This is a genomic window from Aeribacillus sp. FSL K6-1305 (genome assembly GCF_038050115.1).
Lineage (GTDB): Bacteria > Bacillota > Bacilli > Bacillales > Aeribacillaceae > Aeribacillus > Aeribacillus composti.
The window spans coordinates 1,225,515-1,340,857 of sequence record NZ_JBBOQV010000002.1; the positions used below are offsets into that span (position 1 = coordinate 1,225,515).

Sequence of the window (115,343 nt, forward strand, 5' to 3'; positions counted from 1 at the left end):
GTTTTTCGTTCATAATTGTTTTTGCTCACATAAAATTGAGCCACTTCGCTCATGAAAACGTGAACCACTCCATTTCCATCGAAAAACACCATCTTGATATGGAGTGAGAGGCATGATAGGCTTGTTGCCTATCGAAACACTTTGATGTGTCGCCTTTCGAGTGAAATCATGCCTCTGGAGGCTCCATGTCAAGACACTCCAGATTTACCATTTGCCAATTTCGAAGTGACTCACAAGTATGTAATCGGAGTGGCTCAAAATTCAATTATCAAATACAATAATAAAAAAGATTAATAAGAATTTATATGGAAACAAGGGGAATGATAGTCAAATAGTCTAGATGGTCCCAGTTCACCTTCGTTAAATTGTTGTTAAAACATGGCGGATTCTTTTTTGTGTTTGACCTTTTTGATTAAAGAAATTGAATAAAGGAAAAGTCCTTTGTTTATTTCAATATAAAAGTGTGGAGAGGAATAAAGTGCTTATGCAGTGATATACACTGGGCTTTACATGGAGGAAGGCAATAAAAGTTTAACTGTTTTAACTGGTGATTGTTGGAAGAATTAAGCTGCAGCGGCTCCATGTCAAGCCTTTTATAACTGAATCGTTGAGTTATATTATTGCAAATTTTTAATGTTGACTCCACACTCTGCTTTTTTTCTTGCAGAAATAGTCCTTCTCAGCTCTGGCAACAACTTTCACCATTCCCCATTTTAGATCTTTCGTATGCTTTTCATTTAGGCTATCTTACTCAAGTGTTGAAACTTAAGGCCGTTAGTTTCTTGACGTGTTTGATGAATCAAATTGAACAACTCAGAAAATTCTTGCTTATTCATTGTACTTATTAGTTCATTTGTTGTGTTTTTTGTGTTATCCTTATCCATGGGAATTATCCTTATAATTAGAAATTCTAATTATAAGGATTTTTTATACTGATTAAAGACCATGTATTTTCCATATATTTAAAAATATTACAAAATTTTTTGAATATAACAACTTGAGGAATAAGATTAATTTAAGTCAAAGGTTAGTTAATATAAGTTATTTTTAACAATGCTGATGGTTAAATAAAGAGGTGAAGAAATGTTAACGTGGGAAGAAAGGAGACAACTTGTCAAGATAGCGACTTTATATTACACAGAAGGATGGACACAAGAGCAAATTGCCAAAAAAATTGGCGTGTCTAGACCGATTGTTTCGAAAATGATACAAAAGGCAAAAGAAGCAGGAATTATTGAAATATATATAAAAGATGAGAGTATCCATACAGTTGAATTGGAACAGAAGCTGGAAAAATATTTTAATTTAAAGGATGCAGTTGTTGTTCCTTCTGTAGGTTTAACTCCTGATTTGGTAAAGAGTGCAGTAGGACGAGCAGGTGCTTATTATCTTTCTAAAAATTTAAAAAACGTAAAACGTCTCGGAATTTCCTGGGGAACTACACTTGCCGAACTTGTAAAGGAATTTCCATATGTACGTAATGAAGATATACATATAGTTCCGCTCGAAGGTGGTATGGGAAGAAAATACGTTGAAATTCATGCAAATCAACTGGCATATGAACTGGCAAAAAAGTTAAATTGTACATGCTCTTATTTATACGCTCCTGCGATTGTAGAGACAGAAGAATTAAAAGAAAGATTATTAGCAATGCAGGATATAGAAGCAGTGCTTGAAGAAGGACGAAATGTCGATATAGCAGTCATCGGAATTGGTAACCCGCATAGGTCATCTACATTGCGGAAGTTAGGTTATTTGAGTGATGAAGATTTAAATTATTTACGCAAGCTCGGTGTAGTCGGAGATATCGGATTTCGTTTTTTTGATGATTTTGGAAATGTTATTATCGACTCTTTTACGAACAAAGTAATTGGCGTTACTTTAACAGAACTGAAAAAAATTAATCAAGTAATTGCTGTTGTTGAAGGGATACACAAACTTGAAAGTATAAAAGCTGCATTAAACGGTGGATTTATAAATGTTTTAATTATCGATGAACAGACTGCTGCAGCAATTGTTGAAAACTGGTAATACCCTGTTAATTCAATCCCATGGGCCGATTTATAGAAAAATTAAATAAAAATACTATGCTCCAACTCTCAAATCATTAAGTTTTGAAGTTGGAGTTTTTTTGATTTTGCTGAAATATTTTGCCGATTTAAAACGTCGACGCTTACTTAAAAAAATCACGTGTCTTTGTTTAGCATGGGGCATTTTGTAACGGATCATTACAAGGCAGTTATTCCACTAAAAAAGTGGGGTAAAAAATTTAAAAGCAAAGTTGAAAATGGTAATGGCGAAGGAACAGATAAAGAGCGGACAATAGGTTGAAGGAAAGCAAGGGAGGAGGGAAAAAGTTGAAAATTCAACGCATTGAAAGGCAAAGTCGGCGAAAAATTCTGAACTCGTTTTTAGAATAATCGTTGTTTATTGAGAACTCATAATGTAGGTTCGAAAGCCTTTCTATGTCCCGATTAAAAAAGAAAATGTCCGTAAGAGAAAATTGACACCATTAGTATTCAACGTGCGATGACTGTTCCCCTGATAAAGCCAACATAGCATTTATTTGTCCTAGCAATTTAAAAATGAGAAAAGTGGTCCAGCTCAATGATTTTTTCGTTTGTTTTTCGCCTCTTGTCAAGCTTAATCAGAATGAAACATATATCGATTGACAGGTCTTCCGATGCTGCCGTACTGAACATGGATTGAGACTTTTTTGATTTTCGCCAGGTAGTCTAAATATCTTCGTGCAGTAACGCGTGCAATACCGATTCCTTCCGCAACTTCTTCAGCGGAAATCGGTTCTTTTTGATTTTGAAGGAAACGGATAATCTTATCAAGTGTTACTTGGTTCAACCCTTTAGGCAGTTCTGGATTCTCTGGCTTTTTCTTGAATTTATTGTTTAACAACATAGTGTCTACATCTTTTTGCGTTAATTTTTCTTTTTCCTTCAGCTGGCTATGATAAAGCAAATAGTTTTTTAATGATTGTTGGAGCCGTTCAAATTTAAACGGTTTCATAATGTAGTCAAAAGCGCCGTTTTGCAGGACACGGCGAACAGTTTCCATATCTCTCGCAGCGGTAATCGCAATGACATCTACGGAATGACCCTCTGACCGGATTTGCTTAAGCGTTTCTAATCCATCCTGATTAGGCATGTAAATATCTATAATAACTAGTTCAGGTTTCAATTCTCGAACAAGCTCTATGCCTTCTTTTCCGTTTCCTGCGATTCCAATCACAGTAAAGCCGTCGACTTTTTGGATAAATTGTTTATTCACCTCTTGAACCATGGGATCATCTTCAATCAACAATACACTAATTTTTTTGTTCAAATTTTTTGCCCCCTTTGTTTTTTACATATCAAATGTGATGATAAATGTAGTTCCCATACCTTTTTGCGACTCAACCTGAATGTGACCGTTTGCTCGGTCAACAATTTGTTTGACCAGATATAAGCCTATTCCATGATTTTGCTTGTTTTTTGTGGAAAAACCCTTTTCAAAAATGTTCGGTAATACAGAATCGTCTATGCCAGGACCGTTATCTTCAACTAATATCGTGCAAATTTCTTTATTTTGATCGATGCTGACGAATATTTCTTTGTCTGGATCAGTCGACTCTTGAAAGGCATCAAAAGCATTTTCAATTAAATTCCCAATGATGATCACCAGGTCGTTATGATCGATATTTTTTGGAAATCGCTCCAAATGGCTGTTTCTGTCAATGACTACTTTAATTCCGAGCTCTTTGCCCCGGCTGATTTTGCTGAGTAAAAGGCCCGATATGCTTTCATCTTTAATATGTTCAGTTAAAAAGTTTGTCAGCTCTTCTTGCTCTTCCGTTATTTTGAATACATATTCTAACGCTTTTTCTTTATGTCCAAGCTGAATGAGACCTGCTATCGTGTGCAATTTGTTCATATGTTCATGATTTTGAACACGAAGCGCGTGGACAAAAGCTTTCACTCCGGTTAATTCTTCCGCAAGCTTTTTGATTTCAGTTCGATCCTGGAAAATGGCGACAGCTCCGACCGTTTCGTTATTCACTCTGATCGGGATGCGATTGCTTAAAATGCTTAGATTCCTTACCTGCAATTCTTTGTTATAAATAGGACGGTCAATTACTAATATTTCCGGGAGTCGGGTGTCGGAAATAACGTCGCGAATCGGCTTTCCGATCACATCTCCTTCAATGCCCATCATTTGTTTGGCACGGTCATTAAAAATAGTTATACGTTCATTTTTATCAATGGCAATGACTCCTTCGTGCATAGCATTAAATGTTTCAGTCCGTTCAACTAGCATTTTAGCTATTTCAAAAGGCTCCAAGTGAAACATCTGCTTTTTTATATGTCTTGCCAGGAGCCAGGCCCCCAAACCGCCTAATAGTAAGACAAGAAAAGAAATCGAAAAAATTTGCGATTTTAAATTTGCAAGCAGCTCATATAAGCTTGGAAGCTTATAGGCTGCGATGACGACTCCAACTTGTTTATGTTCTTTATTCATGACAGGTACAAAGGCGCGGATAACAGTGCCGATTTCTCCATTTGCTTTTGACGTATATGTGTGTTCGGCAAAGGCAGGACCTTCATCTTCTCCTTCCGATTTTGTTCCGATTAACGATTTGACCGGATGGGAAAGGCGGGTACGATCCATATCGAGCACAACAATATATTCTGTTCCGTTAATGATTTGAAGACGTTCAATCATCGAAGGAATCAGCTGGCGATCTTTCAAGCTTCCATTGAGCCCGTTTCTGACTTCAGGCAGCGCCGCAACCGTCCTCGCAGCTAATATAGATTGCTGTTTAAGCTCTTCTTCTTTTTGGTTTAAATATTCGTTTACAATAAATAATCCTCCGAAAAAAAGCGATAAAAAGACAATAATAAAAATTAAACCTGTTATTTTCCATATGATTGGTAATCGCTTCATAAGGCAACCTCTTTTAGCTAAACGTTCATACTTGCTTTATTTTATCACAGATTTGCTTTCCTTTACTTTAGAGAAAGAGCATGCTTGGTATAATTTATGTTAAAATGATCAAAAACAAATGGTGTGATGAATCATGAAGAAAAAAATCGTGAGGTATTTGGCTATAGTATGTGCCGGGTTAGCCTTTGCGTTATTTTCCTATAATATCATTATACAATCTCAAAATGATCCACCGGTTTACGATGATGAGCAAGAGGGGCTAAAAGAGCAAATTAAAATCTATTTCAGCCATGTAGTGGCGGAGGATACGCCAAAAGGCTTGGCTGCACAAAGGTTTGCAGATTTGGTCGAGGAAAAGACGAAGGGCCGAGTAAAAGTGATTGTGTTTCCAAACGGTTCATTATATTCAGATAAAGATGAAATAGAAGCTTTAAGAAAAGGCAAAGTGCAAATGATCGCTCCTTCCTATTCAAACGTGGCAGAATTGGTTCCGGAATGGGAAGTGTTAGATTTACCGTTTATTTTTCAAAACGATGATAATGTTGAAAGGGTTTTAACAGGAAAAATTGGCGAAGAGCTGCTCAGTATGTTAGAACCGAAAGGATTTAAAGGACTGGCTTTTTGGGGAAATGGATTCAAACAAATGGTAAATAGTCAAATGTTTATGAAGAATCCGGATGATTTCAAAGACCAAAGATTTCGGATCATGCCTAATAAAGTCATAAAAAAACAATTTAACATGTTAGGAGCGGAACCGATTGCCCTCTCATTTGATCAAGTTTATGAATCATTAGAAGAGGAAGCGTTTGACGGACAAGAAAACACAATTTCGAATATTTATTCAAAAAGATTTTATCAATTTCATCCGTATGTAACAATTAGCAATCACGGTTATTTAGGATATGTCGTAATGGTCAATGAAACATTTTGGAATCAGCTACCTAAAGACGTTCAAAAACAAATTATGGAAGCAATAGAAGAAACGACAGCTTGGAATATGAAGCAATCAAAACAGCAAAATATAAGACAGCTTGAAGAAATGAGGCAAAATCCAAATATACATATTCATACGTTAACGGAAAAAGAGCGAAAGAAATGGCAGGAACGATTTGTGCCGCTTTACCAAGAATATGAAGCGAAATATGGAAAGCTATTAAAAGAAATAAGAAATGCAGCAAGCTGAACTAGCCATTGTTTCAGCAAAAAATGGACTGTCCGCGAGGCGGCAGTCTTTTTTTATGGAATTTGAGAGAAAAAATTTGTTCAGTGAGGTGTTATATTCGCCGCTCTCAACCATTTTTACGCATGATACACCACAAGAAATAGTCCAACGAGCATTCGGTGGAAAGATGTAAGATAAAGTACATGGACATCACAGCGGCTGAACTTTCTTTACAGGAATGGCTGAAATAAAACCTTTCAGCTTATCGGCAGTAACTATTTGAAACGAATGAATGATTCTAAGAAACTCGATCTCATGGTTTATCGCCCGTTGTATTTTGATTTTTTTGGGGTTACAAATGGACAATCGGTTATGAAAATGGTCATCGTTGGAGTTACGACTGAAGCATGAGAGTCGTTGGGCAGTAGTTAACCAGCTCTGTTAAGGAAGGAGAACAAGCCGTTTACGTTTCTTTGGAGTGACAAGCTCGTGAGACTTTAAGCGGGAGTAGTTGAAAAGCAAAAATGAATCTATTAAGAGTTTCTGCTTCTGTTTCCCAGAATGACTAGGGAGGTGCTAATCCTTTCTCATTTTTGGCCATTCAAATTAATTTTGAGACCAAAAAGAACAAAAAGATTAATAAAACCATAATATTAAAACTTTTTGAACATTCTATTAACATAAATGTACGGACGTTTGAAAACGTTATCAAAGGGGAAAGGAGAGAGATAGATGCGAATAAACTTTAAAAACCTGACTGTACAAGTTATTATCGGTATCATTTTAGGGATTACAGTTGGATTTTTATTCCCTGAGTTCGGGGCGAAATTAAAGATTTTGGCAGATATTTTTATTAAACTAGTGAAAATGGTGATTGCACCAATTGTATTTTTCACCGTTGTCATCGGCATCGGATCGATGGGTGATCTGAAAAAAGTAGGCAGGATCGGCGGGAAAGCTCTGATCTATTTTGAAATTGTTACGACGATTGCTCTTGCTATCGGGATCTTTGTTGTAAACATTATGAAGCCAGGTGAGGGCTTTAACACCGATAGTGTGCAAGGAAGCGATATTTCTCAATATACGAAACAAGCAGAGGAAACAAGTCACGGTGCTTTAGACTTTATCATGAGCATTGTGCCAGAAAATGCAGTGGGAGCGCTCGCAAACGGAGAACTCTTGCCGATTTTATTCTTCGCAGTCCTTTTCGGATTAGCAGCGGCAAGACTAGGGGAAAAAGCAAAACCTGTTATGAATTTGTTTGAACAATTGACAAATATCTTTTTTGGCATCGTAAATATGGTTATGAAAATTTCACCGATTGCAGCTTTTGGTGCAATGGCCTATACAATCGGAAATTTCGGTCTGGGATCGCTTGTGTCTTTAGGAAAATTAATGGCCTCTGTCTACATGACGATGTTCTTATTTATCGTGATCGTGTTGGGACTGATCACAAAATTTTACGGGTTCAGCATTTTAAAATTTATCGCATATATAAAGGAAGAAATATTGCTTGTGTTAGGAACTTCCTCCTCTGAATCCGCATTGCCAAAATTGATGGAAAAGCTTGAGAAGTACGGATGTTCTAAGTCTGTTGTTGGTCTTGTTGTTCCGACTGGGTATTCTTTTAATCTTGATGGAACGTCGATTTATTTGTCAATGGCGGCTATCTTTATTGCACAGGCATATGGGATCGATTTAACCATTTGGCAAGAACTGACTCTACTTGGAATTTTAATGCTGACTTCAAAGGGCGCTGCAGGTGTGACTGGTTCCGGATTTATTACATTAGCCGCTACTTTGGCTGCATTTCCAATGGTTCCGGTTGAAGGAATTGCACTTCTCATCGGTGTTGACCGATTTATGTCAGAAGCCCGTGCGATTACGAATTTAATTGGAAACGGTGTCGCAACAGTTGTTGTGTCAAAAATGGAAGGAGAGTTTCATCCGGAAAAAGCTTCTCAAGAAGAGCAGGTTTCCAGTCAGGCGACTGGCACTGTATATGCTAACGAACAGTGATTCGAAAATTTGATAACCAATCAAAAAGAAAAGGATGTTGATAGAATTCGGCATCCTTTTCTGTTTTGATATTGAAGGTTTCTCTTCAGCGAGCTCTGTATAAAAAATGAAAAAAGGTGAAAAAATTTCAAGAACTGCTTAATATAAATAATGGGGAAATTATTGCAGAAAGGGAGTGGAACAAGGTGGTGCAGTCTCCAATTTTTTTAAAGCCTGTTTTTAAAGATCGAATTTGGGGTGGAACAAACCTTCGCACTCATTTTCATTACAAAATTCCAACGGAGACAACAGGAGAATGCTGGGCGATTTCTGCCCATCCGCATGGTCAAAGCATTGTAGCAGAAGGAAAGTTTAAAGGAAAAACATTGGGTGAATTATGGGACAACCATCGAGAATTGTTCGGCGGAATAAAAGGGGATCGATTTCCTCTCTTAACGAAAATTCTTGATGCAAACAACGATTTGTCCGTGCAAGTGCATCCAGATGATGAATATGCAAAAAAGCACGAAAATGGTGAATTAGGAAAAACGGAGTGCTGGTATATCATTGACTGCTCAGAAAATGCGGAAATCATTTACGGTCATCATGCCAAAACGAAAGAAGAGCTCGTATCCATGATTCAAAGCGGAAAATGGGATCAATTGCTGAGAAGAGTAAAAATAAAACCGGGCGACTTCTTTTATGTTCCGAGCGGCACCATCCACGCCATCTGCAAAGGAACGCTCATCCTTGAAACGCAGCAAAGTTCTGATACGACTTACAGAGTGTATGATTACGACCGTGTAGATGCAAACGGAAATAAAAGAGAATTGCATTTGAAACAAGCGATAGAGGTGGCGACTGTTCCTCATAAAGATTACACGATTGAACGTTCTGTGGAAGTAAAGGAAGGAGCAACGATTACCACATTTATCAAAAACGAATTTTTTTCAGTTTACAAATGGGAGATTGACGGCGAAGGGAAGTTTGTTCAAAATCATCCGTTCCTTCTTGCAAGCGTGATTGAGGGAGACGGGGAGCTTACTCATGATGGCCGTTCATACACACTAAAAAAAGGGGCTCATTTTATTTTGCCGAACCAAACGGGCGATTTCGCAATAAAAGGAAAATGTGTTCTCATTGTATCTCATGTATAAAACATTTATCCCGACTCTTCTTTCTCCTTTTAAAGGAGGGAGAAGAATCGGGGTTTTTATTGAAAAAAGGTCATTCGGTTGAAGAAATACTTTCCCCAACTCAATTGTACCCCCATAGAAATTCGCCGATATACTTGTCCACTTTCGGATGCTCATGAAGACCGCTGTGTGTGGCAAGTTTATCTTTAACAATGATTTCATGATAATTTTCTAACGGAACAATATTTCTAGCGCTGAGAGCGCTCTGGATGGAGACAACTCCATCACTGTCTTTATACTCGGGATTGATCCCTGCGATATTGAGAACTTTCGTTTTTTTAGAAAATTGATCCCGGTTGTTCAATATTTCTAGTAAAGCATGAGAATCTGGCTTTAAATCAATGATTGCTTTACCTGTATTCAGCTTATGGTAAGATTCCTGTTCTATTCCTTGAAACGGGCTGCCTATGACCACCATTTTGCGGACAATCGGGTAATCCTTCAAGTTGTTCGTGTCCTCGATATATTTTGTCGAAACGAGTCCTCCCATCGAATGAGCCACAATGTATAGCTCGTCTACCGAATAGTTTTCTTTTAATAAGCGCATTGCCTTTTTCAGAGAATTTGCCGTTTCCTCAATACTTGTGCGGTTTTCCTCAAAAACAATTTGTATAAAAGGATTTTTTAAGTTTTGTGGGATTGTTCCGGAAATATGGACAATGCCCATGCGGTCAACTCGAATGACCATTGATTTTGTTCCCCAGCGGTAATCATATTCAAAACGATGCAGCATATGTTGGAACGAGCGCATTGTTCCTTTATAGCCATGGACAAAGATGGTCGGAATTTGAGGTTCAATGCTTGCAAAAGAGTCGTTTGAATCGACATGCTTCGAGCGCCACGTAATAAAAAAAACGCTTAAAAGAAAAAACGTAAATAAAAAAATAGATGCCATTCGCCCCATCGTCGATTTTTTTCTCACGATAAGTTCACCTCGTAATGATAATATTATACTAATTTTTTGGTTTTATCATGGAATTTTTTTCTTTTTTTACAAAAAAGTTTAGAAATTTACCAAATTTTCTTGAAATTCGTGTATAATATACATCGAAAGAACTAGTAAAAAAGTCTAATGTCATGCAAGGATTGTCAAATAGTGAAGAAAAAGGGGTGAAAGAGTGGAGCAGGTCAAAAATTATATTTTAACTTGTGACACGCTAGCATTGCTTCCTTATTTTAATAAGTATGGAGAATGTTGGACAATTGTTATTGAGAAGTATGAAAAGTATCTTGTGAAAGAGAGGCCGAAAGACCTTTTGGCAGAGAGCTGCAGCTATTACGGTGTGTCTCTTAAAGGCATCATAGACGCAGCTAAGAAAATCCTGCCGCGCCAGCGCATGCTTCCTGTATGCATTCCTGCCCTTGATCTTTGTTTTTTCCCTACTAAATCAATGGAGCATTTAGACTGCCAATGGATTGCGCATTCGGCTATTCGACATGTCGTTTCAAAAGGAAAGCATTCAACAATCGTTTTAATCAATCATGAGAAAGTCGTTGTGGAGAAGCATATGAGTATCATTTACAACAAAATGAAAAGTGCGTCTCATATCAATGATACATATAAGAGAAGGATCAATGAGGGGAAGGAATACCATTCCTTTATTTTATATGAGAAGCCATCTTGTTATGATTGTAAACGAAAATCATAATGCTGCTGAATGATTCTCGGCTTGCGGGGATTTTTATTATAAGTGCGGCAGTTCTTATAAAAATGCGATCGAATGGTGAACTGCCGCACTATTTCTTACTTTTCAGCGGTTTCTTTATTTAATTCCAAATGTTTTTTCAGCTCGTTGGAAAGGGAAAGACGTTCATCTTCAGGCACAATATAGTAGTAAATGCCGTTAATTTTTTTTCCGCTCCCTTTTATTTGATGCTGAATGACATTTTTTCGGGCATCTTTGTAATTTTCTTGAATCGCCCACATTTCATCAAATGTAAGATTTGTTTTTACATTGTTTTCAATGACTTTAAACATTTCTCCAAATTTTGTAATGGATGTAATGCTTGCTCCTTTTTCAATAACCGCCTCAATAATTTGCCGCTGTCTTTCCTGGCGTCCGAAATCGCCTCTTGGATCATCATACCGCATTCTTGAATACGCAAGAGCTTTTTTGCCATCCAAGTGAATGGTTCCTTTTTCAAAATGGTAGCCCTCATAAGTGAAATCTAAATCATTTTCAACCGTCACACCGCCGACTGCATCGACAATATCGCGAAAGCTTTCCATATTCACTTTGACAAAATAATCAACCGGCACATCTAAGAAATTTTCAACCGTTTTAATAGCCATTTCTGTTCCGCCGAAAGCATAGGCGTGGTTAATTTTGTCTTGAATGCCTTTTCCGACAATTTCCGTTCTTGTATCGCGGGGAATGCTGACCATTTCCATTGACTGTTCTTTTGGATTGACTGTCATCAAAATGAGCGAATCAGACCGTCCTCGGTCTCCTTTTCTTTCATCAACACCCATCAGCAATATGGAAATAGGATCGCGATTTTTAAAGTTGACTTGCTGATCGCGTTTGTCTGATTTATCCCGCCCGATGTTTTCTTGAATGTTGGCAATGGTCGATTGTGCTTTGTTCCAAATGTAAAAGGCATAGGATCCCGTGGCAATAATGAAAACTCCAATGACTGATAACAAAATCCAGAGCCATTTTTTTCTCTTTTTTCTCTGTCTATCTGATCTCATAATTTCATCCCTCATTACTAATATTATCTAATCTGATTATAAGTTTCCAATTCTATTAAGACAATATATTTGTGAGGAAAATATTTTCGTATACACTTGTCAACACCGCTTGAAAAAATGAATTGACAGCATGGAACGGCAGGTCATTTTCCGCTATAATAAAGTGAGAAATTTGTCGTTTGGAGGATTATCTGTGAAAAAAAGGATTATTGTTAGTAATGTTGTCGTTTTATGTATAGCATCAATTATTGTCGGCCATTTTTACTGGAAACAAAAAATTTCAAAACCGACAGCTGCTCATGTGGAATCGTCTGCAGAAAATATAAAGGAAGACAATAGTAAACAAAATGATACACGAGAGGACTACGTCAAAAATTTACCGGAGGATGTTCAGGAAAAAATCAAAACAGCTTTAAAAGAAGAGAAACAATTGAACTTTGTAATTTGGGGATCTGAATCCGTTCCTTCCGATCAAAATGGGTGGCCGGAAAAACTGAAAAAGGAGCTTCTTTCTGCATATGGAGATGAGCTCTTTAACATCTCGATTGTTTCCGATGCCGAGGAGACAACGCATAGTGTATTGAATAAAAAATTATATAAAAAAATTGCAGACAAAAAGCCTGACATCCTCCTTTTCGAGCCGTTTATTTTGAATGATAACGGCGTTGTCGGCATTGACAATACTCTAAGCAACATTACGGACATCTTGCGGAAAATTCAAGAAGCAAATCCTGACGTATCGATTATGCTGCAGCCTGCACACCCGCTCTTTGGTGCAAAATTTTATCCTAAGGAAGTAGATGCGCTCAAACAATATGCCGAAGAAAACCATTTTACATATTTAAACCATTGGGAAAATTGGCCGGATAAGGAAGACGAGCAATTGAAGCAATACGTTACAGAAGACCGATCCAAACCGAGCGAAAAAGGAAATCAGGTATGGGGAGAGTATTTAATCAACTATTTTGTTGCCGCGGATGAATGATAAATTTTTTTGGAAGGAAGTATATAATATAACATATTCCGGGAAATAGTGATTTTGTCGATTTTTTTGTTGAGAATGGTAGCTTAGACAAAGATCAACGTCAAGGCAAAATGTTGTCATTTTTTGGCTATTGTTTCCATAGTGTTGCTAGCTGTCGGTTCATAATATATGAAACAATAGTGAGGATTGTGCTAAATAAAAAAAGCTTCATCCCTGTCTACTGTCGATTTAGGCACATTTTTTTTGCGGCAACTAAGACATAGTCAAAAGAAATACTGCCAATTGCGATTGTTGAAAAGCATTCCATAGAAGCTGGCTGCCTTTGAATTCTTATCGCCATATGCAGAGAAAAACGAGAGGTTGGAGAACGTTTTTAAATTTGTATAGAAAAATATAGGATTTGCTCCAAATTGTGCGACAGATCCTAAGCTTCGCCAATGAGTCGAAAGGGTCAACTTTATGAATCAAATTTATGAATCAAAACATTTATCGGCAGCGAGATGTTCGCTATTCTGCTAGAGCATCACCGACTAACTTGGTTACCCTGAGGCAATTGTATCCTTTATTCTTTATTCTAAGCCGAGATGAACTAAAGGAGGACTTTTTGGAATATTCGATCAGAAAACGGAAATATTAGGTAAAAAATAAGGGGAATCTCAAGAAATTTACAAATCAGTTTTATTAAAAATGTTAAGATATATTATGTTCGAAAAAAATTTGTGAAGGTGATGTTCTTGAAAAAAATTAAAGTAATGACGATTTTTGGAACTAGACCTGAAGCAATAAAAATGTCTCCGTTAGTGCTGGAACTCAAAAAACATACAGACAAAATCGAGTCATTTGTAACCGTAACGGCACAACATCGCCAAATGCTTGATCAAGTATTGGATGTTTTCGGTATCGTTCCGGATTATGATTTGAATATTATGAGGAATCGGCAAACGTTAGTTGATATTACGACAAGAGGATTAGAAGGCTTAGATGGCATAATGAAAAAAGTAAAGCCTGACATTGTTCTTGTTCATGGAGATACCACGACAACATTTATTGCTAGTTTAGCTGCGTTTTATAACCAGATTGCCGTTGGTCATGTGGAGGCGGGGCTTCGCACTAATAATAAATTTTCTCCATTTCCAGAGGAAATGAACCGCCAATTAACAGGAATTTTGGCGGATTTGCATTTTGCTCCCACTAAGAAAGCATTTGAAAATTTAATAAAAGAGAATAAGCCGGAAGATTCGATTTTTATAACAGGCAATACGGCAATAGATGCTTTAAAAACAACAGTAACAGATGATTATCACCACGAAATTTTTGATGAAATTGGAAATGACCGAATGATACTGCTTACTGCACACCGACGCGAAAACTTAGGGCATCCGATGAGAAGTATGTTCCGGGCCATTAAAAGATTAGTAAAAGAATTTGCTGATATCCAGGTTGTTTACCCTGTTCACCTTAATCCGGCTGTTCGCGAGGTAGCAGTTGAAATTCTCGGAAATGACAGCAGGATTCATTTAATTGAACCACTGGGAGTTTTGGACTTTCACAATTTTGCCGCCCGTTCCCATATTATCCTGACAGATTCCGGCGGCGTGCAGGAAGAGGCTCCGTCTTTAGGCGTACCTGTTTTAGTTCTCCGCGATACAACTGAACGACCTGAAGGAATTGAAGCAGGAACCTTGAAACTTGCCGGTACTGATGAAGAACAAATCTATCAATTAGCTAAACAACTGCTTACAGACGAAAAGGTATACCAGAAAATGTCGCAAGCATCCAATCCTTACGGAGACGGCAAGGCATCAGAACGGATTGTGGAAGGGATTCTCTATTATTTTGGAGTAAGTACAGCAAAGCCAGTAATGTTTAACTATAATAAATAGAGCTGTTTATTTTTGGCAGCTCTTGTTGACTTTTAATGGCTTTTGTCATATAAAAAGGTTGTATTTTTTAAAATCCTTTTACAAAAAAAATTTAGCCTATCTTCTTTAAGCAATATTCGATATAATAACTGATAGTGTGAATTCTGTCTGATTACAAAGGAGTTTTTAAGATTATGGAGAAAAAAATATGCGTTATTGGATTGGGTTATATTGGATTACCAACAGCTGTTATGTTTGCCAACCATGGATTAAGGGTTCATGGGGTGGATATAAATGAACATGCTGTCAAATCAATAAAAAATAAACAACTTCATATAGAAGAAAATGGATTACAGGAACGTCTAAACAAAGCAATCGATGATGGCAATTTTACAGTATCTACAAAACCTGAACAAGCTGACATTTTTATTATTGCTGTCCCTTCTCCGATCAACCAAGATAAGACTGCGAATCTTTCTTACGTCAGCCAAGCAACAGATTCAATCGTTCCGTACTTACAAAAAGGAAATTTAGTTATTTTAGAATCCACTGTTCCACCAAGGACTGTTGAAGACGTTATGTTGCCGATATTGCAAAAAAGCGGCTTGAAAATTGGTGAAGAATTATTTGTATCTCACTCTCCGGAACGTGTCATACCAGGTAAAGTATTCGAGGAATTAGTTCAAAATGATCGTATTGTAGGAGGAATTAATGAAAAATCTAGTCAATTGACAAAGGAATTATATCAAGTTTTTGTAAAAGGAACGATTCATACGACAGATGCAACAACTGCCGAAATGGTAAAAGTGATTGAAAATACGTATCGAGATGTAAATATTGCTTTTGCAAACGAATTGGCTAAAATTAGTGAAAATATTGGAGTCAATGTATGGGAGGCAATTAAGTTAGCAAATTTCCATCCTCGAGTCAATATTCATTTTCCTGGTCCCGGTGTTGGGGGACATTGTATAGCAGTTGATCCATGGTTTCTTGTTGAACTTCAGCCTGATGTTGCGAAAATGATTCATCTTGCTAGAACGATCAACGATGGTATGCCAGCATATACGGCAAATAAAGTTAAGAGATTATTCGAAGAAAAAGGAATTTCTCATGGTCGTGTTGCAGTGCTAGGTCTTGCGTTTAAAGGAAATATAGATGATATGAGAGAAAGTCCTTCTATTGAAGTGATCAATCACTTAGAAAAACTAAGTATTGATTACACAGCATATGACCCGCATATTAAAGAAAACAAGATTGAACGTCAAACACAAAGTCTATCTGAAGCTTTGGATCATTCCGATCTCATTTTGATTTTGACTGATCATAATGAATTCAAAGAATTAGATCCAAATAATATTGAGAGAATCCGATCTAAAATCATTTTCGATACAAAAAACTGCATAAATCGTTTAACATGGGAAAAGGCCGGTTTTACAGTGGTAACATTAGGGGATTCTAAAAACTTTCCTCGTATTTAAAGGTGATATTATGAAGGAAAAGATACTCGGGATTGATGTTTCTTCGTTAAATTATGAAGAATTAACATCATCATTAATACGAGATATCGAGGAAAAAAGAAAAGCTTTTATTGTTGCGATTAATCCAGAGAAAATTATGAAAGCACAAGTTGACGACCAATTAAAAGAATTGTTGAATAAGGCGACATACCAAATCCCCGATGGAATAGGTGTGATTATAGCGTCTAAAATAAGGGGAGGAAACATTCGCTCTCGTGTTACTGGGATTGATTTAATGTTAAAGATTTGTGAGGCAGCGGCAAAGCATAATAAAAAAATCTTTCTATATGGAGCAAAACCAGGAATTGCTGAAAAAGCAAAAGAAGAGCTTATCAAACAATTTCCAGGGTTGAACATTGTTGGTGTACTGCATGGCTATGAAAAAGATACCGACATTATTCGTAGAACAATTAACGAAGCTAAACCAGATATAATATTTGTCGCTTTAGGAAGCCCACGGCAGGAATATTGGATCATTGAAAATATGAACTCCCTTCACCCTTTTGTTTTTCAAGGAGTTGGAGGTTCTTTTGATGTCATTTCCGGAAATCTTAAAAGAGCTCCAGAAATTTTTCAAAAATTAGGGTTGGAATGGTTTTACAGATTAATAAAAGAACCTTGGAGATGGAAAAGGCAATTAATATTACCGAAGTTTTTGATTAAAGCACTAAAAAAATAACTGTTGTTTTATTTCAGTTTTTAGCAGATGCCTTTTCTCCAACAAAATATATTATTGTTGGGAAAAGGCATTTCTCATGAACTTATTCCATTTCAGTTAATTAAGATAGAAATAACTTTTGAACGGATCAAGCAACAGGAGGATGTGTAGTGAATAAGCGTTTATATTCATTTTCGTCAAAGTTTGAGTGGTTTTTGATATTTTTTATAATTTTACAGCCAGTTATCGATTTAATGACATCTTTTTCAATATTTATTTTTCATATCGATTTAACTTTCGGGGTATTCATTCGTTTTGGTGTGATGTTTCTCATTTTGTTATATATCTTGTGGGTTCCCCTGGATAAATCTAAGAAAAAAATATTATTTTATTTATTTCTGTTCGGGTTTGTTTTAATAATTGGTTTAATAAATAATATGTTGGTTAAAGACCCTTTTCATTTGTTCTCAGAGTTAAGAAATATTGCAAAAATTGCATATGTTCCCATTATTTTATTTGGTTACTTAATTGTTATAAAAAAGTTAAAAGAGCAAGAGAATATTCAAAAAACAATTCAAAGGAATATTTTTATTTCCATGAATATTGTATCTTTGGTAATGATAATAGCAACTATTACAAGTACCGGTATAAAAAGTTATGAGAGCGAAAAACTTGGACACCAAGGATGGTTTTTTGCGGGTAACGAAATTGGTGCTATTATGGCGATATGCTTTGCAGTAGTGGTGTATTATGCTGTATCAAACACAAAATCATGGAAAACTATTTATTACTGGATCCCTGTATGTATGTTGATATTTTCCCAGTTAGCAGTGGGGACAAAAGTTGGGTATGGTTCCGTCTTCATCATTTTAGTGATTGCACTTTTTATTTATTTGGTTGAATGGTTTAGATTTAGACATGATTCAGTTTTGGCAAAAAAATATAGTGTAAATTTAGTGGTGAATTCGGGAGTATTAGTGTTATTTCTGCTATTGACCCCATACACACCTGTTGCACATAATATGAATATCCACTTATCATGGGTTGGGTTGGATCAACAACAAGCTAATTTAGATAATGATAATAAAACAGAAGAATCTAAAAACGAAATAGAAAAAGAAAGGGAAAAAGCAGTAGAAAATGTTTTATTAAGCGGGAGAGAGCACTTTTTAGCACAACATAAAAAATATTTTGCTGAAGCTCCATTATCTCAAAAGCTTTTCGGAATGGGATATGGTGGGAATTATCAAAAAGAAGGAAAAACAGTGGAAATGGACTTTTTTGATATATTTTTTTCTATAGGAATTATTGGATTTGCTTTGTACATTGCTCCATTTTTATATCTTGCTTATAAAATCGTTACATACTTTTTTAAAAATGTTAAAGAAAACTTTAATCATGAAGTGGTTTTATTTGGTTCTGCCGTTATTTTAGGTCTTGGCATCGCCTATACTGCGGGTCATGTTTTAACAGCACCGGCGGTGAGTATTTATTTAGGTGTGCTTATTGTATACTTATATTGTACTTTAGTTTTTAAAACTACATAATTACAGTTAACGGCCTCTTAAAAATTTTTACCTATCCCAAGTGGATAGGTTTTTTAAAAGAAGTATGAAATATTTTAGAATACATTGGAGAGGGTATTAAAAATAAGATATAATATCTTGGAATAATAGGTATTTGTCTTATCCTATTTATTTTGAAAGGAGTTTATTAAAATGAGCAAAGTCCTCATAATTATTCCTGCATATAATGAGGAAGACACAATATATAATACAGTAAAAAAACTGGTTGAAACTTGTAAGTATGATTATGTGGTAATAAATGATGGATCAACTGATGGAACAAGGAGAATTTTAGAGGAAAATAATTTAAATTATATTGATTTGCCGATTAATCTTGGAATTGGTGGAGCGATGCAAACGGGTTATAAATATGCTCTTAAACACGGTTATGAATATGCAATCCAATTAGATGCAGATGGACAACATGATCCTGACGATCTTGAAAAATTAGTAGCGGAGATAGAACGATCGCAATATGATATGGTAATTGGTTCAAGATTTATTGAGAAAACTAACTATAAAGGATCTTTAATGAGAAGAATAGGGATATTGTATTTTTATTACTTATTACTTTTTATATCAAGAATAAAAATTACAGATCCAACATCAGGGTATAGAATTGTAAATAGGAAGATTATAAAAGAATTTTCAAAATATTATCCTGTTGACTATCCTGAAGTAGAGGTACTTGTAAAGTTGGCACAAAAAAAATATCGAATAAAAGAAATAAAAGTAGAAATGAAAAACCGCCAAGGAGGAAGATCATCGATCACACCCTTAAAATCATTATATTACATGACAAAAGTTACGTTTATTTCATTAATTCGTTCAGTTTTTTAGGGAGGGTAGTCATGGATATTGTCCAAGTTATAGCATTAATATTTGCTTTGCTTTTTTTTATGCAAGTTATATTCTTTACTAGCAGAAATAAACTTCAAGATAAACAAGCATTTTTGTGGATCGTTTTTGGTATTATTTCATTATTGATTGCGTTATTCCTTCCAAGTATTAATAAGTTTGCCCATTATATTGGAATATCTTATATGCCAGCATTGATTTTTATGGTTGCTTTTTTAGTAATTTTAAATTTACTTATTTATCAGACGACTGTCATTTCAAGTCAACAAGAAAAGTTAAAAAATGTTATTCAAGAACTAGCTTTTCTTAAAAAGCAAATAAAAGATTATATTAAAGATAAGGAAGATAAGAAATGACTTTGGTAAACTTCATATTGATATTAGGAAATACATTGATTTTAGTTACTGGTCAATTTTTATGGAAATACGGCATGGAAAATCAAACACTTAGCTTTTCTCTACTTTCCATTTTAAAGGTAATATTTTCCCCTTTTGTATTTTCTGGACTTGCAATGTATGGTATTGCAACAATATTATGGCTATATATATTATCGAAAGTTCCGCTCAGCGTTGCATATCCCTTTCAAAGTATCGCATATATACTTGCTGTTTTTGGTGCCCACTTTGTTTTTAATGAAACAATCACCTTCCAAAAAGTTTTAGGTTGTTTGTTAATTATGGCGGGAGTTTCGATAATAGGTTTGTCTCCCAACAGTAATACTTAAAATTAGGAGGAAATTCTCTTGAGTATAAATAATCAATTACTTCAATTAGTTAGGAAACATTATTCAATAATTATTATATTGCTTTTGGCCTTAGTTTTAAGATTGTTTGCTCTTTATGAATATGGATTGAATCTAACATTAAATAGCGATGATGTAGGGTATACAAAAAGTGCAAGAGTTCTTATACAGACAGGGATGCTAACATACCATCAAATTGGAGAACCCACTGTTCATATTATGCCTGGTCAATCTTTTTTATTAGCATTAGTATTTTTAATTTTTGGATTTGAAGAGGTAGGTTTATATGCAGCGAGGGTTGTAATATCTTTGTTCGGCATAACCAGTATTTTATTTGTATATCTAATTGGTAAATATGTTTTTAATAAATGTACAGGACTTATAGCCGCTTTTTTACTTGCGATATTCGTTCCTCAAATTTTGACAGATAACCTTTTGTTAACCGAATCACCTTTTATGGCAGGAATGTATGTTTTATTATATTGTTCTCTTAAACTGGCTAATGAACGCAAATGGTCTTACTTCTTTGGAGTTATCTTTTCTTATTTATTTTGTCTCATGTTTAGACCAACAATTGCACTGTATCCCTTAGTTTTATTAATATACCTATTATTAAAAAAATACCCTTTAAAAATGATGTTAAAACAATTTCTTATTGCTTTAGTTTTGCTTCTCATTGTATTAGGACCTTGGTGGATTAGAAATTATATTCATTACCATGAATTTATACCACTTAGTGGTGGAACAGGAAATCCTCTCTTACTGGGAACTTATCAAGGGTCGGGATATAGATATGGCGAACCCTATGATGACGTAATTAAAAAAATTAACAAAGAACACCCAAACATTTCTGCATATGAAAACATGAACTTACAAAAAGAAGCAGCCATTGATAGAATTAAATTATGGTGGAAAAGTGATCCAAAATCATTTCTTAGAAGTTATACAATTGATAAAACAATTAAACAATGGAATACATCATTTTATTGGAAAGAAATTTTTGGGGTTAAAATTGAGTTAATGCAGAAAATTCATAAACTAACGATGGTACTTGCAACAATATCTATGACTTTATCCATATTTTTATACAAAAGATCTCTATCAGAAAATGTTCTTCTATTTGGAATACTCGCTTATTTTACTGTTCTTAATAATATATTTTTTGCATTTGATCGGTATAACCAACCGTTAATGTCAATCTGGTTTTTATTTATTGGATCTATTATCTCCTATTTTTCACAAAAAACTAAAAGTATATTCAGGCTTAGAAGTTAAAATAAAATATAGATATTCTATTAGCAGTTTACTAGCTAGGTATATTATTTTTGTAGTAAATAATTTAGTTGAAGGAGGAACAAATATATGTATAAAAGGTTAGGAGCACTTTTCTGCAGTTTAATAATCCTTCTTAGCGTTTTGCCAATAAATATCGGAAAAGCTGTAACGACAGAATTTTATAGAGTAAGTATAACATCTGAAAAAGCCCCAGTATATTCATTAGATGATGAAAAAATTGTAGGATACTTATATGGAGGTTTTGAATTTTACTCAAATAAAATTGTGGACGATAAAATTATATTCAATATGAATAATAAACAGTTTTATATTAAATTAGAATCTGTAAATTATCAATTGGAAGAAAATGAAAATGTGTCAACGGTACCAGAAAATTTGGATTTACCTCAATACAAAGTACTAACTGATCAAACACCTGTTTTCTTAACAGAATCCTCTGGCAAACAAGTTGGTATTTTATCTAATGGTTTTATCATTCAACCCATTCAAGAAAATGATACACAAGTTATTTTTTCTATAGGAAATCAATTGGTACAGATTTCTAAAAATAATCTAGAGATTTTAGCAAATAATGTGGAGAGTCCACAAATAAACGAAAAAGAAAATTTAAACTCTGGTGAAAGTAGTGATATTCAAAAGGAAATAACCTCAGATGTTCAGATTAATTCTGAAAACAATCAACAAACCGCAATACAAAATTCTAACGAAAATTTACAAGTTGAAAATAACCCAATAATGGAAAAAAAATTATTAATGAATAGCAACTCACATAAATTTTTTAAAGTAAAATATGATAACACACCTGTTTATCAAAATAATAAAATAATTACATATTTAAAGAAAGATCAAGAATATCAAAGAGTGGCTGATTCGGGTAATTGGTACAAAGTAAAAATAGGATCAGGTTATGGATATGTTTGGAAAGAAGCTACTTTGCCAAGTACGGGGTCAACAATACAAAATCTTAATAAGTTGAAAATATCAAACAATTATATTATCACTTTAGATAATACAATTGTTTATGACACTTCTAGTGGAAAAAGGGTTCCTTTTGCTGAAATTTCTGCGAACACAAAATATCCGATAATAGGAGGGTATAATAAATATGCAAATTGGTATGAGGTAGACATACTCGGTAGAATTGGGTATATTATGAAGACCTCTGCTCGAGTAGATTTCTCTAATGATATGGAATATTTTAGAGTTAAATATGGGGGCACACCTATTTTTGTGAATCACGAAAATGGTTCTCAGGAAGTTGTACATTTGTATCAAGGTCAAGTTTTCAAAAGAGTCTCAGACTATGGAAATTGGCATATGGTAAAAGTGGCAGATGGATATGGATATGTTTGGGAGGCAGCAACTGAACCTGCGGACGACAGTTCCATTAAAAATAAAAATAATGGGTTAAAAATAAGTGAGAATAAATTTAAAGCTCTTGATGATTTAGTTGTTTACGATACATCTTCAGGAAAAAGAGTACCGTTTGCTACAATTAAGAAGGGTGCTATATATCCGATATTGGGTGACTATAAAAAATATGCCAATTGGTATCAAGTAGATATAGATGGAAGAATTGGCTTTGTTAATAAATCAAATACTGAACTTCAATTTAGTAATTCAACAAAATATTTTGAGGTCATTGCAGATAATTTGCCTGTATATGCACCGGGAACATCTAATGTGTTTGTTTATCTAAAAAAAGGTGAAAAATTTGAACGAGTTCAGGACTCTGGTAATTGGCATTTAGTCAAAGTAGGGGATAAATATGGTTATGTGTGGAAGCAATCCACAAAACCAACGACATCAACAAATATTACAAATTTGAATAATGGGCAAGTTTCAAACAGTAGAGCTTTTAAGGCGTTACAAGATGTTAAAGTTATAGATACCTCTACGAGCTCTCGGAAGACTTTTGCTGTCTTAAACAAAGGCGTAGTATATCCGGTTATACAAGAGTATGAAAATTGGTATAAAGTCGATGTTATGGGTAGAATAGGGTATGTAAATAAGAGTGGTACGCAAAGAACCTTTGCTAACTCAGACCGTTATTTTCAGGTAATAAGAGATAATGTTTATGCAGTAAGTTCAAATGGCACGGAAATTATTAAGCTCTCAAAAAATGAAATTTACCCACGAGTAAAAGATGATGGTAATTGGCACAAGGTAAAGATTAATAATGAGTATGCCTATGTTTGGAAAGATAGCACACAATCAATAATGAATCCAAATGTAAAAGATTTAAATAGTGTTTATAAAATTCCAAATAGAAAGTTTACTACAAATAATACTACACAAATCTTTGATAGCAACCGAAATGTAATTGGTGAACTAAAGGGCAATCAGGCGTACAATTTTATTGATATTGTTGGAAGATGGTTTAAGGTAGATGTTTTAGGTCGAATAGGTTATGTCTATATGCCAGCAACATCAAGCATTCTGTCGTACTATGACATGAGTTTAGATGAGATGTTGAATATACAAATGAGAGTTAGCCCGCAAACTCAAATTGTAAATCATGGATATGTACATGAAAATTATATTCATTTAATGAATAATGGAAATACAGGAATCGTAATCGCAAATGCATTGAATGTTCGAACAACACCATCCATCAATGGACAAAGCAATAGTTGCGGGCAACTGCAAAAAGGTGACACAATTGAAATCATTGGTAAAGTTGGGGAATGGTACAAAATTAAATATTCAAAATCCTGTGGAGGATGGAAAGATGCAGACAGAGAAGATGTATTGTATTTCTTAAATCCTGATAACTTTTTAAACTATAATGGATCCGAAATATTTCAGTTTTTAAAATTATCTCAATACACTGGGCTTACAGCTGATGAAATCAATAACAAAATTTTAAAAGGTAAAGGAATTTTAGAAGGTAAAGGACAGGCATTTGTTACTGCTGCACAAAAATACAATATAAATGAAATTTATTTAGTTGCTCATGCTTTACATGAGACTGGAAATGGAACATCCAGATTGGCAAATGGAGTACAAATTAATGGAAAAACAGTTTATAACATGTATGGAATAGGAGCAAAGGATTCCTGTCCAATAACGTGTGGTGCTGAATATGCTTTTCAAAAAGGTTGGACAGATCCTGAGAAAGCTATTATTGGTGGTGCTGCTTTTATTGGGGAAGGTTATATTCATAATGGCCAAGATACGTTATATAAAATGAGATGGAATCCAGACAATCCTGGAACTCATCAATATGCAACAGATATCCGTTGGGCTATATTGCAAGCAAATAGTTATATAGGAAAATATTATAGTTTACTTGACAAGTATATCTTGTATTTAGATATTCCAGTATTCAAATGAGTTTTAGATTAACCACCCTCCTTTTAAATAGAATAATACTTTACTTTTTATTGAAGTTTATTAGGATTTAGCGTTTGTGTTTGTAAATGTAATTGCTATAATTCTTTTAAAAAATGTCAGGTTAATATTATAAAATATTTGGATATGGTTGATATATTTATAAGCTTACAACAATTAAAATAATATTTTCATGGAAATCTCTTGACTTAAAATTGCGTAAAGAGTAATTTTAATCAAGAGATTTTTTCTTTTTATCAAAAAACAATCGATTTTATGGTCGAGACTAATGGAATTATAAGGACTACTAGAAGTAAACTTGAATTATTTTTGCGCAAGTTAAAAATGTCATACACATTGGATTTTATTTTGACGAATTTCGACTAACTTAAAATCTTTTGGAATAAACTTAGGGATAATTCTTATATAAATAGCTAAAGGAAGTGAAATAATGTCTAAATTTAAACTTGCTAGCATATTATTTTTTATTTCTACACTTTTTCTTAAATTTTCAAGTATGTTTCGCGATATCGTCATTGCCCATCAATTTGGGGCAGGCGATATTGTTGGAGCTTATAATGCAGCTATGACCATTCCTAATACATTTATTTTATTTATGCTATCTGGCATGAAGGATGCGTTTGTCCCTTCGTATTTGAAATATGATAAGCAAAATCAGGGGTTTTCACATTTAACGAATATCGTAAAAGGGACATTTTATATAGGATTATTGATTTCACTTGCAGGTGCGGCATTTTCGCCGTGGCTTATCCATTTATTGTTTCCCACATTTAGAGATGATATTGAACAATTGGCTATTTGGACATCCATTATGTATTTTTTTTCTATTTTTTTAGTTGGAATTAATGCAGTTTTTGAAGGATATTTTGATGCAAAGGGGAAATACTCGTTTTCAACTTTTTCGCAGACTGTCGTTGTTTTAAGCACCATTGGAAGTACGCTTTTTTTAAGCAAACTGATAGGCGGCTATTCGATTGCTTTAGGGTATTTAGTCGGTACAATTATTTCGTTTTTAATTAAGTTTTTTTACTTTGGTCCGCGAAAATTTATAAATTGGCGTCAAAAATTGAATATAAAAGAAGTGAACACTTTTTATCTTATCTTCATCCCAGTAGGAATAACAATAATGGTTGGACAAATAAATTTAAATATTAGCAACTTTTATGCAGGAATGTTTGGGGCGGATGCTATTTCATATTTAAATTATGCTTTTCGTTTAGTAAGTATTCCTCAAGCAATTTTTGGAGTAACTGTAGCTACGATTATTTATCCAATTATTGCAAAGGCTCGTACAAATAATGATATGAACTTATTTAAAACTGGAATGGAAAAAGGTTTGTCCATCATGTTCCTTTTTTTGGCTCCTACTGTTTCGGGAATGATGTTAATGATGGAAGAGATCATACAGATTGTTTATCAACGAGGGGCATTTGATGGTGCAGCAACGGTAGCAACATCAGAGGTTGCTTACTATTATGTGGGTTCGGTTCTTTTTTACAGCATTCAGGTTATTATTGCAAAGGGGTTTTATACCCTTGATAAAGGGAATTTAATAATGAGGATTGGAATTTTGTCTATTTTGCTAAATATAGTGTTTAATTTTGTTTTTTCAAGTTGGATAGGCTATAAAGGATTAGCATTATCAACTTCAGTCGTTGGCTTTATTTATACCTTTATTGCATTTTTTATTTTAAATAAACACATTGGTTGGCTTTCCGTTAGAAAAATTGGTAAGGAATACGTTAAAATCATTTTTTCCTGCATTGTCATGATAGTTGTTTTATGGATAATTAAACATCTTTTTGAACAATTTCATGTATTTTTATATGTAACGACTTTAACAATTATTGGAGCGGGCATTTATTTTATTATGCTATGGGCATTAAAAACAACATCCTTATATGATATCGTTGCAATGAGGTCAAGTAATAAAAAACAATAATCTATAAAATGAAAATCAAAAGAATACTTTTCTTTTTATCAATAAAACGATATAATGATAAGGGTTTAAAAATTTCATACAGTTAGGAAATAGCTAATGTACTTTATTATTTCCCTTGTGAGGTGTAACTTGATGTCTCCTTACATGACAACATTCTTAATAACATTTATAGTTAGTACGATTTCGGTACCGTTTGTAATTAAATTTGCACGTAATATTGGAGCTGTAGATATACCTGATAATAGAAAAGTCCATAAGAAAGCTGTCCCAAGAATTGGCGGGATTTCAATTTATATTGCTTTTTTAACAGGTTTTATCTATATTTCGACTTTAATAGATTTGAACATTAGTATTATCGTTGCCGCAACAATAATCATGATAACTGGGTTTATTGATGATAAATTACAAATAAAACCTTGGCAAAAATTGGTTGGCCAAACATTGGCAGCAGTAATTGTTTTAGCAGACGGCCTTTCTATAAAATATCTAACTGTTCCTTTTTTAGATCAGAGTATACCAGTTAATATATGGGTAGCTCTAATTGTATCATTTATTTGGATGATTGGTGTTACAAATGCGGTTAACCTGATTGATGGTTTAGATGGTTTGGCTTCAGGTGTTTCAATTATTGCAGCTAGTGCCATTTTCGTTATGGCATTAATTATGAATGAAACAAATGTTGCTTTCTTATCAATTGCTCTAATCGGGTCAACCTTAGGATTCTTAATATTTAATTTTCATCCAGCCAAAATTTTTATGGGAGACACAGGGTCATTATTACTCGGTTTTTTATTATCGGTTCTTTCTATTATTGGGTTTAAGCAAGTGACGTTTGTTACTTTCATTATTCCGATGGTAATACTTGCTGTTCCTTTAACAGATACAACGATAGCCATTATTCGTCGGAAACTTCAAAATAAAAAAATTATGGATGCCGATAAAAATCACTTGCATCATCGACTGTTAGATGCAGGCTTTACTCATCGAAAAGCTGTTCTTTTTATATACTCTATATCGCTTTTTTTCGGTGTTTCAGCTATTCTTTTATATAAGGCAAATTTATTTGCTTCCATTATTATTTTTATTTTAATATTACTTATTATTGAATTATTAATTGAAGGTTTTGAATTAATAAGTAAAAATTATAAACCGTTACTAAGTTTATATAAAAAGTTAAATAGTAAGAAAATAGGTATTGAAAATGACAAAAACGCTTGATGAGAATTAAGCGTTTTTGTTTTATAACTCTATTTAAGTTTGTGAGGTTTGTTTTATGAGAATACATTTAATTGCCAATATGTATCCTAGTAAAATTGCTCCCAATTACGGTGTGTTTGTAAAAAATACTGAGGAAATTTTGGTGGAAGCAGGTTTTAATGTTGACAAAACAGTTTTATTAAAAGAAAAAAATAGACTATTAAAGCTAGTTAAGTATTTTTTTTATTTTTCAAAAATTATTTTGAAAGGCTTAACAAAAAAGTATGATATTACATATGTGCATTATGCTTCACATAATGCACTTCCAATTTTATTTCTAAAGCTATTAAAAAAAGACCTTGTTATTTTCACAAATGTTCATGGCAGTGACGTAGTACCTGAAGTGCCGTCTCAAAAAAAATATCAACCTTATGTGGAAAAGCTGTTAAATATAACTGATATAGTGATAACACCAAGTAAGTACTATCAAGATTTAGTGAGAAGCAAATATAACTTGCGGAACCGGATTGAAGTGTTTCCCTCCGGAGGGGTGAACAGTAAAACTTTTTATAGGCGAGAGGATAAACAAACAGCACTAAAAGAACTTATGCTGGATATAGACACTCATTATATTGGATATGTTAGTAGATTAGATGTGGGAAAAGGATGGGATATTTTATTAACATCGTTAAAGAAATTGAGAGATGAAAATTTTTTGTTAAACAATAAAATTAAGGTCATTATGGTGGGGGATGGGAAGGACAAAGAAAGGTTTGTAAAGATGGTATCTGATTATGAATTAAATGATGTCATTATCCATTACCCTTTACTGCCTCAAGAGAAACTAAATGCAATATATAATGCGATAGATGTTTTCTGTTTTCCGACTACAAGAAAAGGAGAAAGCTTGGGGCTTGTCGGTTTGGAAGCAATGGCTTGCGGAGCTCCTGTCATTGGTAGTGCCATTGGAGGATTGTTGGATTATATTATAGACGGTGAAAACGGCCTGCTGTTTCAAGCTGGTTCGTCTGAAGATCTATATAAAAAGATTAAATTTTTTTATTCAATGCCAGAAAATGAAAGAAGAGCGATGAGTTGTAAAGCCATATTTAAAGCGAATGAATATAAGGTAGAAAATATTAAACATAAATTAATTAATATTTTTCTTTCTTTTAGAGGAGGCACCTTATATGAAGAAGGTTAAGAAAGCTGTAATCCCAGCAGCAGGTTTTGGTACGCGTTTTTTACCAGCTACAAAAGCCCAGCCAAAAGAAATGCTGCCAATTGTAGATAAACCGACTATTCAATATATAATTGAGGAAGCGATTGAGTCTGGAATTGAAGACATCATTATTGTTACAGGAAGAAATAAAAGGGCAATTGAAGACCACTTTGACTATTCAATTGAACTTGAAATGGAGCTGAAAGAAAAAGGAAAATTTGAACTATTAGAACAAGTGCAGAAGATTTCCAATATGGTTAACATTCATTATATTAGACAAAAGAAACCGTTAGGATTAGGTCATGCAGTAAATTGCGCAAGAAGTTTTATTGTAAATGAACCTTTTGCAGTCCTTCTAGGGGATGACATTGTTAAGAATGGAGTCCCTGGTTTGAAGCAGCTTTTAGATGTATATAATGAATTCCAATGTTCAGTCATTGGTACAAAAAAAGTGCCTGAGGAAGATTTGCACAAATACGGAGTAATTAAACCTAAAGATGTATATATAAGCGAAACCTTAGTGGAAGTGGAAGATATGGTAGAAAAACCAAGGGAAAATGCACCTTCTAATATTGCTGTAATGGGGAGATATGTATTTGAACCTGAGATTTTTGATTATCTTGAAAATTTAGATATTGGCTACGGAGGGGAAATTCAACTTACAGACGCGATAAAGAAATTGGCTCAGGAGAAAAAAGTTTTGGCATATGCATTTGAGGGAAAAAGATATGATGTTGGCGATAAATTTGGTTTTATAAAAGCCACAATAGATTTTGCACTTGAAAGAGAAGATTTAAGTGAACAGCTAAAACAATATTTAAGAATGCTTTACAACGAAGGAAAGTTGAACTAACGCGAAAGGAGCTGTCCCAAAGTCAGGAGAACTGACTTATGAGGCAGCTCTTTTTTTATAGTAATTATTTAATGAAATGGTCGACATGTTCTTTGAATGGCAAGTATTACTTTTGGAAAAAATAAAAACAAACTAATATTAGAGGTATTCACAATGGTATTGCTAATGAAGTTAATCTTAATATTTTTAATTTCAGTAATTTTGACTCCCTTTGTCATAAAATTTGCTTTTGCTATTGGGGCTGTGGACATTCCTAAATCAAGAAAAGTACATTCAAAAATTATGCCTCGATTGGGTGGATTGTCGATCGCTATTTCGGTTTATATCGGGATTTTTCTATTTACACCTGAAAGTGTTTATCTAAAGGGATTTTTAATTGGCTCTTTTTTTATAATGATTACAGGTGTTTTTGATGATCTTTTTGAATTAAATTGGAAGTGGAAGCTTTCAGGTCAAGTGGTGGCTGCATTATGTGTGGTCTTGAGCGGACTGCATTTAAAATTTATTCACATACCTTTTATTGGACAAGTAAATATAGGTTGGTGGGGGATTCCAATTTCTTTTTTGTGGATTTTAATTGTTACGAACTCAATAAATCTGATAGACGGATTGGACGGTTTAGCTGCGGGAGTTTCAATAATTGTATTATCAACAATTGTTTATTTAAGCATGCCCGGATTATCTTTTGTTGTTCAAATTGCTTTAATAACCATTTTTGCTACTTTAGGTTTTCTTGTTTTTAATTTTTATCCAGCGAAAATATTCATGGGAGATACTGGAGCTCTTTTTCTTGGTTTTGTGATTTCTTTATTGTCATTATTGGAATTTAAAAACGTCACTGTTTTTTCATTGCTAATTCCCGCCTTAATCCTTGGGGTGCCGTTATCTGACACTTTTTTCGCCATTGTGAGAAGAATAATGAACAAAAAATCAATTTCTATGGCAGATAAATCCCATTTGCATCATAGTATTTTAAAGTTTGGTTTCTCGCATCTTCAGACTGTTCTAATAATTTACTTGATCAGTTTCCTGTTTAGTCTGGCAGCAATAGTTTTTTCTAGAAGTGCCATGTGGCTGTCAATTTTTATTATTTTTCTTATGTTGTTTTTTATTGAAATTCTCGGAGAAATACTTGAACTACATGGAAGAAATTTTAAACCGCTAACAAATTTAATGAAAAAGATCACATATGCATTTAAACAGAAATAAACAGACTATATAGCTCATTAAAATGAGGATTATTGTGTAAAGCCTATTAGAGCCATGTAGTTTTCAAATTTTAAATGTTTTTCATTCGGTCATAAAGAAAACCCATGGCTCGTTTTTAGAAACTAACGCAATTTACTGCTGTTAATGGAAAAATCTCTTTTATATTCCAAATGATTTCTCAACTCCGTTGAAACTTCTTCCAAAGAATCCTCTTCCAGTTGGTAATAGTAAGTCCCATTGATTGGATTGTCATACCCGTCAATCGTTAAGGATTCAATGCTGCTGATGGAACCGGCGTATTTTTGCAACGCCAAGATATTGCCAATGCTGAAATTGGTTGTTAAGTTTTTCCCTAAAGAATCGATGATGTCGTCATATTTCGTTATGGCTGATAAAGAGGAGCTCTTTTCAATGATTGCTTTTATTACCTCTTGCTGCCGCTTGCCTCTTCCGATATCGCCTAATGGATCTTTTTTGCGCATTCGGACATATGCTAAAGCTTCTTCGCCATTTAACGTTTGTACACCTTTCTTAATATGAATGGCGTTCTTTCGCCCTTTGCTATCTTGCTCAGTAAATTCTCTGTCGCTGTTCACTTCAACTCCGCCAAGAGCATCTACAATATCAATAAAAGCGTTAAAATTTAATTCAACATAATAATCGACGGGAATATCAAGCAAATTTTCCACAGTCTCAACAGTTAAGTCTTTTCCGCCGAAGGCATGTGCATGTGTGATTTTGTCTCGGTTGTGACCGGGAATTTTCACTCTTGAATCTCTAGGGATGCTGACCATTTTGATTGATTTTTCATCTTTATTAAATGATGCCAGGATCAAGGCGTCAGAGCGGCTTTTCTTTTCCCCGGGACGCGCATCGACTCCGATGAACAATACCGAAAAATTATCTTTTTTCGGATCAACTGGTTGTTCTCTTAATTCAGATTTTCTTCCTCTCTCTAGATCTTCCTGTGCTAGAAAAGAAACATTAGCTAATTTGATCGATAGATAAACGGCGTAACCGCCAGCAATTAAAAACAGGATTAAAAATAAACAGCCAAAGGCTCTTAATTTTTTTTTCTTTTTCTTTTTTCTCGTTCTTCTATTCATGTCTAACTCCTTATTTTTTAAATTTAGTTTTGAACCTTCTCCTCCAAATATACTAAGTCGCCTTCTTTGATCACACATTTCCCATTGGTGAGATCGGTCATCCAGTCTTTGAAGCTTTGAACCTGGCCTTCCTCTACATATGTTTCAACTTCCACATGATCGGTATAGTAGATGTCTTTCAGCTTATAGACAGACGAGCGCAATTCGTTTTCGATTTTGCCGAGAAGGCTGTAATCAAACGTAGTGCGAATAATTTTCATTAGCTTGCGTTCGATGATGCCAACGTGGTCAATGGCTTCTGAAACAGCTTTTCCGTATGCACGGATCAGCCCGCCGGCGCCGAGTTTAATCCCGCCGAAGTAACGGGTGACAACAACGACAGTGTCTTTTAGTTGTTTCTTTTTCAACACTTCAAGCATCGGCACTCCTGCTGTTCCGCTTGGCTCTCCGTCGTCGTTCGCTTTTTGAATTTGGTCATGCTCTCCAATTAAATATGCGGAGCAGTTATGTGTGGCATCCCAATGTTTTTTTTTGATTGTATCAATAAACTCTTGAGCTTCTTTCTCAGTTTTGGCACGATTAATATAGCAGATAAATCGTGATTTTTGAATCACGATTTCATGCTCTCCAAAACCAGCTACGGTATAATAGGAGGAAAGCAATTGTGTATCACCTCCGCAGAAGAAACAAAACGGCATAACTTTTTTTGACAAAAATCGACTTTTTTTATAAAAAAACACTCACATTAGAATATTATAAAACGACAAAATTTTTACTTCAATTATGAACTGATAAAGTTTTTGTAACAACTTTTTTAAAATGGAGGAAAAGGCTGTGAACTCCAAAAAATTAGATTCTGCTATAATAGACGATATTTTAAATAAAATGATCGAAACCGTCCAATCGAGCAAAGATCAAATTTTCGAAATCGGTGAAAAATCCCGCACAGAGTATGAGAAAATAGTAGAAGAATTGGAAGAAGTGAAAGAGCAAGTAAGTGAGGTGATAAAGCAAACCGATAAGCTGACGATTCAATCGAAAATCGCACGGCAGCGCCTCGTGGAAGTCAGCCGCAACTTCTACAAGTTTTCAGAACAAGATATTTTGAATGCCTATGAAAAAGCGCAAAATATTCAAATTGAACTGGCCATGCTCCAAGAAAAAGAAAAACAATTAAGAAAACGGCGGGATGAATTGGACCGCCGGCTTTTATCATTAAAAGAAATGATTGAACGAGCAGAGGTCATAGTAGGTCAAATTACTGTTGTGCTGCAATATTTAAACCAAGATTTGCGGCAGGTTGGCGATTTGCTGGAAGATGCAAAGAAAAAACAAGCCTTTGGCTTAAGAATTATAGAAGCGCAGGAAGAAGAGCGAAAACGGGTGTCACGTGAAATACATGACGGACCAGCCCAAATGCTTGCAAATGTTCTGATGCGCTCTGATCTGATTGAACGGGTTTTTCGGGAAAAAGGGACTGCAGAAGGGTTTCAAGAAGTTCAAAATTTAAAAAAAATGGTGAGAAATGCGTTATCTGAGGTTCGCCGCATTATCTATGACTTAAGACCTATGGCATTGGATGATTTAGGACTCGTTCCAACACTTAGAAAGTACCTTTCGACTATTCAAGAATATGAAAAAGATATAAAAATCAATTTTCAAAACATCAGTGATGTGGAAGAAAAACGGCTCCCGCCGAAATTTGAAGTGGCCCTGTTCCGGCTTGTTCAAGAATCTGTAACGAACGCTTTGAAGCATGCGGAAGCAAAGCAAATTGACGTTAAATTTGAAGTCCGTCCAAACCAAGTAAATGTTGCAATAAAAGACGACGGCAAAGGCTTTGATATAAAGAAAGTGTTTAAAGAAAAAAAGGAGTCATTCGGTTTAATGGGAATGAAAGAACGAGTGGAGCTGTTGAATGGGAAAATGGCAGTCCATTCTGCACCCGGAAAAGGAACGTTCATTATTATTCAATTGCCTACTAATCTATGAAATAGAGAAATGGTCTGATTGACTTCATGCATACATCACTGAAAAAATAATAATGGGGAGGATTGTAAATGAATAATCAAGTTAAAATTGTCATAATAGATGACCATGCTCTGTTTCGGGAAGGTATAAAACGTATTCTTGATTTTGAGCCTAATTTTGAAGTGGTTGCGGAAGCTTATGACGGCAGTGAAGCTTTAACAGTTGTTGAAAGCTATATGCCGGATGTTGTCATTATGGATATTAATATGCCTGGTGTAAATGGCGTTGAAGCTACTAAGCAGCTGGTTAATTCATATCCGGATACGAAGGTTATTATATTATCGATCCACGATGATGAAAATTATGTGATACATGCTTTGAAGACCGGAGCGAGAGGATATTTATTGAAGGAAATGGATGCTGACACTTTAGTAGAAGCAGTTAAAATCGTGGCAGAGGGAGGAAGCTATTTACATCCAAAAGTAACTCACAATCTAGTCAATGAGTTCCGCCGTCTGTCATCAGCCAATAATGGACAAATTCCAGCTACAGTCCGGCGCCCTCTTCATATTTTAACCCGACGTGAGTGTGAAGTTTTGCAAATGCTTGCTGATGGAAAAAGCAATAGAAGAATCGGTGAAACGCTGTTCATTAGCGAAAAAACGGTGAAAAACCATGTCAGCAACATTTTGCAAAAATTAAATTGCAACGATCGAACACAAGCAGTAGTTCTTGCCATTAAAAACGGCTGGGTGGAAGTTAAGTAAAGTTACATATTTTCCATGGCGATTAATTTTGAACGATTTGAATCGTCAAACCGTGAAAGTGAGATTGATTTCTAAATACCAATTTTGCTCGGTGTATCTATATTGTTTTTTCCGACTTGGCTGATTGTCCAGCGATGATAAATGAATTCAATTGCATGTCTTCATTACGGCTGGAAACATAATATCATTTGGCAACTTGTCAATCTATTCGGATCCTGACCAGAGAAATGTTTTGATCAGAAGCTACGAGAATGAATCATAGGAAGCATTACATTCAACGTTCCGGTTTTGCAGAATCAACTTAGGTGAAAATGTATCAACAGGAAGCATAACGGCCTCTTCAAATAACTACAGGCGCTGGGAAGAGGCCGGTTTGCTCAGAAACAAGAAAAAATGCAGCAAAATTGGTAACCGCAATTGGAATCTACATAAAAGCTCCGTTTAAGCTGCTCAAAAATCCTTTAAAAAGGTGTAGACCTCATAAGAATAACCTCAACGAAAATCGTAATGAGCCGATCGACAAAACGAAATCCGCATAAATGGCAGTATAAAGACTTTGAAACAGCTAAAAAATATTTTTCATCCTCTTGCAGTTTCATGGAAATCCGGCAAAGTTAATGATAAAAGCTTGCATTTTTTATAAAATAGTCTTATAAAGGAGAGAATGAAATTATTAAAAGGAAAGGAAAAACATGATGCAAATTGCGATTGTAACAGATAGTACTGCTTACATTCCTGAAGAAGTTCGAAAGAGGCATGGCATACATATGATTCCTCTTAGCGTTATTTTTGGAGACGAGTCTTATCGTGAAGAGATAGATATGACAGCAGAGAGTTTTTGGGAAGAAATAAAGCGCCAGAAAGAGCTGCCTACAACTTCTCAGCCGCCAGTTGGTGAATTTGTCGAGTTGTTTGAAAGCTTATCGAAAGAATATGATGCAGTCATCAGCATTCATCTTTCAAGCGGTATCAGCGGCACTTACAATGGTGCTGTTACAGCAGGTCAAATGGTAGACAGCATTAAGGTATATCCTTACGATTCGGAAATAAGCTGTATGGCTCAGGGATTCTATGCAATTGAAGCAGCGAAAATGGCAAAGGAAGGGAAAAAACCGGAAGAGATCATCGCTCGCCTTGATGAAATTAAAAAATCAATGGATGCTTATTTTATGGTGGACGATCTTTCTCATCTTCAGCGCGGCGGACGATTAACCGGTGCTCAAGCTTTAATAGGGAACCTGCTGCAACTGAAGCCTCTTCTTCATTTTGTTGATAAAGTGATCGTGCCGTATGAAAAAATTCGTACGCGCAAAAAAGCAATCCAACGTATCTATCAATTATTTGACGAAGCTGCAAGCAAACATCCGGTGCGGGCGGCTGTCATTCATGCCAACAGACCGGAGGATGCCAAAAAAATGAAAGAGGAGCTCGAAAGTAAATATCCAAATTCTGAATTTATTATCAGCTATTTTGGCGCTGTCATTGGAACTCATCTAGGAGAGGGAGCTATGGGTCTCTGCTGGTATAAAAAGTAATTGCAAGAAAACGTTAAACCCATTGTGAAAAATGGCTGTATCCATCCTCTTAAAAGAACTTCCCCTTCAAAACGAGAAAAGGTGCTATCTACCAAAAAAATGGAACGGTGCTGACCATCTGAAGGTGCAAAAAGCACCTTTTATTTTTTACAGAAATGAAGGATATAAATGATTCATCTAGCATCTTTCTTTCGGACGAAAAGCAATAAGAGCAATTGATTAAATATATTGATTTTTCAGAAAATATAAGGTAAAAAATAATAGTAAGAAACAATATGGTATGTACAAGCGGAGGTTTTATATGCATGATCATGATCTCCAAAAACATCTTCTCGGAAGACATCTCCTTTCAAATGAGCTCCCGTTTTCAATGGATGCCGTTCAAAATGCCCCCTTCGTTGAAATAGAACAAGGTGTTGTGAAAAAATCCGGTATTTTTTATTGCAATCGATGTGGAAATGATCAACCCTTTTTATTTGCAGGCTTTGACTGTGCAAGGTGCAAAAAGTTTTGTCATTATTGCCGGAACTGTATCATGATGGGGCGAGTAAGTGAATGCTCAAAGCTTGTTAGTTTTCCAAGACGAGAGAAGGAGGAAAAACATTCGATCCAATCGGATCAAACAAACTTTTTGCAATGGGATGGCGAGCTGTCCCCGGCGCAAAAAAGAGCATCTGACCGGGTCACGGAGTCCGTTTTGCAGCGTACAGACTGTCTCATTTGGGCAGTTTGCGGAGCAGGAAAAACAGAGGTGCTGTTTGCCGGCATAAACACAGCTTTGCAGAAAGGGCTATTTGTTTGCATTGCTGCACCGCGTACGGATGTTGTTTTGGAGCTTGGACCGCGTTTGAAAAACGTTTTTCCGAGCATCGATGTGGCAGTGCTTTACGGAGGAAGCGAAGATCGTTTGAAGCTGAGCCCAATTACCATTTCAACGACTCATCAGCTTCTTCGGTATAAAGAAGCCTTTGACGTGGTGATTCTTGACGAAGTGGATGCTTTTCCATATTCTGTAGATTCTGCTTTGCAATTTGCGGTTGAAAAAGCACGCAAACGAAACAGCTCCCTTATTTATTTAACTGCGACTCCCTCCTCATCAATTAAGCGGCTTTTTAAGCCTTCCGAAATTGTGAAAATCCCTGCTCGATACCATGGTTATCCCCTACCTGTTCCTGAATTCAAATGGTGCGGCAATTGGAAAAAAAGATTGGAGAAAGGAAAGCTGCCGAAAAATATCATCACATGGGCAGCCGAACAAATGCAAAAGGAAAGACAAGCTTTTCTATTTGTACCGGAAATCAAAGTGCTTCATGATGTCGTTCCGTTACTAAAAAAATTGAATTCAGCGGTTGAAGGAGTACATGCCGAAGATCCCCAAAGGAAAGAAAAGGTTCGGGCATTTCGAAATGGCCGGATTCCGATCATTGTCACAACTACCATTTTGGAAAGGGGTGTAACAGTTCCTGGAACTGATGCAGCTGTTTTAGGAGCAGAAGAAACCATTTTTACAGAAAGTGCCCTTGTTCAAATATCCGGCCGTGTTGGACGGAGCATAAACAATCCAACAGGCTCCATTATCTTTTTCCATTATGGCAAAACAAATGAAATGATTGCAGCGAAACACCATATTCTTGCTATGAATCGGGAAGCGGCAAAGGAAGATTTGTTAAAGTGTTAGTATTTAGAAAATAAAGGAAACGATACAGAATGTGTAAAGTTGGAAAGATCTTTTCAATTTTGGATGAAAAAAGAAATTCCTTTTTCCAGTATGATCCAATATAATACAGATTAGAGATCATATATTTGGGGTGAGGACATGATAGTAAACGCTCTGGAAAAAATTATGGAAGAATTGCTAGATGAATATATTGACCAATTTCATATGGAATGCACGTGCCCAACTTGCCGCAATGATGTTTTAGCTCTAGTGTTAAATAGAGTTCAGCCCCGTTATGTAACGAGTGAAGATAAAATTACATATGTAAGAGCGGAATTTTTTGATCGGCAGCAAATGACATCTCTTCTTGTCAGCCTGGCAGAATGCGCAAGAATTGTTTCAGAAAACCCACGATGTGATAATAGGAAGGCTTGATGCGAAATATGGGAAGATGTCTTTATTGTTTTAAAAGTATAGATGTCCACTTGACTTGGAGACGGCTTTTTTTCCTCGAAAAAGACCCTGTTTTATGCGAAGAATGCTCCAGCAAGCTAAACGTTATATCAGGCCCCATTTGTCCAATGTGCGGGAGGCAAAACGAAAAAGCCGAGTATTGCACTGATTGCGCGGCTTGGGAAAAACATCCTGACTATCATGGAGTGATAAAGAAAAACCGCTCTGTTTTTCAATATAATGAATTTATGAAAGAAGTGCTTGCTAGGTTTAAATTCCGCGGGGATGCGATATTGGCGCAGATGTTTTCCGAACCTTTTGTGAAAGCATTTCACCATCACTTCGACAAATCGATGATTCTCGTTCCCATCCCATTAGGTGAAGAAAGGCTTTTGGAACGCGGGTTTAATCAAGCAAAATTATTGGCCCAGCTCCTTCAGCTTCCGATTATTGAGCCTTTGCGCAAAACAGATGCAGCAAAACAATCAAAAAAATCACGGATCGACCGAATGAAGACGAAAAATATGTTTACTGTAACAGATCCAAAACAAGTACATGGTCAACATATTGTTATCATCGATGACATTTACACAACAGGCGCAACGGTACGCCAAGCTGCAAAGCAGCTGATGAACGCTGGTGCGAAAAGTGTCGAATCATTTACGCTTGTCCGCAGCTAAATGACAAATCCGTTTTTCCGATATAAAATAATAATAATAGGAAGATTTTTGAAAGGTGGATTTTTATGGGGGAATTAGCAAACTGCCCAAAATGTGGTTCCTTGTTTGTCAAAACGCGGCTTCGTTCAATATGTGATGCTTGCTACCAAGAGGAAGAAAAGGCATTTGAAACGGTATATAACTTTTTGAGAAAAAAGGAAAACCGCAGATCGACCATTACTGAAGTTGTGGAAAAAACAGGAGTGGAAGAGGACTTAATACTGAAGTTTATTCATCAAGGACGCATTCAACTGGCGAACTTCCCGAACCTTGGTTATCCTTGTTCACGGTGCGGCACACTTATTCGCGAGGGAAAACTTTGTGTTTCTTGCAAAAAGGAAATACAGTCTCAAATTGAGCAAATGGAAAAAGAAGAGCAGTTTCAGGAGGAGAAAGAGAAGATGCAAACATACTACGCTATCCAACCGAAAAATAATGAAAAACGTTAACAAATCCCTCTATCGATCCGATAATGAATATAGAGATAGATTTCCAGCTGAAACAATCGTTCCATTAGAGCAGGAAAGGAGGCGGTGTCCATGAAGATTCACAGCTATCGGTCATCAAACGTTAATCCTTATCAAAAGCAAATGGATGCCAGCAAGCAGATGAAAGTGGAAGTCCAAAAAGATAGAGTGGAAATATCCAAGCAGGCAAAACAGCTTCAGCAGACGAGCGGTTTTGATCTTCAGCGCCAAGAAAAAGTGCAGGCGATAAAAAAAGAAATTGAAAGCGGGACTTACAAAATCGCCCCAGACCTGATCGCGAAAAGCATGATCCAATTTTATAAGAAAAAAAATGAAGAATAAATTGCGCCAATCCGTTTCGGTTTTTGATTTGGTTGCGTACGAAGCAGCCTGTTTTGATTTTTGATTTGGAACAGAATGAAAATGTGCTGGGCAACTATATTGTACATTTCTGCATTTTTAGCATCTTCATCTTTACAACAAAAAATTATTTTTCATGTCCGGCTTTGGATCATCTTGTCAATGTTTTGAACGAAGTACCGGTAAATATGATTGTATTGAATTTTGCGGGGAGGACGTTTTCGTGTCTCTTGCCAATTTAATTAACGTTTTAGAAAAGCAGTTAATCATTCATGAACAATTGTATAACTTGGCAGTAAAAAAAACGGATTTGCTGAAAAAAGATGATGTTAATCAATTAATGCAGCTTTTAAAGGAAGAGCAGAAATATGTAATGCAGCTTGAAAATGCTGAAAAGGAACGGATCAAAGCAGCGGCTTGCTTTTTAGAAAGAGAAGACGATTTAACGATTTCCGCCTGTATTGAAAAAGCGGAAAATGAGGATAAAGAACGGTTGATAAATCTAAAAGAAAAATTGACAAACGTATTGGCTAATTTGAAAAACGCGAATTTTGTCAATCAACAACTGGCATTGCAAGCATTGCAGGTTGTGAATTTAACGCTTGATCTTTTCATGCCGGAGGAAGCATCGCCGAATTACACGAATCCGAATCAAGAATCGAAGCAATCGAAACGGCGTTCATGGTTTGATTCAAAAATTTAACGGGGGAATTCGCAATGGTATCAACATTTTTTGGACTGGAAGCGGCTAGAAGCGGATTGTATGCCGCACAAAGCGCTTTATATACAATTGGACATAATGTAGCAAATGCCGAGACACCTGGATATTCGCGGCAGAGGGTAAACCTTGTGCAAAAGCAAGCGTATCCGACACCAGGCCGTTTTCGAGCTGATATCCCTGGGCAGTTTGGAACAGGGGTGGATACACAAACAGTGCAGCGGATCCGCGACCGCTATCTTGATGTACAATATCGCGGCGAAAATTCTAAGCTTGGCTACTGGAGCTCTAGATTCAACGCATTATCGAGAATGGAAGATGTGATGAACGAGCTGAACGAGACAGGCTTGAACGAAACGATGGATAGCTTTTGGCAATCGCTGCAAGATTTGGCGGCCAATCCTTCCAACTTGGGCGCCCGCTCTGTTGTCCTTGAGCGCGGAAGAGCTGTTACAGAAACGTTCAATTATTTGGCGGAATCATTAAAGCATAATCAGAAAGATTTACGCAATGAACTCGATGTCGCAACAACGAAAATTAACTCTTTGCTTGAGCAAATCAACCAAATTAACAAACAAATCGGCGAAGTAGAACCGAATGGTTATTTGCCAAACGATTTGTATGATGAGCGCGATCGATTATTGGATGAGCTTTCTTCTTATATTGATATTAAAGTGACGCCGGTTGAAAGCGGAGGCAACGCTTTGAAAGTAGCCGAAGGAAAAGTAACTGTCGAGCTTGCTGGCTTCGAACCGCCAATCACCCTTGTCGACGGAAATAGATACAAAGTAAGACAATTTAGCCTCAATGAATCCAAGACGAACGGTCTTATCGAATCTATTTCTGTTGGTGGAAGAACGATAGGGGCAGACGATTTTGTTGAAAATTTAAACATCAATGGAAGTTTAAAAGGCTTAATCGAGGCGCACGGCTATACGAACATAGGCAGCACGATTGAACGCGGCATCTATCCTAGCATGATGTCAGATTTAGATCAAATGGCATATGATTTTGCGAACGCATTTAACACTGTCCACAGAAACGGATGGAACCTTGAGGACATAAACAACGGCGTTCAAACACAGCGCGATTTCTTTGATCTCGGAGGTTTAAGCTCTCCTAAAGGCGCTGCGGCTGCCATTAAAGTATCGGATGATATGAATCGCGATCGAATTGCAGCTTCTGCTACAGGAGAAATCGGCGACGGCCAAAATGCGCTGAAGCTTGCTGAAGTAAAAAATACTTCGTTTCAAAGTTATTTTGAAGCTGTTATCGGCGAAATGGCTGTTATGACGCAAGAAGCGGAGCGGATGAAGGAAAATTCAGAAACCTTAGTTTCATCTGTTGAACAACGCCGCAAATCCGTCAGCTCCGTTTCATTAGACGAAGAAATGACAAACATGATCCAATTCCAGCATATGTACAACGCCGCAGCAAGAATGATCACTTTGCAGGATGAAATTTTAGACCGAATTATAAACGGCATGGGACTGGTCGGGAGATAAAGTAAAATTGACTGTTGAATAACCATAGTAGAAAATGAAAGCAAAAATTGTCGGGTTCAGAATGTATGAAATGAAATAAGGCGATGAAGTGCAAATCATATAAGGAATGTACTATTTGCACGTTATGAATTCATACAAAAAATTTATTTAATGAAAGAGAGGTGCAGCATATGCGTGTCACTCAATCGATGCTTGCGCAAAACTCGCTCCGCCATTTAAGTAAAAGCTATGAACTGCTGGGAAAATATCAAGATCAGATGTTGACAAGAAAAAAAATCACCCGCCCGTCCCAAGATCCCGTTGTAGCAATGAAAGGATTGTACTATCGGACAAACTTAAAGGAAGTTGAACAATATAAACGAAATTTATCAGAGGCTTACCTTTGGATCGAAAATTCTGAAGCGGGACTAGAACAGGCCAACCAAGGGCTGCAACGAATACGCGAGCTTTTGATTCGGGCAAAAAACGGTACAAATTCAGAAGACGAACGTGATGCGGTTGCCCGCGAAGTGAAACAAATTAAAGACGACCTTGTTGCTGTCGCCAACACACAAGTGGCCGGCCGCTATATTTTTAATGGAACGAAAACAGACTCAGCGCCTGTCAGCGGTGACCCGCCTGTCGTTAATAACAACAATGAACCGTTTAAAATCGAGCTTTCAAAAAACATTCAAATCCAAGTGAATATAACGCCTGACAATGTCTTTAACCAAGCATTGTTTGATACAATTCAAGACATTCAAAATGCTTTGGAAAACAACGACACAACGAACTTGGACACCCTGCTCGGCCAGCTTGATGACCATATTGATGCTCTCAGTGCAGAACGGGCTGAGCTTGGCGCCCGTTACAACCGGATCGAGCAGATGGAAAACCGCATCGGTCAACAGGAAGTAATCTCTACAAAAATTTTGTCAGACAATGAAGATGCCGACATTGAACGAGTCATCATCGACTTGAAAGAGCAAGAAAGCGCGCACAGAGCAGCGCTTGCTGTCAGCGCCCGCATCATTCAGCCAAACTTAGTTGATTTTTTGCGATAATGTGAGAGAGAAAGGACCTGCATAAAGGTCCTTTTTGTTCATCGTTATGACTTTGTTTTTGCCCCATGTTTTCCTGCTTCTAAAGGGTTCACAGTTTTTATCGAAGAAATTTCAATTCCCGGCTAATTAGATTTTGCATTGTTCTTAGTATATAGTTTGTTCCTATCATTGAGGAATTTTAATTGTATCGTAATAGTTGAAACCCAATAAAAATTGTTTGTTGGTTTGCACCAACGGAGTTAAGATGAGAATTTCTTTTCTGTTTAAAACTTATGTTGTCAGTCGAGGTGAGAGGAATGCTCCTGCCGCAAATTAGAATGGAAAGCCAAATGGCGAAAATTGCGATCAACACTACTCCTGGAAAGCAGTCGATCAAACAGCCGAAAGCGGATGTCGACTTGCAGCCGGCGAAAGTAGCGGTGGAAATCAACCGCACGCCTGGAAAATTGACTATCGATCAAACGAAAGCGTGGGAAGACCGGAATTTAGCTGACACGTTCCGTTTCATTGAAAAAATAGCTGAGGAAGGCTATCAAGCTTGGCTTGAAGGTATTGCCCGCCGCGCCGAGCAAGGAGATGAACTGATGAAAATTGAAAACGGCGGCAGCCCGCTGGCTGATCAAGCGAAAGAAAACAGCGAATCCCCGATGTATGAAGTGAATGTCGGCTGGATTCCATCGCTGTTCAGTGTGAATTTTGATTACGAACCAAGCAAGCTTGATATTAATTGGCATTTGAAAAAGGCTGAATTTCGCGCCATTCCCAATAAGCCGATCATTCATTACGACCGTGGCAGAGTCGATATAAAAATCGCCCAATACCAAAAATTAAAAATCGACTTTGCCAACCTCACCTTTAAAGGACCAAACTTTGAAATGAACATATGAAGGTTGTGAGAACATGAAACTAGAGACAAAATATCATGGCGAAATAGAAGCCGCAAGCGACAGCATCATCCAATTTCCATCAGGAATCCCGGGATTTTTAGATGAAAAGCAATTTGTACTTTTGCCATTTGGCGCCGAATCGCCATTTTTTATTTTGCAATCGGTCAACACAAAGGAACTTGCTTTTGTCATGACAATTCCTTTTTTATTTTTCAAAGACTATGCTATCGACTTAGACGATGCGACGATTGAGCAGCTGGAAATCGAGTCGGAACAAGATGTCGCTGTCTATGTAATTTTAACGTTAGAAGACCCGTTCGAAAACACAACCGCCAATCTGCTAGCTCCGGTCGTCATCAACCAGAAAAACAAACGGGCCAAGCAAGTGATTTTAGCAGGCACTACTTATAAAACAAAGCATCCACTTATGGAACAGAAGGAGGTGTGAAGCCGTGCTCATTTTAACAAGAAAGCTGAACGAATCCATCATTATCGGCGACAACATTGAAATTACCATCACCGCCATCGAAGGCGATCAAGTCAAACTCGGCATTAAAGCTCCAAAACAAATCGACATCCACCGAAAGGAAATATATGACGCCATTCAAACAGAAAACAGCGCGGCTTCCCGCACCGACCTTGACCTGTTAAAACATTTTCAAGAAAAGCTCAACAAAAATAAACCTGAGGTTTGAGCTGGAAAACCGTAACCAAACAAGAATTTTCAACCATTTTATTTTTCTATTAAAAAAGTCCTATTTTTTCTTTAAACCCTATTAAACATCAAAAAAACAATCCGATATAAAACATGTAAAGAGCAGCGGCGGCCGACGCGGCTCTTTTCATACCACATGGACGTGGAAAAATAACAATTCAAGGAGGAAAAAATCATGAGAATTAACCACAACATCTCGGCGTTAAACACTTACCGCCAACTTTCATTTAACAACACACAAACTGCGAAAAACCTTGAAAAACTTTCTTCAGGGTACCGCATCAACCGTGCTGGCGACGATGCAGCAGGTCTTGCCATCTCTGAAAAAATGCGCGGCCAAATCCGCGGTCTAGAAATGGCATCGAAAAACGCGCAAGACGGTATCTCTTTAATCCAAACAGCTGAAGGTGCATTAAATGAAACTCATGCGATCCTTCAACGTATGCGCGAACTTGCCGTACAAGCAGCGAACGATACAAACGTAACTGCTGACCGTAAAGCAATCCAAGACGAAATTAATGCGCTTGTATCTGAAATTAACCGTATTGCAGCAAACACTGAATTCAACACGCAAAAACTTTTAGATGGTACTTTCTCTGGTAAAGCATTCCAAATTGGAGCGAACAGTGGTCAATCCATTACATTAACAATTGCGACTATGGATGCAGCTGCGCTTTCAATAAATGCTTTAGCAGTAACGAATGCAGCAAGTGCAAATAATGCGATTACTAAAATTAATAAAGCAATTGAAAAAGTGTCGACAGAACGTTCTAAACTTGGTGCTGTTCAAAACCGCCTAGAACACACCATCAACAACCTTGGCGCAACTGCAGAAAACTTAACTGCTGCTGAATCACGTATCCGTGACGTTGATTATGCCTTAGCTGCGTAAGCGGCGACAGGCAGAGTCGTCCTAGCTGGAAACGGCTAGGAGTATCACCGGGTGAATTGCTGGAACACCCTTAGAGCCTTTGACGCCACAACGGAGCTGGAAACGGCAGACGTGATGGCTTGAAAAGTCAAAGGATTGGGCAACCAGCAGCCAAGCTCCTGTCCCGAAAGGGTGGAGAAGGTTCAACGACTAGGACATACCACCTAAAGCGCATGCGCTATGGTGATGAAGTCCGTAGGGGAACAGAATTTCCATCGTTCTGAATTCCCCGAAGTGCCCGGCCCCTCACTAGCGTTAAGCTAGCGGGTGAAGATATAGTCTAGTCATTTGCGAAAGCAAATGTTCGCACGATGGCGAAAGAAATGATGGAATACACTAAAAATAATATCTTAATGCAAGCGGCGCAAGCTATGCTGGCTCAAGCTAACCAACAGCCGCAGGGAGTGCTTCAATTACTCCGATAATCTTAGAATCAAAGAGACCTTGGGGATATCCAAGGTCTCTTTTGCTGCTATTGTAAGCTGTGCTGAATTGTAATAATTTATTTGAGCCGGCCATTTAAATATTCATAACAGAGTTCAATAATTTCTCCTGTTGTATATCCGGTTTTTTGTTGAAAAATTGTTAAATGAAATAGCTCTTCTCTTTTTAATTCAATTTGATATGGTTTGCGAGGAAGATCCCGTTTCTTTTCGACCGTGTTTAAAAAATGGTGTAATTTCGGTTCAATAATATTTAAGACTTCAGGCAAGCTGTTACATATTTTTCTAATTTCTGCAGTTGGTTTATGAAAAACCATTCGTTTAAGCAAATAAACAGTGGTCCGTTTCTTAAGAGGCAAGTCTTCCTTCTTTAAATTCTCCAGATAAATGTCTTTTCTTTTCATGCTTTTCGACAAATAAGGCCTCACAAGACTAAGGAAGGCTAAAATGGAACGTTGATTATATAGGACAAGCCGTTTGTTATTGTCGATCGAAAAATTCAAGTGAAATTTATTGAGTAACAGATTGTGTAAAAACAGAATTTCCTCTTGTGAAAATGATTCTGTTGAGAGAATAATTTTCTGTGGGATATTTCCTTTCATTTTTAAATGGCCGTCATCTTGGTACCACCAAGCAAGAGATAACGGTGTCATAAGTTTTTCAACAAATTCTTTTGGTATCACTTTTACTGTATCGTTGTACCAAATCTCTTTGAGATGGACATAAATAGGGTCAGTTTTGGATTGAACATAATATAGTTCAGAAAAACCTTCCTTTATTCGACTGTCAATGACTCTTCGGTACTTAGGAGGATTAAGCGGCAAAAAGCCAGCAAGCTTTTGGTAACAGTGCACACACCAATCCCGATCTTTGATGGAATGCCCAAAACGAAACCGCGGTTTGCGATTTTTTTGAATGGTGATATTACCGTCACCTAATAACTTCCCGGTTAACATTTCAAGAAGTTTATGATCGTAATTGCATAGGAGAATGTCTGTATGATTCATACGGCCTCCTTTATATAGAACGTTTGTTCTTATTTGATTATAACATACTCTCATTAGATAATTAAACATCGATAAGGGTATTAAGAAAATATAGCAGCAGCCGATAATATAATTGAGGTGCTAATGATGGACAATGAGCTGAAAGAGTACGAAATCGTCGAGGAAACTGCGAAAAGCGGACATCGTATTTATAAAGTAAACAATTATTACCTACACAGCAAGTATGACCCGATTCGAGAGGCTGCAAAATTTGCCGAACGCCATTATAAAAAGAACCATCTTCATATTTTATTTGGCGTGGGTTCAGGATATATTGCGAAAGCTTTAAGTGAAAAGATGACTGAAGAGGAATTTTTAATTATTGTTGAGCCTATCGAATTTTTAGCCGATAAACTGCTGGAAAAAGAAAATCAATTAGAGCGATGCATCATTATTAAAGGAGAAGATCAAGAGCTTTTTGAAAAAATTTATGAACCTTTTGGAAATACATTCGGTAAAAGAGTTTCTGTTGTTTGTTCTCCTAATTACGATAAAATTTGTTCAAGCTATTATCATAGTATATTAAAAATAGTCAAAGATCATATTTATATGCAGCAAGTAAATATAAATACAATTAAATATTTTTCAAAAGAATGGCAAAAGAACTTTACATTAAATTTATTTTATGCATATGATGATGTGCCTTTAAAATGTTTAGAACATATTTATAATGTGCCAGTTGTCGTTGCTTCCGGCGGCCCGTCGCTAACAAAGCAAATACCTTTATTGAAAAAAGTGAGAAAGCACATTTTGCTGATATCTTCCGGATCAACGATTAACTCGCTTCTTAAATATGATATTGAACCTGACTTTATTGTTACAATTGATGGAGGAATCAACAACTATAGGCATTTTGAAACAATAGAGCTAAAACAAGCAAGAATAATCTATTCATTATCTAACCATGAGAAAATTAGAGAAAGATTCAATCGAAGATCGCTTGTATTTATATCTAACATAGATGATGATTTAAAAATATATGCACAAAAATTATTAAATAAAGAAATAGATGGTATATTAGGGGGCGCTTCTGTCGCCAATTTCGCATTAAATATAGCTTATATGATTTCAACGGGGCCTGTTGCATTAATTGGTCAAGATTTGGCCTATACCGATAACAAAACACATGCGGAACATAATAAAAATTTCAGAAAAATTGATGAAACATATATTAAACAAAGAGGACTGTTCTATACAGAGGGGTATTATGGTGGTCAAGTATTGACAGATTACACGTTTTTTACAATGAAGCATAATTTTGAAAGACTACTTCAAACTTTTTCACAGCCTGAAAGAATTTACAATTGTACAGAAGGTGGAGTTAAGCTGGAGGGCTATCAACAACTTTCTTTCCAAGAGTTTTTCGACAGATATGTAGATACGAATAAAAATGTACCAATGTTTGATATCGATTCATATCCGCACAGAGATATTCAGGAATGGAAAGAGTTTTTAATCCGAATTGAAAATGAAATAAGATTGCATGATAAAGTACAGCGCCTTGCTGAGGAAGCAGTGCTGTTGCTGAAAAGAAATGTTTCTGATACAGCGTTTGATGCAAAAATTTTAAAAAAGTTAGATAAAATTGATGAACAGTTAAAACCAATTTTTGATGAAGGAATGATGTCATTAATTGCCCAGCCTATTGTTTTAAATACTTTCCAAAACTATCTTCCAAAGGAGAACGAATTGGAACACGAAACTTTTCAGCGAATTTTTGCTCGTTCATTGGATTTATATACTAGGCTAAAAGAGGCGGCTTCCGACTCGAGATCGTTCTTCCAACATTTAAAAAATAAAATTGAAAATAAATTGAAATCATTTGATATTGAGGGATGAAAATGACAAATATCGTTTTAGAAACACAAGAAAGCTTTTATCAATATATTGAAAGAGTGGCAACAGGATCCCAAACCATTGCAGATTATTTACGTGAAGATAAGATCGGTGAGGCCATACAACTTATTGTTCAGTTTAGTGAAGGAATGGATTGGTTGACAAAAGTAGTTGAGTTAATGGAGAGTCACAAATACACAATTGATATTAATTTTAGCCATATTAATCCATTTTTGAAAGAAATTAATGATGGAATTGAGCGCCAAGACTACGTCATTGTGGCGGATATGTTTGAATATGAAATACAGCCCTTTTTTGAGGAAGCAAAGAAAAAAAGATTTCGCATGATAGAGGAAGATCCGCATTGAGTCTATTTAAAAAAAATATGAATTCAATTAAAAATGGACAATTGAAAAAACAATTATTAAAATCTGCAAATGATAAAATTGAAATTAGTATTCAAGAATCCAAAATCAATGGTCTTCCAACATTAATATTAAATGGTCATTATTTATATAGCCAATACAATCCAATGAAAGATGCAGAGACATTTATTAAATCACAATTGGATCCAGATGCAAATGGGTATTGTTTATTCGGATTTGGACTAGGATATCATGTGAAAGTTTTGTTGGAAAATGAGCCAAATAAACGAGTGTTTGTTATAGAACCTTATTTAACGTGTTTTAAAGCAGCACTAGAAACATTAGATTTAACTGATATTCTTTCTCATCCTAATGTAAATATTTATTTTTTGGAGGATATATCAAAATTAAATAATCTTTTAAATGAATTGTTAGAATATAAAGTTAAATGGTTAATTCCTAATCCATTTGTCAAAGCATTGCCCAATAACAATCCATTAAAACAAATATTAGAAGAAATCAAAATAAAAGAGATGTCTTTTCATCGATTTTCTTCTTTAATGGAAAAAAACTTCTGGAACAATTTGAACTATATGGATATAACTGTTGATAAACTATTTGACTTGTTCAAGGGAAAAAAGGCAGTGTTAGTATCTTCTGGGCCCTCTTTGGATAAGACTGCTGATGCATTGAAAGAGTTAAGAAAGAAATATTTTATTTTAGCTGTAGGTTCAGCATACAAAGTGCTTAAAACGAAAGGAATTGAACCTCATGCTGTTGTGATCTCAGACCCTCAAAATGAGGTTTATCGACAATTGGCAGGATTGAATTTGTCAAAACCGCTGATATATTTGTCAACTGCTTGCTACAAAGCAGTGAGATATCATAAAGGTTTAAAGATTGCTGCGTTTCAAAAGGGATATCCGAAAGCAGAAATGTATGCCAAGCAAAATGGCTGTCAATTGGTTGATACCGGTGGCTCAGTTGCCACAACAGCTTTTGATATTTTAATAAAAATGGGATTTTCTGAAATTGTTTTGTTAGGGCAGGATTTGGCTTATGCAAAAGATCGCAGCCATGCTACACACTCAACATCAGGAGTGCGTGTTGCCACAGAACAAAGACTCTTTTCCATCCCTTCGAATAACGGGTCAGTTGTCAAAACCACTAGAAATTTATTTATTTACCTCAGATGGTTTGAACGAAAAATAACAGAATCCAAACATGTTATTGTAAAAAATACAGCTGAACAAGGTGCTGTGATTAAAGGGGCACATTTTGTTCCGATTTCAGACATTGTTTCAAATGCAAAAAAACTAACAGAATTCCCATTTGATGAAACAATAAAAAGCTTAGGAAATCAGTAGTTTTACAATTTATACTTCAAAGGAGTAATTTATGATGGAATGGTTAACCAATCAAACGATTTTAATAACGGGAGGAACCGGATCATTTGGAAGAAAATTTGTTCGTCGAATTTTAGAATACAATATAAAAAAAGTGATTGTATTTAGCCGGGATGAATTAAAACAATATGAAATGGCACAGGAATATACGGATCCAAGAATCCGCTTTTTCATTGGAGACGTACGAGACAAAGCTCGTCTATATCGCGCGTTTGATGGCGTTGACTATGTCGTCCATGCAGCGGCTATGAAACAAGTACCAGCTTGTGAATATAATCCGTTTGAAGCTGTTAAGACAAATATCCATGGTGCTCAAAATGTGATTGAAGCAGCTATTGATCGAGGAGTAAAACGCGTGATTGCACTAAGTACTGATAAAGCGTGCAGTCCAGTAAATCTTTACGGAGCGACGAAATTAGCATCAGACAAGCTATTTGTTGCGGCTAATTCATATGTTGGTGATAAGGAAACAAGATTTTCCGTAGTTCGTTATGGAAATGTAGTTGGTAGCCGTGGAAGTGTTGTTCCTTTCTTTAAGAAAATTCGTCATACAGGTAAATTACCGATTACAGATGAAAGAATGACTCGTTTCTGGATTACACTTGATCAAGGTGTTCAATTCGTTTTAGATAGTTTGCAACGGATGCGTGGTGGAGAAATCTTTGTTCCGAAAATTCCAAGTATGAGAGTGGTAGACTTAGCCACAGCGATTGCTCCGGAATGCGAAATCGAGATTGTTGGAATTCGACCAGGAGAAAAATTACATGAAGCGATGATTACAGAGGATGATGCAAGGCATACTGTTGAGTTTGATACATACTATGTTATTCAACCGGAATTTCCTTGGTGGTCAAGAGAATCCGTTAAAGGCGGAAAATCTCTTCCAGAAGGTTTTAAATATACAAGTGATACAAATACTGAGTGGTTAACGGTAGAAGAGCTACGAGCACTAGTAGAAGAAATGTAAAACATTTCTTCTACTAGTTTTTTAGGAGATGATTACATGGAGAAAGAGATGGTTTTTGAGCCAATTCGAAATTCATATTTGCCTTATGGAAGGCAATGGATTGATAATAATGATATTGAAGCTGTTGTCGAAATATTAAAAGGAGATTACTTAACAACTGGTCCGTATGTTTCAACATTTGAACAAGCGGTTGCCCAATATGTCGGTGCTAAATATGCAGTCGCTTTTTCGAATGGCACGGCAGCACTCCATGGTGCTTGTTTCGCGGCTGGTATTGGTGAAGGTGATGAAGTAATCACAACATCAATGACTTTCGCCGCTAGTGCCAATTGTATATTGTATCAAGGTGGAATACCTGTTTTTGTGGATATTGATGAGAAAACTTATAATATTGATCCGAATAAAATTGAGGAAAAGATTACGGATAAAACAAAAGCTATTATCCCTGTTGATTTTACAGGTCAACCTGTTGAATTAGATCGCATTTTAGAAATTGCTAAAAAGTATAACCTTGTTGTCATTGAAGATGCTGCTCATGCCTTAGGAGCGACATATAAAGGGAAAAAAGTCGGTTCCATTAGTGATATGACCATGTTCAGCTTTCATCCGGTAAAACATATTACATCGGGTGAAGGTGGTATTATTACCACGAACAATGAAGAATACTATGAAAAATTATTGCAATTCCGCTCTCACGGAATTACACGTGAAAAAGAAAAACTAAATGAATATCATGGTCCTTGGTATTATGAAATGCAGTTTCTTGGATATAATTATCGAATGACCGATATTCAAGCAGCGTTAGGTACAAGTCAGCTGAAGAAGATTGATAAGTTTATTGAACTCCGTCGGAAGTATGTAGAAATATATAATGAAGCATTCAAAGATATTGAGGAAATTATAGCTCCGTTTCAACATAAAGATGGAGAATCAAGCTGGCATTTATATATTATTCGATTAAAATTAGATCAATTAACAGCATCAAGACGTGAAATTTTTGAAGCACTGCAACAACAAAATATTGGTGTGAATGTTCATTATATCCCTGTTTATTTCCAACCTTATTATCAACAATTGGGTTACAAAAAAGGAATTTGTCCGAACGCTGAAAAACTATATGAAGAAATGATTACGTTACCTTTATTCCCTGCAATGAGTGAAAAAGATGTCAATGATGTAATCAATGCAGTGAAGAGAACAATAGACTATTATAAGAAGGTGAAAGCGTGAAAGTTGCTGCAATTATTCAAGCACGGATGGGTTCAACAAGACTCCCAGGGAAAGTATTAAAAAAAGTACTCGGTAAAACATTACTTGAATATCAAATTGAAAGGGTAAAAAGATCAAAAACGATTGATGAAATTATTATCGCTACAACCACAAAAGAAAGTGATAATCCAATCGTTCAACTGTGCCAGCAACTTTCGATTCCTTATTATCGTGGTTCGGAAGAGGATGTGTTATTACGCTATTATGAAGCTGCAACAGAGTTTAATGTAGATGTGGTTGTTCGATTAACTTCGGATTGTCCTGTTATTGATCCCAAAGTAATTGATAAAGTAATCACATACTATGTCAATAATAGATCGAAATATGATTATGTATCAAATTCTAGTTATCCACGAGGTATGGATACAGAAGTTTTTTCGTTTAGAGTATTAGAGGAAGCGTATCATAAAGCTGTAGAACAATATGAACGTGAACATGTCACCCCATTTATTTATTTAAATCCCGATATATATAATTTAGGTAAAGTCGTTTGTATAACCGACATGAGTCACTATCGTTGGACTGTTGATACTCCCGAGGATTTTAAATTAATCCAAAAGATAATAACTACACTTTATCCATTTAATAATGAATTTACAATGGAGGATATACTAGAGCTTTTCGAGAAGAACCCAGAATGGCTTGAAATTAATAGCCACATTAAGCAAAAGGGCATATTCAAGATTAGTTAGAAGTGATTTGTTTTTATAGATTTGGTCATATTTTATTGTCGATATTTTTCATAGAAGATTAAGAGAATGATGTATGGATTTATGATGTATGATGTGGGTGATGAAGGAGGGAATATTTTTGAAACAAGCTATAATTGATTATATCAAAAGAAATAAAGTGTCTAGTACAGAAGTAGCAGATTGTCTTGGTAAAACTGGAGCAATTCCTGATGTACAAGCGGTGAATAGAGGTCATTTTTGTGTTGGAAATGTCTTTTGGGCATATGCATACGGAGAAAGTAATTGGGATGTACATGAGCAAATGGAAAAAGTTAAAGAAGGAGATATTGTTTTTGTAGAAGTGTTTGATTGTAATGATAGAGCGATTTTTGGAGAATTAGTAGCAAAGTATGTATTATTGTACAGACAAGCAGCTGCAATAGTAGTTACTGGTAAGTTGAGGGATGCACAAAATCTTATTAAAGAAAACTGGCCAATTTGGTGTACTGGATTTACCCCTATAGGATGTTTTAATGAAAAGTTATCTAAGTCTCTAAGTAAGGACATAATCAGAGAGAGAAGAGAAAAATATGATGGTGCAATTGCTGTTTGTGATGACACTGGTGTTGTTATTATTCCTAAGGACCAACACAATGAAGAGTTCTATAAAAAGCTAGAATTTATTGAGGAGCAAGAAGATATTTGGTTTGACTGTATAGATAGAAGAAAAATGAGTACTTATGAAACTGTTTGTTTAAAAAAATATCTAAACAAATAAAATTATAAAAAATCTCTAGTTTGATAAGTTACATGTATTATTGGGAGCTCTAGTTTTATTCTTGTTATTATGTATAAATTCAGATTGAAAAATCGAAATAAGTAAGGCGTTTAAGTTAGACAAAAGAGCAGTCGAGACGTTTTATCTATGTTGGAAAATCAATCTGCATTTATATAGATACAGGATGTTCAAGAGGGAGCGTATATTTTAAAGTTATGAAAATTCTTTTATATCCGGAGATTCATGAAAATTTTGGAACAGGAAATGTATTAAGAATGTATTACTTATATAATCATTTGTTAGTCTCTTGTCCAGAACATGAGATTTTTTTAACATGTAATAACATGAAAATGGCTGAGAAATTAATATCCGGTTTAGGTGGACAGGTTCAATTCTCTAAGTTAGATAAAAGTAAAATGTATGATGTTATATTATATGATTCTATAAAACCTAATCATCATGTACTAAGGAATTGTAAATATATTACTAAGAAATTAATTGCGTTTGATTATTTTGAATACAGTAGTAATATTGTTGATATAATTATTAATTTATTTGATCAAAGTAATCAAGAAAAGCATATATTTAAGGGAAAAATTTACGAAGGAATTAAATATTTTATTTTAAAAGATGAAATAGTTTTAAGTAGAAAACCTAAAAAAGCTTTTCATCATACAAAACCTAATGTACTTATTACGTTTGGAGGAGAAGATCCTAGCTCTAATACGTTGAAGACATTGGAAAGTATTAACTTTAATCAAGTTAATGTAAGAGTGATTTTAGGTTTGATGAATAAAGATAGGGAAAAAATCTTAGAATTATATTCGAAACAAGCAGAAATTCTTGACCCTACCCCTAAGATTGGAGAGTTTATGTCCCATAGTGACATTATTATTTGTGGGGGAGGGACTACGCTATTAGAAGCCATATATATAGGAAATCCTGTTATTGCAATTCCTCAACATACTTTAGAAGAGAAGTTCATTAATTTTATTAAGGAAAGGATAAATTTATTTGAATTAAGCGAGTTCGATAGTTTAGTTAATAGTTGTCTTGACATTAATTTTAGGGCTAATATCTTCAATAGTTATTCAGATTTTGTGGATGGAAAAGGTACGGAGAGAATTACAGATATTATACTTTCAAGGAGCATTCCTGTAATGAAGAAATTTGAGGTTTGAAACAAAAAGAGCCCTCTTGGTATAGTACAGGGTGTCAATGCATTGACCCCGAATTAATAAGTTACCAAGGAGGACTCAATAATGAATTATACTCAAAATCGAAAAATCTCGCAAATCACACCATCAACATTAATAATCGGCATTGATATTGCCAAAGACAAACACGTGGCACGGGCACAAGACGATCGAGGAATTGAATTTGGAAAACGCTTGATCTTTGAAAATCGCATACATGGTTTCCAAATGCTTTTAGATTGGGTGAATCGACACCAACAAGAAAATGATAAGAACCATGTGATTTTTGGGGTTGAACCAACCGAACCCTACTGGTTAAATCTCGCTTATTTTCTTACCGCAAAGGGCTATGACTTTGTGCTAGTCAATCCGATGCATGTAAAGAAAAGCAAAGAGCTTGATGACAACTCTCCAACAAAAAACGATACAAAAGACGCCAGAGTGATTGCACAGCTGATAAAAGACGGCCGATACTCCGTACCAAATCTCTTAGACGGTATTTACGCGGAACTAAGAGAAGGCGTCAAAATAAGAGATCAGCTCACTCAACAGCTTGCCATCACAGAAGGACGTATTCAAAATTTGATTCAACGTTATTTTCCGGAGTTTTTCGATGTTTTCGGAGATTGGAAAGGAAAAGCAGCTCTTTGCACGCTAAAACTGTTTCCATTTCCTTCTCAAATGAAAGAAATGACACCTGAAGAGGTTCTCTCAAAATGGAAGCCATTTGTACAACGAGCAGTTGGAATGAAGCGAGCAACGAAACTAGTAGAAACGGCCAAAAAGAGCATTGGAATTCAAATCGGGATTCAGTTTGCCAAACGTGAAATGGAATATCTGATTGACCAATATGAGCTTTATCAAACGCAGTTGGAAGAGTTGGATCAGGAGCTAGAAGCTCTTGTAGAAACGATCCCAGGTGCTAAGCAAATGATGAATATTCCTGGGTTAGGTGTTACAACAGTCGCTCTATTCTTCGCTGAAGTGGGTGATCTCACAAAGTACAGTCACCCTCAGCAATTAGTTAATCTGGCAGGCCTTTCATTACGTGAGCATAGTTCTGGAACATTTAAAGGACAAACCAGAATAACGAAACGGGGACGAAGCAGGCTGCGTAAAGCTATGTACTTAGCGATTCGGCCACTCGTTGCCCATAATCCAACTTTTAAAGCTTTACATCAATACTATACAAAACGATCTGAAAGGCCTTTAAAAAAGCAACAGTCCCTCATTGCTTTGTGTTGTAAGCTATTACGTGTCTTATTTGTCATTGGTCAAAAACAGTGTGAATTTGATGGTTCAAAATTATTGCGAGGGTTACCTCAAATTACATTACAAGTTGCTTAAACCGATTTATTAACCAACATATTAACTAAATTACGATCGAATACTTCAAGTATTTCTAAAGACAAACACCAATAGTGCCGAGTCGGAGTTTATTTTTACCATACGGGCTTATGACCCAGCCGAGGAGCTTATCCGACCTCCACCTCATGGATACGCAGGACGAAGGAATGTATGGATCTCAATCCGGTGATACATGGGAGGGTTAGCGACCGTGAGATGAGTGGAGATTTTGCGCACGGTCATAACTGTTATTACCAAACAATACCAGTTTGGTTGATAGGATGTCCCCCCATCTGTAAGGAATTTAAAGAAATTCAATTTATCACCATGATTTTCGGTGGATCAACTATTAGGTGTCAATGAAATTTAGAGAAGACGGGAGTATTCGGGAGAAAATTAAAGTATATAGAGGGAGTGTATGATTATAACAATGGATCAAGTTCTAGTTATAGGGGCTGGTCAATTTCAATTAAGTGGAATACGTAAACTAAAGGAGAAAAATTATTATGTCATTGGTATTGATGGGGATAACAAATGTGTAGGAAGAAAGTTTTGTGATGAGTTTTACAATATTGATATAAAAGATTACAAGCAAATATTGGACTTAATCGAGAAAAAAAATTTTAATTTGGTGGGGTGTATAAGTTTTGCGACTGAGTATGCGCTAAGAACAGTTGCACTGATAAATGATAAACTTGGATTGAATGGACTGACTATTAGTGATGTAAGTATAGCTACATCCAAAATAAAACAAAGGGAAATCTTAAAATCTCTTGATATACCTAGTCCGAAATTTTTTTATTTGAATTTGGGAGAAAATGTAGAAGATAAATTTGACGCTAATCAATTGATGTTTCCGTGTGTAGTTAAGCCCTCTGATAGTGCTGGGAGTAGAGGAGTAAATGTTGTAAAAAATAAAGCACAATTGCAAAATGCAATTAAGGAAGCTCGTAAATTTTCTTCATTTGATGCTCAAATAATTGTTGAGGAAATGATAGAAGGAATTGAATTTACTGTAGAGTCGTTTGTATATAATGGAGAAATAAAAACCTTAGCAATCTCGGAAAAGAAAAAACCGCTTAATAACCATACAGTTTCTACAGAACTATTCTATAACTCACCGCTTGTAAATAATCTTGGAAATATTATTGAAGAAACAGTAACCACTTTTATTAAGGCTTGTAATTTTAAAAATACTATTACACATACAGAAGTTATTTATTCTTACAAAGATCATAAAGTATATATAATTGAAACTACAACCAGAAGCGGAGGATTTGGTGTATTTGATAAAGTACTACCTTTTGTAACGGGATTAGACATAGTGGGATTGTCAATAGATTTAAGTTTAGGAAATCAGATAAGTATAGATCGTATTCAAAAAAATCCATGTATATTAAGATTTTTTAGTGCAAATGAGGGAAAGTTAATAAATATAGTGGAAATGGAAAGTATTATAAAAGGCTTGAATGATATTGAGTTTGTTTTTTTTGTTAACATTGGAGATAATATTGGTGTGATGGTAAATGATGGATCAAGAATTGGTTATCTTATTAGTTACGGTAGAAGTTGGGAAGAGGTTTATAATAAAGCAAACATTTTAGAATACAGTATAAGATTTGAGGTCTTAAGCAGTTTAGGAAGTGATGAATGTGGAGTATAATTTAATGCTCAATAAGTTAATCCCTTCTGCTTCCATGAAATTAAACGATATTGCAAAAAAAATGGAGCGCAGTGGCAGGAATATAATCAATTTATCTATTGGTGAGCCTGAATTTGAGCTTGAAGAAGAAATAAAAGAGGCTTTGTTTTATTCTGTAAAAACAAGCTATTCTCATTATACCAATAAACAAGGAATTGAGGAATTAAGAGAGAGAATATTACAGTGGCACGGTATTGAAAATGATTATGACATTGAAAACATATTGGTTACTCCTGGTGCTAAATATGCCATTTATATTTTATTATTGTCGCTATTGAATTTTGGAGATGAAGTCATTATATTAAAGCCTTATTGGGTGAGTTACGTTGATATTGTTACTCTTTGTGGCGGAAAACCTATAATAGTAGAATGTAAAAATGATTTTTCGGTAGATTGGGATTTGTTAAATAGCAAGATAAGTTCAAAAACGAAAGCAATTATCATAAATAATCCTAATAATCCTTCTGGATATATATTGAATAAAGAAAATATGATCAAGTTGTACAATTTATGTAAACAGCATTCAATATATTTAATTGCAGACGAAATTTACTCTACTATTGTTTTTGATGAATTTAATTCTTTTATTGAAATTAAGGAAAAAGATTGTTCTAACGTAATTGTTATAAATGGTGTTTCAAAGTCACTAGCGTGTACAGGATTGAGAATTGGTTATATTATTGCAAACAATACAATTATTAAAAATGTATTAAAAATACATCAACATATTGCTACATGTGCCGGAAGTTTGGAGCAGAAAGCTCTGAGTATGTTGAGTAAATCTGTATACGAAAAAATTAGTAAGAAGTATAGAAATATTTACTTTGAAAGAAAAAAATTTATATTAGAGAATGTAAATTGTAAATCAAGTTTTAATAATCCTAAAGGTACATTTTATATGTTGATAAATATTAGGAATAAATATCAAGATTCTAATGATGCTTCTAGCTATTTACTCGAAAATTTTGGTATAGCTACTGTTCCAGGAGTGGCATATGGATTAGATGATTATATTCGAATTTCTATGGCTACTTCCTATGAAAAGTTGAAAGAATTTATTGGTATAGTAAATAAAGAAAAATTATTTTAATATAGTGTTAATTGGTGCTAATTTACAGCTTTTATTTTGATTGTTGGTTATATTTTTTAAAAACTATTTTGCATTCAAAATCGAATTGTTAGAAAGATATGATACGTATAAGGAAATCAAGGGGTTTATAAAAGAGAAGGGGATTATAATGATTATCGATGGTCTTACACATATTACAAAGAATGGAGTTTGGATGTATAAAAATTATGATGCAAGCCTTGAACGTTTGTTACGAGAGATGAGCAAAACCCAAGTGGATAAAGCTGTTTTGGTTGGGAATCCTCCTCTTAATGATAATGATTTTGTGTTAGAAGTTTATCATAAATATCCTAATAAATTTATACCTGTGGCAGCGTTTAATCCAAAGGGATTAAATGATAAACAGATTGAAATGGAGGTCTCAACTTTTAAACAACAGGGGTTTATGGGGATTAAGATTCATCCACGCTTTTGTGGATTATCGTTGGATTCAACAGAAATTGATAAAGTACTAAAGATTGCGGGTAAACATGATTTGGTTTGTTTTATCTGTACTCTTCACCGTCCGCCTTCAGTCCCCTTGAAACGCCCATTGTACGATGTGATACATGAAATATGTGAAAATAATAAAAAAACGCGCATCGTTCTAGTTCATGGGGGATATTATGAGTTATTACCAACTTCAGAAATTATCCGCTCATATGAAAATGTGCTTTTAGACTTATCATTAACTTTACCTAGATTTGCTGGAAGCTCAATTGGACAAGATATCAAATTTCTTTTTAATACGTTTGAAAAAAGAATAGTATTGGGTTCTGATTTTCCTGAGTACACATTTTCTGATATATATAAAAGTTTGCGATTATTAGATATTTCTGTCGGAGATTTTATAGGCGTCGGGCCTTTTGGAGAAAATCTTATGAGATTTTTTAATATTAATACAAATAGTCGTTAGAGGAAGGGAATTTTTATGAAAGAGATACAAATTGGTCATAAAAAAATAGGACTTGGATATCGGCCTTTTATTATTGCCGAGATGTCGGGGAATCATAATCAGTCTTTAGAAAGAGCTTTGCAAATTGTTGAAGCCGCAGCTGCGTGTGGTGTAGATGCATTGAAGTTACAGACATATACTGCTGATACAATGACATTAAATATAAATCATGGAGAATTTTTTATAAGTGACGAAGAGAATCTTTGGAAAGGAAAATCGCTATATCAACTTTATAAAGAAGCATATACTCCTTGGGAGTGGCATCAGCCAATTTTTGAAAGATGTAAAGAACTTGGAATTATTCCTTTTAGTACCCCCTTTGATGAAACAGCAGTTGATTTTCTAGAAGAATTAGATGTACCGATGTATAAGATTGCTTCTTTTGAAAATACAGATATACCATTAATTAAAAAAGTAGCTTCTACAGGAAAGCCTATGATTATTTCAACGGGAATGGCAACGATAGCAGAATTAGATGAAGCTGTACGTGTAGCTCGAGAGGCAGGGTGTAAGGATTTAATTCTTTTGAAATGCACAAGTACCTATCCAGCCTCTCCTGAAAATACAAATATGCTAACCATTCCGCATATGAGAGAATTATTTGATTGTGAAGTTGGTTTATCGGATCATACGATGGGAATAGGTGTCGCGGTGGCTAGTGTTGCGCTAGGAGCAACAGTAATTGAAAAGCACTTTACCTTATCAAGAGCAGATGGTGGGGTAGATTCTGCGTTTTCAATGGAACCAGAAGAAATGAAAGCTTTGGTAATTGAAACAGAAAGGGCATGGCAGGCTTTAGGTGAAGTAAAGTATGGTCCAACAGAAAAAGAGAAAGCCTCGTTAAAATCTAGAAGATCGATTTATGTTGCGAAAGATATGAAAGCGGGAGAAAAATTTACGAAAGAGAGTATTAAAATTATTCGTCCTGGTTATGGATTACCACCAAAATATTATGACTTAATTCTTGGGAAAACCGTGAAAAAGGATGTAAAAAAAGGAACACCATTAAGTTGGGACATATTGTTGTAAATGAAGGTGGAACAATGAAAAAAAGGGAATCTTTCCTTTCCTACGGACAACAATGGATTACGGATGAAGATATCGAAGCGGTCGTAGCTGTGCTAAAATCGCCTTTTTTAACGCAAGGACCAAAAATTGAAGAGTTTGAACGAAAAGTAGCCGATTATGTTGGAGCGAAATATGCCGTTGCTTTTTCGAATGGAACAGCGGCTCTTCATGGAGCCTGTTTTGCTGCCGGGATCAGCGAGGGAGATGAAGTCATAACAACCCCGATAACGTTTGCAGCTACTTCAAACGCAGTTCTTTATTGTGGGGGAAAGCCTGTCTTCTCTGATATAGATGAACGGACATACAATATTGATCCTAAAGAAATACGAAAACAGATTACAGCGAATACGAAGGCAATTATCCCGGTTGATTTTACCGGCCAGCCGGCTGATATGGATGCCATTATGGAGATAGCTGATGAATTTGGGCTTGTGGTGATCGAGGATGGTGCTCATTCCCTCGGAGCAATGTATAAAGGTCGAAAAGTGGGCACACTTGCGGATATGACCATGTTTAGCTTTCATCCTGTAAAACCGGTTACGACTGCAGAGGGTGGAATCATTGTCACCGATTCCGAGGAATATTACGAAAAACTAAAACGTTTTCGTTCCCACGGCATCATTAATCAAAATTTATCAAGGGATGAAGGTCCATGGTATTATGAAATGATTGATTTAGGCTTCAACTATCGTATGACAGATATACAAGCCGCGTTAGGGATTTCACAAATGGACAAGTTGGATCGTTTTATTAAGCGTCGCCGGGAAATTGCCAACATGTACAATGAAGCTTTTAAAGATCTGGATTGTGTTGTCTTGCCAAAGCAGCTTGAAGGAACGAAATCAGGCTGGCATTTATATATGCTGCAATTAAAACTGGATAGGCTGGCAAGGAGCCGAAGGGAAATTTTTGAAAATATTCGCGCCGAAAATATTGGCGTCCATGTTCACTACATTCCTGTCTATTGGCATCCGTACTACCAGAAGTTAGGATATCAAAGAGGGATTTGCCCAAAAGCGGAACAATGGTATGAACAAGCGTTAACATTGCCGATTTTCCCTAGAATGACAGATGAGGATGTAAGGGATGTTATCGAAGCGGTGAGAAGAAATATTTATTAAACGAAGAAATTGGGTGAAAAAATGGCTAAGAACCACCAATTGAAAATTCCTGCTCATCCCAGTATTTATACAGGAAACAACAAAGGAAGACAACTTAATATATACTTCTCGGAACCTGAAACTGGCGTAAATGAAGATACAGGATTATTAATACTTATACCTGGATTTGGAGCAAATAGTCAATCTAATGTTTATAAAAAAATGAGACAGCAATTTGCTGATCAATATAATTTGATTACGATACAATGCGATTATTTTGGAAGCGAGTTTATGCAGGATTCTAAGAGAGTGAAATTAAATTTTTCACTTACAGATTTTAAAGATGTTATTGAAGATGTTGATTTAATGAAATTAAAATCCATTCAAAATTTTGAAGAATTTATTACAATTCTTGCTAAATATCCAATATCACTGCCTTTTCATGAATTGTTAGATGAAAATATTGAAAATTTTAATGATATGGGTTTCATGCAGGCATTGGATTTATTGACTGCATTATTTGCTGTAAAAATTATTTTAAATGACAATCAATTAAAATATAATGTCAATAAGGTCATTGCATATGGACATTCACACGGGGCTTATTTAGCTTATCTGTGTAATCGTATGGCGCCAAATGAATTTACTTTCATTATTGATAATTCTGCTTGGATGAAGCCAGAGTATTTATATACAAACCGTTTTCTTCATAAATATTATGGTAAATTGACTTTAAACATCGAATTCTCCTATTTAGCAAAAGATTTGGTCAAAGACAAAAATATCTTAACATTATCAAATTTATATAAAGGATTCATAAATAATGCGCAAATTTATTCTTTTTTAGGTACTGACGATAATTTAGTATCAATCAAAGAAAAAGAGAATTTTTGCAAAGGTTTGGGTCAAACAAATTTTTATTTGATTGACCAATCAAAGGTTGATCATAAAATATTTCATTCAACCACACATGGTTTAAATGCTGATTTTTTAGAAATGTTTAAATTTGTAATGGAACAAGTACAATGGGATAAAAAAGAAAAACATAAACGTAATCCTAATACTATTATTAATAGCCATCAATTTGAGTATCGAGTTGATTTTGATAAAGGATTGCCGGTAATGACTGTGAAAAAACTTTAAAAAGACATAAGCGAAATTAAGGGGGATAATGCTCTCCTGAAAGTAGTCATAAAAGTCAGCCTGCAATTTTCATGGTCAAAAATTTGACATGATTTATCGGTTAATACGAAAATCTAAGATTCTTTTTAAAAAACATTTCTGTAAAGATCGATAGGAAAGAAGAGTTGCTGGGAATTTTCGTGTGGATGCAGCATGTGGAATTTTTTGGCAATAATGCTTTTGCTCTCTCAATGGGGAAAACAAACCTATAATTGCCTAAGTTTTTTGTCATGCTTTACGTTTTGGTGGAGACGAGTCGAGAGTTTCTTGTGTATCTGTTAAGTCAGTGCTATGCCTTCTACTTTTCTTCTTGTTGGCTAAAGCACTTCTCCATGTCTGTTCTTAAAAAATACATTTCTTTTTCCAAACCGTTCATTCTCGATTCTAAGTTGTCCATTCTCGATTCAAGACTATCCATTCTGGATTCCAAGTTGCCCATTCTTGATTCGAGGTCGTCCATTCTCGTTTCCAGCCGGTCGAACCGAGAGTCGATATGCTCTGAATGATCTTTTAGAGCCTGTAAGATGGTTTTTAATGTTACCTCTTCCATTCTTTTTGCCGCCTCCTTCTTTTTTTAACAATATTATATAAAAAGAAACCTGAAAGATTAAACTTTTTCTCCTTAAAAATTCAGATTTGGTAAAAGCAGCCGATAATAAAAAGGAGTAAACTTTCAATTGGAGTTGATCATATGGATGTTGCTGCGCTCTCTGTTGCACTTAGTCAATCAAATGTTCAGCAGCAAGCAAGTCTATCGGTATTAAAGCTGGCCATGAACACCGCTGAACAAAATGGGAAAAACATTGCGGAAATGCTGAAGGGATCACAGCCTGCCGTCTCTCTTGAGCTGCATCTTGGAAACACTGTTGATTTGAAAGGATAAAAAGATTTGAAATCTTCTTCCTTTGAAAAAGCAGCTGCAACCTGATTTTCTTTCTGAGTTGCGGCTGTTTTTTCTTTTTAAGGAATTCCGAGTCGCTGATTGCGGGCAGCAGCTGTCTGAATGACAACATCCAAAAAAAGATTCAATGGCTCAATCAGGAAAATGTTTAAGGCATTCCGCAGCTTTCATTGTGAAAGACAGAAAAAGGTTTAAAAAATACAGAACATTTGTTTCTGTTTTGTTATAATAGAAACAACAAAGATAAAGGTGTGTTGCAAAGGTGCAATGCAGCATTGTCCGAAGATGGAACAAATTTTACTACCGCTGATAAAAAGTTGATAAGAGCTTATGTCGAGTGCCTCCCTTTTTTCTGCCAGATGTATAGAAGGAGAATATTTTTATGTGGTTCGCGCAAGGCCTGAGGCTCATTGAAAGTATAAAGAGGAAATGCTCATATCAGGAAGAGTAAAAGAATCTTACAAGGGAAAAAGGAGAATAACAAGCAAAAAAATGACTTTAAAGTTCATGAACAAATTTTCCGAACAACAGATTGAAGCCATCAGGCAGGCTGTTGAATTAGCACCTAAAAACAAATCATAAAAAAACACTTGCTATTATGGAATTGCCGCTCTTTTGTACGTTCAAGAGTGTTTTTCCGAAGCAGGGTCTCGCGTGAGATGTAAAAGTTAATTTTTCATGAGATCGATTATAAATGACAAGCATCTTGTCAATATTAAAGACAAATCCTCATAAAATTTTTTTGATGGGCATACATACAAACGAACAGGAGGGATACTCTCATGAAAACAAAAGCGGCAGTGATTCATACCAAAGGGGAAGACTTTAAAATCGAAGAAGTGGAGCTATCCGAATTAAAGGCGAATGAGGTATTAGTTAAAGTGGTGGCTTCCGGAGTTTGTCATACGGATGCAGTTGCGAGAGATATGGGGTTGACACCGTTTCCCGTTGTTTTAGGACATGAAGGCAGCGGAATTGTAGAAAAAGTCGGATCAGGTGTAAAAACTGTGGAGCCGGGAGATCATGTTGTCATTTCTTATGCTTCCTGCGGCCATTGTGAAAACTGTTTAACCGGTCATCCTTCGACATGCGTCAATTTTAATGATTTGAATTTCGGCGGAACGGATGAAGACGGAAATCATCGGATTCATCAGGATAGCAAAGGAATATCAACGTTTTTCGGCCAATCTTCTTTTTCCGCATATGCGATTGCAAATGAGAGAAACGTTGTGAAAGTGGATCAAGAGGTCGACATCTCTCTATTAGGACCGTTGGGCTGCGGAATTCAAACGGGGGCTGGCACGGTTTTAAATAAATTGAAGCCGGAGTTCGGTTCTTCCATTGCCGTCTATGGCTGTGGGGCTGTAGGGTTAAGCGCGATTATGGCAGCCAAAATCGTCGGATGCAAACATATCATCGCTATTGATATTCATGCGAATCGTTTGGAGATGGCGAAAGAATTAGGAGCTACTGCTGCATTAAATAGCAAAGAAGTCGATATTGTGAAAAACATTAAAGAGATTACGAATGGCGGCACTCATTATGCCGTTGAAACGACCGGTGTACCTGTTGTTGTCCGCCAATCGCTTCAAGCATTGCGTCCGCTTGGACAAGTTGCCATTGTAGGTGTTACACCTGAAATGACCCTCGATGTCCACAATGATCTGATGGCAGAAGGGAAAACGATGATGGGTGTGATTGAGGGAGATGCAGTACCGCAAGTGTTCATCCCTGAATTGGTTGATTATTATAAAAAAGGCCTGTTCCCGTTTGATAAATTAGTCCGTTTTTACAATTTTGACGATATTAACAAAGCCTTTGAAGATTCCAAGAATGGGTTCACCATCAAACCAATCTTAATAATCGCACAATAGTTGCTTCTACAAGCACTTCTTTGAAGTTTAAAGATCAAATCTAATATATAATCCCGCAGAAATACTTTAAGAATTCTGTGGGATTTTGGTATGTGAGCATTTTGCAAAATTAGATTTTTATTAAAAAGAGTTTTAAAAGAAACCCAAATAAATTGGGGTATTTTGTATCTTTGGTTTACAAATATTCTGTTTGTCCTTTTTTGGGCGTACTTGCAGAATTTTTCGCTTTAAAAATTTTTTAAGCGGTTTGTTGCTTTTTACTCTCTTTTGCCATTGTGAGAGCTGAAACCAGTAATACGATGGCGTTCAAGTAAATATGAGTTTTTACTTTATCGATTCCCCACACATGCAGGGAGTTCGCTGTAAGATAACTTTTCATTCTTGAATTGCACCGTTCTACACTGGTTCGCTCATTGTAAAGTTCTTTCCAACGTTTGGAATCGCGGTGTGGATTAGAGTACCGGCGAAGATCCTTATTCACGTTAATTTTTACTACCATTCCATAGTTGGAGGATGAACAGGCTGCCATTCCTAATGGGCAATCCACTTTTCCGGTTGCGTGTGGACATCTGAATTTGAGCTGGTCCTTATTGGCTCCCCAATAAGTCATTTCGTACCCCATAGAACAGCGTGGTGTTCCATTGGAGGCAATTCCTTCGGGAGGCTCCTTTTCATTACGCAAATTGAGTGGAATAATAGCTTGAGCCCCGATGTTCTTGGCGGATTCGTAGTTTTTAAGCTGGTCGTACCCACCATCCATTATCAGGAAATCAATTTTAGAGTTTGTACAACTCTTTACTTGTTCAATTAATTGTGGTGCGACATCCCCATCGTTGATATGAGCAGGGGTTACTTCAATCGCCATTGGTAATTCACTTTTGGTGTCAACGGAAAGATGCATCTTATAGCCAAACCAAGTAATTTTATTACCGAAGGAATCAAACTTTGCCCCCCAATTGGCGTTGCCTGTTTGTTCACTTCGCTTCTTAGGCTGCTTCTTTTCGTAAGCATCAATGGCGGCACTGTCGATACCTGATGTTTTCCATCAATTACTCCTTCCTCTTGAGCTAACTGGACGAGATCTTGAAAGATTCTTTTCACGAGTCCAGTTTTGGTTAGTGAAGAAAATACTCGGCTAAGAGTAGAGATGGATGGTGCAGGCCTGCTAATATCTAAACCACATTGGTAACGAAAACGCAGGTCATTTTTCAATCGATTGTGAAGAGAAGTAAAAGTATCAATACCTTCTAATGGGGCAGCGATAAGAGCCCTTAATATCCCTTCTTTGGAATGTCCTTCAGCCCCTTGGGGTGAAGAACTTTTCAATTGTTTAGCATAAGGACGCAAATCTAGAGCACTAAAAAAGATCGGTAATTTCTCTTTTGACTCTAAAATTTGCAATTCTTCAAAGGAAAATAGACTTTCTTGTAGAATATACAAAGTGACTTCCTCCTTGTGGATTTTTGTGGTTTGGTCACTTCAAAATTCTACAAATAAGGGGTGAAGTCCTTTTTTATGCTTTAGAAAACCTTATGGCTCTTGGGTTGAAAAATGTGCAAAATGCTCATATAAAAAATATAGTTTTGATGGGCTGGCTTTTTTTGCCGAATATAAAAAAATACTGAGACCGAACTAAAAGAAATAATTTATCTAAAAAAAGCTGCGGATTAGTTGCTGGTAATGAGTTGCAAACTTTTTTAAGAACTGTTGACAGACAAAAAGCTCGGCATATGCTGAGCTTTTTGTCATCAATTCACTAAAAAATTTTTTAAAATACCGATTTCCCGTTTCAAAAAGGGAACTATTTTCAATCAAAACCCAGAAAAAGCTGCGAGTATTATGAGAGCTTTACAACCGTTCTGCCGCGCAGCTTGCCTTTTAGAATGTTCGATAATGCGTCAGGAAGCTGATCGAGTGTGATTTCTTGCGCAATAGATTCTAGTAATTTATCAGGTTTTAAATCAGCGCCCATTCGCTCCCAAATTTGTTTTCGCAATTCCATTTGGCAATAGACCGAATCGATGCCAAGCAGGTTGACTCCGCGTAGAATAAATGGGAAGACAGTCGTTGGAACGTCGCTGCCTCCAGTTAGCCCACTGACTGCTACAGAGCCGTTGTATTGAATTCTGCTAAGGATTGCGGCAAGGGTTTTCCCGCCTACAGGGTCAACGGCTGCTGCCCAATATTGTTTATCTAACGGACGGATCTGTTCTGGACAAACTTCTTCGCGAGAAAGGATTTCTTTTGCGCCAAGCTCGCGTAAATATTCATGTTCAGTTTCTTTGCCTGTACTTGCGACAACATGATAGTTTCGTTTTGCCAACATGGAAACTGCGATGCTTCCGACTCCGCCGGTTGCTCCTGTAACGAGTACTTTTCCTTTTTCAGGAGTTAATCCATTTTCTTCTAAACGATGGACAGACAATGCCGCCGTAAAACCAGCTGTTCCTAAAGCCATAGCTTCTTTTAGCGTCAATCCTTTTGGAAGAGGGACAATCCAATCTGCAGGAATGCGGGCGTATTCGCTGTAGCCTCCGTAATGCGACACGCCGATTTCATAGCTTGTTGCAATAACTTCGTCTCCCTCTTTAAAGCGCGGATCTTTAGAAGAAACAACAGTGCCGGCTAGATCGATACCTGGTACGAACGGATACGATTTTACAATTTTCCCATTCGGAATGGAAGCTAATCCATCTTTATAATTGACACTGGAATAAGCAACTTTTATGACGACATCTCCTTCTGGAAGGTCATTCATGGAAATGGTTTGTACTTTCACTGAAAAATCTGTCTCCGTTTTGTTCACTACTAACGCTTTGAAGTGGTCCACTCGACATCCCCCTTATTGTTTTTCATATTCTTGTTTTTACGATAACAAAATTATTCTGACCGGTCAAAATATTTTTATCGTCAAAAATTCATGTATAATAGCGTTATGACCGAAGTTCGAGGGGTGTTTTTATGAAGAAAAAAGCAGAAGAAAGGCGAGAACAAATTTTAAGGGCTGCTTTTCAAGCTGTTTCAGATAAAGGGTACGAAACGGTAACATTGCAGGATATTGCTGATTATGCAGGTGTAAGCAAAGGGGTTACGAATTATTACTTTGAAAATAAGGAGGACGTTTTTTTAAGCTTGCTGGAATGGGTGACGGATCGCATTTATCAACATGAGTATAAAGCGGTTAGTAAGCAGACAGTAGCGATAAATAAATTAGAGGCTTATATTCATTCTGTTTTTATCGATCCAAAAAAGAATAAAAAATTTTACAAAGTGTACCTTGATTTTATGGCACAAGCGAGCCGAAATCCGCAATATCGGCTTATAAATCTCAAGTTTTACGAAAACTGCTGGAAAATCGGCCGCGACATTGTTGCTCTTGGTCAAAAGGAAGGAACGTTTTCAGCTGACATTGATGTCGATACAGCTTCCAAAATGATTCGCTCGATCATCGATGGATGTCTCATTCAGTGGTTAATGCGTGATGAAGATCACCTTCATGAGTTTTATAAGAAAACTTGCTATGAGCTAATTTTAAAATATTTAAAATAAGGAAAGTCTTTTGGGTATGATCTCCTGAAACTAGACATATTCCAGCGCTCAGCACCTGAATGTACTTGAGACAAACTGGGACTGTAACGAATGTTAAAATTTTCGAATCATTTGTAGAAAGCGGCTGATTGGAAGCGGTTTGACGGCTAAAGGTGCATTTTGGTTGCTGAAATTTTAAAAGATGTACCTGATGGATTTTTTGCAGGCGATGATTTACGATATTGAAAAGACATTGTTGCAAGGAGTCGAAGTCTTTTGGATAATCGATTAACCTACGAAGACATGTTGAAGATCTGTGAAACAATTAATATACATTATATTCCGGATGAGCAGCTGTTTTATGACACGATTGATCATATTTTAGAAAACCCAGAAAACAAAAGTGCTTCCGAAATTATTCTAGAAACATTTACAGCACTCTTAAAATTAATAGATTCCCAAATTAAAGAAATTGAAACAAAAGTGAATATACAACCTTCCTGTTTTAAAGGCTGTGCTTATTGTTGTTATTTTCCGATTATCACCACCCGCTTGGAAGCCAAATTAATTTTGCAATATATTCAAAGCCTGCCAGAAGAACAGAAGCAAGATATTTTTGAACATTTATTGAATTATTTCGAATCGAACAAGGAGCAACTGGAAAAAGTATGTTCCATCGATTTTCATGAAGATCCTCAATTTAAATTCAAGTACATTTCTGAACAAGTGAGCTGTCCATTTTTAGATCGGTCGTCCAATACTTGCAAAGTTTACGAGGTCAGACCGACTCCGTGCCGCACGTATTTAAATTATTGCCATCCGAATGTGTGTGCGCAATCTTTAATGCCTCGAGAAACCTTCAGCTACGAATTTTTGCATGAATTTTATATGACGGCATTAAATGAGGTGCTTCAAGAGTTTTTATATGAAGATGAAGACTTAGGAATCACCTTTCCAGATGATGTATTTCATATCGATTATTTACCGAAGCTGTTAAAAGAAGAGCTGTGCAATAAGTCTTGAAAAAAAGAAGTCAAATTTTGGACAAATTCAGCTTAAGAGAATTTTCTGCATGCTTTGGGGAAAAAATGAAATAGAATTTAGTAAATATGGTAAAAAAACAGAAGGAGCTGTCTTAGAAAGTCAAATCCCTATTGAAAACAAAAAATCATAAACATCTATGATATATCAACGTTTCTAAAACATAAAAGGGGGCCGTCAATAAGCCGAAAAAACGACTTATTAGACAGCCCCATTCTTGAAGAAATATTTTTCTTGGTTTTTTTCATACTTTCTGTGAATATAAAATAAAAACATTCATATAAACATAAAGAAGGTGATTCGATGCCCACGTAAATTTCGTGAGGAAGAAAAGGAAACGATACGTCAAACATTATTAGAAACAGCCAAAGCAATGTTTCGTCAATACGGGATACAAAAAACAACTGTTGCGGCTTTGACTGAAGCTGCTGGCATTTCACAAGGAGCGTTTTATTTATTTTTCCCCTCCAAAGAAGCGTTGTTTTATGAAGTGTTTCAAATGGAGGAACGAAAATTAAGAGAAATACTTCTAGTTGAGTGGACAGAGAAGCCGTTAACGCAAGAACGATTGGCAGATTTGTTAGTACAAGCTGTAAAGTTGATCGAACAAGAACCGATTTTGCGCTTGATGATTGATCGAAAAGAATATGAACTTTTAATGCGGAAGTTACCGCCGGAATATGCTGACCATCATACGACAGAGGATGAAGATGCACTTGTGCCTCTTATTGAAAAATGGCAAGACGAAGGAGTTATGGTAAAAGAAAACCCACGTACAATCGTCGCGGTCATACGCAGCTTCTTTTTGCAGCTTTTGTACCGCGATGAGATAGGGGAGAAGTTTGCCGAAGCGTTAGTGCTTCAAGCGAAATGGCTGGCGAAAGGATTGGTGGAGGAATGATTGAGATTAAACAATTAACCTACACATACCCAAAACAAGCGAAAACGGCATGAAAGGGATTTAACTTTGAAGTCAAGGAAGGGGAAATCGGCCTTTTGAAATAGACATGAATCTCCTAGCAAAAATGGAGGTTCATGTCTTTCGTTATTTTACCAGAGATATCCATGATGATGGCACTGAGTCGGTTGGTCTGAGCACCGTCTCCTTGTTTTTCTAGAATGGTGTATAACGATTGGTTTTCGAGATTTTATGACATATAGATCGGTTTGGATAAAGATCGACTGTCCAAGCAATGTAGATCAAGAATGATAAGCTTTCAATTCATGTCTGAAAATCCCTCCATATATAACACGACCAATTTATTTGAGGACTGGATGAAATAGCAGTGAAGCGAGGTTTAAGCGAAAATTTGGCAAGGCTTATATTTTGCCTGAGCAATCAGAAGAGAAGGAATTATGCACTGGCGTAACAGTAACTGAAGTGAAAAATTCCTAAATATTAGTATGAAATTTTACATTTTTTTCTTCTTTGAAAAGCAACTGTTATCTATTTAATATCTTTTTGCAAAGCTATTGTTACATAAAATTGCTATGATGTCGTCGTAGGGAAAAGGAGGGATTTTTCATCATGAAAAAAACAATCATTGCTTTTACAGCTGCAGTAGCGACTACGCTTCCATTTGTAGGTCAAGCTTCTGCTGAAACATATAAGGTAAAACAAGGTGATTCTCTTTGGGAAATCTCTAAAGAATATAATGTATCAGTAGCAGATATAAAAGAATGGAACGGCTTAACGACTGAAACGATTTATCCAAATCAAGAATTAGTTGTAAGTGAAAAAATAAAATATACAATCAAATCTGGAGATACGTTAAGCAGTATTGCTGATCAATTCGGTGTGACTGTTTCGTCACTAAAATCTGCGAATAACTTAACATCCGATTTAATTTTTGCTGGTGATGTTTTAATAATTGATCAAGCAGCGAAAGAGGAACGTACAGTAGAAAAGAAAGTGAACAAACCAGTCGTACAGCAAGAAACAACGACGAATGATAAAAACACAGCATCTGCAAATAAAACCAGTACATATGCTGCGAATGAAAAGAGTTTAAAAAATGAAGAAGCAACGTCTTCTTCACCTAAAGAGGAAAACAGCTCTAATCAAACTGTCAGCAAGCAAGAAGTTCAAGCGAGAGAAACTGCAACGAAAGCTCAAGAAGATAACGGAGCGAAAGATGCTGGCGAAACGATTACAATGGAAGCTACCGCATATTCTTTAGTAGGAAATAAAACAGCAAATGGAACTGTATTAACAAAAGACTCAAAAGTTGTATCTGTAGATCCAAGTGTTATACCGTTAGGAAGCAAAGTATATATAGAAGGATACGGGACATATACTGCTGCTGATACGGGCAGTGCAATCCGCGGCAAAAAAATTGATATCCATATGCCTACTGAACAAGATGCGATCCAATTCGGACGTAAGCAAGTAAAAGTAACAATTAAATAACTAGATAATACGGGTGCCGAAAGCTTCTTTTTGGCGCCCTTTTTATTTTTTGATTATTACGTTTTGTCAAAAAGGCTAAAGATGCAGAAACTGAAGGTGAATAGGAAAGGAAAAAATATTGCAGCGATTTTTGGAAGATGAGAACTTAAGCTATAATTGTCTAAGCTTTTTTTCATGCTTCAATGTTTTGCTGGACACGAAGTCGAGGGTTTCTTGTGCGTCTGTTAATTCAGCGCGAATCCCTTCCAATTTTTTCTCTAAGCGTGTAAAGCGTTCATCCACGTTTTTTCTAAAAGATTGCAAATCGTTTTCCAGTTTATCCATTCTTGATTCCAATTTGTCCATTCTAGATTCCAGTTTGTCCATTCTAGATTCCAGTTTGTCCATTCTTGCCTCTAAGCCATCCATTCTTTTTTCAAGATGATCAAATCTTGAGTCAATGTGCTCAGAATGCTCTTTCAGCGCCTGTAAAATTGTTTTTAATGCAACGTCTTCCATACTAAAAGGGCTGCCTCCTTTCTTTTCACTATATTTTTTATTATAAAAGATTATAGGTAAAAATGTAAGTTGGAATAATTCTGGAAAATACTCAAATCGGGTATTTGTCAAAAAGAGTTGATTACAGCAAAATTCAGCTGCACGTAACCGTCAGCCGTACAGGGCAAACGCGTTTGAAGCTTGCAGTGAAACGCCGGGCAAAAAGAACAAACCTGCTGAAATATTAGGCTTGTTGCAAGGACAAAAAAGGAGAGCAGCAAGCAAAAGTAAAATAAAAAAAAGGAACCGTAAAAGCTTTCCTAACGAGTGAAAAGAAGAACCGGCACTAGATGACTCTGACATAAAAATTGCGCCGGTTCTACAAATTTTTAAATACCCGAAATTTTTGCAAGCAGCTTTCTTTTTTTAGCTCTCCTTCAATCTTTTGAAGAAAGAATGCCAAAGATTCGTAAAATTTGAATGAACAGGTTGATGAAGTCTAAATATAGATTTAGGGCTATTAACGGCACTTCTTCTGGATGAACACCGTAATGCTTCATTCGATTAAAGTCATATAATACGTAGCCGCTGAAAATTAATACTCCTATGAAGGAAAATGCGAGCATGCCGCCTGAGTTCAACGGCCAAAAAAGATTAAGAACATAAATGATCAGAAAAGCGAGCAGGGCAGAAAATAACATTCCGCCAAGAAATGAGAAATCTCGTTTTGTTGCAGTTGCATATACAGCTAATCCAGTAAAAACAGCGGTTGTGGCGGCTAGTGCCATAATGACCGCGTGCGCGCCGATTGTTGAAACATAATGCGAGATCATTGGATAGGCTGTAATCCCTGAAATAAACGTAAAACTATATAGAAATGTATAAGAAATAGCTTTTTTTCTGCGCAAAAAGAATGCAAAAATAATCATGCCAAGTTCAATTATGGCAAGAGGCAAAAACAGTGATGGCGGCACATATATTCCCGCTGCCATTCCTAGCATGGCGATAGCCAAAGAAACGGCAAACGCCTTTAAAACACTGGGCATTTGACTTCTATTCGTAGCGTGTGTATACATAGTTTCCCCCGCAAATTTGATCTTCGATATGACGGTTAATGTTTTATTCTTTTGATATAATTTACGATTAACTTTATGCAAGGATTCATTTTTTTAATTCAAGTCTTTGCAAATTCGATTTTGTTTAAACAATGTTCATTTTTTTGCATCCTTTAGAAGCGGGAAGTTAGAAATCAACTATTCTACTGGACTCGACCTTTCTCGAAGAAAAGCATTGTGAGCTTGCAAATGTCAATATTGGAAAATGGAATCGAGCCATTCACACGATTTAGCGGCAAGTTTCTGCTGATGCTTTTCGAATCAAGGAAAGGTTCTAATATTTTAAGAAACTGTTTTGATCTGTGTAATTGAACAAAAGGCTGATTTCTGCTTTTGCCTTTTGTTCAGCCTTCCTGTCATGATCTGTTGAATTGCATAAAAGCGTGCACCAATTAAACCTGCACGTTTTTTAATTTTTTATCTAGAAACTTAAGCTGCGGAAACTTTTTCGAAACGCTGGCCCCAGCGATTAGCCCTCGAAACCAAACCGTTGCCGCAGCGGCAAAAAACGCCTTTATGCTAGAAGTTGGAAGGTGCTTGCGCTTTTTGCTAAGTCAGAAAACAACCAATCATTTTTCTAATCGTTTATACTAAAACTAATCAATGTAAACAGTTGCAAAGTGGCATTAGGAGGGAATTTTATGACTAGCTTTCGTCCCGATATGTCGGTTGAGGAAGCGATTTCAATTTTTCCTATTGGCGTTAATGAAGTGGAAGTATTTAACGAATCCGGTGAATTTGCAGGCTATTTAACACTTGAGTCGCTATTTGGAGCCGTTCAGCAAGGAGAATTAACAAAACCGATTCGTCATTTTATTTTAACGAATGCTCCTGTACAAAGTCTTGAGCAGCATTCGATCTCTTACTCTCAATTCCAATCTTTTTTTCAGAGCAAATTGTGCCGGATCGTTCTTAACTCATTATATGACGGTGTCTATATAACAGACGGTTCAGGGATTACGCTGTTTATCAATAAAGCTTATGAACGGATTACCGGGATCAAAGAAGAAGAAGTGAAAGGGAAGCATATGAGCCATTTGGTTGAACAAGGGATTATTTCCAAATCTGCATCTTTAGAAACGATTCGAACGAAAAAGCCGGTCACTCTTATACAGACCATTCGCAATGAGAGGAAAATTATTGTATCTGCAACACCTGTTTTTTCTTCTTCCAATGAAGTGATGTATGTCGTCAACAGTGTAAGAGATATAACAGAACTGATTCGTTTGAAGCATGAATTGGACAGTCAAAAGCTTTCGTATCAAAAAATTTCGCAAAACTCGCTTTTTCCTGAACAAACGGGTTTTCAAAATCTTGTTATCGGTCCTTCTACTTTTCCAATTTTCCAGCTTGCGAACAAAGTCGCCAAAACTGACGCAAAAATTTTGCTGCAGGGAGAAACCGGCGTAGGAAAAAGCTTAATTGCGAAATATATTCATTCGAGAAGCTCCCGAAGCAATAAAATTTTTATGGAATTAAACTGCGGCGCCATTCCTGAACATTTAGTAGAAGCTGAACTTTTTGGCTATGAACCCGGTTCTTTCACAGGGGCCTTGAGAGAAGGGAAAATAGGCATTTTTGAAAAGGCTAACGGCGGGACGTTATTTTTAGATGAAATTGGAGACTTGCCGTTAGAATTACAAGTTAAGCTGCTAAAGGTTGTAGAAGAAAACCGGTTTATGAGAGTAGGATCTACTGAAATGAGAGAAGTCGATGTACGACTCATAACAGCAACTCATAGAGATCTTGCATCTCTAGTAAGGGAAGGGGCGTTCCGTGAGGATTTATATTATCGACTGAATATTGTCACCTTTGATGTCCCGCCTTTACGGGAGCGGAAGGAAGAGATTGTTCCTTTATTAGAAATGTATTTGAAGGAATTTAATAAAAAATATAATGAAAATAAAAAAATGACCCCGGAATGCATTGAGTGGCTGACAAACTATTCATGGCCTGGGAACATAAGGGAGCTTGCGAATTTAGTTGAGAGACTGGTTGTGACTACCTTTCACGACACAATTGATGTAGGCGACCTTCCTCCTTTCATACAACAGATTTTCCCGGCTTCAAAGCCTAAAACTTTAAAGGAAGCTGTGGCGGAGCTTGAACGCTCCCTTATTATCGATGCACTTAAAAAGCATGGTACGACTAGAGCCGCAGCGAAATTTTTAGGAATTAGCCAAAGTGCCATTGTACAAAAAATGAAAAAATTTCACATACGATTAGAAAACTAATCAAAAAATCTAGATATGATTTGTTTTATAATCAATTTTTCCTGATTTACATCAGCAAATGAATAAAAAACGATCTAAAAAACATTGAAGATTTTGTTACAAATATTCGCGGCTATTAAAAAATTTATAAAAAATACACAAATCATTTTCGAGTTGGCACGAAATTTGCACAGATATTTGAGTGACACCAGGAAAATCAATTCATTTCTCGCTAGTTTGAAAGGAGAGGAAGAAAAAAATGAATATATCTACATTTTCAATGGCGAACAAATTAATTACAGGAACTGATTCTCTCAATCAACTCCCTGAAGAAGTGAAGCGGCTTGGGATAAAAAATCCACTTATCGTGACAGATAAGATACTTATCCAAGCGGGAGTAGTAAAACAGGTTCAAAATTTATTGCCGATGGAGCCGGGAGTATTCTCGGATGTAAATCCGGAACCGGAAATTGAAATTGTCGAACAATGTCTTCAAGCGATAAAAGTAGGAAATCATGACGGGCTGATCGCTGTCGGCGGTGGAAGCGCTATCGATATTGCCAAAGCGGCTTCTGTCATGGCGACGAATAAGGGGAGAATTGAAGAATACTTTGGAATTAATTTAGTGGAATCACCAGGGCTGCCTTTAATAGCCATTCCGACAACTGCCGGAACAGGTTCCGAAGTTACGAATATTTCAATCTTGTCGGATACGAAAGAGCAGGTGAAAAAAGGGATAGTCAGTCCGTACTTATTACCTGATGTCGCAATTGTTTCGCCGATCATGACCATTACGTGCCCTCCTAGCGTGACAGCAGCAAGCGGAGTGGATGCATTGGTTCATGCTGTGGAAGCTTATATTTCGAAGTTTGCTTCTCCGATTACGGATGCACTGGCAATTGGTGCTATGAAACTTATTTCCACCCATTTACCGAAAGCGTATTCAAACCCGGAAAACATCGAATCACGTGAGGCGATGATTACAGCGAGTCTCATGGCGGGATTGGCTTTTGGTAATGCAGGCGTTGGAGCAGTGCACGCTCTCGCTTATCCTCTTGGAGGACGTTTTCATATAGCACACGGTGTAAGCAACTCCTTGCTGCTTCCATACGTCATGAAATGGAACAAAATAGCTTGTTTAGAAAGATTCCGTGATATCGCAGAAGCGTTAGGAGAAAAAGTAGATCATCTAAACGATGATCAAGCGGCTGATGCAGCGATTGAAGCGATGATCCGGATATGCCGCTATGTGGAAATTCCGCAATCTTTGCGTGAATTTAATATTCCGGAATCCGCGATTTCTGAAATGGCTGAGGAAGCTTTAAAGCAAACGCGGCTTCTGCGCAATAACCCTCGAAAATTAAGCAAAAAAGATATTGAACAAATATACCGTGCTGCTTATTGATAGGAGGGAAAATCATGATCATGAAATGGAAAAATCGTCCGCACGGCGCTGAAACGCCATATATCCCTGCAGGTCCCTTTAAAATACGGCTGCCGTTTATTCATTATCGGTTTGAATGGCCCGATTATGTGCAGGGTTTGCTCATGTGTGCGGTAGACCTTGGGGCTATTACTCTTTTAGCGGATCATTTAGGGATGCCGTTTGAAGTGGCTCTCGCTGTTGTTGTATTGAATGGACTTTTATATTTACTGCATCATCTGCTTGGTGACCCGGTCATTCCAGGCTGGGTCACTCCCGCGATTCCATTGATTGTTTTGTTTGTTAAACAATTTCCAGAAGGTGAGGACCGAATCTATGCACTCATTGCATTTCAGTTGACTCTTGGAATTTTATCCATCATTTTAGGAGTAACGGGACTTGCCAGCAAAGTGGTGCGTTTAGTGCCTGACGCCATTAAATCAGGTATTATACTGGGTGCCGGCATTGGAGCTGTCGTATCGATTTTTGAAGCCGGAGGAAAGTTTGAATTATTCCCGATTACGATCACAATTTGCATTGGCTTTGCGTTTTATCTAATATTCTCTAAACATTTCGAAAAATTAAAGCAAAAAAACAAAGGCTGGGCTTTGTTAGGGAATTTAGGGATTTTACCTGCTATTTTGCTAGCTGTTTTTGTAGCGCCTCTTGTTGGAGAAGCGAAATGGCCGGACATTCAATGGGGCTTCAGTAAACCAGATTTCGCCACACTTTGGGCGGAATATACGGTATTTGGCCTGGGCTTCCCTGCGTTATCGTTTTTCGTGAAGGCAGTCCCTGCTGTTTTTGCAACGTATTTAGTTGTGTTTGGAGATGTGCTGAAAACGAAAGCTCTCCTTTCTGAATCTGATGTCATACGTACGGATGAAAAAGTTGATTACAATCCGAACCGCGCCCACTTAATATTTGGTGGCCGAAACATTCTGATGAGCATGATCGGCCCTGATATTACGATGTGCGGTCCGATGTGGGCTGCCATGCAAGTGGTCGTGATCGAGCGGTTTAAAAAAGGTAAAGAAGCGATGCATTCGTTTTTCGGCGGAGCAGGATCGTTCCGTTGGGGTACAAATACTGGATTATTTTTGCTGCCTATAGTAAGTTTAGTACAACCGATACTTGGGGTAGCTTTAGCATTGACATTGTTGGTGCAAGGTTATGTAAGCGTTCGTATCGGTGTCATGCAGTCCCGCAGCCAGCGTGATCTTGGAATTGCGGGGATTGTTGGTGCAATCCTCGTCATAAAAGGAGCAACAATGGCTTTTGCTGCCGGCATCCTTTTATGCATCCTGCTGTATGGGAAAGATTTTCTGCGCGGAGAAAACGACCGCATATTTACGCACCACTCGAATGAAGAAAAAGAAAGAGAGGAGATTCAAGCAGTATGAAAGAACAACCATTGACAAAAGGGCTGTATCTTAACGGAGAATTTGTTCAGTTGGATGACAATTTTGCCGTTCAAAACCCTGCCACTTTTGAAACAGTTGGTTATGTGCCGAACGGAACCGCCAAGGAAGCAAAGCTGGCTGTCGATGCAGCTCACGAAGCTTTTAAAACTTGGTCAAAAACGACAGCCTATGAACGAGCAGAATTACTGGAAAAATGGTATAAGCTCATAAATGATCGGCTGGAAGTGTTGGCATCCACGATGACAATCGAGCAGGGAAAACCGCTCGCCGAGGCGAAAGGCGAAATACAATATGCAAACAGCTTTGTGAAATGGTTTGCAGAAGAAGCGAAGCGGATTTATGGCGAAACGATTCCGGCATCTGTTCATTCGAAGAGAATTATCGTTCAAAAACAACCTGTAGGAGTTGTTGCTGCCATAACTCCTTGGAACTTTCCGGCGGCGATGATCACACGGAAAGTCGCCCCTGCCCTTGCAGCTGGATGCACAGTTGTCATAAAACCGGCTGAACAAACACCGCTTACAGCACTTTTATTAGCAGAATGTGCTCATGAAGCAGGTTTTCCAGCAGGTGTCATCAATGTTATAACGACTGAAAAACCAGCTGAAGTCGTTGATGTTTGGATGGAAGATTCACGCGTTAAGAAGGTTACTTTTACAGGGTCTACTCCAGTTGGAAAGCTGTTAATGAGAAAAGCAGCGGATACTGTAAAAAAAGTATCGCTTGAACTTGGAGGCTTGGCACCTTTTATCATAACAGAAGATGCAAATATTCAAGAAGCTGTAAAGGGCGTTGTGCAATCAAAATTCAGAAATGCCGGTCAAACGTGCGTATGCGCCAACCGGATTTATGTCCATGAGTCAATTAAGGAGCCGTTTTTAAAAGCATTTCATGAAGCTGTTTTAACACTGCAAGTAGGGAATGGCCTTGACGAGAAGGTAGACATTGGACCGCTTATTGACGAAAATGCAGTCAAAAAAGTTCAACATCAATTAGAAGATGCAGTCGAAAAAGGCGCGAAGCTCCATGAAGGACCTTCCGTGAATATGGACAAAGGATATTTTATGAAGCCGGTTGTAATCTCTGATGTAACAGATGATATGTTGTGCATGCAGGAAGAAACATTTGGTCCATTGGCACCGGTCAGCACATATTCAGATGATGAAGAAGTTATCCAACGTGCAAACGGTACACCATTTGGTTTGGCTGCGTATGTTTACACCCAATCTCTCAAAAAGGCTGTTTGGTTTTCTGAAAATCTAGAATACGGCATTGTCGGAATCAATGACGGCCTTCCGTCTGTCGCCCAAGCACCTTTTGGCGGAATGAAAGAGAGCGGCCTTGGAAGAGAAGGAAGCCACTACGGGCTGGACGAATTCCTAGAAATTAAGTTCGTTTCTCTTCAATTAATATAATTTTGGATATCCAAAAAAGTGTGGAAAGAGGGTAAAAACACCCTCTTCCATGCTTTTAGCTACAATAGAAAAATCGTAATCTAACACTTTTTCATAAACTCATTCATTGACTAATCTATTCTAACTGACAGCCTTCCGAATTTTCTATCAGGTTTTGTTTGCTGACTTAACAATATGAATTTTAGCTATCACAATTGACAGTTTATAAGAGTTCCACATATCAATTGCTACAAGTTTTATATATCAAGCAAGATTTGAAAGAAATCGAACAATTTCATCTTGCAGCATTGTTGATTTTTCCGGATAAAATCTTTAGTTAAGTAAGAAAAGGATTACTAGTGCTTTGCTAGGGCAAGCAGATTATTTGGAAAACAACCCACAATTGCTTATGCAGTATAAAGTAGCTTCTCCTATTTTTATATTATTTTTTTATAAAGGACTGTACTACTTGATAACCAACTGCATATCCTGCAAATGGGATAAACCAACAGGCTGGTACCCTTGTTCTTTGGCGGATGGTGTCACCAAACATATAACTGCTTACCCCGGCAAAGCCCTTAACATGTAACGCATCTTTTATTACTTCAATTGAGTATTCTAAATCTTCTTTATCAAAAGATGTAACCCAAGGTTCTAAAAGGTTTTCTCCATAAAGTTTCTTTGAAAATGATTCTGCTAATCCCTCTATAACTATAAGTAATCACCAACAGTGACATTCCCATGATCCCAGTTAAAATATGAAAAACGAATATTATGATGAAATTCATGTGCAATTACAGCAGGTAGTTTTGGAACATTATAGGAATTTGGGTAAATAGAAACTTGAATAAACCCTGGAATTCATCCAAAGCCACAATAACCTTTTTTGTAATTCGAGCTTTTTCGGGTCTGCTATATATAAACCGAATTTCATTTCATTGGCATTGATGTTCATATTGTTGGCATGGAGAAATTCAACACAGTGATACAAAGTATCATGTGCTGTTTGAAGGGCTTGAATTTCTTTTAAATTTTCCAAGGCAGCTCTTCCAATTTCAGTTTTCGATACATCGAGATATCCAAGCATGTTAGTAGCCATGATTACATCGTATCCATTAGGTTTATTGGCCTTCAAAGGAACATTAATCGTATTCCACATTTTTTCAAAAGGTTTCATCATTGAAAACCGAAAGTAGTTTTCTCTTTCTTCTTCCTCTAAAGAAAACAACTTATCATATTGTTCGATTGTATTTTCGATGACTATTTTCATTGCTTCCACCTTGCTATTTTTGATTATTTAAAAGCTCCTGCTTGCACCAGCTTCTTTTACCTTCATTGTCACTTATTACATCTCTGCGTTAGCAACTATAAGGTGTTACGCAACGTAAAGGAAAAGATGTTATTTTCTGGGAGCTTTTTTAAAGATGAAGGTTGCCATATTTTTATTTTGAAAAGTGGCATTTTTTGAGGGGTTTACGTGAAATGAGCAGTGTAAAACAGTGGACAGTTTACAGGAATTCCATGCAATTTTCTGCTTATGACATGCTGATCCATCTCTAATTTTTATGGGAATTTGCACGATAATCCGAACACCATAAATTTTTTCTTAAAAAAACGCTCAGCTCTTCCGACAGGCTAAGCGTTTTTTTCTGCACTAATCTATTATACTTTCTGACGGTTAAAGACGTTTCTCAGCATACCGAATAAAAGGTACGCTTGATAGCAATAAAGCCGTGATAAACAAGATGACTCCCGCCCAATGGAAATGAATCCAAAAATAGCCCCCAAATGTACCAACTAAGCTTGATCCCAAATAATAGAATAAAAGATATAAAGAAGATGCTTGAGCTTTATTCTTATCCGCCCGTTCTCCAATCCAAGCGCTGGCAATGGAATGACAGCCGAAAAAACCATATGTAAATAGTGAAATGCCGATAATTTTCACCAATACTGGCGGAAAAAGAGTCAATATGGCTCCGGAAATAGTCAAAGCGACGGCAAAAATTAGCGTGGCTGAATGGCCGTGTTCATCAGCTTTTTTGCCTAAAAATACAGAGCTGAAGCTTCCGAAAATGTAGACGATGAAAAGGAAGCCAAGCAATGATTGGCTGAATGAATAAGGAGGCTCGCTCAGTAAATAGCCAATATAATTGTATAATGTCACAAAGCTTCCCATAAATAAAAAGCCCAAAAAAATGAGAGATAAAAGCGGCTTATTTTTTAAGTGTACAGTATATGCTTTTATAACAGCTTCTATATTAAACGGCTTTTTTTCGCTATTCTTTGGTGTCGGTAGAATAAAAGCAAAGACGATGCTTAAAATAAGAGCTAGCGCTCCGATGGAAAATAAAGCGGTCCTCCATGAAAAAAAATCTGTCAACAAGCCAGTGATTATTCGGCCGGCCATTCCGCCGATGCTTGTTCCGCTTATATACAATCCCATCACTTTGCCAATTGCAGTTGGATGAAACTCTTCTGCTACATACGCCATAGCGAGAGAGGGGATGCCTGCTGAAGAAATTCCAAGCAGTGTTCGGAATACAACAAGCAAAGGAAAATTTGGGCTCATAGCAATAAACATAGAGAGCATGGAAGTAAGCAGCATCGAGATGATCATGATTTTCTTTTTTCCAAGAACATCTGACAAACTAGCTGCTACCAGCATCATAAAAGCAAGTGTTCCGGTTGAAGCCGATACGGTTAAACTGGCTGATGCGGCAGAGATATGAAATTCTTTTGAGAAAACAGGCAGTAAAGGCTGTGTTGTATACAAAATGGAAAAGGTGACAAACCCGCCGAAAAAAAGAGCTATGCTGGCCTTTACATATTCTGGACTGTTCACTTTTATGTATACCAATTGGACTCGCCTCTTTCCATCATTTCCAAATATACTATACATCTAATAAGCTAAACTGTCTAATGCAACGAATGTAGTAGAGGCGAATGACAATGAACGATAATCTGTACGAAATCACTTTTAAGGGCCGACTAGTCGAAAAAAACACAAAAATTCAATCATAAACAAAAATTTAAATCTAGCAACATTCCTCTTTCAAAACTTGCAAATGTCAAAGCCTACATTCCCTTGGCAACCGAGTGATTTGCCGTATTTGCTGCTGAAGGAATTTGAGCACCGATTCCCTTATGTGTTCACACAACCAAGGGAAAACAATTTATGCGATTGTTCCAATTGGTCGTTGGCAAAAATATAGAAAGTACAAACAAACAACTTCAAACATAAAAAGTTAGCAGGCGGACAATGTTCCGTGACAGTGGCAGCAGCGGTTTGAATTCTTGTGGAGGAATCTGCTGAAAAGTTGTATGGACGATGTGTGAAAATGTGGTAAAATATAAAAAAGCGTTTTCAAAATCAAAAAATATTAATGTAAAATCAAAAGAATTTCAAAAATAATTGACAAGATTATGTTTTTTCAAAATTGATCTGGAGGGGATTTAGAAATTGAAGAAAACTCGTTGGGGAATAATAAGCACAGCACAAATCGCTAAAAAGCAGTTGATTCCTGCGATTCAAAGATCTAAAAATGCTGTTGTGGCGGCGATAGCAAGCCGATCCGATAAAGTGATCGGGGTGGCTGATGAATTAAATATTCCGAAAGCCTATAAAAGTTATGAAGACTTGCTAAAGGATCCAGATATCGATGTTGTATACATACCGCTGCCTAACCATTTGCACAAAGAATGGATTGTGAAGGCAGCTGAAGCAGGAAAACATGTATTATGTGAAAAGCCGGCAACGCTGACAGCTGAGGAAGCGAAAGAAGCGGCAGCCGTTTGTGAAAAAAACAATGTGAAGTTTATGGAAGCGTTTATGTACCAATTTCACCCACAGCATCAAAGAGTTCGAGACATCATCGCATCAGGTGAAATTGGCGATGTGAAATTAATGAGAGCCAACTTTTCGTTTTATTTGGATCCTGCCTCGCAAAATATTCGTTTAAATTCTGATATGGGCGGCGGCAGTATTTATGATATTGGCTGCTATTGTATTCATTCGATTCGAAATATTATTCAAGCCGAACCGGCTGAAGTGAGAGTAGATGCTGAAATAGATCCTGTACATCGCGTTGATACGACGGCTGTCGGATATATGGAGCTTGACAATGGAGTCAAAGCCGTTTTTGACTGCAGTTTTAACGCGAGTTTTTCAAATGTTTATGAAGTGGTCGGAACGAAAGGTTCTATTCGCGTTCCAAGAGCCTATCGACCTGACCGCCAAGGAGGAGAAGGCTTAATCATTGTTGAAAAAGAAAATGAGCAGAGAATCGAAAGCATTGTAGCGGATCAATACGCTCTTCAAGTTGAGCATTTTTCAGATGCGGTGCTGCATGGAAAAAATCCTTCCTACACAAGCGAAAATATGATCCAAAATATGACTGTAATTGAAGCTTGCTATGAATCGATCAAACAGGGAAAAAAGATTTCGCTCAAATAAAATGACAAAACGGCGGGGCATGTGTTCTCGCCGTTATTTTTTATCATTTTGACCAATAGAAAGCGTACTGGACAGAAGTGAATTCACCTCCCCTTATCGTCGGGCTGTACCCAACGCATGATGGCGGACTCTTACTATGAAAAAAAACGAAAATCTGCTTTAGCAATCGAATTTTTGTATTGACAAATCCTAATAAATCGTAAATTCTCTTAATTAAGGACTTCTTTCATAAATAATATCGAGTGCATTTTGCAATATATAGGTATAATAGCATCAAACTAAAGGCAGGGGGTACGCGTGAAAATCGCAAAAGTGATTAATAATAACGTGATCAGCGTTATACAAGATGATCAAGAGCTGGTCATCATGGGACGAGGGATTGCCTTTAAGAAAAGACCTGGCGATGAGGTTGATGAAGACAGAATTGAAAAGATTTTTAAATTGGAAAATCAGGATATGGCCAGTAAATTCAAATCGCTATTGTACGAGGTTCCGATGGAATATGTAAAAGTAACGGAGGAAATGATACAATACGCGAAAAATAAACTTGGCAAAAAACTGAATGATATTATTTATATATCGCTGACAGACCATATTAATTTCGCCATAGAACGGCAAAAACAAGGGATAAAGATTGTGAATCCATTACTTTGGGAAATCAAGCGGATATATAAAGATGAATTTCAAATCGCTTTGGAAGCACTGAAAATGATTAAAGACAAATTGGCGATTGAACTGCCTGAAGATGAAGCCGGTTTCATTGCGATGCATTTCGTCAATGCTGAGCTGAATGAAGAAATGACGGATGTCGCCAATATGACAAAGATTATTCAAGATATACTGAATATTGTAAAATACCATTTTAAAATTGAGCTTGATGAAGATTCATTAAATTATTTCCGTTTCCTTACCCACTTGAAATTTTTCGCGCAACGGCTCATAAACAACATGCTGCTGAAGAGCGACGATGATGAATTGTATGAAATCGTAAAAAATAAGCATCCGGAAGCTTATGCCTGCACGAAAAAAATAAAAGATTATATTCAAAAGGTGCATGGCCATGAAATAACTTCGGAAGAAAAACTATATTTGACAATTCATATTGATCGAGTCGTGAATCGTAATTAAACAAAATCTCAGCTTCTCGTAAAAATTTTTAAATGAACTGTTGACAGGAAATGAAAGCGTATGCTAATTTGTAAATAACAACCGAATAGAAACCATTTCATTTAGGATTGTTACTGGTCATGCAGGCAAAACCTAAATTGTTTCGTCATTTTTATGGCGGGCAATTTAGGTTTTTTTATTTTCTTGATCGTATAAGCGCTTTGCGACAGGATAAAGTTGGAAATTGTTTTAATAATAACGAGAGGGTGAATGAACAATGGGCCATTTCGAAGCGAAATTCCCGGAAAACTTTCTCTGGGGCGGCGCAACTGCTGCCAACCAATTAGAAGGTGCTTTTGATGCAGATGGAAAAGGTCTTTCTACTGCCGATATGGTGGCTTATGTACCAAAAGAAAAACGTGGTAAAAACGGACATTCATTAGATGTGACAAGTGCAGAAATCGAGGAAATCTTAAGCGGAGCAGCATCAGATAAAATTTTCCCGAAACGTTTCGGAATCGATTTTTATCATCGCTATAAGGAAGACATCGCCTTATTTGCTGAAATGGGCTTTAAAGTGTTCCGTTTATCCATTTCTTGGCCGCGTATCTTCCCGAATGGGGATGAGACCGAACCAAATGAAGCAGGATTAGCCTTTTATGACAAAGTGTTTGACGAACTGGCGAAATATAATATTGAGCCGCTTGTTACACTTTCCCACTACGAAATGCCGCTCGGGCTTGTGCAAAAGTACGGTGGCTGGACGAATCGCAAGGTGATAGATTTCTTTGTTCACTACGCTGAAACCGTATTTAAACGGTATAAAAACAAGGTGAAATATTGGCTGACATTTAATGAAATCAATATGATTACATTCAGTCCGTACACCGGCGGCGGAATTTTAACCGATCGGGTTGAAAATGTAAAACAAGCTGCCTTCCAAGGGGTACACCACCAATTTGTAGCAAGTGCACTAGCTGTTAAAGCATGCCACGAAATCATTCCGGATGCAAAAATCGGCTGTATGCTGGCTAGATTGGAAGTATATCCGGAAACATGCAACCCGGACGATGTACTTAAAGCATTAAAAGAAGATCAGCTGAACTTATTTTTCACAGATGTTCAAGTTCGCGGCGCATACCCAAGTTATATGAAACGCTATTTTGCAGAAAATAATATTCACATTGAAAAACTTCCAGGCGATGATGCCATTTTAAAACAATATACAGTGGATTTCCTTTCGTTCAGCTACTATATGACACTTGTAGCCAGCACGAAGGATGATGCTGAAGAAGTTTCAGGCAATTTAATCGGCGGTGTGAAAAACCCTTATCTTGAATCATCTGATTGGGGTTGGCAAATTGATCCGGTCGGCTTGCGGATTACGTTAAATAAATTGTATGACCGCTATCAAGTTCCTTTATTTATAGTGGAAAACGGATTAGGGGCCTACGACAAGGTTGAGGAAGACGGCAGCATCCATGACGATTACCGAATCGACTATTTGCGCAAACATATTGAGCAAATGAAAGAAGCGATTGGCGACGGTGTTGAATTAATGGGGTATACAACTTGGGGGCCTATTGACTTAGTAAGCGCATCTACCTCAGAAATGAGCAAACGGTATGGTTTTATTTATGTCGATCAAGATGACTTCGGCAACGGAACATTGAAACGCCTCCGGAAGGACAGCTTCTATTGGTATAAAAAAGTAATCGAAACGAATGGAGAAGAATTGTAAAAACGATTGCGATGTCGAAATCACTCTGTTTAAAAATGAAATGGGAGGTAGTAAGCATGAAACACGAGCGGCGCAAGCCTTTTCCAAACGATTTTTTTTGGGGAGGTTCCACATCAGCCTATCAAGTGGAAGGCGCATGGAATGAAGACGGAAAGGGACCTTCCGTTATCGATATGGCCAAATACCCCGAAGGCACAACTGATTTTAAAGTAGCCAGCGATCATTACCACCGTTACAAAGAAGATATTGCTCTGTTTGCTGAAATGGGCTTTAAAGCATATCGTTTTTCCATTGCCTGGACACGCATTTATCCTAATGGCGACGGAGAGGTAAATCGAAAAGGGATAGAGTTCTACGATCAACTTATCAATGAAATCAGAAAGCATGGAATTGAACCGATTGTGACGATTTATCATTTTGATTTGCCTTATGCATTACAGGAAAAAGGCGGCTGGTCCAATCGTGCAACGATTGATGCATATGAAAATTATTGCAAAACATTATTCGAGCATTTTGGCGATCGGGTAAAATATTGGCTGACGATTAATGAACAAAATATGATGATCCTTCATGGCGAAGCGATCGGGACCGTTGATCCGAACTTAAAAAATCCAAAAAAAGAATTGTATCAACAAAATCATCATATGTTTGTCGCTCAGGCGAAGGCAATGGCGTTATGCCATCAAATGCTGCCTGATGCAAAAATCGGACCGGCGCCGAATATTGTGACGATTTATCCGGCAAGCTCAAAACCTGAAGATGTTTTAGCTGCCAATAATTACGCAGCCATCCGCAATTGGCTGTATTTGGATATGGCTGTATATGGGCGCTATAACAATATTGCCTGGGCTTACTTGGAGGAAAAGGGCTATACTCCAACAATTCTTGAAGGCGATATGGAAATTTTACAAAATGCCAAGCCGGATTTTATTGCTTTTAACTATTATACTTCGCAAACAGTAGCAGCAAGCGAAGGAAATGAAGAAGATGTGAACCAAACAGGCGATCAGCATATTACGGTTGGGGAACCGGGAGTTTATAAAGGAGCCTCCAATCCGCATTTAAAGAAAAATGAATTTGGCTGGGAAATTGATCCAGTCGGGTTTCGGACAACATTAAGAGAAATATATGACCGCTATCATTTGCCATTGATTGTCACTGAAAATGGATTAGGCGCCATCGATCAATTGGAAGAAGGCGATGTTATAAACGACACATACCGAATTGAATTTTTAAGAAACCATATCGAACAAATGCAATTAGCGATTAGTGACGGTGTTGAAGTGTTCGGTTTTTGTCCTTGGTCAGCTATTGATCTCGTCAGCACGCATCAAGGTATAAGCAAACGCTACGGTTTTATTTACGTTAACCGTGATGAATTTGATTTAAAAGATTTGCGCCGAATTCGAAAACAAAGCTTTTATTGGTATAAACAAGTCATCTCATCGAATGGAGCCAATTTAGATTAGAAAGAGTAAATTCGACAATTGCATAATTTTTTCGGGAAGCTGTCAAAAATCAGGAAGGAATGTTACCATCCGGGCATAACCTGAACTGATTTGAACAACACAGTGCGTTTATTCGTGCGCGTTCAAATTGGTTCAGGTTTTTTATATATCAAATATATTTTTGGGAGGGTCAATCATGAAATATGAGCAATTGGCTAAAGACATTATCGAAAATGTCGGCGGTAAAGAAAACGTTATAAGTGTTGTTCACTGTATTACAAGATTGCGCTTTCAATTAAAGGACGAAGGGAAAGCGAACACAGAAGTGTTAAAAAACATGGACGGAGTCGTCACCGTTATGAAAAGCGGCGGACAATATCAAGTTGTCATCGGCAATCATGTGCCTGATGTATATAAGGCGGTCGTTGCTATTGGCGGGTTTGAAGCTGCAAAGCCTGTCGATACGGAAGCGGGGAAAAAGGATAAAAATTTATTCAACCGCTTTATTGACATTATTTCGGGAATTTTTGCACCAACTCTCGGCGTTCTAGCTGCAACAGGAATGATTAAAGGTTTTGCCGCCCTTTTCGCATCACTAGGCTGGATAACAGATAAATCAGGAACTTATCAAATTTTATATGCAATTGGCGATTCGTTATTTTACTTCTTCCCGATCTTTCTTGGTTATACGGCCAGCAAAAAATTCGGCGGCAACACATTCATCGGTATGGCGATCGGGGCGTCATTGGTTTATCCGGCACTATCTAATCTTACTAGCGGAAAAGCGCTTTACACTTTGTTTTCAGGCACGATGTTTGAGTCGCCTATTTATATTACATTTCTTGGCATTCCGGTCATTTTAATGACGTATTCATCTTCCGTTATTCCGATTATTTTGGCTGCTTATTTTAGTGCAAAGGTGGAAAATTGGTTTAAGAAAGTTATTCCTGATGTCGTGAAAACATTTTTAGTTCCTTTTTTTACACTGATTATCATAGTTCCTTTAACATTTTTATTGATTGGACCAATTGCAACTTGGGCAGGAAAGCTTCTAGGTCAACTAACAGTTGCCATCAATGATTTATCGCCAATTATCGCAGGGCTGCTTCTTGGCGGGTTCTGGCAAGTATTTGTTATTTTCGGTCTTCATTGGGGGCTTGTATCGATTGCCATCAACAATATGAGCACAATGGGAGCGGATCCTATTTTAGCGATGGCATTTGCTCCTTCTTTTGCACAAATAGGTGCTGTACTTGCCGTAATGGTGAAAACGAAACAGCAAAAATTGAAAACGCTTAGTGTTCCTGCATTTATTTCCGGAGTTTTCGGGGTTACAGAACCGGCGATTTATGGTGTTACGCTTCCGCTCAAAAAACCGTTTATTATCAGCTGTATTGCTGCGGCAATTGGCGGAGGACTCATAGGAGTATTTGATTCAAAAATGTATATGCTGGGAGGTCTCGGAATTTTTGGTATTCCATCCTTTATCAGTCCGACTGAAGGCATTACGTTTGGTTTATGGGGCACTTTAATTGCCATTACCGTTGCCTTTATCCTTGGTTTTATCCTCACTTTCCTTTTTGGATTCAGTCAAAAATCGGCAGCAGAAGCAGATCGGCAATCCCAACAAGCAACAGCTGAGGCTGACGCGGAAGAAGAATTATTAGGTAAAAAAGAAATTATTTTCAGCCCGTTTAACGGCGAAGTAAAGCCGTTATCAGACATCAAGGATGCAGCATTTTCATCCGGGGCCCTCGGCGCGGGCGTAGCCATTGAGCCTTCGGAAGGAAAATTAGTAGCGCCTGTATCCGGCACAGTAACGACTCTTTTTCCTACGAAACATGCAATTGGCATAACATCTGATCAAGGTGCGGAAATTTTGATTCATATTGGCATGAATACCGTTCAATTGGAAGGGAAATTTTTCACTGCTCATACAACTCAAGGCGCCCGTGTAGAGAAAGGACAGCTGCTCATTGAATTTGACATAAATGGAATTCAGTCGGCGGGCTTTGATTTGGCGACACCGGTTGTTATAACCAACACTAGTCACTACAAAGAAATAAATGAAACGAAAGAAAAACAAATCAAAATTGGCGAACCTTTATTGACGCTTATAAATGACTCGGAATGATTTTCACAAGAAAAAAGCATCTGCTGATTAAGGGCAGATGCTTTTTTTAAGAAGATTTTGAACGTTTTGCAGCTTTTCATGCTGTTTTTTTGAAAAAATACAATTCTTTTATGTAATAATAGTTTCCGTAATATGCGAATATTTCGAGAAATTATGTTAGAAAATATTACATATTTATTGCAGATATAGTCATATAAACTATAATTCTTAATAAATAAAAAATCCCCCTAAAGAGTTTGTAGTGATCTCTCATTCTCTGTCAACCGGAAAAAGAAGGTGAAAAGCTGACATTTGCCAGCGTATCTTGGAATGATGAAAAGTGAATATCGTTCCCCGAAATAAGTGGGAAATCAAAGCTGTCTAGGGTTCCGTTGCTGGCAGGCTGTATCACCGCCGGTAAGTCTGGTCCGAGAGAGAGCGTATAGAAGCTGCGTTTGATTGCAACTTCTATATACACGGAAGGATAAAAGCCTGGGAGATCTATTCTCTCTGGCTTTTATTTTTTTAAAGCTGAAAATTTAAAAATCTGGGGAGGGGGATATAACAGAATTTCTTTAAGCACTATTTTGAAATACCTAAATTCAAAAAGAGATGAAAAATATAAAGCCGAGGTGAAAGACATGAAGAAAAAGAAGCTTCCACTACTTGTTCTTTCTATCATTTTTTGCTTGTTGTTGTCTGCTTGCGGAAGTAAATCTGCAAATGAAACTTCTGGCGGCAATAAAAGCAAGAAAGAACCGATTAAGATTGGTTTCAGCGCCTTGCCGAGCTGGTATTTATGGCATCTCGTAGAAAAAAAGGGTTTTTTCGAAAAACATGGAGTGGATGTCGAATTGGTTTGGTTTCCAGTATATGCTGATTCCCTTTCTGCATTAAATACGGGAGAAATTGATGGAAACAGCCAAGCTTTGCTTGATTCGATCTCCCCTTTAGAAAAAGGAATTGATTTAAAAGCGGTATTTATTACAGACAATTCACTTGGCGGCGATGGGCTTGTTGCTTCAAATGATATTCGCTCGGTTAAAGACTTAAAAGGGAAGAAAGTTGGTACGGAAATAGGTACGATTGAACACTTTTTTCTGCTCACGGCATTGCATGAAGCGGGATTAAAGGAGTCCGATGTGAAATTTACAAACTTATCTGTTCAAGATGCGGGAAATTCATTTATAGCTGGAAAATTGGATGCAGCCGGTTTGTGGGAGCCTTTTTTAAGCATGGCAGTGAATAAGGGAAAAGGACATAAGTTGGTGACATCCGCTGATTTTCCGGGCTTGATTTCCGACTTATTCGTTGTAAGGGGAGATGTTGCGAAAGAGAGGAAAGAGGACGTGCAAAAAATCGTAGCAGCATGGTTTGATGCGGTTGACTATCTTTCGCAAAATTACGATCAATCGATTCAACTAATAGCGGACGAGGCGGGAATTTCAAAAGAAGAGCTGGATGTAGGAATGAAAGGATTCAAGCTGTTTTCTCCTGAAGAAAGCTTGAACGCTTTTAAAGAGGGAGATAACTATCAATCTTTTTATTACACAGCTGAAAAAAATGCTGAATTTTTAAAAGAGTTAGGGTTTATTAAAGACATTCCTGATTTTAGCAGCTTCGTTGACACCTCATTTATAAAAGCGGAAATTGAACGGGCAAAGTAAGGAGGATTAATGGATGGAGCTTCAAAAAGGAAAAAGGCATCAATGGACATTATTCAAAATACGCGAGGATATTCCGAAAAAATGGTATTTTACTGGGGTATCAGCTGCTTTTATCTTGTTATTGCTCATTTGGATTTTGCTGAGCAATTTAAAACTTGTGGATGAAGTATTTCTTCCGACTCCCGCAGCTGTTGTGGGCTCTTTCTTTGCTGCCCTTTCAAGTCCGGAGTATTGGGGAGAAATCGGGATTAGCGTCTACAGAGTTTTTATGGGGTTTTTACTGGCATGTCTGTTAGGGATTCCGCTCGGAATATTGGCTGGCACTTTTAAGCTTGCAGAATCGGTTATTTTGCCCGTCTCTGAGTTTATCAGGTATATGCCGGCAGCCGCTTTTATTCCACTTATTATGGTTTGGGCAGGAATTGGGGAAACAGCAAAAATTTTAGTGATTTTTATCGGAAGCTTTTTTCAGCTCGTTTTAATGGTGGCAGATGACACAAACCGGATTCATAAAGACCTACTTTATGCCTCCTATACTCTTGGAGCAAACCGCTGGCAAGTCATCTCAAAGGTTATCATCCCTGCAATGCTTCCGAAATTAATGACAACTATGCGGCTGATTATGGGATGGGCTTGGACGTATTTAGTTGTAGCAGAGCTGGTGGCGGCAAACAACGGTCTTGGATATTCGATTATGAAAGCGCAGCGTTTCATGGATACCGAGTCCATCTTTGTCGGAATCATTGTTATCGGGCTGTTGGGACTTATTATTGACAGATGCTTTGCCTACATTAATAAAAAATTATTTCCATGGGCGGAAGGAGGAAATTAAATGTTGAATGCTATCAAAGCTGAAAAAAATCTTCGCCAAGAGAAGATTGAAATAAACATTCAAAATTTGTCGAAAGTGTATAAAACGAATAATGGCTCCTTTCAAGCGCTGGAGAATGTTTCTTTGTACGTAAAAAATGAAGAATTTGTTTCCATTCTTGGACCGTCGGGATGCGGTAAGTCGACCATTTTGAGAATTTTGGCAGGTTTAGAGGAGCCGACATCAGGCAGTGTGCAAGTATCCGGTGAAGAAGTGAAAGGACCAAGTGCGAAACGAGGTATGGTCTTTCAGTCTTATACGTTGTTTCCTTGGTTGACAGTAAGAGAAAACATAGAGTTTGGCCTCAAGCTAAAAGGAATGAAACAAAAAGAGCGTAAAGAAATTTCCGATCGATATTTAGAGCTGGTAGGACTGGAAAGATTTGCGGATTCCTACGGCAAAGAATTGTCCGGCGGCATGAAACAACGTGTGGCTATTGCAAGATCGTTGGCCAATAATCCGGAAGTGTTATTAATGGATGAACCTTTTGGAGCGCTTGATGCACAAACAAAGCAATCCATGCAGCAATTATTGTTGGATATTTGGAAGAAGGAAAAAACAACCATTGTGTTTATAACGCACGACATCGATGAAGCCTTATTCTTATCCCAGCGAATATATGTCATGGAAGCAAGACCGGGGAGAATTCTCGAAGAGATTGATGCGGATTTGCAATTATTTCAAGATGGGGAGCTTGCGGATGTAGAGAAATTTATGAATGTAAAAAAACATATCATTTCTTTATTAAAGCATTAGTAAAAAACTTACAGAAGGATCGGAAGGGCTGTTGATGATGAAGATACGAAACAAACTGCTCCTTAGCTTTGGAACCGTTTTGCTAATTGTCCTGCTCGCCTTTCTTATTGTTTACTCTACTTTGCAGGACGTTTCCAAATCCTATTTTAATTTAGCAAATACCGATATGAAAAAATTGCAGCTTGCCCACCAGATTCAATTTGAAGACCTTGCGTTAACAGATGCGGTCAGAGGGGTGATTATCGAACCGGATAATACGGCCGAAAGGGAAAAGTACAATCAGTTTGCAAAGCAAATTGATCAACATATTAAAGAAGTGACTCCGATGCTGGATGATTCCAGGACGAAAAAAATTTTCCACGATCTAAATATAAATAATCAAAAATTAGTTGAATTAGAAACGCAGATGATGGAATTGGCCGGGGAAGACCGCCAAAAAACGCTTGCTATTTTTCATGGTGAATATGCGGATATTCGCGCTATTTTTAGTTCCAAACTGGAAGAATTCAAACAAATTGAGACAGAACGGATAACCAAGAAAATTGCGGAAGATGAAAAATTAATAAGAAAAAAAATCATGGCGGGTGCAGCGGTATTTATCACAGCACTGTTTGCAGGAATTTTAATTGCAATATTTATTTCTAAAAGAACCACCCGGCCATTGTGGAAAATTGCAAATAAATTAGAGGAATTGGCGCGAAATAAAGGAGATTTAACAGCTAGAATCCATATCACGAATAAAGATGAAATTGGAAAGCTGGCGGCGGCATTTAATAGAATGCTGGAGAACCTGCAAAAAATGATGCTAAAAATAAAGGAAACGACAGATGAAGTTTCCGCTTCAGCACTCGAGCTTTCTGAAGGTACTAAAAACTTTGCGGAAAGTACAGAACAGATCACGATGGCAGTTCAAGACATTGCTTCCGGAGCCGGTGATCAAGGGGACATGGCGGATGAAAGCTCACATGCGGTGAATAATATTGCCAATGAAGTTCAAAAAATTGCATCGTCATCTTCTTTCGCAGCAGAATCGGCCTTGACCACATCGAAAATCGCAGAAGAAGGAAACAAATCAATTGTCAAAGCAGTCAAGCAGATGGAATTTTTACAAAAATCCGTTGATGAAGCGTTTATTAAGATTGAGGAACTTGGCAAGCTTACCGACGAGATAAAAAAAATATCAGATGTCATGGCAAATATAGCGGAGCAGACGAATTTATTGGCTCTAAATGCTGCAATTGAGGCGGCGCGTGCAGGGGAACAAGGCAAGGGTTTTGCTGTTGTAGCAACGGAAGTTCGAAACTTGGCGGAAGAGTCAAAACAATCTGCGATTCAAATAAATGAAATGATACAGCATGTCCTCTCCATTGCTGCTGCTGCCGTGGAGAATATCGATAAAGGAAGAAGCGATCTAAAAGAGGGTAAAAGGGTTGTTGATGATGCTGGGCGTGCTTTCCATAAAATTTTAACATCAGTTGAGAAAGTAACATGTCAAATACAAGAGGTTTCCTCATCTGTCCAGCAAATGTCAACAGGAGCTGATCAAGTTGCTGTTTCTATCGGACAATTGGCTGACATCGCCAAAAAGTCATCAGCTCATTCACAAAATGTGGCAGCCTCAACGGAAGAACAACTGGCTGCAATTGAAGAATTTACAGCAACGGCAGAAAATCTCTCAAATGTAGCAAAAAAACTGAGAAACATGATCGGGGAATTTAATGTTTAACATTGTTTTTATCTATTTCCAGCATTCATTGTAAGTTTCATGTTATATTATCTAACAAAATCATTGAACAATGCTGCACTCCTTTCTATATTAATCTTAAATAAAAATTTCATAAAGGTTCCTGATCGATAGGAACAAAAAAGCTGTCTAGGGTTCCGCTGCTGCTTAAGTTTGCAGCAGGTCTGGTCCGAGAGAGAGCGTATAGAAAGCATCAAAAGATGTCTTTCTATAAACACGGAAGGATAAAAGCCTGGGAGATTTCCCTAGGCTTTTATTTTTTTACAACGATCATTAAGAAAAGTCTCAAGGGAGGTATTTTGGATGACTAAAATTTTCAGCAAAACGATCGTACCTGGAGGAAAATGGTCAGGAAAAATTGGAAAAGGAAAGCTTATTCGTTTTACAGCCTTGGAGGCTGGAGCCAATCTTTCACTTATGATGTATCATGCACATGATCTTTCAGAGCGTTATAACATGCCAGATACATTAAAAGCCCAGCACACATTTCACTTGACAAAGGGAAACGTATTGATGAGCGATAACGGCCGAGTATTGGCCAGCATCACTAGCGACAGCCTTGGCTGGCACGACACTGTTTCAGGCTATACCACAAGGGAAGGAACAGATGAGAAATATGGAAAAACAAGCTATCAAGAATTAAGAAATGACTGGCTCAGAAGCGGAGAAGAGAACTTTGCCATGGAACTTGTAAGAAACGGGCTCAGCCTGCGCGACATGGCTCCTGTCGTCAATCTGTTTTCAAAAGTGAAAACCGACGACAAAGGCAACCTTACCTATTGTTTGGATCATTGCAAAAAAAATGACACAGTAACATTAAGAACAGAAATGGATATTTTGCTGATTGTTTCTAATACACCAAATCCGCTTGATCCAAGAACCAACTATCCGTCCGTTCCGGTGGCAATGGAAATGCTTCCGGCAGAGCCTGTCGATTTGAACGATTATTGTGTAAATTATCGTCCTGAAAACCGCCGGGCATTTGAAAATACTTGGGAATATTATGCGCTTTTATAGCATTGGGCAGGAAATTGTTTGAGTACCCAGGCTGATGCCTTTAAAGATCAATATTATAGAAAATACCGATTTAAAAATACGATATGAGGAGGAAAGGAACATGGAAAATATTAAAAAAGTAGAAAGTCCTCGAAAAGAAGAAAATGCAATCTATAACAAAATCATCCCTGCCGGGGAAGGCTGGATGCATGAACTAAATCCAGGGCAAGTTCTAAGAATTGTCGACTTGGAAGGAAACCAAGCAGTAGATACATTGTTTTACGATGCAGATAATCCGGAGGATCATTACAGTGTAACAGCCACCATTACAGGACAGAAAAATATTTACTTAACAACAGGTTCGGTGCTTCGTTCTGAATCAGGAAATGAATTGCTGAAGATTGTAGCGGATACATGCGGGCGCCACGATACATTAGGCGGTGCTTGCTCAGCACAAAGCAATACCGTCCGATATGCACATGATAAATTGCATATGCACAATTGCCGCGACACGTTTATGCTGCAGTTGTCGAAATATGGGGAGCGTTTTACAAAAAGGGATCTGGCTCCAAATATTAACTTCTTCATGAATGTTCCGGTTACAGAAGATGGTCATTTAGAATTTGCTGATGGAATCTCTTATGCCGGAAGTTATGTGGAATTATTATCCCTTCGGCGGACATTGGTGCTGATCAGCAACTGCCCGCAATTAAACAATCCTTGCAATGCTTACAATCCAACAAAAATACAAGTGCTGATTTGGGATAAATAAACAGAATCAACTAGGATACGGATGCGTCAGGGGGGAGTACAAAATGTTTAAAAAAATTCTGATTGCCAATCGCGGGGCAATAGCCGTCCGGATTGAACGGACGCTTCGCAAGCTTGGAATTCTATCGGTTGCTATATATACAAAGGCGGATCAAGACAGTTTACATGTAGACGAAGCAGATGAAGCTATTTTAATAGGAGAAGGCCCGGTCAAAGACAGCTATTTGAATGGAAATTTAATCATAAAAGCTGCCATTGAGTCAGGAGCCGATGCCATTCATCCCGGATATGGATTTTTAAGTGAAAACGCAGATTTTGCCCGCTTGTGCGAACAAAATGGAATTACGTTTATCGGACCTTCACCTGAACAGATGGAGATATTCGGATTAAAGCATTCTGCCAGAGAAATTGCAAAAAAAGCCAATGTTCCTTTATTGCCGGGAACGAACCTCATCACCGATTTGGATGAGGCGGTAAAACAAGCTGAACATATTGGTTATCCAATTATTTTAAAAAGCACGGCAGGAGGCGGAGGCATCGGAATGCGCGTTTGCGAAAATGAACAGCATTTGCGCTCGGCATTTGAGGCGGTACGTCGTCTTGCTGAAACAAATTTTAAAAATAAAGGCGTTTTCCTGGAGAAATATATCGCTAGAGCACGCCATATAGAAGTTCAAATTTTTGGAAATCGATTTGGTGAAGTGGTAGCTTTAGGTGAACGAGACTGCTCTATTCAGCGCCGCAATCAAAAAGTTGTGGAGGAAAGTCCGGCCCCTCTTTTGTCCCAGGAAGTCAGAAAAGGAATGTTCGCAGCCGCCATCCGATTGGCGGAAGAAGTTGGATACCGGAGTGCAGGCACCGTTGAGTTTTTATATGATCCTGAAACAAGCTCCTTTTACTTTCTTGAAGTGAATACAAGACTTCAAGTGGAGCATGGTGTAACAGAAGAGGTCTTTGGCATCGATCTTGTTGAATGGATGATACGTGAAGCAGCAGATGATCTGCATGAATTGCATTCCTTAGTAAAAGAGCCGAAAGGGCATAGCATTCAAGCGCGTATTTATGCGGAAGATTGTTTGCATGAGTTTCGGCCGAGCGCCGGACAGATTGATGAGGCAAAATTTCCTAAAACAGCTCGAACGGAAACGTGGGTAAGAAACGGAATCACGGTTACGACTCTTTATGATCCAATGCTGGCGAAAGTGATTGTTCGTGGAAAAAACAGGGAAGAGGCGATCGGAAAACTCATACAAGCGCTAAACGAAACGAAATTGTACGGTATTACAACCAATCTCCACTACTTGAAAGCTTTATTGAAGGAAAAGGATTTTATAAAAGGAAATGTATACACCCGTTTATTAAACCATTTTCAACCTAGAGAACATGCACTGGAAGTATTGGACGGAGGAATTCAAACAACTGTTCAGGATTGGCCCGGACGCATTAAATATTGGAGCGTAGGTGTGCCGCCTTCCGGTCCAATGGACCAGCTCTCGTTCCGGATTGGAAATAAACTTCTCGGGAACAGAGAAGGCGCCCCTGGTCTTGAAATGACATTGCGCGGGGGATCTTATCGTTTTCGAGATGATATATGGTTTTGTATTACAGGTGCCGATATGCAGGCTAAGCTTGACGATCAGCCCGTGCCGATGTATGAACCTGTTTTGGCAAAAAAGAACCAAGTATTATCATTTGGTGAAGCGAAAAGGGGAATGCGGACTTATTTATTAGTAGCAGGCGGTTTTGACATGCCTGAAGTTTTAGGAAGCTCCTCCACATTTACGCTCGGCGGATTCGGCGGCCATGGCGGACGCGCCTTGCGCACTGGCGATGTGCTTTTGGTCAACCGGGGGGCTGTTGTCAAAAAAACGAAGGGGCTTCCAGCTGAATATAGACCGATCATGACGAATAAATGGACGATAGGCGTCATTCCGGGCCCTCATTGTACAAGCGAATTTTTGCAGCCGGATTATTTGCAGCAATTAACTGAAACAGAATGGGAAGTGCATTTTAACAGTTCGCGCACAGGCGTCCGGTTAATGGGCCCAGCGCCGAAATGGGCAAGAGAAGACGGCGGAGATGCAGGTTTGCATCCATCAAATATTCATGATAACGCTTATGCAGTGGGATCGCTTGATCTAACAGGCGATATGCCGATTTTACTGGGACCTGATGGACCTAGTTTAGGAGGATTTGTCTGCCCAGTTACGACGGCTTCAGCTGAGTTTTGGAAAATTGGGCAATTGCATCCGGGCGATATCGTCAAGTTTCATTTGTTGTCATTGGAAGAAGCGGAGGAACTTCGAAAAAAACAAGAAATGTTTATGCAAAAAATTGAAAATGGCAGTTTGTACGGATTTCAACCTTCTCAACTTCCTGCCATTAATCCAAAAATTACAGCCGACGATTCAATTTTGGCTCAAGAACAAACATCTCGAAACATTCCAATTACGATTCGTTCAAGCGGCGACGAAAATTTGCTGATTGAGTACGGTTCAATGGATTTAGACCTGCTGTATCGGTTTCAAGTACATGCTTTAATGCAAGCGATACAACAAAAAGGCAACATCCCTTTCCTTGATTTAACGCCGGGCATTCGGTCTTTGCAAGTGCACATTGACCCATCGAAAATGTCCGTTCGCGAGGCTTGTCAAAAAATTTTAGAAATTGATCGCGAGCTTCCGCCGCTGGAATCGATAAAAGTCCCTTCACGTATTGTTCGGCTGCCTCTTTCCTGGGATGATCCGGCTACTCAATTGGCCATTGAACGCTACCAGAAAAACGTCCGTTCCGATGCTCCGTGGTGTCCGAGTAATTTGGAATTCATCAGGCGCATAAATGGCTTAAAAAGCATTGATGATGTAAAGAAAATTGTATTTGATGCAAAATATCTTGTTTTAGGATTAGGCGACGTCTATCTTGGCGCTCCAGTAGCCATCCCAATTGATCCTCGGCACCGTTTAGTCACAACAAAATATAACCCTGCCCGGACTTGGACGCCTGAAAATGCGGTAGGAATTGGCGGTTCGTATTTATGTATATATGGAATGGAAGGTCCTGGAGGCTATCAATTTGTCGGCCGGACGATTCAAATGTGGAATAAATTCCGGACAACGAAGAGTTTTGAACAAGGAAAACCTTGGCTATTGCGGTTTTTCGATCAAATTCAGTTTTACCCAGTAGATGCGGAACAGTTGCTGCAATTGCGGGAAGATTTTCTTAGAGGAAGGTTTGAAGTGGAAATAACAGAAACAACGTTTGATCTTGGCGAATATTTAAAATTCTTGGATTCGATCAAAGATAGTGCCGAAACTTTCCGCATGCGGCAGCAGGAAGCTTTTCAAGCAGAGCGAGAACGGTGGAAGCAGCTAGGATTGGCGGAATATATATCAGAGCATGAACCAATGAAAGAAGGGCAAGAGGAAAATATCCCTCCAGGTGCTGAGGTTGTTCGTTCTTCCATGCCTGGAAGTGTATGGAAAGTTCTTGTGTCTCCTGGACAGCAAGTTAAGAAAGGCGATGTTCTGATGATTGAAGAAAGCATGAAAATGGAGTTTCCGCAGCTGGCCCCGTGCGATGGACAAATAGTAAATGTTTACGTGAAACCAGGGGACGAGGTGCAATCAGGACAATTGATTGTCAGCATTTTAAAGCAGAAAGAACGAGAGGAGGTTCTCAAATGAAATCGGTCAAACATTTTCCTCAACCTTTGACGATTGCGCGGTTGAGAGAGATGTACCTTAACAATGAATTGACTCCCGAAGAAGTAGTCGTTGAAATCATTCATCGAGTTAAACAAGATGAGGATATGAATATATGGATTACCCCTCCGGCAATGGAAAGAATTCAGCCTTATCTAGACAGGCTTGCTTCACTGGATCGGAAAAGCTTGCCATTATGGGGAATTCCATTTGCTATTAAAGACAACATTGATTTAGCCGGGGTTCCGACAACTGCAGCTTGCCCCCAATATGCTTATATACCAGAAAAAAGCGCAACAGTGGTTGAGCGGTTAATCGCAGCAGGTGCGATCCCATTAGGAAAAACAAATTTAGATCAGTTTGCCACTGGGCTTGTCGGTACAAGAAGTCCTTATGGAGAAACGAAAAATGCCTTAAAAGAAGAACTGATCAGCGGGGGATCAAGCTCTGGATCTGCGGTGGCCGTTGCACGAGGCCATGCAGCGTTTGCACTCGGAACGGACACTGCTGGATCCGGACGAGTGCCGGCAGCCTTAAATCGCTTAGTCGGATTTAAGCCGAGCAGGGGAGCCTGGCCGACCGCTGGAGTAGTTCCGGCTTGCGCAAGCCTTGATTGTGTGACAGTTTTTGCGCACAATTTGCAGGATGCATTGGAAGTTGATCGAATTGTGCGCGGCGAGGATGAAACAGATCCTTGGTCACGCTATTTCCCGAACGTATCGCCGAAAAGTCCGAGCAAAATTTGTTTGCCGAAACAACCGCTTTCGTTTTTTGGCCCATTTCGTGAAGGATATAGGAATGCATGGATGAAAACGATGAAAAGATTGGAACGTTTGCGTCTTCCGATTGAGTATATCGATTATGATTTGTTTTCCGAAGCGGCGTCTCTTCTTTATGAAGGTCCTTGGGTGGCGGAAAGATGGGCGGATTTAGGTGATTTTGTGAAAGCAAATACAGAAGATGTGTTTTCCGTTACGGAAAAAGTCCTTTCTTCCGGAGCTTCTCCTGATCATACGGCAGCATCAGCTTTTCAAGCGATGCACAGGATCCAATCAATCAAGCATAAAGTGAAAAAATTGTTAAAAGATGCAGTATTAGTTTTGCCTACTTGTGGCGGTACTTGGACGCGCGAACAAGTTAGGCTCGATCCGATTCGCACAAATAACGAAATGGGAAAATACACCAATCACTGTAATCTTTTGGATCTGTCGGCAATCGCCATTCCGGCAGAGGATGCGGAAGCAAATGTTCCTTTTGGCATGACGATGTTTTCGCTGGCAGAACAGGAAGGATTGATATTCGGACTTGCTTCTCAATTTTTAGGAGAGATTCTAACAGAAAATTTTCAACCGCAAAAAAATACGACTTTTGTTGCCGTCTGCGGTTTGCATATGAGAGGGTTTCCGCTCGAAAATGAAATGCATCAATTCGGAGGCAAATTCGTATGTGAAGCAACAACTGCTCCTAATTACCGGCTGTATAAGCTGCCTACGGATCCTGCCAAACCTGGGCTTATCAAAACAAACCACAATGGCGCCTCCATTCAATTGGAGATATGGGAAATGCCATTAGCTTCATTTGGTGCTTTTACAGCATCTATTCCAGAACCTTTAAGTATAGGAACAGTAGAACTGATCAACGGAAACAAAGTGCCGGGCTTTCTTTGTGAAAAGTATATAGCCAATCAAGCGGAGGATATTACAGCTTTTGGAGGATGGCGTTCCTATTGCCTGAAAGAACTCAATTCATAATACAAAAGCCGTCAAACATGTTGGCGGCTTTTTCACGTTCAAGCGCAAAATTCTAATTTTAAGAGATTGACAGGATGGAGTGACTGAACTATTTAGATAAAATCGACGTGTACGTACAGTGTATTAGGAGACAGAAAGTTAGCTGCATACTTCTGTTTTGTTTATTTTTTAAACTGTAAAATACGACTTTTACCTCTGCTGGTTACTTGAATATTGAAAATACCAATGTATCAATTCATTTCCAAATTGCTTGAAAAAATAGTATTTCCTCTTAGTTAGATTTATTACATAAAATTTTAAAATATTGTATTTAAATTACAATTTTGGTAAAATTACTATATATTGTAAAAATAACTAGGGGGTGTGGGAATTTATAAAAATTAAGAAAACTATTTTTTTTATAATATTCTTCATCTTCTTAGCTTCATGCAATCATCAATTATCCTATGATCAAAAAATTGATTGTAATCAGAATTGGGCTCTATGCTCCATACAGAAGGAATATGCTGATCCTAACTCTTTAACAGACACACCTATAAAAATTGCCATTATTGATAGTGGAATTGATGAAGAAAAGGCTCGTGTCAAAGTATCAAAAAGGTTCAACGAGAAAAATAATCAAATAGATTCATACGGACATGGTACAGAGGTTGCTAGTATCATTAGAGAATGGAGAAATCATTACTCAACATTTTGATGTAGTGTTGCAAGAAATTGACGGCACCGATTTTATTGCAACACTCATTGATCAAGATACTGGAGAATCTTACCAGATCAATACCATTGATGCTCAAGCTTCGGTTCTGCCGGCGGTTATAATCGGAGTAGTTGCAAAACATGGAATCAAGTATGCCATAAAAAAATTTGGAAAAAAACTTATCGTTAAGTCGATAAAAAGCTCTAAAGCCGTTCTTAACACATTTGCAAAGGCAGCCGTTAAAGCAGCAAAAAGTAAAGTTTCCAAATTCAATGTAAGTAATAAGCATTTAAAAAATGCTGGAGGTAATTTTTCTAAATTCAATACTACTGATAAAAGCCAAATACGTAATTGGGTTAAAGAAGGATTAAATTCTAAGAACGCATCTTATTCTTTAAATCCAGAGGAAGAAAAAAAGAATGCGGATTTGTCATTTGTAGTTATAGCGGACCTTGGTAAAGTAATAGGTACAAAAGGTCAGAAAAAATAAAAATTGTAGTAGGGTGGGATGGTGAAATATGGACAGCATATCCAATCAATTAGAGTTTGTCTATCACTTTACAACCGATGAATCTTACATTCCTAAAAAGTGGAAAAAAGATTCTGCTATCGTACTTAGAGTTGATGGAGATTTTGACATAAAAGTAGATGGAATCTCCTATTTCCGAGATGATATCGCATTGTTGGAGTTTTATTTATACCTAGAGAGATGGCTCGCCATTATCGAAAGTGGCAAATATGATATCCCGGAATTTCATTATTATACTCTTGAAATTGACGAAGATGAGCCGTTAATTTCAATCATCCCTTTTGACAATAACGATAAGGCTCGACTCACTTCTATTTGGAGAAAGGAACCGTTTGATCCTGTATTTAAGATGGATTATATAGTGAACCAATTGACAGAATTACGCGATCAATTAAAAAAAGATATCGAGGCACATTATAACATTTCAGTAGAACCGTTTATTGATAAATTTCCGATAAAAGCTTTAGCAGTTGTAGACAAAAAAAAGGGTAAGACGAAATGGCTTTAGTCATTGAACGTTACTTGTTAAAGACTATGTCAATGTTTGTAGTTGATAACATTTCTTGGGGCTGCCTATTATTTTTGAAGCCCCATTTATTTTTTCAAAAAGTGTCCGAATTATGCTAATTCAACACTACTGATAAAAGCCAAGTACGCAATCGAATGAAAAGGATTCAATTCTATAAATCCAGAGGTAGAAACAAAGAATGCTGATTTATCATTGTAGTGATAACCACTCGGTAAAACATAGGTACGAAAGAGTAATAGGGGATGGGATGGTGAAATATGGACAGCATATCCAGTCAAATAGAATTTGTCTATCACTTTACAACCGATGAATCTTATATTCCTAAAAAGTTGAAAAAGAATGCTGCCATTGTGCTTAGAGTTAGTGGAGATTTTGACATAAAAGTAGATGGAATCTCCTATTTCCGAGATGATATCGCATTGTTGGAGTTTTATTTATACCTAGAGAGATGGCTCGCCATTATCGAAAGTGACAAATATGATATCCCGGAATTTCATTATTATACTCTTGAAATTGACGAAGATGAGCCGTTGATTTCAATCATCCCTTTTGACAATAACGATAAGGCTCGACTCACATCTATTTGGAGAAAGGAACCGTTTGATCCTGTATTTAAGATGGATTATATAGTGAACCAATTGACAGAATTACGCGATCAATTAAAAAAAGATATCGAGGCACATTATAGTATTTCAGTAGAACCGTTTATTGATAAATTTCCCATTAGAGCTTTAGCTGTCATCGATAAAAAGAGAGGCAAGAAGAAATGGTTTTAGTATTCTGTAAAAAATTAGGGATACAAATCCTTTAGAGTATAGGAACAGTAGAACTGATCAACGGAAACAAAGTGTCGGGCTTTCTTTTGGAAGGCGTATATCGCCAATCGATTCGAGGATATTACAGATTTTGGAGGATGGCGTTCCTATTGCCGAAAAGAAGCCGAATCATAATGGCAAAAGTGGCTGTCAAAGTAGTCGATTTTTTCGGCTTATAGGTGCCCTTTCAATATTCAATGTTTATGTTTTTCGTTTCCAAAAGATTTTGGCTTTCTGGACAACTGCTTTTCCTATGTTTCCCTATCTTGATCATGTCCTTCGGGAATCTTATGAAGGACTTTTTCTATGCACGCCATTTTCATTCTGTCCTTCAAAAGTTATGACGGACATTCAGTATATGCAATTTCCTTTTTTTGGATTCCATCACCTCCATGAAGGACGTTTATAAATTTTATTAGATTATTTTTGTCCTTCACAGTTGTATTTCTTTAAAATCCATCTCAGTTCGGATTCTAAAATCAAATCAGTGAACCTTTAAGTAATAAAAAAAGGTTTCTGCCTTTTTGTTCATCTCAACATTTATTAAATGGAGAGATGCTTCCAAAAGTTTGAACAACTTTTGTGAAGCATCCTCCTGTTTTAATTATGTGGTTTAAATATTTTTAACATAGTTTTCATGTCATCATTGTCACTAACGATGTTTCACTTGTGAGTTAGACAGAAATTTAAAACGATACTGAACTTTTTTCTTGTTTGATCCGTATTAAAAGATGAGAGGAGGAAAATACATGACGTTGAAGCTAGAGCAAGTGACGAAAAAATTTGGCGATTTCACCGCTGTGGATAAGCTGTCTTTATCCATTCCGGAAAAAGAAATGTTTGGTTTTTTAGGGGCAAACGGTGCCGGAAAAACGACAACATTTCGCATGATTTTAGGGCTGCTGGCACCAACTGAAGGAACCATTACATGGAATGGAGAAAAAATTGATTATAGCACGAGCCCGTATATCGGATATTTGCCCGAAGAGCGGGGATTGTACCCGAAATTAAAGGTAAAGGATCAGATTGTCTATTTAGCCAGATTAAGAGGGATGAACAAAAAAGATGCGCTGAAGGAGCTGGCAAATTGGCTCGAACGGTTTAAAGTGCCAGAGTACGCTGAAAAAAAAGTCGAAGAGTTGTCGAAAGGAAACCAGCAAAAAATTCAATTTATTGCTGCTGTCATACATAAACCGAAGCTGCTCATCTTGGATGAACCGTTTAGCGGATTGGATCCGGTCAATGTTGAGCAATTGAAAGAGGCTGTCATTGATTTGAAAAATGCCGGTACATCCATTGTGTTTTCCAGCCATCGGATGGAGCACGTTGAGGAATTATGTGAACATTTATGCATATTACATAGGGGAAGCCCTGTAGTTCATGGGTCGCTCAAAGAAATTAAACGTTCCTTTGGCAAAAAAAATCTCGTGATTCATGCGGATTTTGATCTCAATTTCTTGAAGAATTTCCCAGGTGTCGTAAAAGCCAAGACAACAGTTGAAGGGATTCAATTGCAAATTGAAAGAGAAGAGACCGCACAACAATTGTTACAGGAGATTGTCGATAAAGGATTTATTCGCAAATTCCAAATAGAAGAGCCTTCATTACATGATATTTTTATAGAGAAAGTGGGTGCGGCCTATGCATAACTTTTGGACTGTTTTGTTCCACACTTATTTTACCAAACTAAGATCGAAGCAATTTATCATTTCCACGGTTATTACATTGCTTATTATTCTAGTTTTGGGAAACATATCAAAAATTATCGATTTTTTTAATTCTGGTGAAAATCAAGAACGCCTTGCAGTCATTGATCAATCAAATTCTTTATTTGAACCGTTTAAAAAGCAATTGAAAGAAGTTAATCCGGACATTCAATTGCAAAAAACTAATGCTTCCGAAGAAAAGCTGAAAAAGAATGTATTAAATGATGAGATCAAAGGGTATCTCGTTTTATCTTTAAATGATGAAAACCGGCCGATGGCGGTATATAAAGCAGCGTCTCTTGCAGACTCAACCGTTCCAAACGATTTGCAATATGCCCTCCAACAAGTGAGCATGGTATGGACAGCAGGTCAATTGAAATTAACGCAAGAGGAACTGATGAAGCTGAATGCGCCAGTATCTTTTGAAATGGAAGCGTTGAATGCCAACGCAAAAACGGTGGAAGAATTGAATCAAGCGAGAGGTCTCGTATATGTACTTTTATTTGTAATATATTTTGCAGTGATCATGTATGCAAATATGATTGCGATGGAGGTAGCAGTAGAAAAATCTTCTAGAGTGATGGAAATTTTAATTTCCAGTGTTCCTCCTATTACACAAATGTTTGCGAAAATTTTAGGTGTTGCTCTATTGAGTTTAACGCAGCTTGCCTTATGGCTTATTGTCGGCTACGTTTCCATTAAACAAAATTTAGAATCGATGGATGGAGGATTTTTCTCTTTCTTTGGATTCCAAAACACGTCGTTGTCGACCATTCTATATGCAGTCATTTTCTTTATTTTAGGCTATTTATTATATGCGACGATGGCTGCCTTTCTAGGCTCGCTGGTCAGTCGTATAGAAGATGTTCAGCAGTTGATCACTCCGATGATTTTAACGGTTGTGGCGGGCTTTATGCTAGCGATATTTGGTTTGAGCAATCCGGAAGCTTCCTATGTTACGATCACATCATACATTCCGCCGTTTACCCCGATGCTGATGTTTTTGCGGGTTGGAATGCTGGATCTTCCAATTTGGGAGCCGCTTTTAGGAATCGGTTTATTAATAGCATCCATTGCTATATTAGCTGTCTTCGGGGCAAGAGTTTACAAAGGCGGCGTATTGATGTACGGAAAATCCAATGCGCTTAAAGATATTAAAAAAGCTTTGCAGCTATCGAAAAATAAATAAAGAAGACATTACGCAAAATGGTTTTCTTTTGATTTTGAGCAGATAATAATAAACGTAGCAAGCAGCCCGATTCCTGTATACTAGGAGTTTGGCTGCTTAATTTTTTGGAAGCTTTGATAATGATGAAAATGAGTCAATTTCTGCGCAGTATTTTTTCTCAACTACCGAAGTTGGGGGAGCTCCCTTTTTCATTATTCCTGCAAATATTCGCTTCTTGACGATGTGATTTTTAATAGTAAAGAGAAAATCCCCAGTCAATCAAGACATTTATTGTAATTGAAAGCGGTTTAAAATTTTTTGAAGATGTATGACAGCATCGGAAAGAATAACTGATTCCTTTGCAAGCTCATGGATCCCTTCAATATGTTCCTCCAATGCTGCCGTTGTTTCGTTGACTGTGTTGGTGAAATCATGTGCGATTAAGTTTACATTTTCTATTAAACCTTTTAAATTGTTGCCGTTTTCACGAATGTTTATGACGTTTTCTCGATTATGCTTTAACAGAGAATGAATGTCTGAAAACATTCGCTTAAATGTCTGCATGCTTTCTTTTGTTCCAGATATAGACAAGGAAGCTTGATCAACACTTTCTTCATTTTTTTTGACGGCAGTAACGGCATGAGCTAAATCATTTCTCGTTTCTTCCAACGAAGATAAAATTTTAGCCGCAAAAGAATTTGTATCATCTGCCAGTTTGCTCACTTCTGCAGCTACAATCGCAAAGCCTTTTCCAGATTCACCTGCTCTCGCTGCTTCAATGGAAGCATTTAATGCTAAAAGGTTCGTTTGCTTGGCAATTGCTGTGATCGCAGAAGCCATTTCCATCGCTTGATCCGCTTTTTTGGATACCATTTGGATGAGAGAAGTTGCCTTTTTCGTGTCATTTTCAATATTTAGCATAAGCTGTTCCGTTTTTTCAATCATTTGTTGCCCTTCATCTGCTGAACGCATCGTTGATTGAGCGTATTCAACAACACGTTCAATTTCCGATCCCATATTTGATACACCTTCTATCATCGAATTTGCCAGTTCGCTAACTTTTTTAAACGAATCGGTCTGCTGTTTGGAGCCTTCGCGGAACACTTCCATTGTTGCAGCAACTTCATCAAAAATTTCCGATAAGCGATTCGCTTCTTTTTTTTGATCTTGACTGACCTTCTTGACAGTTTTGACGGCATTGGCAAACTCGCTTAAAATCGACCGGATTCCAAAAATAATTTTATTGATTTCATAACCTATTTGATGAAACTCATTGCGTTTGCCGACAATATCTACTTCGACATGAAGGTTGCCTGATGATACAGTACGAGTGACGTTATACCATTGTCTAAGATTAGAAGTGAACGAGCGGTAAACAAAGAAGCTGTTTACTGCACTGGCGCAAATAGTTACGAAAAATAAAATAATTGCTTGACGAAAAGATAATTGCATAAATAAAGCTGTCATGAGGCAAAGAAAGCTTGGCAAAAACGATAGCATGGCAAAATTCATTTGCAAATACGGGCGATGAATGAGTCTTCCTAACCGGATATTATAACGTTTTCCAGTACTGTCTGTAACGAGCGGACAGCTCGCATCAACAAGAATTTCTCCTGTATCACGGATATACAGCTGCAAAAGCGGTTCTTTTGTTGTAGCGGCTTTTTTGCCGACCTCATCCGAAAATACTCTTCCTTCACGAAGGCGATTGGTATGTAGCGGAGAATATCCTGTTTCATCTACGACCAAAAAATATTCGTCTTGGCCCAGCCTTTCATCGAACGTTTTTCGAATTTTGTTGAGCTGTTCGGTTAGCGGAAGCTGAGGATCTAGCTGTTTCTTAATGATATCGCTTACATGCACGACTTTTTTGAGTGCTTGTTGAGCAGCTTTTTTCTTTATTAAACGGCTCATACTTCTCCCTCCCCTTACTACAAATGTATACCCCATTTACAGAATTTTCAATAATTATTTGCTAAAAATTTAATTTCTAGTAAAAAAGGAACAAATGTTCTGTTTTTTATAGATTCAAAATTTAGTATTTGATATAATGAAAATGCAATAGAACGGTAGACTCAAGGGTGGTTGGCATTTACCCCGTACAGAAAGGGGGTGTGCCGATGACAGTATTCGAAGCGTTAATGTTTGCGATCAGTTTTTCAAGCCTTATAATTACAATGCTGTCAAATCCGCAAAAAAAATAATCCACCCTTGAGCTGATAGCAGTGGTGGATTATTTTTTACCTGCTGCCTGATCCCCTTGAAGGGAACCGTCTGTTGCAGGGCCAAAGGTGTCGCAGCACCTTTGGTCGTCTGGTTGTTGATGCAATTTTTCAACTTCATTATACATTATTCCCCTCGTCTTGTAAAAGAGAGCAACTATATGATCCTGCCTGATTATATTCCCTTCATATTTTGATCCCTTTTTTTATGTTGATTTACCTTTTATTTTTCCCTTGATTGAAAAATCCCAAAATAATAGACGTGAAATCAACAAGTAAACAATATACATTTCAAACCTTAGCTATAAATAAAATATTCAAAACAAAAAAAACAAAAATAAAAAAATATATTCAATAATAAACAATCATATGTTATATTTAAAATAAATAAAAACAAAAATGGAGGTCAACAGATGGTCAAAAGTTTGTGGGATTCAGAAAAAGCTAAGAAATTGTCGGAAGGTTTAGAACAGTTAGTCTACCGTTCCAATTTAATCGGAGCTGATCGCGCTGTATGCAACTGGGGCGGAGGCAACACTTCAATGAAAACAATTGAAAGCGATTTCCGCGGCCGTGAAATTGAAGTCATGTGGGTAAAAGGAAGCGGTTCAGATTTAGCGACAATGAAAGCGCACAATTTTACAGGACTTAAATTGGACGATATCCGCCCGCTTATAGAACGAGATGAAATGTCCGACGAAGAAATGGTAGCTTATTTATCTCATTGCATGATTGATCACAAGCATCCACGCCCTTCGATTGAAACTTTGCTGCACGCATTTCTTCCGTTCAAGCATGTTGATCACACGCATCCTGATGCGATTATCAGCATTTGCTGTGCGGACAACGGAAAGCAAATTGCTGAGGAGATTTACGGCAACCGATTTGTTTGGGTGCCTTACGTGCGTCCTGGATTTACGCTTTCCAAAATGATTGCTGAAGGCGTGAAAAACAACCCGAATGCAGAGTTAGTGTTGATGGAAAAACACGGCTTAGTCACATGGGGCGATACTTCAGAGGAATGCTATGCAAAAACGATTTCTATTATTAATGAAGCAGAAAACTATATAAAAGAGCGAATCGATGAAGAAAAAGCATTTGGCGGATTAAAATATAAAGCCCTTTCCAAAGATGAAAGAAAAGAAATCCTAGCGGAAATACTGCCAGTTATTCGTGGTGCTGTAAGCGATGAAAGAAAAATGATTTTAACTTGGGATGACGGAGAGGATGTTCTTCAGTTTGTTAACAGTCGAAACGCAAAAGAACTTTCTCAAATAGGCGCAGCATGCCCTGATCATTTAGTTCACACGAAGCGGGTTCCTTTATACATCGAATGGGATCCGCAAACAGAAAATAAAGAGCAATTAAAGGAAAAAATAAAAGAAGGAGTTTCCAATTATAAAAAAGACTACAAAGCTTATTTTGAGCGGAACAAAAACGAAGGGGACAAAATGTTTGAAGCTGCCCCTAGAGTAATCTTAATTCCTGGTATTGGAATGGTGAATACAGGGAAAAACGAAAAAATGTCAAGGATCAGCGGAGCTCTTTATCATCGCGCCATCGCTGTCATGAAAGGGACAGATGCGCTCGGGAAGTTCGTCTCATTAAACGAAAATGAGTCTTATAATGTAGAATATTGGCCGCTTGAGCTCTACAAATTAACGCTTGCTCCGCCAGAAGCAGAATTTTCGCGCAAAGTGGCTTTTGTCACAGGCGGTGCAGGAGGAATTGGCAGTGCGACGTGCCGACGTCTAGCCAGCGAAGGCGCACATGTTGTTATCGCTGATTTAAACATCGAAGGAGCAGAGGAAAAAGCTAAAGAAATTAACGAAAAATATGGCGAAAATCGTGCAATTGCCGTCAAAATGGACGTAACAAAAGAGGAAGAAGTGCAAGCTGCCTTTAAAGAAGCTGCCCTTGCCTTCGGCGGAGTCGATATTATTGTCAACAACGCTGGACTTGCTACATCCAGTCCGTTCGATGAAACAACTTTGCAAGAATGGAATTTAAATATGAACGTTCTTGGTACAGGATACTTTTTAGTAGCTCGCGAAGCGTTTAAACAAATGAAGAAGCAAGGTATTGGCGGGAATATGGTATTTGTTGGCTCGAAAAATTCAATTTATGCTGGAAAGAATGCGGCTGCTTACAGTGCTGCAAAGGCGCTTGAAACTCATTTGGCAAGATGTATTGCTGCTGAAGGCGGCCAATACGGAATACGTGTAAACTCCGTTCTTCC

The 115,343-nt window shown here is 37.2% G+C and carries 97 protein-coding genes, 2 pseudogenes and 2 riboswitches (1 of these 101 only partly in view); of the genes and pseudogenes, 81 read left to right on the plus strand and 18 right to left on the minus strand.

The features are described 5' to 3' along the window. The first annotated feature begins 1,083 nt into the window (after window positions 1-1,083). On the plus strand, window positions 1,084-2,031 hold the full coding sequence (locus NST97_RS15815) for a sugar-binding transcriptional regulator (RefSeq protein WP_066246910.1): 948 nt from the start codon (window positions 1,084-1,086) through the stop codon (window positions 2,029-2,031). A gap of 612 nt (window positions 2,032-2,643) precedes the next feature. Here the strand turns inward: NST97_RS15815 and NST97_RS15820 are convergent. After that, window positions 2,644-3,336, minus strand: a complete 693-nt coding sequence (locus tag NST97_RS15820; protein ID WP_268753441.1) for a response regulator — start codon at window positions 3,334-3,336, stop codon at window positions 2,644-2,646. A 21-nt stretch (window positions 3,337-3,357) separates the two neighbouring features. Then, window positions 3,358-4,935, minus strand: a complete 1,578-nt coding sequence (locus tag NST97_RS15825; RefSeq protein ID WP_063386326.1) for an ATP-binding protein — start codon at window positions 4,933-4,935, stop codon at window positions 3,358-3,360. A 133-nt stretch (window positions 4,936-5,068) separates the two neighbouring features. Here NST97_RS15825 and NST97_RS15830 point away from each other — a divergent pair, with 133 nt between their 5' ends. From NST97_RS15830 to manA, 3 genes are all read left to right on the plus strand, one after another. After that, on the plus strand, window positions 5,069-6,118 hold the full coding sequence (locus tag NST97_RS15830; protein ID WP_066246907.1) for a DctP family TRAP transporter solute-binding subunit: 1,050 nt from the start codon (window positions 5,069-5,071) through the stop codon (window positions 6,116-6,118). 711 nt (window positions 6,119-6,829) lie between these two features. Further along, the gene (locus tag NST97_RS15835; protein WP_063386324.1) at window positions 6,830-8,116 is read left to right on the plus strand and encodes a dicarboxylate/amino acid:cation symporter; all 1,287 of its coding nucleotides are present in this window, start codon (window positions 6,830-6,832) and stop codon (window positions 8,114-8,116) included. 185 nt (window positions 8,117-8,301) lie between these two features. Then, on the plus strand, window positions 8,302-9,252 hold the full coding sequence (gene manA / locus NST97_RS15840; RefSeq protein ID WP_066247027.1) for a mannose-6-phosphate isomerase, class I: 951 nt from the start codon (window positions 8,302-8,304) through the stop codon (window positions 9,250-9,252). A gap of 100 nt (window positions 9,253-9,352) precedes the next feature. Here the strand turns inward: manA and NST97_RS15845 are convergent, their stop codons facing one another. Then, window positions 9,353-10,213 carry an alpha/beta hydrolase gene (locus NST97_RS15845; RefSeq protein WP_082829352.1) on the minus strand — a complete coding sequence of 287 codons (861 nt, stop codon included), beginning with the start codon at window positions 10,211-10,213 and terminating at the stop codon, window positions 9,353-9,355. 196 nt (window positions 10,214-10,409) lie between these two features. Here NST97_RS15845 and NST97_RS15850 point away from each other — a divergent pair, with 196 nt between their 5' ends. After that, window positions 10,410-10,940: a competence protein ComK gene (locus NST97_RS15850; protein WP_341343435.1), complete on the plus strand. Its 531-nt coding sequence runs from the start codon at window positions 10,410-10,412 to the stop codon at window positions 10,938-10,940. Window positions 10,941-11,035: 95 nt separating this feature from the next. Here NST97_RS15850 and tagU read toward each other — a convergent pair whose 3' ends face one another. Further along, the gene (gene tagU / locus NST97_RS15855) at window positions 11,036-11,986 is read right to left on the minus strand and encodes a polyisoprenyl-teichoic acid--peptidoglycan teichoic acid transferase TagU (protein ID WP_341343436.1); all 951 of its coding nucleotides are present in this window, start codon (window positions 11,984-11,986) and stop codon (window positions 11,036-11,038) included. A gap of 193 nt (window positions 11,987-12,179) precedes the next feature. Here tagU and NST97_RS15860 point away from each other — a divergent pair, with 193 nt between their 5' ends. The 15 genes from NST97_RS15860 (at window position 12,180) to NST97_RS15930 (ending at window position 31,246) form a co-directional block, all read left to right on the plus strand. Beyond that, a complete protein-coding gene (locus tag NST97_RS15860; RefSeq protein ID WP_341343437.1) occupies window positions 12,180-12,971 on the plus strand; it encodes an SGNH/GDSL hydrolase family protein in 792 nt (263 codons plus the stop codon). A 728-nt stretch (window positions 12,972-13,699) separates the two neighbouring features. Further along, window positions 13,700-14,854, plus strand: a complete 1,155-nt coding sequence (gene wecB, locus NST97_RS15865; RefSeq protein ID WP_341343438.1) for a non-hydrolyzing UDP-N-acetylglucosamine 2-epimerase — start codon at window positions 13,700-13,702, stop codon at window positions 14,852-14,854. A 173-nt stretch (window positions 14,855-15,027) separates the two neighbouring features. After that, on the plus strand, window positions 15,028-16,311 hold the full coding sequence (locus NST97_RS15870) for a nucleotide sugar dehydrogenase (protein ID WP_094245076.1): 1,284 nt from the start codon (window positions 15,028-15,030) through the stop codon (window positions 16,309-16,311). A gap of 10 nt (window positions 16,312-16,321) precedes the next feature. After that, on the plus strand, window positions 16,322-17,029 hold the full coding sequence (locus NST97_RS15875; RefSeq protein ID WP_094245077.1) for a WecB/TagA/CpsF family glycosyltransferase: 708 nt from the start codon (window positions 16,322-16,324) through the stop codon (window positions 17,027-17,029). Window positions 17,030-17,178: 149 nt separating this feature from the next. After that, window positions 17,179-18,555 carry an O-antigen ligase family protein gene (locus tag NST97_RS15880; RefSeq protein ID WP_341343439.1) on the plus strand — a complete coding sequence of 459 codons (1,377 nt, stop codon included), beginning with the start codon at window positions 17,179-17,181 and terminating at the stop codon, window positions 18,553-18,555. A gap of 171 nt (window positions 18,556-18,726) precedes the next feature. After that, window positions 18,727-19,413, plus strand: a complete 687-nt coding sequence (locus tag NST97_RS15885) for a glycosyltransferase family 2 protein (RefSeq protein WP_341343440.1) — start codon at window positions 18,727-18,729, stop codon at window positions 19,411-19,413. Window positions 19,414-19,424: 11 nt separating this feature from the next. Then, on the plus strand, window positions 19,425-19,787 hold the full coding sequence (locus tag NST97_RS15890; protein ID WP_094245080.1) for a DUF2304 domain-containing protein: 363 nt from the start codon (window positions 19,425-19,427) through the stop codon (window positions 19,785-19,787). After that, window positions 19,784-20,155, plus strand: coding sequence for an EamA family transporter (locus NST97_RS15895; RefSeq protein ID WP_094245081.1), 372 nt, complete (start codon window positions 19,784-19,786; stop codon window positions 20,153-20,155). Before NST97_RS15890 ends, NST97_RS15895 begins: the two co-directional genes overlap by 4 nt. Before the next feature lie 18 nt (window positions 20,156-20,173). Further along, a complete protein-coding gene (locus tag NST97_RS15900) occupies window positions 20,174-21,448 on the plus strand; it encodes an ArnT family glycosyltransferase (RefSeq protein ID WP_339198690.1) in 1,275 nt (424 codons plus the stop codon). 87 nt (window positions 21,449-21,535) lie between these two features. After that, a complete protein-coding gene (locus NST97_RS15905; RefSeq protein ID WP_341343441.1) occupies window positions 21,536-24,805 on the plus strand; it encodes an N-acetylglucosaminidase in 3,270 nt (1,089 codons plus the stop codon). A gap of 448 nt (window positions 24,806-25,253) precedes the next feature. Next, a complete protein-coding gene (gene murJ / locus NST97_RS15910; RefSeq protein WP_341343442.1) occupies window positions 25,254-26,765 on the plus strand; it encodes a murein biosynthesis integral membrane protein MurJ in 1,512 nt (503 codons plus the stop codon). Between the two features lie 132 nt (window positions 26,766-26,897). Further along, window positions 26,898-27,983: a glycosyltransferase family 4 protein gene (locus NST97_RS15915; protein ID WP_339198698.1), complete on the plus strand. Its 1,086-nt coding sequence runs from the start codon at window positions 26,898-26,900 to the stop codon at window positions 27,981-27,983. A gap of 55 nt (window positions 27,984-28,038) precedes the next feature. Next, window positions 28,039-29,166 carry a glycosyltransferase family 4 protein gene (locus NST97_RS15920; protein WP_094245087.1) on the plus strand — a complete coding sequence of 376 codons (1,128 nt, stop codon included), beginning with the start codon at window positions 28,039-28,041 and terminating at the stop codon, window positions 29,164-29,166. Then, a complete protein-coding gene (gene galU, locus NST97_RS15925; protein WP_094245088.1) occupies window positions 29,153-30,037 on the plus strand; it encodes a UTP--glucose-1-phosphate uridylyltransferase GalU in 885 nt (294 codons plus the stop codon). The genes NST97_RS15920 and galU overlap by 14 nt, the downstream gene beginning before the upstream one ends. A gap of 153 nt (window positions 30,038-30,190) precedes the next feature. Beyond that, window positions 30,191-31,246: a glycosyltransferase family 4 protein gene (locus NST97_RS15930; protein ID WP_341343443.1), complete on the plus strand. Its 1,056-nt coding sequence runs from the start codon at window positions 30,191-30,193 to the stop codon at window positions 31,244-31,246. A 122-nt stretch (window positions 31,247-31,368) separates the two neighbouring features. Here NST97_RS15930 and NST97_RS15935 read toward each other — a convergent pair whose 3' ends face one another. After that, the gene (locus NST97_RS15935) at window positions 31,369-32,352 is read right to left on the minus strand and encodes an LCP family protein (RefSeq protein WP_339198709.1); all 984 of its coding nucleotides are present in this window, start codon (window positions 32,350-32,352) and stop codon (window positions 31,369-31,371) included. 23 nt (window positions 32,353-32,375) lie between these two features. Then, window positions 32,376-33,014: a YigZ family protein gene (locus NST97_RS15940; protein WP_341343444.1), complete on the minus strand. Its 639-nt coding sequence runs from the start codon at window positions 33,012-33,014 to the stop codon at window positions 32,376-32,378. 172 nt (window positions 33,015-33,186) lie between these two features. Between NST97_RS15940 and NST97_RS15945 the strand changes: the two genes are divergently transcribed. The 16 genes and pseudogenes from NST97_RS15945 to NST97_RS16020 form a co-directional block, all read left to right on the plus strand. After that, window positions 33,187-34,344, plus strand: coding sequence for a sensor histidine kinase (locus tag NST97_RS15945; protein WP_339194221.1), 1,158 nt, complete (start codon window positions 33,187-33,189; stop codon window positions 34,342-34,344). Window positions 34,345-34,412: 68 nt separating this feature from the next. Next, window positions 34,413-35,090 carry a response regulator gene (locus NST97_RS15950; RefSeq protein WP_063386301.1) on the plus strand — a complete coding sequence of 226 codons (678 nt, stop codon included), beginning with the start codon at window positions 34,413-34,415 and terminating at the stop codon, window positions 35,088-35,090. Window positions 35,091-35,785: 695 nt separating this feature from the next. Continuing rightward, window positions 35,786-36,625, plus strand: coding sequence for a DegV family protein (locus tag NST97_RS15955; RefSeq protein ID WP_066247016.1), 840 nt, complete (start codon window positions 35,786-35,788; stop codon window positions 36,623-36,625). Between the two features lie 301 nt (window positions 36,626-36,926). Continuing rightward, entirely contained in the window at window positions 36,927-38,303 is a 1,377-nt protein-coding gene (locus NST97_RS15960) for a DEAD/DEAH box helicase (RefSeq protein ID WP_341343445.1), read from the plus strand. Window positions 38,304-38,441: 138 nt separating this feature from the next. After that, entirely contained in the window at window positions 38,442-38,717 is a 276-nt protein-coding gene (locus tag NST97_RS15965; RefSeq protein WP_063386299.1) for a late competence development ComFB family protein, read from the plus strand. Further along, a complete protein-coding gene (locus tag NST97_RS15970; protein ID WP_341343446.1) occupies window positions 38,717-39,415 on the plus strand; it encodes a ComF family protein in 699 nt (232 codons plus the stop codon). Before NST97_RS15965 ends, NST97_RS15970 begins: the two co-directional genes overlap by 1 nt. A gap of 65 nt (window positions 39,416-39,480) precedes the next feature. Continuing rightward, the gene (locus tag NST97_RS15975) at window positions 39,481-39,903 is read left to right on the plus strand and encodes a TIGR03826 family flagellar region protein (RefSeq protein WP_341343447.1); all 423 of its coding nucleotides are present in this window, start codon (window positions 39,481-39,483) and stop codon (window positions 39,901-39,903) included. A gap of 90 nt (window positions 39,904-39,993) precedes the next feature. Beyond that, window positions 39,994-40,263, plus strand: a complete 270-nt coding sequence (flgM, locus tag NST97_RS15980) for a flagellar biosynthesis anti-sigma factor FlgM (protein ID WP_063386297.1) — start codon at window positions 39,994-39,996, stop codon at window positions 40,261-40,263. A gap of 241 nt (window positions 40,264-40,504) precedes the next feature. Continuing rightward, window positions 40,505-40,984: a flagellar protein FlgN gene (locus tag NST97_RS15985; protein WP_066246862.1), complete on the plus strand. Its 480-nt coding sequence runs from the start codon at window positions 40,505-40,507 to the stop codon at window positions 40,982-40,984. A 14-nt stretch (window positions 40,985-40,998) separates the two neighbouring features. Further along, window positions 40,999-42,504, plus strand: a complete 1,506-nt coding sequence (gene flgK, locus NST97_RS15990) for a flagellar hook-associated protein FlgK (RefSeq protein ID WP_341343448.1) — start codon at window positions 40,999-41,001, stop codon at window positions 42,502-42,504. A gap of 170 nt (window positions 42,505-42,674) precedes the next feature. Then, entirely contained in the window at window positions 42,675-43,547 is an 873-nt protein-coding gene (flgL, locus tag NST97_RS15995) for a flagellar hook-associated protein FlgL (RefSeq protein WP_341343449.1), read from the plus strand. Between the two features lie 317 nt (window positions 43,548-43,864). Then, on the plus strand, window positions 43,865-44,434 hold the full coding sequence (locus NST97_RS16000; RefSeq protein ID WP_341343567.1) for a DUF6470 family protein: 570 nt from the start codon (window positions 43,865-43,867) through the stop codon (window positions 44,432-44,434). A 13-nt stretch (window positions 44,435-44,447) separates the two neighbouring features. Further along, the gene (gene fliW / locus NST97_RS16005; RefSeq protein ID WP_341343450.1) at window positions 44,448-44,882 is read left to right on the plus strand and encodes a flagellar assembly protein FliW; all 435 of its coding nucleotides are present in this window, start codon (window positions 44,448-44,450) and stop codon (window positions 44,880-44,882) included. 4 nt (window positions 44,883-44,886) lie between these two features. Beyond that, a complete protein-coding gene (csrA, locus tag NST97_RS16010) occupies window positions 44,887-45,129 on the plus strand; it encodes a carbon storage regulator CsrA (RefSeq protein WP_311066849.1) in 243 nt (80 codons plus the stop codon). A 195-nt stretch (window positions 45,130-45,324) separates the two neighbouring features. Next, window positions 45,325-46,041, plus strand: coding sequence for a flagellin N-terminal helical domain-containing protein (locus tag NST97_RS16015; RefSeq protein ID WP_341343451.1), 717 nt, complete (start codon window positions 45,325-45,327; stop codon window positions 46,039-46,041). Between the two features lie 377 nt (window positions 46,042-46,418). Then, window positions 46,419-46,505, plus strand: a pseudogene (locus tag NST97_RS16020) (flagellin); the annotation flags it as partial. Between the two features lie 77 nt (window positions 46,506-46,582). Here the strand turns inward: NST97_RS16020 and NST97_RS16025 are convergent. Further along, entirely contained in the window at window positions 46,583-47,530 is a 948-nt protein-coding gene (locus tag NST97_RS16025) for an endonuclease (RefSeq protein ID WP_341343452.1), read from the minus strand. A gap of 336 nt (window positions 47,531-47,866) precedes the next feature. Here NST97_RS16025 and NST97_RS16030 point away from each other — a divergent pair, with 336 nt between their 5' ends. The 15 genes from NST97_RS16030 to NST97_RS16100 all read left to right on the plus strand — a co-directional run bounded on the left by NST97_RS16030 (window position 47,867) and on the right by NST97_RS16100 (window position 64,480). Beyond that, window positions 47,867-49,408, plus strand: a complete 1,542-nt coding sequence (locus NST97_RS16030; protein WP_341343453.1) for a motility associated factor glycosyltransferase family protein — start codon at window positions 47,867-47,869, stop codon at window positions 49,406-49,408. A 2-nt stretch (window positions 49,409-49,410) separates the two neighbouring features. Continuing rightward, complete coding sequence (locus NST97_RS16035; protein WP_341343454.1) at window positions 49,411-49,773, plus strand: hypothetical protein; 363 nt, start codon at window positions 49,411-49,413, stop codon at window positions 49,771-49,773. Further along, complete coding sequence (locus NST97_RS16040) at window positions 49,770-51,137, plus strand: motility associated factor glycosyltransferase family protein (protein WP_341343455.1); 1,368 nt, start codon at window positions 49,770-49,772, stop codon at window positions 51,135-51,137. Before NST97_RS16035 ends, NST97_RS16040 begins: the two co-directional genes overlap by 4 nt. Before the next feature lie 34 nt (window positions 51,138-51,171). Continuing rightward, window positions 51,172-52,143: a UDP-N-acetylglucosamine 4,6-dehydratase (inverting) gene (pseB, locus tag NST97_RS16045; RefSeq protein WP_341343568.1), complete on the plus strand. Its 972-nt coding sequence runs from the start codon at window positions 51,172-51,174 to the stop codon at window positions 52,141-52,143. Window positions 52,144-52,179: 36 nt separating this feature from the next. Then, the gene (pseC, locus tag NST97_RS16050; protein ID WP_341343456.1) at window positions 52,180-53,373 is read left to right on the plus strand and encodes a UDP-4-amino-4,6-dideoxy-N-acetyl-beta-L-altrosamine transaminase; all 1,194 of its coding nucleotides are present in this window, start codon (window positions 52,180-52,182) and stop codon (window positions 53,371-53,373) included. Beyond that, window positions 53,370-54,104 carry a glycosyltransferase family protein gene (locus NST97_RS16055; protein ID WP_341343457.1) on the plus strand — a complete coding sequence of 245 codons (735 nt, stop codon included), beginning with the start codon at window positions 53,370-53,372 and terminating at the stop codon, window positions 54,102-54,104. The genes pseC (NST97_RS16050) and NST97_RS16055 overlap by 4 nt, the downstream gene beginning before the upstream one ends. Before the next feature lie 118 nt (window positions 54,105-54,222). Continuing rightward, window positions 54,223-54,861 (plus strand): RraA family protein, encoded by a 639-nt coding sequence (locus NST97_RS16060; RefSeq protein WP_341343458.1) that lies wholly within the window; start codon window positions 54,223-54,225, stop codon window positions 54,859-54,861. Between the two features lie 344 nt (window positions 54,862-55,205). Continuing rightward, window positions 55,206-56,042: a glycosyltransferase gene (locus tag NST97_RS16065; RefSeq protein WP_341343459.1), complete on the plus strand. Its 837-nt coding sequence runs from the start codon at window positions 55,206-55,208 to the stop codon at window positions 56,040-56,042. An 81-nt stretch (window positions 56,043-56,123) separates the two neighbouring features. Next, window positions 56,124-57,404: an IS110 family transposase gene (locus NST97_RS16070; protein ID WP_341343460.1), complete on the plus strand. Its 1,281-nt coding sequence runs from the start codon at window positions 56,124-56,126 to the stop codon at window positions 57,402-57,404. A 430-nt stretch (window positions 57,405-57,834) separates the two neighbouring features. Then, the gene (locus NST97_RS16075; protein ID WP_341343461.1) at window positions 57,835-59,067 is read left to right on the plus strand and encodes an ATP-grasp domain-containing protein; all 1,233 of its coding nucleotides are present in this window, start codon (window positions 57,835-57,837) and stop codon (window positions 59,065-59,067) included. Beyond that, on the plus strand, window positions 59,057-60,196 hold the full coding sequence (locus tag NST97_RS16080; RefSeq protein ID WP_341343462.1) for a pyridoxal phosphate-dependent aminotransferase: 1,140 nt from the start codon (window positions 59,057-59,059) through the stop codon (window positions 60,194-60,196). The genes NST97_RS16075 and NST97_RS16080 overlap by 11 nt, the downstream gene beginning before the upstream one ends. Window positions 60,197-60,344: 148 nt before the next feature. Then, window positions 60,345-61,130 carry an amidohydrolase family protein gene (locus NST97_RS16085; RefSeq protein WP_341343463.1) on the plus strand — a complete coding sequence of 262 codons (786 nt, stop codon included), beginning with the start codon at window positions 60,345-60,347 and terminating at the stop codon, window positions 61,128-61,130. Between the two features lie 15 nt (window positions 61,131-61,145). After that, complete coding sequence (pseI, locus tag NST97_RS16090) at window positions 61,146-62,198, plus strand: pseudaminic acid synthase (protein ID WP_341343464.1); 1,053 nt, start codon at window positions 61,146-61,148, stop codon at window positions 62,196-62,198. 14 nt (window positions 62,199-62,212) lie between these two features. Next, on the plus strand, window positions 62,213-63,358 hold the full coding sequence (gene pseC, locus NST97_RS16095; RefSeq protein WP_339210983.1) for a UDP-4-amino-4,6-dideoxy-N-acetyl-beta-L-altrosamine transaminase: 1,146 nt from the start codon (window positions 62,213-62,215) through the stop codon (window positions 63,356-63,358). Between the two features lie 21 nt (window positions 63,359-63,379). Continuing rightward, window positions 63,380-64,480 carry a DUF2920 family protein gene (locus tag NST97_RS16100; RefSeq protein ID WP_341343465.1) on the plus strand — a complete coding sequence of 367 codons (1,101 nt, stop codon included), beginning with the start codon at window positions 63,380-63,382 and terminating at the stop codon, window positions 64,478-64,480. A 337-nt stretch (window positions 64,481-64,817) separates the two neighbouring features. Here NST97_RS16100 and NST97_RS16105 read toward each other — a convergent pair whose 3' ends face one another. Then, a complete protein-coding gene (locus NST97_RS16105; protein ID WP_341343466.1) occupies window positions 64,818-65,069 on the minus strand; it encodes a hypothetical protein in 252 nt (83 codons plus the stop codon). Window positions 65,070-65,210: 141 nt separating this feature from the next. Here NST97_RS16105 and NST97_RS16110 point away from each other — a divergent pair, with 141 nt between their 5' ends. Further along, the gene (locus NST97_RS16110; RefSeq protein ID WP_311066868.1) at window positions 65,211-65,402 is read left to right on the plus strand and encodes a YjfB family protein; all 192 of its coding nucleotides are present in this window, start codon (window positions 65,211-65,213) and stop codon (window positions 65,400-65,402) included. Window positions 65,403-66,202: 800 nt separating this feature from the next. After that, on the plus strand, window positions 66,203-67,294 hold the full coding sequence (locus NST97_RS16115) for an NAD(P)-dependent alcohol dehydrogenase (RefSeq protein ID WP_340880939.1): 1,092 nt from the start codon (window positions 66,203-66,205) through the stop codon (window positions 67,292-67,294). A gap of 238 nt (window positions 67,295-67,532) precedes the next feature. On the opposite strand, the pseudogene NST97_RS16120 reads toward NST97_RS16115, so the two are convergent. Both NST97_RS16120 and NST97_RS16125 read right to left on the minus strand, forming a co-directional pair. Further along, a pseudogene (locus NST97_RS16120) lies at window positions 67,533-68,734 on the minus strand (transposase). A gap of 397 nt (window positions 68,735-69,131) precedes the next feature. Continuing rightward, window positions 69,132-70,124, minus strand: coding sequence for an NADPH:quinone oxidoreductase family protein (locus tag NST97_RS16125; protein WP_341343467.1), 993 nt, complete (start codon window positions 70,122-70,124; stop codon window positions 69,132-69,134). A gap of 131 nt (window positions 70,125-70,255) precedes the next feature. On the opposite strand from NST97_RS16125, the gene NST97_RS16130 reads away from it, so the two are divergent. The 4 genes from NST97_RS16130 (at window position 70,256) to NST97_RS16145 (ending at window position 74,273) form a co-directional block, all read left to right on the plus strand. Further along, window positions 70,256-70,843 (plus strand): TetR/AcrR family transcriptional regulator, encoded by a 588-nt coding sequence (locus NST97_RS16130; RefSeq protein ID WP_341343468.1) that lies wholly within the window; start codon window positions 70,256-70,258, stop codon window positions 70,841-70,843. 255 nt (window positions 70,844-71,098) lie between these two features. Continuing rightward, window positions 71,099-71,845, plus strand: coding sequence for a YkgJ family cysteine cluster protein (locus tag NST97_RS16135; protein ID WP_261308704.1), 747 nt, complete (start codon window positions 71,099-71,101; stop codon window positions 71,843-71,845). Window positions 71,846-72,158: 313 nt separating this feature from the next. Then, a complete protein-coding gene (locus tag NST97_RS16140) occupies window positions 72,159-72,764 on the plus strand; it encodes a TetR/AcrR family transcriptional regulator (RefSeq protein WP_277986846.1) in 606 nt (201 codons plus the stop codon). Between the two features lie 627 nt (window positions 72,765-73,391). Then, window positions 73,392-74,273: a LysM peptidoglycan-binding domain-containing protein gene (locus tag NST97_RS16145; RefSeq protein WP_339198780.1), complete on the plus strand. Its 882-nt coding sequence runs from the start codon at window positions 73,392-73,394 to the stop codon at window positions 74,271-74,273. Window positions 74,274-74,423: 150 nt separating this feature from the next. Here the strand turns inward: NST97_RS16145 and NST97_RS16150 are convergent, their stop codons facing one another. Next, the gene (locus NST97_RS16150) at window positions 74,424-74,771 is read right to left on the minus strand and encodes a coiled-coil domain-containing protein (protein WP_063389277.1); all 348 of its coding nucleotides are present in this window, start codon (window positions 74,769-74,771) and stop codon (window positions 74,424-74,426) included. A gap of 416 nt (window positions 74,772-75,187) precedes the next feature. Beyond that, window positions 75,188-75,826 carry a Bax inhibitor-1/YccA family protein gene (locus tag NST97_RS16155; RefSeq protein WP_063389276.1) on the minus strand — a complete coding sequence of 213 codons (639 nt, stop codon included), beginning with the start codon at window positions 75,824-75,826 and terminating at the stop codon, window positions 75,188-75,190. A 680-nt stretch (window positions 75,827-76,506) separates the two neighbouring features. Between NST97_RS16155 and NST97_RS16160 the strand changes: the two genes are divergently transcribed. The 4 genes from NST97_RS16160 (at window position 76,507) to NST97_RS16175 (ending at window position 82,340) form a co-directional block, all read left to right on the plus strand. Continuing rightward, window positions 76,507-78,099, plus strand: coding sequence for a sigma-54 interaction domain-containing protein (locus NST97_RS16160; RefSeq protein WP_063389275.1), 1,593 nt, complete (start codon window positions 76,507-76,509; stop codon window positions 78,097-78,099). Window positions 78,100-78,337: 238 nt separating this feature from the next. Next, on the plus strand, window positions 78,338-79,483 hold the full coding sequence (locus NST97_RS16165) for an iron-containing alcohol dehydrogenase (protein ID WP_130158339.1): 1,146 nt from the start codon (window positions 78,338-78,340) through the stop codon (window positions 79,481-79,483). A 20-nt stretch (window positions 79,484-79,503) separates the two neighbouring features. Then, complete coding sequence (locus tag NST97_RS16170; RefSeq protein ID WP_063389297.1) at window positions 79,504-80,904, plus strand: hypothetical protein; 1,401 nt, start codon at window positions 79,504-79,506, stop codon at window positions 80,902-80,904. Further along, window positions 80,901-82,340 carry an NAD-dependent succinate-semialdehyde dehydrogenase gene (locus tag NST97_RS16175; RefSeq protein WP_066246827.1) on the plus strand — a complete coding sequence of 480 codons (1,440 nt, stop codon included), beginning with the start codon at window positions 80,901-80,903 and terminating at the stop codon, window positions 82,338-82,340. Before NST97_RS16170 ends, NST97_RS16175 begins: the two co-directional genes overlap by 4 nt. A 421-nt stretch (window positions 82,341-82,761) precedes the next feature. Here NST97_RS16175 and NST97_RS16180 read toward each other — a convergent pair whose 3' ends face one another. From NST97_RS16180 to NST97_RS16195, 4 genes are all read right to left on the minus strand, one after another. Further along, window positions 82,762-83,034 carry a DUF2268 domain-containing putative Zn-dependent protease gene (locus tag NST97_RS16180; protein ID WP_341343569.1) on the minus strand — a complete coding sequence of 91 codons (273 nt, stop codon included), beginning with the start codon at window positions 83,032-83,034 and terminating at the stop codon, window positions 82,762-82,764. Next, window positions 83,031-83,180, minus strand: a complete 150-nt coding sequence (locus NST97_RS16185; RefSeq protein WP_341343570.1) for a DUF2268 domain-containing putative Zn-dependent protease — start codon at window positions 83,178-83,180, stop codon at window positions 83,031-83,033. The genes NST97_RS16180 and NST97_RS16185 overlap by 4 nt, the downstream gene beginning before the upstream one ends. After that, complete coding sequence (locus NST97_RS16190) at window positions 83,137-83,589, minus strand: hypothetical protein (RefSeq protein WP_341343469.1); 453 nt, start codon at window positions 83,587-83,589, stop codon at window positions 83,137-83,139. The genes NST97_RS16185 and NST97_RS16190 overlap by 44 nt, the downstream gene beginning before the upstream one ends. Window positions 83,590-83,997: 408 nt before the next feature. Continuing rightward, window positions 83,998-85,176, minus strand: coding sequence for an MFS transporter (locus NST97_RS16195; RefSeq protein WP_341343470.1), 1,179 nt, complete (start codon window positions 85,174-85,176; stop codon window positions 83,998-84,000). Between the two features lie 603 nt (window positions 85,177-85,779). Here NST97_RS16195 and NST97_RS16200 point away from each other — a divergent pair. From NST97_RS16200 to NST97_RS16285, 18 genes are all read left to right on the plus strand, one after another. Continuing rightward, window positions 85,780-86,772 (plus strand): Gfo/Idh/MocA family protein, encoded by a 993-nt coding sequence (locus NST97_RS16200; protein ID WP_339229668.1) that lies wholly within the window; start codon window positions 85,780-85,782, stop codon window positions 86,770-86,772. Between the two features lie 297 nt (window positions 86,773-87,069). Further along, window positions 87,070-87,900, plus strand: a complete 831-nt coding sequence (gene licT / locus NST97_RS16205) for a BglG family transcription antiterminator LicT (protein ID WP_063389270.1) — start codon at window positions 87,070-87,072, stop codon at window positions 87,898-87,900. A 256-nt stretch (window positions 87,901-88,156) separates the two neighbouring features. Further along, window positions 88,157-89,620, plus strand: a complete 1,464-nt coding sequence (locus NST97_RS16210; protein ID WP_063389269.1) for a glycoside hydrolase family 1 protein — start codon at window positions 88,157-88,159, stop codon at window positions 89,618-89,620. Window positions 89,621-89,676: 56 nt separating this feature from the next. Further along, window positions 89,677-91,089, plus strand: a complete 1,413-nt coding sequence (locus NST97_RS16215; RefSeq protein WP_144598069.1) for a glycoside hydrolase family 1 protein — start codon at window positions 89,677-89,679, stop codon at window positions 91,087-91,089. A 175-nt stretch (window positions 91,090-91,264) separates the two neighbouring features. Continuing rightward, window positions 91,265-93,202, plus strand: a complete 1,938-nt coding sequence (locus NST97_RS16220) for a beta-glucoside-specific PTS transporter subunit IIABC (protein ID WP_130156690.1) — start codon at window positions 91,265-91,267, stop codon at window positions 93,200-93,202. A gap of 349 nt (window positions 93,203-93,551) precedes the next feature. Next, window positions 93,552-93,682: riboswitch (guanidine-I (ykkC/yxkD leader) on the plus strand. Between the two features lie 140 nt (window positions 93,683-93,822). Next, window positions 93,823-94,848, plus strand: coding sequence for an ABC transporter substrate-binding protein (locus NST97_RS16225; protein WP_341343471.1), 1,026 nt, complete (start codon window positions 93,823-93,825; stop codon window positions 94,846-94,848). Between the two features lie 13 nt (window positions 94,849-94,861). Next, window positions 94,862-95,680, plus strand: a complete 819-nt coding sequence (locus tag NST97_RS16230) for an ABC transporter permease (protein WP_063389266.1) — start codon at window positions 94,862-94,864, stop codon at window positions 95,678-95,680. After that, entirely contained in the window at window positions 95,681-96,475 is a 795-nt protein-coding gene (locus NST97_RS16235) for an ABC transporter ATP-binding protein (RefSeq protein ID WP_341343472.1), read from the plus strand. 34 nt (window positions 96,476-96,509) lie between these two features. Next, window positions 96,510-98,201 carry a methyl-accepting chemotaxis protein gene (locus tag NST97_RS16240; RefSeq protein ID WP_066246816.1) on the plus strand — a complete coding sequence of 564 codons (1,692 nt, stop codon included), beginning with the start codon at window positions 96,510-96,512 and terminating at the stop codon, window positions 98,199-98,201. Window positions 98,202-98,337: 136 nt separating this feature from the next. After that, window positions 98,338-98,460: riboswitch (guanidine-I (ykkC/yxkD leader) on the plus strand. 62 nt (window positions 98,461-98,522) lie between these two features. Beyond that, entirely contained in the window at window positions 98,523-99,236 is a 714-nt protein-coding gene (locus tag NST97_RS16245; RefSeq protein WP_063389264.1) for an urea amidolyase associated protein UAAP1, read from the plus strand. A gap of 100 nt (window positions 99,237-99,336) precedes the next feature. After that, entirely contained in the window at window positions 99,337-99,987 is a 651-nt protein-coding gene (locus NST97_RS16250; protein ID WP_066246812.1) for an urea amidolyase associated protein UAAP2, read from the plus strand. A gap of 43 nt (window positions 99,988-100,030) precedes the next feature. Further along, window positions 100,031-103,669, plus strand: a complete 3,639-nt coding sequence (uca, locus tag NST97_RS16255) for an urea carboxylase (RefSeq protein WP_339194279.1) — start codon at window positions 100,031-100,033, stop codon at window positions 103,667-103,669. Next, window positions 103,666-105,438 (plus strand): allophanate hydrolase, encoded by a 1,773-nt coding sequence (gene atzF, locus NST97_RS16260; protein ID WP_130156698.1) that lies wholly within the window; start codon window positions 103,666-103,668, stop codon window positions 105,436-105,438. Before uca ends, atzF begins: the two co-directional genes overlap by 4 nt. A gap of 650 nt (window positions 105,439-106,088) precedes the next feature. Next, window positions 106,089-106,625, plus strand: a complete 537-nt coding sequence (locus tag NST97_RS16265) for an SAR2788 family putative toxin (protein ID WP_341343473.1) — start codon at window positions 106,089-106,091, stop codon at window positions 106,623-106,625. A 28-nt stretch (window positions 106,626-106,653) separates the two neighbouring features. Then, the gene (locus NST97_RS16270; protein ID WP_144598063.1) at window positions 106,654-107,172 is read left to right on the plus strand and encodes a DUF7878 domain-containing protein; all 519 of its coding nucleotides are present in this window, start codon (window positions 106,654-106,656) and stop codon (window positions 107,170-107,172) included. A 278-nt stretch (window positions 107,173-107,450) separates the two neighbouring features. Then, the gene (locus tag NST97_RS16275; RefSeq protein WP_144598062.1) at window positions 107,451-107,969 is read left to right on the plus strand and encodes a DUF7878 domain-containing protein; all 519 of its coding nucleotides are present in this window, start codon (window positions 107,451-107,453) and stop codon (window positions 107,967-107,969) included. Between the two features lie 788 nt (window positions 107,970-108,757). Next, window positions 108,758-109,657 (plus strand): ABC transporter ATP-binding protein, encoded by a 900-nt coding sequence (locus NST97_RS16280; protein WP_327862558.1) that lies wholly within the window; start codon window positions 108,758-108,760, stop codon window positions 109,655-109,657. Continuing rightward, window positions 109,650-110,903 (plus strand): ABC transporter permease, encoded by a 1,254-nt coding sequence (locus NST97_RS16285; RefSeq protein WP_340732906.1) that lies wholly within the window; start codon window positions 109,650-109,652, stop codon window positions 110,901-110,903. Before NST97_RS16280 ends, NST97_RS16285 begins: the two co-directional genes overlap by 8 nt. Window positions 110,904-111,170: 267 nt before the next feature. Here the strand turns inward: NST97_RS16285 and NST97_RS16290 are convergent, their stop codons facing one another. After that, window positions 111,171-112,796 carry a methyl-accepting chemotaxis protein gene (locus NST97_RS16290; RefSeq protein WP_341343474.1) on the minus strand — a complete coding sequence of 542 codons (1,626 nt, stop codon included), beginning with the start codon at window positions 112,794-112,796 and terminating at the stop codon, window positions 111,171-111,173. Between the two features lie 206 nt (window positions 112,797-113,002). On the opposite strand from NST97_RS16290, the gene NST97_RS19375 reads away from it, so the two are divergent. After that, a complete protein-coding gene (locus tag NST97_RS19375) occupies window positions 113,003-113,086 on the plus strand; it encodes a putative holin-like toxin (RefSeq protein ID WP_375338799.1) in 84 nt (27 codons plus the stop codon). On the opposite strand, the gene NST97_RS16295 is transcribed toward NST97_RS19375, so the two are convergent. Then, the gene (locus NST97_RS16295; RefSeq protein ID WP_157727905.1) at window positions 113,055-113,225 is read right to left on the minus strand and encodes a hypothetical protein; all 171 of its coding nucleotides are present in this window, start codon (window positions 113,223-113,225) and stop codon (window positions 113,055-113,057) included. The genes NST97_RS19375 and NST97_RS16295 overlap by 32 nt on opposite strands. A 292-nt stretch (window positions 113,226-113,517) precedes the next feature. Between NST97_RS16295 and NST97_RS16300 the strand changes: the two genes are divergently transcribed. Then, a protein-coding gene (locus NST97_RS16300) for a bifunctional aldolase/short-chain dehydrogenase (RefSeq protein WP_341343475.1) crosses the window boundary here: on the plus strand, window positions 113,518-115,343 show its 5' portion. The gene runs 244 nt beyond the window's last position; the window shows 1,826 of its 2,070 coding nt (coding positions 1-1,826); it begins with the start codon at window positions 113,518-113,520; its stop codon lies beyond the right edge, outside the window.

Coding starts and splice junctions, on each gene's coding strand:
- NST97_RS15815 (WP_066246910.1), top strand. CDS start 1,084: ATGTTAACGTGGGAAGAAAGGAGACAACTTGTCAAGATAGCGACTTTA.
- NST97_RS15825 (WP_063386326.1), bottom strand. CDS start 4,935: ATGAAGCGATTACCAATCATATGGAAAATAACAGGTTTAATTTTTATT.
- NST97_RS15830 (WP_066246907.1), top strand. CDS start 5,069: ATGAAGAAAAAAATCGTGAGGTATTTGGCTATAGTATGTGCCGGGTTA.
- NST97_RS15835 (WP_063386324.1), top strand. CDS start 6,830: ATGCGAATAAACTTTAAAAACCTGACTGTACAAGTTATTATCGGTATC.
- tagU (WP_341343436.1), bottom strand. CDS start 11,986: ATGAGATCAGATAGACAGAGAAAAAAGAGAAAAAAATGGCTCTGGATT.
- wecB (WP_341343438.1), top strand. CDS start 13,700: ATGTTCTTGAAAAAAATTAAAGTAATGACGATTTTTGGAACTAGACCT.
- NST97_RS15870 (WP_094245076.1), top strand. CDS start 15,028: ATGGAGAAAAAAATATGCGTTATTGGATTGGGTTATATTGGATTACCA.
- NST97_RS15875 (WP_094245077.1), top strand. CDS start 16,322: ATGAAGGAAAAGATACTCGGGATTGATGTTTCTTCGTTAAATTATGAA.
- NST97_RS15885 (WP_341343440.1), top strand. CDS start 18,727: ATGAGCAAAGTCCTCATAATTATTCCTGCATATAATGAGGAAGACACA.
- NST97_RS15890 (WP_094245080.1), top strand. CDS start 19,425: ATGGATATTGTCCAAGTTATAGCATTAATATTTGCTTTGCTTTTTTTT.
- NST97_RS15895 (WP_094245081.1), top strand. CDS start 19,784: ATGACTTTGGTAAACTTCATATTGATATTAGGAAATACATTGATTTTA.
- NST97_RS15905 (WP_341343441.1), top strand. CDS start 21,536: ATGTATAAAAGGTTAGGAGCACTTTTCTGCAGTTTAATAATCCTTCTT.
- murJ (WP_341343442.1), top strand. CDS start 25,254: ATGTCTAAATTTAAACTTGCTAGCATATTATTTTTTATTTCTACACTT.
- NST97_RS15915 (WP_339198698.1), top strand. CDS start 26,898: ATGTCTCCTTACATGACAACATTCTTAATAACATTTATAGTTAGTACG.
- NST97_RS15920 (WP_094245087.1), top strand. CDS start 28,039: ATGAGAATACATTTAATTGCCAATATGTATCCTAGTAAAATTGCTCCC.
- galU (WP_094245088.1), top strand. CDS start 29,153: ATGAAGAAGGTTAAGAAAGCTGTAATCCCAGCAGCAGGTTTTGGTACG.
- NST97_RS15930 (WP_341343443.1), top strand. CDS start 30,191: ATGGTATTGCTAATGAAGTTAATCTTAATATTTTTAATTTCAGTAATT.
- NST97_RS15935 (WP_339198709.1), bottom strand. CDS start 32,352: ATGAATAGAAGAACGAGAAAAAAGAAAAAGAAAAAAAAATTAAGAGCC.
- NST97_RS15950 (WP_063386301.1), top strand. CDS start 34,413: ATGAATAATCAAGTTAAAATTGTCATAATAGATGACCATGCTCTGTTT.
- NST97_RS15955 (WP_066247016.1), top strand. CDS start 35,786: ATGCAAATTGCGATTGTAACAGATAGTACTGCTTACATTCCTGAAGAA.
- NST97_RS15960 (WP_341343445.1), top strand. CDS start 36,927: ATGCATGATCATGATCTCCAAAAACATCTTCTCGGAAGACATCTCCTT.
- NST97_RS15965 (WP_063386299.1), top strand. CDS start 38,442: ATGATAGTAAACGCTCTGGAAAAAATTATGGAAGAATTGCTAGATGAA.
- NST97_RS15970 (WP_341343446.1), top strand. CDS start 38,717: ATGCGAAATATGGGAAGATGTCTTTATTGTTTTAAAAGTATAGATGTC.
- NST97_RS15975 (WP_341343447.1), top strand. CDS start 39,481: ATGGGGGAATTAGCAAACTGCCCAAAATGTGGTTCCTTGTTTGTCAAA.
- flgM (WP_063386297.1), top strand. CDS start 39,994: ATGAAGATTCACAGCTATCGGTCATCAAACGTTAATCCTTATCAAAAG.
- flgK (WP_341343448.1), top strand. CDS start 40,999: ATGGTATCAACATTTTTTGGACTGGAAGCGGCTAGAAGCGGATTGTAT.
- flgL (WP_341343449.1), top strand. CDS start 42,675: ATGCGTGTCACTCAATCGATGCTTGCGCAAAACTCGCTCCGCCATTTA.
- NST97_RS16000 (WP_341343567.1), top strand. CDS start 43,865: ATGGAAAGCCAAATGGCGAAAATTGCGATCAACACTACTCCTGGAAAG.
- fliW (WP_341343450.1), top strand. CDS start 44,448: ATGAAACTAGAGACAAAATATCATGGCGAAATAGAAGCCGCAAGCGAC.
- NST97_RS16015 (WP_341343451.1), top strand. CDS start 45,325: ATGAGAATTAACCACAACATCTCGGCGTTAAACACTTACCGCCAACTT.
- NST97_RS16025 (WP_341343452.1), bottom strand. CDS start 47,530: ATGAATCATACAGACATTCTCCTATGCAATTACGATCATAAACTTCTT.
- NST97_RS16030 (WP_341343453.1), top strand. CDS start 47,867: ATGACTGAAGAGGAATTTTTAATTATTGTTGAGCCTATCGAATTTTTA.
- NST97_RS16035 (WP_341343454.1), top strand. CDS start 49,411: ATGACAAATATCGTTTTAGAAACACAAGAAAGCTTTTATCAATATATT.
- pseB (WP_341343568.1), top strand. CDS start 51,172: ATGGAATGGTTAACCAATCAAACGATTTTAATAACGGGAGGAACCGGA.
- pseC (WP_341343456.1), top strand. CDS start 52,180: ATGGAGAAAGAGATGGTTTTTGAGCCAATTCGAAATTCATATTTGCCT.
- NST97_RS16065 (WP_341343459.1), top strand. CDS start 55,206: ATGAAAATGGCTGAGAAATTAATATCCGGTTTAGGTGGACAGGTTCAA.
- NST97_RS16070 (WP_341343460.1), top strand. CDS start 56,124: ATGAATTATACTCAAAATCGAAAAATCTCGCAAATCACACCATCAACA.
- NST97_RS16075 (WP_341343461.1), top strand. CDS start 57,835: ATGGATCAAGTTCTAGTTATAGGGGCTGGTCAATTTCAATTAAGTGGA.
- NST97_RS16085 (WP_341343463.1), top strand. CDS start 60,345: ATGATTATCGATGGTCTTACACATATTACAAAGAATGGAGTTTGGATG.
- pseI (WP_341343464.1), top strand. CDS start 61,146: ATGAAAGAGATACAAATTGGTCATAAAAAAATAGGACTTGGATATCGG.
- pseC (WP_339210983.1), top strand. CDS start 62,213: ATGAAAAAAAGGGAATCTTTCCTTTCCTACGGACAACAATGGATTACG.
- NST97_RS16100 (WP_341343465.1), top strand. CDS start 63,380: ATGGCTAAGAACCACCAATTGAAAATTCCTGCTCATCCCAGTATTTAT.
- NST97_RS16105 (WP_341343466.1), bottom strand. CDS start 65,069: ATGGAAGAGGTAACATTAAAAACCATCTTACAGGCTCTAAAAGATCAT.
- NST97_RS16110 (WP_311066868.1), top strand. CDS start 65,211: ATGGATGTTGCTGCGCTCTCTGTTGCACTTAGTCAATCAAATGTTCAG.
- NST97_RS16115 (WP_340880939.1), top strand. CDS start 66,203: ATGAAAACAAAAGCGGCAGTGATTCATACCAAAGGGGAAGACTTTAAA.
- NST97_RS16130 (WP_341343468.1), top strand. CDS start 70,256: ATGAAGAAAAAAGCAGAAGAAAGGCGAGAACAAATTTTAAGGGCTGCT.
- NST97_RS16145 (WP_339198780.1), top strand. CDS start 73,392: ATGAAAAAAACAATCATTGCTTTTACAGCTGCAGTAGCGACTACGCTT.
- NST97_RS16150 (WP_063389277.1), bottom strand. CDS start 74,771: ATGGAAGACGTTGCATTAAAAACAATTTTACAGGCGCTGAAAGAGCAT.
- NST97_RS16155 (WP_063389276.1), bottom strand. CDS start 75,826: ATGTATACACACGCTACGAATAGAAGTCAAATGCCCAGTGTTTTAAAG.
- NST97_RS16160 (WP_063389275.1), top strand. CDS start 76,507: ATGACTAGCTTTCGTCCCGATATGTCGGTTGAGGAAGCGATTTCAATT.
- NST97_RS16165 (WP_130158339.1), top strand. CDS start 78,338: ATGAATATATCTACATTTTCAATGGCGAACAAATTAATTACAGGAACT.
- NST97_RS16170 (WP_063389297.1), top strand. CDS start 79,504: ATGAAATGGAAAAATCGTCCGCACGGCGCTGAAACGCCATATATCCCT.
- NST97_RS16175 (WP_066246827.1), top strand. CDS start 80,901: ATGAAAGAACAACCATTGACAAAAGGGCTGTATCTTAACGGAGAATTT.
- NST97_RS16190 (WP_341343469.1), bottom strand. CDS start 83,589: ATGAAAATAGTCATCGAAAATACAATCGAACAATATGATAAGTTGTTT.
- NST97_RS16210 (WP_063389269.1), top strand. CDS start 88,157: ATGGGCCATTTCGAAGCGAAATTCCCGGAAAACTTTCTCTGGGGCGGC.
- NST97_RS16215 (WP_144598069.1), top strand. CDS start 89,677: ATGAAACACGAGCGGCGCAAGCCTTTTCCAAACGATTTTTTTTGGGGA.
- NST97_RS16220 (WP_130156690.1), top strand. CDS start 91,265: ATGAAATATGAGCAATTGGCTAAAGACATTATCGAAAATGTCGGCGGT.
- NST97_RS16225 (WP_341343471.1), top strand. CDS start 93,823: ATGAAGAAAAAGAAGCTTCCACTACTTGTTCTTTCTATCATTTTTTGC.
- NST97_RS16230 (WP_063389266.1), top strand. CDS start 94,862: ATGGAGCTTCAAAAAGGAAAAAGGCATCAATGGACATTATTCAAAATA.
- NST97_RS16235 (WP_341343472.1), top strand. CDS start 95,681: ATGTTGAATGCTATCAAAGCTGAAAAAAATCTTCGCCAAGAGAAGATT.
- NST97_RS16240 (WP_066246816.1), top strand. CDS start 96,510: ATGATGAAGATACGAAACAAACTGCTCCTTAGCTTTGGAACCGTTTTG.
- NST97_RS16245 (WP_063389264.1), top strand. CDS start 98,523: ATGACTAAAATTTTCAGCAAAACGATCGTACCTGGAGGAAAATGGTCA.
- NST97_RS16250 (WP_066246812.1), top strand. CDS start 99,337: ATGGAAAATATTAAAAAAGTAGAAAGTCCTCGAAAAGAAGAAAATGCA.
- uca (WP_339194279.1), top strand. CDS start 100,031: ATGTTTAAAAAAATTCTGATTGCCAATCGCGGGGCAATAGCCGTCCGG.
- atzF (WP_130156698.1), top strand. CDS start 103,666: ATGAAATCGGTCAAACATTTTCCTCAACCTTTGACGATTGCGCGGTTG.
- NST97_RS16270 (WP_144598063.1), top strand. CDS start 106,654: ATGGACAGCATATCCAATCAATTAGAGTTTGTCTATCACTTTACAACC.
- NST97_RS16275 (WP_144598062.1), top strand. CDS start 107,451: ATGGACAGCATATCCAGTCAAATAGAATTTGTCTATCACTTTACAACC.
- NST97_RS16280 (WP_327862558.1), top strand. CDS start 108,758: ATGACGTTGAAGCTAGAGCAAGTGACGAAAAAATTTGGCGATTTCACC.
- NST97_RS16285 (WP_340732906.1), top strand. CDS start 109,650: ATGCATAACTTTTGGACTGTTTTGTTCCACACTTATTTTACCAAACTA.
- NST97_RS16290 (WP_341343474.1), bottom strand. CDS start 112,796: ATGAGCCGTTTAATAAAGAAAAAAGCTGCTCAACAAGCACTCAAAAAA.
- NST97_RS19375 (WP_375338799.1), top strand. CDS start 113,003: ATGACAGTATTCGAAGCGTTAATGTTTGCGATCAGTTTTTCAAGCCTT.
- NST97_RS16295 (WP_157727905.1), bottom strand. CDS start 113,225: ATGAAGTTGAAAAATTGCATCAACAACCAGACGACCAAAGGTGCTGCG.